Below are 115,343 nucleotides of genomic sequence, written 5' to 3'. Positions count from 1 at the left end.
CAGGGCGCCTGCAGAATAAGAACAACTTGATGGAAGAGCTTAAGAAAGTGGTTCGCGTAATGAAGAAAATTAATCCGAATGCGCCTCACGAAGTTATGCTTACATTGGATGCAGGTACAGGGCAAAACGCCATTAGCCAAGCCAAGTTGTTTAATGAAGCCGTGGGCTTAACAGGCATCACGCTTACCAAGTTAGACGGTACAGCGAAAGGCGGCGTTATATTCTCTATTGCCGATAAGTTTAAAATTCCTATAAGGTATATAGGTGTTGGCGAAAGTATTGATGATTTACGCCAGTTTGATGGACAAGAATTTATTGATGCGTTGTTTAGCGAAATGGACACACCTGAAAGCTAAAACCAGCAAAGCGGTAGGGAAAAATAATGATAAAGTTTGAGCAGGTAAGCAAAACCTATCCGGGCGGACAACGTGCGCTAAGCAAGGTGAATTTTCATATTGCGCCGGGTGAAATGGCCTTTTTGACAGGGCATTCTGGCGCAGGAAAAAGCACGCTACTTAAACTTATCAGCCTAATGGAGCGCCCAACAGTAGGGCGCGTTCTTATTAATGGCCACGACCTTAACGCTATTACCCGTCGAGATATTGCCTATATACGCCGCGATATCGGCATGATCTTCCAAAGTCACCAGCTGCTGATGGACAAGTCGGTTTTTGACAACGTGGCGTTACCGCTAGTCATTGAGGGTTACACCCACAAAGAAATTCGCAAGCGCGTAGAAGCTGCGCTTGAAATGGTAGGGCTAAGAGATAAAGCGCGTTGCCTGCCTATTACGTTGTCTGGTGGTGAGCAGCAGCGAGTGGGGATCGCGCGAGCAGTAGTAAATAAACCCCCGTTACTGCTGGCAGACGAACCGACCGGTAACCTCGACCCCAAGCTTTCCATGGAAATCATTCGCCTTTTTGAAGACTTCAATCAAGCGGGCGTGTCAGTACTTATTGCAACCCATGATTTAGGGCTGATTGCTCGTATGCGTTATCGCACGTTGACCCTCAAAAATGGTCAAATGATCACCGATGGCCTTACTGACGACCTTGATGGCACAAGTTCAGCCAGCAGTGAAGGAGACTGGTCATGAGCATTTTGTTTAAAGGGCGTGCAAAAGGGGCGTCTTCTGCCAAAGTAGGCTTTGTCCAATCTATTGTGATGTTCTTTGTCAGCCATGTGCGCCAAGCGCTGGCGAGTCTTGGAGAGCTGTGGCGTCAGCCGCTGGCATCTTTAATGACTATTGGGGTGCTAGGCCTGAGTATTACGCTACCTAGTACGCTTTATATCATGGTGAAAAATACTGAGAAAATTACAGCAGGCTGGGATCAGGCGTCAGAAATATCTCTGTTTTTAAAGCCAGATATCAACGCGGCAAGTTCGCAACAGCTGGTGGCACGATTAAACAGCTGGTCTGAAATAGACAGCGTTGTTTATATTCCAGCGGATGATGCGCTTAAAGAATTTCAGCACTTGTCAGGGTTGGGCGATGCCATCGCCTATCTAGAGAAAAACCCACTGCCTGATGTAGTGCTAGTAACGCCAAACGAAAAACACGCGTCGCCGACGGCAGCGAAAGCACTGCTAGATAAACTGCGACAGCAGCGTGAAGTTGATATAGGTAAACTGGATATCGAATGGTTAGAGCGTTTATATGCCGTTATCGATATTGCCAGAGACTTGGTTACACTAATAGGATTACTACTTTTCATCGCCGTTGTACTAATTATTGGTAACACCATTCGTCTGAATATTTTGAACAAGTATGACGAAATCGTAGTGATGAAGCTGGTTGGCGCAACCGATGCGTTTATCCATCGCCCGTTTTTATATACAGGCTTCTGGTATGGCCTATTGGGCGGACTAATGGCGTGGTTTGCCGTTATTATCATACTATGGTGGATGGATAGCAGCATCACTACGTTTGCCGCTATGTATCAGAAGGATTTCAACATTACCGGATTAACCGGTTCTGCATTGCTGACTATGCTGGGACTATCGGTGCTGCTCGGTTTACTGGGCTCACTTATCTCTGTGCAGCGTCATGTAAGGGAAATAGAGCCCAAGTAGTCGTAGACGTGAGTATACTTACACGCCTACAGTGCGAAATATATAAGTCACTGTATGACGTTATTGGCGGTAAGTAGGCGTGTTCTTAGTTTTGTACTTAAGCTATCGCACGGGGGTAGTGTGAGGAGATAGCGCTGCGTACTCCATTGCCCCAAATGATGGCTTGGTTATACAGCATATGCAGCTGCTTCTGGTCAATATTGAGCACTTTAGCTTGTTTTATGACATTCATCCAAAGGGCGCTTTCAAAGGCGCGAACCAAAGTCATATAGCTGTTCATTTCTAAGTTCTTGCCAAGTAGTGCATCGTTAACCTCATCGGAGAGCGGCAGCTGCTTTACAATGTCTGTCATAGACTGATCAAGTAACCCTTCAAGAAGCGAAAATAAACCAACCAAAAAGGAGATGGGCGGATTATTTCTAAGACCTCTACGCTCAGCAAGTAAGTCGAAAAACTTAGCGCGAACTAAAGACATATGAATGATTTCAAGGGGCTTTTCATCGCCTAAGTTCGTTAAACTTAATAAAGCGATGAATTTCTTAATCTCTACTTCACCCATGTAATTAAGCGCGTGCTTTAGTGATGTAATTTTGTAACGCTTATTAATAGTGGGGTTATTGATAAACTTCAGCAATAAGAAGCTTAAGGTGGCGTCTCGCTCTATAATTTGGCTGATACGGTCTATGTCAAAGTCGCTGCTAGAGCTTTCGCCCATCAAATCAACAATGTTCATTTTAGACGCAGGAAGCTGTCGTAGAATACGTGCTTCCGGTTGCGAGAAAAAATAACCCTGGAAGAAGTCGAAACCCAAATCTACGCACGTTGAAAAATTATCTTGCGTATCAACCTGTTCCGCCACTAATTGCACGTTCGCATCGTGATAGCGCGGAATGTGCTTTTCAATGGTTTCAAAGCGGGTTTTTGTCACATCGACTTTCACAATATCGATAAGAGGAAATATGTCGTGTTTTGAACCCACCATCATGGGATCATCGATAGCTAGCTTAAAGCCAAGTTGCTTTATGTGCTGGCATGCTTCGAATAGTCCGCTGGTGTTGTCGGATGGATCAGCCAGTTCAACCACTACCGACTCAGGGTTAAGCGATGTAGGAAAGCGCGAAATAATTGTATCTGACGAGAACGTGATAAAAGACGTTTTTTCGCCGCTGATATCATCAAGCCCAAGTGGATGGAAGTGCTCAGAAATATACTTAGCTTTCTCTTCGTTATGTTCCGGATAAGCACCAGACTTGCCATCTCTGAACAGAAGCTCATAGGCGAAAACACTTTTGCTTTTATCTAAAATAGGCTGGCGAGCTATAAACGCGAACATAATCTATTCCTGATACAACACGGTTAAGGTTATTTTTATTGTTATATTTAGAGGCTTAGCTAGCGCTACGTCACACGCTAAGGTTAGGTGTTCTTTAATGTGTAATCCAAAAGAACTGACCCTAGTCTATGATATGTAAGCGCAATCTAACAACTATTCAACGATTAATTTCACATCAACTGGCGTAATCGTAGGCTTAGTTGTCGTTCAAAGCGGCCTTATGAATGTGTTTAGCCCACTTTATCGCTTCGTTGTAATAACTATGCAGAAGACTCTGTTTAACACCATACTTTGTTGCGAATTGCTGAATGCCCGTCCATTTAGCTCTTTCAAAGAATTGTGACAGCGTCAGGCAGTTGCGAAGCACACCAGGGCTTCCGCACAGGGCATCTTTAACGTCGTCACTGATTGGAACCTTGCTGACCAAATCGTCAATTCGCTGTTCCATCATGGCATCAAGCAAAGAAAGCAGGCCAGTAAGAAAACCTTTTAACGGGTCATCGGCACCTTTAAGCTGGGTGTAGACCAGTTCACAGAACTTTGCGCGAACAAGCGCCATTTGCATTAGCTCAGTAGGCTGACCATCGCTTAGGTTTGCAAGAGCCAGCAGTGATATGAACTTCTTCACTTCTACTTCGCCCATAAAGGTTAACGCGTGTTTAAGTGACGTTATTTTATGTCGCTTGTTGACCAGAGGATTGTTGATAAACCGCAGCAGCAAGTAGGTAAGCGAGGGATCTCGTTCAATGATTTTGTTTACTTCATCGAAATTAAGCTTTGCCTGGCTACTTAGCGTAAGTAACTCCATCATAGTTAGGCTGCTGGGCCCTAACTTTCTGTGCCTTACGATTTCGGGTTTAGCTAGAAAGTATCCTTGGAAATAGTCGAAACCCATATCTTTGAATTTATTGAATTCTTCATAGGTCTCAATTTTTTCTGCAACCAACTGTATTTTGTTCGACTTGAAGCGTTCGACAAGAGCGGGAATTTTTTCGTGGGGGATCTCTGTAATGTCAATTTTGACTATGCTGGTAAATGGAATGAATGCTTCCCACTTGCCTTTCATGTCATAGTCGTCAAGAGCAATAGGATAGCCAAGACCTCGAATATGTTTGCAAGCGGCTACCAGCGCATCATCAACGTCAACGGTTTCTACAATCTCAATGACCACTTTGCTTGCATCCAGAGAGGTCGGAAAACGAAACATTAGTGTGTCGCGGTGAAAGTTAATGAAGGCTTTCTTATCTCCGGTTATCTCCTCAATACCTAAGCTTAAATGGGTAGAGGTAAGAATTTTCGAGGTAGCCTCGTCAGGAGGTATATCGGGAAAGCAGTTATCTTCTCCAACACGAAAAAGTAGTTCGTAGGCGTAAACTTCTCTGTTTACATTAAATATGGGCTGTCTAGCGACGTAAGCAAACATCAAGATCCTCTTTGCTTCACTTGCCTTACTCCTTTCCTTAAGTATTTCCCTTCCAGTCTTTTATAATTGTTGTCTGGAAAATGCTGTACAGCGGTTGTAGTGCAAAATCGATTAATTCAATCTATTATTTTCAGTTTCCAGCCAGAAAAGCAAGGTATAAGATGACATATACAAGGTTTATATACTGTATTGACGCGTAGGCACCTTGCTGACTTATCTTAGAGATAGTGGAAATCTTATGTTTCGGGTAACTAGCGTGTAATAAATAAGCGTTGGATTTCATACCAGTGAGATTAGCCTTCACTTTGGTATGTGTAATTAAAGTATAATGATGTAGTGGTTAAATGACCGACCCAAAGGCACGACGCCAGAAAGTGCAGCGTGTCATTCGATGTGAAGTCGATAGTCTAGGCTTAGTGTTTGCGGTGAATGCATTCGTAAATGGACCGCAAGCTTTAAAGTTGAACTTTTTTTCTTAATTTAGGTCTTGATATTGTAGAAATAGTCACTATACCTACATATCGGTTAGACTTCATATCTTAATTAGGTCTCGCGCAGCTTCGGTTACTTTGCTAATATGAAGCGGCAATAAATGAGGTGAACAATGAGCAACAATTTGCAATCTATGGCCCTGTCAGTGCCACACAGCGGTAGCATTGAAGGCTACATCCAAGCTGTAAGCAGCATTGATATGCTTAGCGCTGAGGAAGAGCGCGAGTTGGCAGTGCGCCTTCGCGAAGACGAAGACTTACAAGCCGCTCGTAAGCTAGTAATGTCACATCTTCGTTTTGTAGTGCACATTGCAAAATCTTACTCAGGTTATGGCTTACCACAAGCCGACTTAATTCAAGAAGGTAACATCGGTCTGATGAAAGCCGTTAAGCGTTTCGACCCAACAGTGGGCGTACGTTTGGTTTCTTTCGCGGTACATTGGATCAAAGCAGAAATTCATGAGTTTGTACTTAAAAACTGGCGAATAGTGAAAGTTGCGACAACCAAAGCGCAGCGCAAACTGTTCTTTAACCTTCGTAAGGCGAAGAAGCGTCTTGGTTGGTTTACTCATGACGAAGTGCAAACAGTAGCGAACGAATTGGGTGTGAGTACAAAAGAAGTGCTTCAAATGGAAGCGCGTATGAGCTCTCAAGACCAAGCGTTCGATTTAACTGCGGACGAAGATGAAACAGGTAACTTTGCGCCAGTTCAGTATTTAGAAGACAAATCTTCAGATGTTGAAACTGACGTAATTAACAACGACTGGGATACAGCGGCGAGCAAGCGCTTGTACTCAGCGATTAAAACGCTAGACGAGCGTAGCCAAGATATCATCGAAACTCGTTGGTTAGCAGACAACAAGATTACTCTGCAAGACTTAGCTGATAAATATCAGGTTTCTGCAGAGCGTGTTCGTCAAATTGAAAAGAACGCGATGAAAAAGCTTCAAGCAGCTATGGTCGCGTAGTACACGCAGTGCATAGCTTACAAATAGCTTAACGACAAAAAAAGCGCCTTAACGGCGCTTTTGTTATGAGTGGATTTTTGTTCTTAGTGACGGCTCGTACGAATTAGTGATGATCGCTAATCCGTAACGCTACTCTTCTTCATTTTTAGAGGGAGGAAGTACGTAGAATACCCCTTCAAATTCCGCCACAGGGGTGTCGCCATCTAAAATTGCCACACTCAGCTCAAACCTTGCCTTGTTGTCGTTCTCTAGCGGCTTGAATTTTCCAGACAGGGTTTCAATATTACAGATTGCCCTTGGTTTCATCGTGATGGGTTTGTGGTAATGAATATCACCATCGCCCAATACAATGTCACCGTCTAATCCACGCTCTTTAAGCTGCAAGTAAATCATGCCCCAGCCAGTTAGTGTAGCTAGAGAAAAAATACTGCCAGCAAACATAGTGCCGTGAATATTGATGTTTTTGTTTAATGATGCACGGGTTTCAAGCGTGCGGCCTGTGTACTGGTAAAGCTTAATTCCCATGTGCTCGGTAATGGGAATGGTCTCAGACCATGTCTCTTGCAGCGATTTACACCACTTAGGGTGAAGTACTAATGTGTTGTTTTCAGTGAACTTCTTGACCATTTGTTGACGTTTCAGCATGCCTAGTTCGTTAGGCGCTTCACGCTCAACTTCAAAGCCACATGCGCTAAAAAAGTCGATAGATATTTCGCGGCTGTTCGTTACAGCGCGCTCGGCGCCCAAGTCTTTCGCAACGTTTTCTAGTGCGGCCATGATCATTTGGCCTAAGCCCTTGCGTTGATGGCCTGGGTGAACCGCAATATGACGAATTTGTGCCTCTTCGGCTGTGTTCAAATGCACACGGCCGCAAGCTACAATTTCGCCATTTCGGTTAGTAATAATACGGTGCTCTGCGACTTGTTCATATTCGTCTTTTTCAGAGCCTGGAGGGAAATTCCATGGCTGGCGTAAGTGTTCCCACCGAAAATGAAAATAGGCTTCAAACTCGGCATCGCTTTTTGGTGTGACTACCTTGTACACAATAAACCGGCCTTCTTAAATGAATGAACGAGTATTTAAACGTAAGAATACATGCGGTACAAGCTTAATTATGTAAGCAAGTTTGGGATGCTGACGAAGCGTACGATTTTACCCGCTAAACGCTAAATTGAAAGGTGACGGGGCCGTCATTAATTAGGCCTACTTGCATATCAGCGCCGAACTCGCCGGTGGCCACCACCATACCTTTATTTTTTAGAGACTGAACGAACTTTTCATAAATGGCTTGGCCGTGTTCTGGCGATGCACCGCGTGAAAAACCAGGACGATTACCTTTCTGCGTATCGGCTACGAGTGTGAACTGAGAGACCACCAGTATTTCGCCTCCCACTTGCTCAACATTTAGATTCATTTTTCCGTCTTCGTCACTGAACATGCGATATCGACAGAGCTTATTTGCTAGTTTCTCAATCTCCGCGTCACCGTCTTCTTTCTCTACACCCAAGAGCACCAGCATGCCTTTACCAATTTCGCCGATAACATTACCGGCAACGGTGACATTGGCTTCCGATACGCGTTGAATTAGTCCTATCACTTTGACGACTCCTGAATAAAGCGAGACATGTCGCGGGTAGCACGGCAGAGCGCGTAACCTATACTAGGCTCGGAAGTACTGTGCCCCGCGTCGGGGATAATTTGTAGCTGACTTTGAGGCCACGCTTTGTGAAGTGCCTCCGCCGCTTCTGTTTTGCAGATCATGTCGTAACGACCATGTACAATTGTTCCAGGAATATGACTTATTTTGCTAATGTTTTCAAGAATATAGTTTTCATCTAGGAAACATTGATTAGATAGGAAATGGCATTCCAATGTGGCTAAACAGGTGACCAGCTGCATAGGGTAATTAGTCGTCGAATCACCCACACCAGGTGGTAGAGTTATACGAGAAAGTCTCTCTTCCCATTGGTACCATCTTTTAAGCGCTGAATGTCTTAGTACATCATTGCTAGAACGCACCATTGCGCTATAGAAATCACACACTGAATTAGAGGTCACAGGCTTAGGCACATCTTTTGTAAATTTCCGGTAATATTCGGGAAATAACTGAGCTGCACAGCCATTTGGCGATAAAAACCAATCCCTGTCTTCCTGTCGAGCTAAAAATACGCCACGTAGAATGAGTCCTGTCACTCTCGGCGTGTACTTTAACGCGTAGAGCAGGGCGAGTGTTGAACCCCACGAACCGCCAAACAAGAGAAATTTTGGAATTGAAAGGTGTGTACGTAGTGCTTCGATATCTTCAACATTCGACCAGGTGTCGTTATTTAGCGTGTCAGCTATAGGCGTAGAGCGGCCGCAACCACGTTGCTCATAGCCGACAATGCGATACTTATTGCTGTCAAAAAAGCATTTGTAATTAGGGGGTAAGCCTGCACCTGGGCCTCCGTGAATAAAGAGCACGGGGATGCCGTTTGGATTACCACTTTGCTCGAAGTAAAGCGAATGCCCACTTCCCACTTCGATAAATCCATTTTCATAGTAGGTAACATCGGGGTAAAGTCGTTTCATTTTGTTTCTGCGCGTTGTGTGAGTGCCTGTTTTAGTTTAGTTTATTGTTATACAAACGGTTGCGTGCTGACTGCTTCAACGCTGTTTATGCTTGTAAAATAAGCGATAAATCTTAAGTGTATACTATAGAACAAGTGTCATTACGTGCTAGCTAATCATATTATAGTCATAAATGCGAGGATGTTTATATGGCAGGTCAAGGATCGGGCGGTAATGTAATCGCCGCAATTTGTAACTTCTTTATTCCTGGTTTAGGTCATTTGGTTCAAGGCAGAATACTGGGCGCGCTGTTCTATTTCATTACCGTAGGCGTGTGCTATGCCCTGGCTGCAACCGTCGTTCTTGCTATCGTATTCTGGCCATTAGGTGCCATTTTGCATCTAATCAGTATTATAAGCGCAGCGCGCTTTAGAGGTGGAGTAACCGCATGAAGCTACTTGCATCAGCATTTGTTGCTATGCTTGCCCTTAGTGGGTGTCAGTCTGCATATTACGCAGCATGGGAAAAGGTGGGCGTTGAAAAGCGTGATATCTTAGTAGACCGCGTTGAAAACGCGAAAGAATCACAAGAAGACGCTCAAGAGCAGTTTAATTCGGCGCTGGAGGCATTCAGCGCGGCCGTTGCATTTGATGGCGGTGAACTTGAAGATGTTTACAATCGATTAAACGGTCAGTACGAAGATAGTGTTGCCGCCTCGGAAGAAGTGAGTTCAAGAATAGACAAGGTGGAAAGTGTAGCTGAGGCTTTATTCGATGAATGGTCTGAAGAGCTAGAGAAGTATGAGAACGCATCGCTGAAGCGAGATAGTGCGGCGAAGCTTCGCGAAACTAAACGTCGTTACGCTTCACTAATGACCGCTATGCGCAAAGCGGAAAGTAAAATGCCGCCGGTATTAAGCGCGCTTCAAGATAATGTGCTGTACTTGAAGCACAATTTAAATGCCAGCGCGATAGGCGCGCTGCAGGGCGAGCTCTCTACTATCGAGAACAACGTCGCTCAGCTTATCAGACAAATGAATTCTGCTATTGCAGAGTCTGATGCGTTTATTTCTTCAATGAAAAACTAGCTTTTAAGCAGTAATAGATAGAGAGGGAGCGAGAAGCTCCCTTTTTTATTTTAAACCTGAAGGGCTGGTTATTCTTGAGGTACCTTACGGGGTTCGTTCTCTGCTTTTCGGTTTTCAAACGCTTCACCTAGGCTGCAGGTAAATTCAGCACCAAACAGTACAATTATCCACGACAAATACACCCATAAAAACAGAATAGGTACCACTGCAAGCGCGCCGTAAATAAGTTCGTACGAAGGAAAGTTCGTAACATATAGCGCAAAGCCTGACTTGGTAATTTCAAAAGCGATAGTAGCCACGATAGCGCCCACCAGTGCGTGACGAGCAAAGACCCTTCTATTAGGAACCACCATGTATAAAATGGTGAAAGCAAGCATGGCTGCGCCGCTTGGTACAAGGCTGAGTAAGAAAGTACCAAGACCTGGTGTGTATTCTTCGGTGAATGCCGCTAATCCAGTTAAATAAGAACTGACCACCACACTGGAGCCGATTAACATAGGACCAAGAGTGATCACCATCCAGTAAATAGCAAAGGTATACACAATCGGTCTGTCACTTTGCGTACGCCAAATTCTATTTAAGGTTTTATCTACGTTTGATATAAGCATTAACGCAACGACCAGCAGCGACAAAATACCAATAGCACTCATTTGTGAGGCATTGCCTACGAAATCGGTCATGTATTTATGCACCACATCACTGGCGGTAGGAACAAAGTTGCTAAAAACAAAATGTTCGAGCTTGCTTCTCACAGATGCAAAGGCAGGAAAAGCCGACATAATGGTAAAGGTCACCATAATAAATGGTACTAAAGATAACAACGTTACATAGGCTAAATGCCCAGCAGAGATAGTAATATTGTCTTCTCTACAGCGCTTTATGAAGATGCTAAAGAGATCTCTAACCTGAGGAGTAACATTGTCATATAAGGCTTTAACCTTGTCTAAATCCACTCAATTTCTCCTGACGATACCGTGTAAATGGTAAACAGCGCGGTCTTATCTATGCGGACTGTTATAAAGCATCGATAGTTCATTACATGTTATATCAGATGGTAACTGCGGGCGGCCTTGGTGGCAAAGTTTAATGCAGGCTTTATACAACAAAGGCGCATTGACTGCGCCTTTTGTGGAGTGCTTCGTTAAAAAACTTAAGCACGGTCTTGATTGTCATATGTATTAAGCGCCTGAACGCACGCCGAGCATGTGGCAGATGGCGTAGCTTAATTCACTACGGTTCAACGTATAGAAATGGAAGTGTTTTACCCCTTCTTTAGCGAGTACTTTAACTTGGTCCATAGCAATGTTAGCGCCTATAAGATTACGGGTAGCTTGGTCGTCGGCATCAAGGCCGTCGAACATTTTGTGTAACCATCCCGGCACATGAACATTTGTGAACCCCGCAAATTTCACCAGTGTTTGGTAGTTGGTTACCGGCAAAATACCCGGAACGATATCTAAGTCGACACCCGCTGCGGCTGCACGGTCTCTAAATCGAAGGTACACACTCGTATCGAAAAAGAACTGGGTTATCGCTTCTGTGGCACCTGCTTCTGCTTTGCGCTTAAGGTTTAGTAAATCAAACTGCGCATTTGGTGCTTCAGGGTGCTTCTCTGGATAGGCAGCAACAGAAATATCAAAATCGGCAACGTCTTTTAGCAAGGCAACAAGATCAGAGGCATACATCTCTGTCTTTTCTACTCCTGGCGGTAAATCGCCACGAAGCGCAACAATACGGCGAATACCTGAGTCCCAGTAGTCTTTTGCAATTTGCTTAAGCTCATCACGGCTAGCATCAACACAGGTCAAGTGAGGAACCGCCGCGACACCGGTTTGCTGCTGAATGCGTTTTACAACGTCGTGGGTTCTGTCACGCTCACCGCTATTCGCGCCGTAGGTTACCGACATGTAGCTTGGCTTTAGTGGCGCTAGACGTTCAACTGACTTCCACAGGGTCTGTTCCATGGCTTCCGTTTTAGGCGGAAAGAATTCAAAAGATACATCAATATCACGCAGTTCCGACAGGGACTGGTTTAATGCATCGATACCTTGTGCGTAAGAAACCATGGCTTTTTCTCTCAAAAATGTATTCTTATAGACGTTTAGACGTCTAAATTAAAGAATATATGTCTAGACGTCAAGAGGTTTACACTGCTCAATTGACCTTTTCGTGAACTTGTTTAGAATTTCTCTTCATAACATAAAAAAGAGTAGACCGAGTTAGTACAATGGCAGAATGGAACGGTAAATATATTCACCCCTACGCAGAGCATGGCAAGAAGAGCGAACAGGTAAAGAAAGTCACTGTCTCTATACCTATTAATGTGCTTAAGGCGCTTACTGATGAGCGTACTCGCCGCCAAATCAATAATCTGCGTCACGCCACTAATTCAGAACTGTTGTGCGAAGCATTTTTGCATGCGTTTACCGGTCAACCATTGCCTAACGATGATGACCTGCGCAAAGACAATCCCAATCGCGTACCGGCTGAAGCAAGACGCATTATGGAAGAAATGGGCATTGATCCGAGCTTCGAAAACGATGTGTCGGAAGACGACTGATATTTGGTATTAAAGAGAAACGGCGCTTTGTTGTAAGTTATTGCTAGTTGATAACCTACAACACGGCGCCGTTTTTTATGTACTTGTATTCTCTAAGCGCACTTTTTAGCAAATAAAGGTTGGGCACTAGCCCCTCCATTTTTTTGCTTTATGCGCCAGAATTTTATTCTTCTGGGCTTTCAGGCACGCGTGCAACGCCAGATTCAATCGCAGCCTTAGATACGGCGGTAGCAATACGCTCGCATAAACGCGGGTCCATAGGTTTAGGAATAATGTACTCCTTACCAAATGTCAGACTAGTACTCTTACTGGCAGCTAGTACTTCTTCTGGTACAGGCTCCTTCGTGATAGCACGAAGGGCTTCTACTGCCGCTACTTTCATTTCGTCGTTGATGGCCGTTGCACGAACGTCTAGTGCTCCACGGAAAATAAACGGGAAACACAATACGTTGTTAACCTGGTTAGGGTAGTCGGAACGTCCGGTCGCCATGATAAGATCTTTACGTACTTCGTGAGCAAGTTCAGGCTTTATCTCAGGGTCTGGGTTAGAACATGCAAATACAATTGGGTTTTCAGCCATCAAGGCCAGTGTTTCTGGTGGTAAAACATCCGGTCCTGACACACCAACAAAAATATCCGCGCCTTCCATTACATCTTCAAGCGTACGTTTGTCAGTATTGTTAGCAAATAGCTTTTTGTGCTCAGTTAAGTCTTCGCGACGAGTATGGATAACGCCTTTTCTGTCTAGCATATAAATACGCTCACGCTGGGCACCACACTTTATAAGCAGTTCCATACAAGCGACCGCTGCTGCACCGGCACCCATACACACAATTTTAGCGCTCTCTATGCTTTTACCCTGAATTTCCAGAGCATTAAGCATACCCGCTGCAGTTACGATAGCGGTACCGTGCTGATCATCATGAAATACCGGAATTTTACAGCGCTTAATTAGCTCTTGTTCAATCTCAAAGCATTCAGGTGCTTTAATGTCTTCTAAGTTAATGCCGCCAAATGTGTCAGCGATATTCGCTACTGTATTAATGAACTCTTCGGTTGTACGGTGCTTCACTTCAATGTCAATGGCATCCAGGCCCGCAAAGCGTTTAAACAGAAGGGCTTTACCTTCCATAACAGGTTTCGATGCCAGTGGGCCTAGGTTACCCAACCCTAAAATTGCGGTTCCGTTACTGATAACGGCAACCAGGTTTCCTTTACCCGTGTACTTATAGGCGTTATCTGCATCTTCAGCAATTTCTCTGACCGGCTCGGCAACGCCTGGGCTGTAGGCAAGAGCAAGGTCATCGACGCTGTCTGCTGGCTTAGATAACTCTACGCGGATTTTTCCAGGTGTGGGTTTGGCGTGATAGTCGAGTGCGCGTTGTCTAAAATCTGACATGTAAAAAGGTATCCTTAGATGTAGGGTTCATCGGTGTTTTCGTTCACGCTCTGTAGCTATTTTATTGTCGTTATAGTTATAGATAGATAAACGTAAGCGCGTTACAACCAAGTAATGACAAAAGTGATTATAAATAGTTGTTAGCACTAGGGCTTGTTGATCTTTGTTTTACAGCAATCATCAATAGGCCCCAAGGTGGCATGTGGAAAAGCAGACTAGGCGTTAACCTTTACTGATTTTGTTCACATACCTTAATGGATACAAGCCTCTGGTTTATGTACCCAAAAGCGCCATAAGTCTTGAAAGCAATGCATTATTCACAGAATTAATGCTCACTATCAAAGTGCCGATCGCAACTCTAACACAGCCAATCACTGTGTACATATCTGATCAGAATTCTCATATACCAATGTAGGTTAGGCGTACTAATTAGACCAGTAAAATGGGGCTATAATTGCCATTCATGCTATTTATTTTGACTTGTCATAACATTCTGTAGGTCTATTGTGTGGAGGATAAAAACAAAGCTATCAAAGGGATCTACGTTCTCATAAATGCATTGGACAGAAACCCAAATCAGGAAAATAGAACGAAGGGAGACACCTCGTTAATTCTCCATCCAATATTTCTGATAAAATCCTGTGAAAGCCCACTCAAAATTCGCGCTGAAGGCGAGGATATGACAGAAAGAAAACTAATAACCGTGCTAACCGATGTGTGCGAAAGCGTAAAATCTACCAATAATGGATTTGTTTGGCTAACTCACGTAGGGCATTGGAGAGCGCCGCAAGTGATTGCCGTGTTTAATACTGAGCAGGAGATGCAGCGGGCGTTAACTAATGGTTGGGATATAGACTTCATAAACCAAGTGAATATTGCTTTGGCTTCAATTAAGTCAGCACCCGTTGGTATTTATTTTGATAGCGAAGAAGAGTGTAAGAAAGTGAGTGGCGGCAATTGGGATAGGCATTTATCTAATGTTAAAAACCTTCACTGAGTTCAGGTCACGCTGGATGTTGTAAATTAAGCTAAAAACGTTTTTCAAAAAGGCGAGTTGCAGGGCTTGTTAAACTGGCTAGGTACTGGCCTGACGTAGGATAACGGCGGTAAAGCGCTGTTTGGCACACCTTGTTTGTGTGAAGCGTGAATTTTAAGCAATAAAAAAGCGCCATAAAGGCGCTTTTTTCGAACTCGATATCAGGCTTACTTTTTGCCCAATGCACCGAAACGCTTCTTGAAGCGATCAACACGACCACCAGTGTCAACGTTACGTTGCTTACCAGTGTAGAATGGGTGACACGAAGAACATACGTCTAGGTTGATGTCTTTACCAAGCGTAGAACGAATGTTCATTACGTTACCACATGAGCAAGTTGCTGTGATTTCTTCGTATTTTGGGTGGATATCTTGTTTCATTGGGTTACCTCACATAATAAGGCCGTATCGCTATACAACCCGAAGTCGCACACCATACGTTACTTAATTCAAATGATAAGTCGTTCAAAGAACAGCCTATCGCAAAAGAGCGGCGCATAATAAAGGATGGCAGGGCCTTGATCAAGCGGTTTTTGGCCAAATGCTAAACAAGAGAGCTAGACAAGGCAGCCGTATAAAAAGGTAGCCATATAAAAAGGCCAAACTAAAAACATTCCTTTTATGCTTGCCTGTAAAGTATGTTTAAATATTTGTGTTTCAAGGCTAGGCCATAGCTCTAGTAGCAAAATCATGCGCTAATAGCAAAATGTGTAGCTAGCTGTTAGCAGCGCAAACTGCTGTAACGTATAGGTCTGCAAGAAGCCTCAGTATAATTAGTTTCAACATAAGAAGCTTAGTAAGCGCGTTACGCGCTGTAACAATCGTCAAATAAGGTAGAACCTTCGCAATGGCCTTTATCCAAGTTGCCGTGCCAGTGCCGCTGCGCCAACTTTTCACGTATACCCACGATAACGCACTAAGTGCGGGTGTAAGAGTGGTTGTGCCTTTCGGTCCGCGCAAACTTGTGGGCGTAGTTGTTGAAACCCTACACAAACCTGAAAGCGACATTGAAAACTCCAACAAGCTAAAAGCCATTGAGTCGGTACTGGACGATACCCCCATTATAGACGAGGTGTTGCTGAAAATGGCCCAATGGCTGTGGCAGTACTATCATCATGCGCCGGGTGAAGTGCTACACGCCATGCTGCCTGTTTTATTGCGCAAAGGCGAGTCAGCAGCGCCAACACCTCAAGACATGCTAATGCTTACCGAAGAAGGTAAGCAAACGACTGCAGACACGTTATCGCGGGCGCCTAAACAACAAGCCTGTTTTACTGCACTGGCCGGTGGTGCCTTATTAGCGTCCCAAGCGCGCAAGCAGTATGGCGCACCTGCGGTCAAAGCACTTGTCGAAAAGTCATTGATAAGCATTGAAGAAGTCGCGCCTGAATTTAAGTCAGGCAGTTGGCTTGCCTCGTTATCGGTGTCTGAAAAGCCAATTCCAGATACTGAGCAGTCGGTTGCCATTGCCGCACTTAATCGTCAGCAGGGCAATTTCGCTGTAAGTTTGCTTGAAGGGGTTACCGGTAGCGGTAAAACGGAAGTGTACCTTCAAGCCATCGAACCCTTACTGCGCGACGGAAAACAAGTGCTTATACTTGTGCCAGAAATTGGGCTTACGCCGCAAACGGTGTCACGTTTTGAAAAGCGCTTTGGTATTGCAGTGGGCGTTTTACACTCTCAGCTTTCTGATAAAGAACGGCTACAGGTGTGGCAGCGAGCAAGAGCTGGTGAACTCGGGATAATCATCGGTACCCGCTCGGCTATTTTCACGCCGCTGCACAACCCCGGCATGCTGATTGTGGATGAAGAGCACGACGAGTCTTTTAAACAACAAGATGGACTTCGCTATCACGCCCGTGACCTAGCAGCCATGCGGGCTAAGCAGCACAATATTCCTCTTTTATTAGGCAGCGCCACGCCCGCACTCGAAACACTTAATAATGCGCTAAGCGGTCGCTATGCCCATTTGCAGTTAACTAAGCGAGCGGGAGGGGCGAAAAGCACGTATCAGCATGTGTTGGACGCGCGTGACCAACCCATTCACTACGGTATTTCGCAAGGCTTGCTAACGATAATGCGCCAGCATATCAACGCGGGAAATCAGGTATTGGTGTTTGTGAATCGCAGAGGCTATGCGCCAGCGCTGCTTTGCCATCACTGCGGCGAAACCGTCATGTGTAAGCGTTGTGACCGCCCTTATACTGTGCATAAAGCGCAGAACCGTTTACAGTGTCATCACTGCGGCGGCATGCGCTCAATGCCATCAAACTGCGAAGCGTGCCATCACAATGAATTAGTTACGGCGGGTACGGGCACCGAGCAAGTCGAGCAAGGGCTTGCAAGTTTATTTCCCGGTGTTAAACAGGTACGAATAGACAGCGACACCGTGCGGGGCAAAGATAAACTGCACCAAACACTGGATGCAATAAACCGCCAAGAGTACCAGCTTCTGGTCGGTACCCAAATACTATCAAAAGGTCACCATTTCCCGCATGTAACCTTAGTGGCGGTGCTAGATTGTGATGGTGCACTTTTTAGTGCCGATTTTAGAGCACCAGAAAAACTTGCTCAGCTTGTTACTCAGCTTGCAGGAAGAGCAGGGCGCGCCAGTAAACCAGGGGAAATGTGGTTGCAAACTCACAATCCCCACCATCCTTTGCTGCAAGATTTAGTACATAACGGCTATGGGCATTTCGCCAGACACGCTTTATTGGAACGTAAAGCGGCAGGGCTTCCGCCTTTTATTAGTCAATTCGTGATCCGCGCTGAGGCGACCGACAGCAGCTTGGCCTATCGCTTTTTACAAGACAGTAAGCAAGTATTTCACCAGCAGCATGCCATTGAGTTAAATGGCCCGTTTCCTTGTTTGATTGAAAAGCGGCAAGGCAGGTTTCGGTTTATGCTGGTATGCAGTCATGAAAAGCGTGCGCCGCTTCACAATGCGCTGCGTTTGGCGCTGCCATTTTTACAGGCGTTGCCACAGGCAATGAAGGTAAGGTGGTCGATAGATATTGATCCTACCGATTTCAGTTAGCTTGTTGGGTAGCAATACGTTAAAATTTCTGCAGGATTGAAGTGCAGGAAAGCTGCTGCTTCATAAAGATTTGGTATATGACGTTTTCTTACGCATACAAACAACGATAACAAGTAGGAATATTGCCGACTATGGCTCAACGCGATTATGTCTCTCGTGGACGCTCTCCTCAAAAAAAGAAGCCGGCTGGTAAAGGTAGAAAACCAGCCAGAAGCGCGCAATCAAATGCGCAATCTAACGCCCCGGTTTCTGGAAAACTTCCTATTGTGCGCCTTGTTGGCGTATTCGCATTGGTGATTGGCTTTGGTGCATTTTTGTGGTCAATAAAAGACAATGTAGAAGACGACGTGGATACACAAGCTTCACGACCTGTGGCTCCTACAGAAGAGACGTTACCTGAGCTTCCTGAAGAAGAATGGGAGTACATTAAGACCCTTCCAGGATATGAAGTAGAAGTTGAGGTCAAAGAGCAAGAAAAATCTGACAAACGCTATTTAATGCAGTGCGCCTCGTTTAGAACCCGCGCGCAGGCTGAAGAGATGAAAGCCAAAATTGCATTCCAAGGTTTAGAGGCGCTTATCAGACACAGCACTGGCAGCAACGGCGATTGGTTCCGCGTTATTCTGGGCCCTTACGAGTCTAAGCGTGATGCAGAAAAAGCCAAGCACAGTCTGCGTAAAGTGAACATTGCGACATGCCAAATTTGGTACTGGAATTTGTAGCAGTTTATTGTAGGTAACACTTAATGCGGTGCATATGGCGCTGAAATAGCGCGTAGAGAAAGGATGCGTTTACAAGGAAGTATCAATGAGTATTGCCATCACCGAGCAACCAAATTACGCCGCTTATAGCATAGAAGAGCTTGAGGACGTTCTGGAAAATATTGATAAGCAGGCCTTTCCAGAACGCTATCAGGCAGCAAAAAATGAGCTCGCTGCTAAGCGTGCAACGCTGCCACCTGAGAATGATACGGATAGCGCCCATCAAGATGAGCATTTTACTCGACCTAAGTGGTCTGAGCTTCATCCAATAACACGTATCAGTAACGGCGCTTTTTTAGTACTTATTGGCGCTTTGATTGTATCGGCATTCACCAACTTTATCGTGATTAACGCATGGCTAAATAATTCAACATGGGCCATTGTTTTATTTACTTTTGTTTATTGTGCCTTTTATTACCTGTCTATTTCCATCGATAAACGACAAGCGCAATTTGTGATGAAAGATTGGCGTGGAAAAGTAACAATTTTCACCATGCCGTTTTTGGGGCTTATTTTTACTTGGAATTTTATTGATAGGGCATTGCCCTACACGCTTCACTTGGCGTCCGGAAAACAAGAAACGGAACTGAAATTTGCTTATGAAAAAGGCAGCGGCTCTAAACACTGTCGACACTCACTGTTGTTAAAAGAGAGCGGTACCTTGTCAGATGGGCGATTATGCTTAAATCAAAGTGAGCACAAACGCTTACCAAATAAAGGATGGGTGTATGTTAAGGGCTCCGAAAGTGGTTTTGGTTTTGACATTGAAGGGTATCGATTTCGCTAAATTTCAACCATGAATGCCTGCGTACTAATCACTTCAAATGCAATTAGCCCAAGCAAAATGAGATTAACCAAAACCGTTACCCAATAAACCCTCATAAATGACGATTTACTACGCTTATGTTTAAAAATCTGTTGGGCTAGCAATGCACCAGGCCAACCTCCCAATAAGCTTAATATATGCAGTTTTGCCTCTGAAACTCGCCGTTTTTCCTTTTTTGCAGCCGATTTGTCTATGCCGTAAAACAGTATGGTAAGCAAACTTACCGCGCCATAAACGATAGGTACTATAAACGGTAGCCGACCTGACAATGTAAATAACGCAAGTGCACCGGAGAAAATACTCAGTACGATAACATTACGTTTTCTTTGCGAGGTTGGCTTATTGGCGCGTAAACGTTTTGCTTTGTGATCCTTGAGTAAGCTGATGTTGCAGGCGCGGTGATTACCATTTCTATCCTGCTCAACTTCATAAACAATAATGTCGCCATTAACCGGGCGCCTAGAGCGTTGTTTAAACGCTTTGATATGAGTAAACGCGCGCGTGCCTCCACCGTTAGGCTCTACAAAACCATAACCTTTAGCATCGTCCCACTGTTGAATTCTTCCCTGATACTTCACTACCACTCCTTTAAAACCATTATGTAGCGTCTTCATTGTTGCTACTTTATCTGTGCTCTATCACCTAGGCATTATTTCACTTGGCCATAGAGTGTGTTGGCGAGAGTATGCACTCAATAAATGGTGTATTCAATACACTAGCGAACACGCTAAGCCCATATAGTAGGCAGCTCAGAGCGCACATTCTTTTGTATTACCCTTGAAATTAAAAAGCCTTCCCCCACTTATTTGTTATTGAATTTGAACGCTGCTGCCTTTGCTAGACGAAAAACGCAGCAGCGCCCAGCCAAACGGGGAATTAACGTGACAACGATTGTATCTGTACGACGTGGGAATCAAGTGGTAATGGCCGGTGACGGACAGGTATCACTGGGCAATACCGTAATGAAAGGTAATGCGCGCAAAGTGCGCCGTTTATACCACGACAAGATTTTAGCGGGCTTTGCTGGTGGCACGGCCGACGCATTTACGCTGTTTGAGCGCTTTGAAGCAAAGCTTGAAGCCCACCAAGGCCATTTGACCAAAGCGGCAGTAGAGCTCGCCAAAGATTGGCGGACTGACAGGGCGCTTCGCAAACTAGAGGCATTGCTTGCCGTAGCAGACGAAACCGCATCGTTTATTATTACCGGTAACGGTGATGTGGTGCAGCCAGAACAAGATCTTATCGCGATTGGCTCTGGTGGTAACTACGCGCAAGCCGCAGCTACTGCACTACTTGAAAATACAGAGCTAAGCGCAAAAGAAATTGCCGAAAAAGCGTTGACCATAGCGGGTGATATTTGCGTATTCACTAACCATAGCCAAACGGTTGATGTACTAGATTACTAAGTAATAGCTGAGTGCTGTTATCGGCTTGCTGTCGCTCGTATGAATTTGAGTACAGCAAGCGCTGTTAGAAAAGGGTTTATTCATGTCTGAAATGACACCAAGAGAAATTGTTCACGAGTTAGACCGACATATTATTGGTCAACAAGATGCCAAGCGCGCTGTATCTATTGCACTTCGAAATCGCTGGCGTCGTATGCAGCTTGAACCTGAGCTGCGCCAAGAAGTTACGCCAAAAAATATTTTGATGATTGGCCCTACGGGTGTGGGTAAAACTGAAATAGCCCGCCGTTTAGCAAAACTTGCTAACGCGCCGTTCATTAAAGTTGAAGCTACTAAGTTCACTGAAGTGGGCTACGTAGGTAAAGAAGTTGAGACCATCATTCGTGATCTTGCTGATATTGCGGTGAAGATGACGAAAGAAAATGAAATGAAAAAGGTGAAATTCCGCGCAGAAGAAGCTGCGGAAGAGCGCATTTTAGACGTTTTGCTGCCTCCACCAGAAGATGCATGGGGTAATAAGGAAAACGTTGAAGATCGCGGTACGCGCCAAGCATTTCGTAAAAAGCTTCGTCAGGGCGACTTAGACGACAAAGAAATTGAAATTGATGTGGCACTTCCGCAGGTGGGCGTAGAAATTATGGCGCCTCCAGGTATGGAAGAAATGACCAATCAGCTTCAAGGCATGTTCCAGAACTTGTCGGGTTCGCAAAAGAAAAAGAAGAAGCTGAAAATTAAAGAAGCGTTCAAACTACTAATTGAAGAAGAGGCGGCACGCCTTGTTAATCAAGAAGATTTGAAGGAGAAAGCCATTGAGTCGGTAGAACAGCACGGTATTGTGTTTATCGACGAAATTGACAAAATTTGTAAGCGAGAAGGCAACTCGTCGGCAGATGTATCTCGCGAAGGTGTTCAACGTGACCTGCTTCCACTGGTGGAAGGTTCAACGGTATCGACAAAACACGGCATGGTTAAAACTGACCATATCTTGTTTATCGCTTCGGGCGCATTTCAAATGAGCAAGCCGTCTGACCTTATTCCAGAGCTTCAGGGTCGTCTTCCAATTCGCGTTGAGCTATCTGCCCTTAAAGTCGGTGACTTCAAGCGCATTCTTACCGAGCCGAATGCGTCATTAACGCACCAGTACATTGCGCTAATGAAGACAGAAGGCGTGGATATTAGTTTCGACGATTCTGGTATTCAGCGTATAGCCGAAGCGGCATGGCAGGTGAATGAGCGCACTGAAAACATTGGTGCCCGCCGTTTGCACACCGTGCTAGAACGCCTTATGGAAGACATCTCGTTTGACGCCTCTGAAAAGAGCGGTGAGTCATTCGTGATTGATGCTGATTACGTTAACAGCCACCTAGAAACCTTGGTAGATAACGAAGATCTGTCGCGCTTTATTTTATAATGCAGTTTTGAGATAGCGAACAGCTCAGCTAAAAAGCTTATCGGGTATAACATGTCCCAGTGAGCTTTTGAAAATAGAGTATTTAAGCCCAGAGATATGCTCTGGGCTTTTTATTTTTCATTCAAAAATCTTGTCTTAATATTGCTATATAACATTTTAACGTTGCCCTCCTGCAAAATTTTTCGGCATACCAACTTCTAAAAGCCTCAATTAAAAACGACGTAGCGTGTAAAACCTCTTGTTAAATTTTTGTTGATCAGACTTTACATAAATAGTATAAACTAAAAAGACAACGTTGTTTATTTGAAATTACAGCACTTCAACAATCAAGGCGCGATATGAAAAATTACACATTGCATCCATTAACACGTCAGCTAAGGAAGGCCATAAAGCCTACTCCACTTTTACTGATGCTAATGGCAACGTCGTTACAAGCTCAAGAGGCTGGGTCTGGATCTGATGATTCGGAATTGCCAGAGGAAGTAGAAGTAATAGAGATTTCTTACGGTTACAGCGCCGTCGAGAAGAAAGATTTGACTGGAGCAATAGCTACAGTAGACATCGAAGACGTGATTGATTTGCCTGCCGGCAACATTATGCAAAATCTTCAAGGAAGAGTACCTGGTTTACAAATCACCACCACAGGTAATCCAAGTTCGACAGCAACCGTGAGGATCCGCGGTCAGGGACTAGGACCTCTTGGCAACAATGACCCGCTTTACATTATCGATGGAATTCCAACAAAGTCTGGCCTACACGAAATTAATAGCAACGATATTGCCGATGTACAGGTGTTACGTGATGCGGCCGCCGCAAGTATTTATGGGGCTCGCTCTGGAAACGGTGTAATTGTTGTGACCACAAAGAAAGGTCACGATGGCCTAGACTTTAGCTTCCGATACAACCAGAGTATTGAAGAATATGACTATGACCTACAGCCACTCAACACGTTAGAGCGTGGTGCCGTAGTGTGGCGGGCGGCAGTCAATGACGGGTCAAACCCTAATTCAGCAAGCCCGCTTTATACATTTGACTGGAATCAAAATTTTCAAAATCCAGAATTATATTCGGTCATTCTTCCTACCTTTACTGATCCAGAAGGTGTTCAACGCCCCGCCGATACTAGATGGTTTGATGAAGTTACAAGAACCTCTAAAGTCTCGGATGCGAATTTCTCGGTGGCAGGCGGCAATGACGTTTCCAAGTTCTATACATCGCTGGGCTATTTTGAGGCCGAGGGTATCGTAGATGGTTCCAAGTTCGAGCGATTAGCTTTCAGAGTCAATTCTGAACATGTCGTTGTTGAAGATAAATTAAAAGTCGGTCAGACATTTTTGATCACTGATCAACAAGCTAACCTTATCAACGACCTAGCGGGTCAGATTTTAGGACTATCAATTGAGCAGCAGTCAATCGTTCCGGTTTACAACGATGTAGGAGGCTGGGGTGGGCCGGTACCTGGAATTACTGACAGAGACAATCCGGTTCGAATAATCGAGCAAAATCGTGATAACGGCCATACCTACAATAAACTCATGGCGAACTTTTTTGTTGAGTACACACCGATTGAAAACTTAACGCTTAGAGGAAATGTAGGGGTTGATTACAGTCAGTTTTATTTTAGAAATTTCACTCGTGCGTTTACCGCTGGCTCACTCAGTGGCGCAGACAGATTAACGGTTGAAGACAACTGGAATCAAAGCATCATTACGGGCGCTACAGCCACTTACAAACTCGTACTTGATGACCTGCACAAGTTCAATTTCTTAGCCGGGGTTGAGCAAATTAATTATGAGCGTGAACTATCCCGAGGCATTGGGTCAGGCTTCGCTTCGGATGACCGTTCTTTCGCTTATCTGTCGCAGGCTACGTCGGATGTAAGGGTAGAAGGCGAAGGAGACAATTGGTCCCTAGATTCCCAGTTTGCACGAGTGGACTATAACTATGATAACCGTTACTTGTCCTCATTTACGATTCGTCGAGATGGGTCGTCGAGATTTGGTGATGCTAATGAATACGGCAATTTTCCAGCAGCGTCATTGGGCTGGGTTGTTAGCAACGAAGACTTTTTCGATATTGATTTTATCGACACCTTAAAGTTCAGGGGAAGCTGGGGGGAAACGGGTAATCAGGAAATTCCTACTGATGCGACGGTAACAACTTATATACCCCGTTATGCGACCCAGTCACTTTTCACAAACCAGCAAGATGAGGGCACAGCATACGACATTACTGGCGCAAATGGTGGTACGTTGCCTTCGGGCTTTGTTCGGGCGCAAACTGGCAACCCTGATCTGAAATGGGAAACATCAACGCAGGTTAACTTCGGCTTAGACTTCGAATTGTTTGAGAGAACGGTTTATGGAAGCTTTGATTGGTTCAAAAAAGAAACCCGCGACATTCTTACTCTCACTCAACCAATTGCAACGCTTGGCGAAGGGGCGCAAAAGTGGGTCAATGGCGGCACCATTGAAAATGCCGGTGTTGAATTGGTGCTTGGATATGAAAAGTGGATAGATACGGGCTTGCTGGAAGACGAGTTGCTTGTAGATATCAACTTCAATATATCTTCGGCTGAAAACACCGTTACAGCCTTGCCTGAAGATGTTGTTAATTCCTTTGGGGGAAATGGACAAGATAAAACAATCTTGGGGCGTTCAATTAATTCAGTATATGGGTATGTTGCAGACGGTATATTCCAAAATCAAGATGAGGTGAATGAACATGCTACACAATCGGGCGCAGCACCGGGTCGAATCCGTTGGCTAGACCTAGATGGAAATGGCGTTATTGATGAGAACGACCAAGACTTCTTTGCAGACACGGATCCAGATTTTATCTATGGAATGAACTTCACGTTTAAATATAGAGACTGGGACTTCAACATGTTCTGGCAAGGGATCAAAGGAGGACAGATAAGGAATAACTGGCGACTATTCACCGATTTCACTTCTTTAAACATTGGCTCAAATTATGGTGCACGAACGCTTGATGCCTGGACTCCTCAAAATACAGACAGCGATGTCCCTGCGCTTACCCTGATCGATAACAATGGGGAGGGCCGTCAGTCTAGCTTTTTCTGGGAAGAGGGCACTTACCTGAAACTTCGCAATATCAGCGTGGGTTACACCCCTACATTAGATTTCATCGAACGCTTAGGCCTTAACGATGCACGCATTTATTTGCAGGCTCAGAATCTTTTGACTATCACGCCTGATGGCACTTTGAGTGAAGATCCTGAAACTCCTAATGAAGTTTTTCCTGTACCCCGCCGCGTCACTATCGGGCTGGAATTCTCTTTTTAAGCTAACAGGATAATGGATAAAGACACATGAACTATATAAGCAAACTTTTGACAACAAGCTTGATTGCGCTTTCAGTCGTATCTTGCGGCGGAAGCGATGAATTGGACAGTGAACCACAAGCAGTGCTCACAGAAGATCAGGTAGCAACGACTGAGAATATAGATGCTTTGGTTATCGCCACGTACTCCTATCTTGGCAATGACCACTACACAGCACCTAATTATCTGTGGCCGACAGGCAACCTGCGCGCTGGTGATGCGCACAAAGGTGGAAACGGTCCTTCGGATATCTTTGCATACCACGCACTTTCAATGTACGAGCCGTTAGTGCCGGATATGGAGTCATTCCCACCTGATTTGATCGATCTCAACAATAAGAAATGGACACGCAACTATACCGGTATTTCAAGAGCTAACACGGCACTTAAGGTTATCGCTGAGACGCCTTCTGGTGAATTACCAGGCGCTGATGAAAAAGCAGCAGAGTTACGTTTTTTAAGAGCTATCTTTTATTTTGATTTGAAAATCCATCACAAGCATATTCCTTGGATTGATGAAACGATGACTCAAGAGGAAGTACTAGCGACGACTAACCGCGATCTCACAGACCAGCAGTTATGGGACAACATCGCAGCAGATTTTCGTTTTGCCGCGAACACCTTGCCAGATGTTCAGCAGGATGTCGGCCGGGCGTCCGCACTATCAGCCAAAGCCTATTTAGCGAAAACCCTTTTGTATCAGGCGTATGAGCAAGACGAACTGCACAACGTGGTGAATATCAATCAGCAGAAACTCGAAGAAGTAGTCAGCTTGGTAGATAGTATTGAAGCCAGTGGACAGTACGGTCTTTACGACGATTATGCAGAGAATTTTCTTATCGAATTTGAGAATGGAAAGGAGTCTGTATTTGCCATTCAGCGTTCATTGAATGATGGCAGTCCTGACGGAAGAGGTTCTTGGTCTAGCGCGTTGAATGCGCCGATGTCAGGCGGTTTTGGTTGCTGTGGTTTTCACGTTCCAACAGAAAACTTTGTTAACGCGTTTAAGACCGATAACTCGGGTTTGCCCCGCTTCAACACATTCAATGACAGTGAGTATAACGTAAATAATGACCATGTTGACCCTCGGCTCGACCATACAGTGGCGATGGAAGGCAAGCCATTTAAGTACGACCCTGACCTTATTCATGGCGGCGACAGCTGGGCACGGGCACCAGGTATCTATGGCAATTACACGGGAATGAAAGACTTAGAACACCCTGAGTGTGACTGCCGGGGTGAAAACGGTCCTTTCCCAATATTCTCTCTCAATACCGTATTAGTGCGCTATGCCGATGTATTGCTTTGGAAAGCAGAGGCGCTGATAGAGCTCGACCGCTGGGAAGAAGCAACCCCGATTATCAATCGTCTTAGAGAGCGGGCCGCAGCCAGCACGGCGAGATTGAACGATGCGAGCTTATACCGTATTGGCACTTACGACACATTTACCAGTAAAGCAGAAGCAAGGCAGGCACTGCGCTGGGAAAGGCGCGTTGAGCTAGGGCTAGAAGGTCATCGATTTTTCGATTTGGTTCGCTGGGGCGTGGCTAAAGAGACCATTGACGAATACCTCACTACCGAGCGCGGCAGAAAGCCCTACTTGGAAGACGCTGCATTTACTAAAAATAAGCATGAATACCTCCCAATCCCTAATCAGCAGATTAATTTGAGTGGCGGAATTTATATACAGAATCCGGGCTATTAAGCCCGGTATTCCTAAAGTGGTTAAGAGGTAAAAATATACATCATGAACAAAATAGTTTACTGGTCACTCACTGTTGCAATAGCCGGATTTTTATTTGGTTTCGACACCGCAGTGATATCTGGAGCAGACCAATCCATTCAAGCGCTGTGGGACACTACGCCCCTTTTTCATGGGTTGTTCGTCATGTCTTCTGCTCTGTGGGGAACGGTGATTGGCGCGTTGATGGGGAACTGGCCCTGCGATAGGCTTGGGCGCAAAAAGACGTTAGTTCTTATTGGCGTCCTCTATCTACTCTCTGCTATAGGTTCAGCACTCGCTCAGGATCCGTATACCTTTGCTATTCTTCGGTTTATCGGAGGCTTAGGAGTGGGGGTATCTTCAATCGCCGTACCCGCTTACATTTCTGAAATTGCACCAGCCAAAATCAGGGGGCGGCTAGTCGCAACCTATCAGTTTCAAATAGTATTTGGGATCCTCATCGCTTTTCTTTCAAATTATTTGCTCTCGGGCGTTATTGTCGATGACTGGCGAGTGATGCTGGGAGTTGAAGCCGTGCCAGCATTGATCTACTTCCTAATGGTGCTGAAAGCACCGGAGAGTCCTCGCTGGTTGTTGCTGCATCGCGATGACGAAGCCCGTGCTCGAGAGGTCTTTTTATCGCTACAGAGTGAAGGTGTCGAACAAACTATCAGCGCAATAAAAGCTGATAAGGCAGGGCGTAAAAGAGAATCTTTATTTAAACCTGAGTTTCGACTTCCGGTGATGCTTGCCTTTTTACTTGCTGCATTTAACCAACTATCAGGTATTAACTTCATCATCTATTACGCACCACGTATTTTTGATATGGCGGGTTTAGATGGCAGCACCGCATTGCTTTCCACTGCGGGTGTCGGATTAATCAATCTTGTATTTACGATGGTTGGATTAAGTCTGATAGATCGGCTTGGACGAAAATCACTCATGTATATAGGCTCAATCGGTTACATCCTGTCTCTAGCCACTGTTTCATGGGCATTCAGTAGCCAAGTCGGCGGCACCATTGTAGTGAGCGCAGTGTTCGTATTCATCGCGTCTCATGCTGTTGGGCAGGGCGCCGTTATCTGGGTTTTTATTGCTGAAATCTTCCCCAATTCCGTGCGCTCTAAAGGACAGTCATTGGGAAGTGGTACACATTGGGTTTTTGCTGCGCTGATCGCGCTTTTAATGCCTCAAGTATTAGCCGCCTTTTCTGCCAGCCAGGTCTTCGCGTTCTTCACATTTGCGATGTTCTTACAGCTTATTTTCGTTCGATTCATGATGCCAGAAACGAAAGGGAAAACGCTTGAGGATGTGTCTGCAGCGTTATCAAAGTAGAGGCATTTTAACTATGAAAACACTATTAGGTCTTATTATTTCTTCAGCTCTTGTTGGATGTTCCATGAATCAAATTAGTCCACTTCCCGAGAACTCGACTCTTGTGGTCGAGGCCGCTCGCAACGAAGCTTTTCGTCCCCAGATCCATTTCTCACCGAAAGAAAAGTGGATGAATGATCCCAACGGTATGTTTTATCTCGATGGCGAGTACCATCTATTCTTTCAGCATAATCCCGATGCCTCCACCTGGGGGCCTATGCATTGGGGGCACGCTGTGAGTAAGGACCTTATGCATTGGGAGGAGTTACCAATAGCGCTTTACCCTGATGAGCTTGGCACCATTTTCTCTGGAAGTGCAGTCGTCGATGTCGAGAACACCAGTGGTCTGGGAAGCAAAGATAATCCCCCTATTGTTGCGTTGTATACCTATCACAATGCATCACTGGAGAAGCAGGGAAAAATTGACTACCAAACCCAAGCACTGGCTTACAGCTTAGATAAAGGCCGGACGTGGGAAAAGTATGTCAATAACCCTGTTATTGACAACCCGGGCATAAAAGATTTTCGCGACCCAAAGGTCATGTGGCATGAACCGTCAGGAAAGTGGGTGATGGTGCTAGCACAAAAAGATCATATTGGTTTTTACAGTTCAGATAACCTGATTGACTGGTCGTTAGAAAGCACATTCGGTGAAGAAATAGGTAGTCATGGCGGTGTGTGGGAGTGTCCGGAACTGCTGCTATTGCCTGTCGAAGGAACTGATGAATCTAGATATGTATTGTTGGTAAGTATATCGCCAGGCGGCCCAAATGGAGGCTCGGCAACCCAATACTTTGTTGGGGATTTCGACGGCAAAGAATTCGTATTAGATGCTAAGTGGCAAAGCGAACTCTCACCTACAGTGGCTAATTTTCCAAAAGGCACGGTCTTTGATAATTTTGAAGATGGAGCCGACAAGTGGACGCAGCAAGGTAATGCCTTTGTTGATGCTCCCACCGAAGGTGGACATGCCAACCAGCCGTCCCCCACTGGTTACTCTGGTGATTATCTTGTAAACAGTTTTGCAGATGAAGATCGTGCGCAAGGAACGCTGACGTCGGAAACGTTCACCTTATTTGAACCTTATATCAACTTTAAAATTGGTGGCGGCCATCATCCAGACAGGGTTGGCGTTCAACTCGTGGTGGAAGGCAATATAGTAAAATCTGAAACAGGCCTCAATCGAGAAACGCTCCATTATGCGAGCTGGGATGTGAGTCAGTGGCAAGGCAAATCCGCATTTTTGAGGATTATCGATAACGAGTCCGAAAGCTGGGGACACACTTACATTGACGATATTGTGTTTGCGAGCGAGCCTGCAACAAATCGAATTGAGCCCGCTATTTGGCTGGATCACGGCACAGACAATTATGCAGGGGTAACTTTTTTTAAATCGCCAGAAAGTAATGAATCACGTCATATCTTCATGGGATGGATGAGCAATTGGTTATACGCAAATGATGTACCGACAGAAATATGGCGTAGTGCGATGACACTACCTCGCACGCTGCATCTCGTTAAAACTAGCAAAGGACTCCGTGTCCGTAGTCAGTTGGTAGACGAAGTGGATAGATTAGTTGAAGCGTCTACTAAGTCGCCAATCTTGAAGGCAGGACAAGCAATGAGCCTTTCTTCTCTAGATAGCAACGGCAGGGAATCGGCGCTTCGCTACGCTTTCGATGTTCAGGGGAATTCACCTTCACCTATTTCGATTCGACTTGAAAACCAAAGCGGTGAATTTGTTGATATTGAAATAGATCAACAACGATCCTTGGTATCACTAAACCGAAGTCACTCTGGAGAAACATCATTCAATGAGCATTTTGGAAAAGTCCAGAAGGCGGAGTTAACAACGACAAGCGACTCATATAACGTCACAATAATTGTCGACCGCTCATCATTGGAATTGTTCATTGACAATGGCACTACCGTTATGACGGCACTAGTGTTTCCCAAGACTGTTTACGAAACGCTACACGTGGCGCCTAACAGTCAATCAATACACCAGCTATCAATTGACCGATTGGGCTCTGTGTGGTCTTCTAATTAGGTATTATGCCTAGGGTATTATTATGAAGTGGCAGTCAAACTCAGCATACTGGTCGTCCGCATTAACGTTTTTTACGTTTTTCCTGACCTGGTCGTTTTGCTATTCGCTCTTTCCGTTATGGCTAAACCAAACCCTAGGGTTAACCGGAAGGGAGACGGGCGTTGTCTTTGCGACCAACGCGATGGCTGCCTTATTCATAATGCCCGTTTATGGTGTTCTTCAGGACAGGTTAGGAACCGGCAAGCAGCTTTTGTTTATGTTAGGTATCCTTATGGCTGGTGTGGGTCCATTCTTTATCTTTGTCTATCAGCCGTTGCTAGAATCTTTCTTCTTTTTCGGCGCAGTAGTGGGCGCGGTGTATAGCGCGTTATCCTTTGGTGCCGCGGTGGGAACGCTTGAAGCGTTTATTGAAAGGCTTGGTCGGCAACATAATGTTGAGTTTGGTAAAGCCCGATTATGGGGGTCGCTAGGCTGGGCAAGCGCGACGTTTATTGCTGGTGGTCTTTTTAATGTTGACCCTAGGCTGAATTTTGCGCTTGCAACCATCAGCGGACTAGCGTTTGTCATCTGTCTATTCTGGTTGCCTAAATCTGCGAGCACGGCGTCGTCTTCAAACAGCAAAGTCAATTTAAGAGATGTTTGGTCGCTCTTTGGGCAGAAGAAGTTTTGGCGTTTAAGTGTGTATGTGATGGGCGTATCGTGCCTATATCAAATATACGATCAGCAATTCCCTATTTACTTTGCATCGTTATTTACCTCGCCAGAGGAAGGAAACAGGTTCTACGGTTATTTGAACTCACTGCAGGTATTCGTTGAAGCAGGGATGATGTTTGTTGCTCCTTATATTGTCAATCGAATAGGTCCAAAACAGGGCTTGCTGTTAAGTGGGGCCATCATGGCCAGTCGAATGTTGGCTTCTGGTCTGGTTGCCGACCCTGTGTCCATTTCATTGGTCAAATTGCTACATGCATTAGAGCTCCCGATCTTATTGGTCGCAATTTTCAAGTACATTGTAGCGAATTTTGACGCAAGGTTATCGGCGACGATTTACCTCGTTAGCTTTCACGTATTTACCCAGGTAGTAACAACACTTCTCTCATCGCCAGTCGGGGCGCTTTACGACACACTGGGATTCGCAGATGCTTACTTACTCCTTGGCTGTGCGGTCACGGTTAACCTTGTTGTTTCTTTTTGGCTTCTGGAAAATGCTAAGCCTGAAACGTTAGTAACAGTTAAAACGACTGACGGCTGACAAGAGAAAAACGCGCGGTTTCGCGCGTCTTGTCTGTTCTTTCTGTAAGCAGATAATTAAACGCCCACTTACCCATTTCGTAATGAGGAAGTGCCATGGTTGTTAGCCCCGGTTGTAAAAGAGAAGGGATGATATCCCAGTCATCGAAGCTGCCTATTCCAATGTCTTTACCCACTTGAAGCCCAAGAGATTGAACAACAAAGTAGACTTCCATGGCCATTGGGTCCTGACCACAGAGAATAGCGTCAGGTTTAAAGTCTTTAATTAATTCTGCTGCGCGTTTGCGGGTAATTGAGCGCTCTTCATTTTCGTCGCCAATAATGACGGACTCGATTACAAGATTGTCAGGGCTTTGTTTGGCGTCAGCAAACGCCTGCTCAACCCCTTTTTTACGAAGCTTGGCGGCAATGATATTTTCATTCAGGTTCAAAAAAGCAATACGTTTATAGCCCTTGCTCAGTATGTTCGCCGTAATCTCCCGTGCGGCTTCTTGTTCGTCGGGGACTATAGAGGGGAATTTACCATCGCTATCGAAGCAATTAGCAAGCACTGTAGGGACTTCTGAAAACTGAGACGGTAGACGAACTTCCCGATGGTACATTGCGGCATAAATGATCCCTTCCACTCGGTGCTCAAAAAGGTGATTTACGGCTCCTTCAACGCTGTACTTATTCACGTTTACGTTGAGTACCATCAACTCTTTATTGTGCTGCCACGCAAGATCTTGCGCCCCCCTAATAAGGTCAAAAGTGTAAGGCACTCTGAGTAGCTCATCTGCAATAAAGCCTACAACGCCAGATTTCTTGCGACGGGTCATTTGTGCTGCGCGATTGGGACGATATCCGAGTTCTTCGATTGCCTTAAGCACCTTCTCCCTATTCTTGGGTTTAACTGTGGGGTCGTTATTTACTACCCTAGAAACAGTTTTGAATGCGACGCCTGCATGTGCAGCTACGTCTTTTATCGTCACCATAGCAGATTATTCCCAAAAATTTTTTCATCAATATCAACGTGCTAACGCTTAACACTTTTATCACACTTTTGAATAAACTGGTAATAGCCGCGACGATTTTTATCAGCCTCATAAAAATGTAAAAAAAATGTTGAGTTAATGTGCGGCTGACATTAATATCGTAAAGACAACGTTGTTTATTTGTGTGGAAACCCAAAAAAGAATGTCAAAGAACAGCCGTACGATTTTGACATAACCAATTAAAAGTAAACGGACATAGCCTTACAGGGGGCTATGGAGGAAAACCATGAAAATATTAAAACCCACTAACAGAGGGTGGAAATTATCAGGACTCATTTTAGTGGTAAGTGCTTCTCTTACAGCATGTTCCGATAGTGATACTGATAAAAATGAGGTTGAGGCAGAGTTAATTGTTTTACAAGAAGGGCAGAGCCCCTCTGATGTAATTGGCGGTGGAAATCCTCCCGAAGAGCAACAGCCTGATGAAGATATCGTTATCACAGACAACCCAGAAATTTCCGGTCAACCTCTTTTTAACAACCCCGAAAATAGTCAACAGGTGCTCTCTGGCTTTGAATTCTGTTGTGGACAGTATAATACCTACGCTGAACACGGATTTGAAAGCGTGACTGGCGACTTCGACAAATTAGACGGAGGCTGGTGGGGAGCCGATGTTGCAGGTGTTATCGGAGAACGGGTTTTCTCAAGCTTTGGTGATGGATTTGATAGTAGTGACCAAGCACTGGGTTGGATAGGATTTAGTGCAGTTGGCACGATGGAAAGTCCATCATTTGAAATATCCGAACGATTTATAAACTTTCTTGTTGGTGGTGGCGCAAATGGTGTGTCGGAATCCAACACCACAGCGGTAGCGCTGGTTGTTGATGACGAAATAGTGTTGCAGGCTAGCGGTGACGACACAGCTATGAGTATGAGATGGGTCAGCTGGGATTTGGCCGATTATCTTGGTATGACCGCGAAAATTCGTTTTATCGATCACCACCCTGATGACAAATCTGATACTTCTTTGCCTTATTTATTGGCTGATGAGTTTCGTATATCCGATGAAGCGGCCGCCCTTCCAGAAGCAAGCAGTCAGTTGTTAACGTCGGTAAATATTTCTGTCGAACCAGAGGTGGAGGGAATCTCTGCATTTAGACGTGTTTCAGATCCTGGCCAGAATATCGCTGGGTTCGAGTTCTGCTGTGGTCAATTTAACACCTACGCGAATCACGATTTCTTGGCTACGGGAGAAATGGTCAAGCTTGATGGTGGCTGGTGGGCTGCTGATATTGTCAACCATCAGGGCGAGCGAATCTTTTCCAGCCGCGGGGATGGCTTTTCAGCAGACGGCACTGGACTTGGCTGGATTGGAGATGAAGCTACTGGCACGTTAAGCACGCCTCCTTTTGAAATCACACACAAATTTTTAAACTTTTTAGTAGGTGGCGGTACCAACGACTTTCGCAGTGACAATGCAACGGCAGTGGTGTTGCGAGTGAATGGCAAAATAGTGCGTCAGGGCGTAGGGAATGGACTAGAGTCGCAGCTTGACTGGTATACGTGGGATGTGAGTTCATTGCAAGGGCAGACCGCTGTACTGGAGATTATTGACCAGCACGAAGGAGGAGATGACGGAAGTCTCGCCTTCATCATGCTAGATGAAGTCAGACTTGCCGATTTTGCGGCAGTAGAGCCAAATAAACTCGATTTGGTGAGCATGCCAGAAGGCCATGACGTGTCTTTACCTTTGGTAATGGCCGACCCAAATCCGTATTTCCGTGATGGTGAATTCTACATTTATTATTTAATAGATACCGCATTTCATGATTGGTATCTCACTAAAACGAGCAACCTTCAGCAGGCTAGCTTTCCCCAGCGGGTGCTTGAAGCTACTGGAGATACCAATACGCAAGACCAGTGGACGGGCTCAGGCAGTGTTGTGGAAGATGCAGAGGGTCAGACGCATATTTTCTTTACAGGCCATAATGCTGACTTCAATCCAGTGGAGGCAACAATGCATGCCGTGGCGATAGACAACACGCTTACAAACTTTACTAAAATCCCAGAGGATACCTTTACGGGAAGTAATGGATATAGCGATTTTGACTTCCGTGACCCCAAAGTATTCTGGAATGAGGAAACCAATAACTACTGGATGCTTATAACCACACGCTTTGAAGGGCAAGCGGTAATTGGCTTGTATACTTCTGACAATCTTATAACTTGGGCAGCGCAAGACCCCCTGTTTATGATGAATACGCCACTTAACCTTGAAGTGCCGGACTGGATTGATTTTGGTGACAATCAGTTCATGGTGTTTTCAGATCAGAATGACGGCGAAAGGGATATCAAGTATTTGCATCAGACGAGTGCTGGGTGGGAGCTCGGAAACTATGCGTCGCTTGATGGCAAGTTTTATTATGCTGGCCGCACAGCATCTTCAGAAGACGCGACGCTTATGTTCGGCTGGATACCTCATAAAATTACCAGAACTAATGCCAGTGTGGGAACGTTTGGCGGCGACTTGGCGATTCATCAATTGCATCAGACTTCTTCTGGTGAGTTAGCAGTGATGATTCCGCATTCTTACAAAACGGAGTTTGCGGAGCCTATTTCTACCGATATACAGCAACAGGAGGGCTCGGTATCAGGTGTTGCCCCTATCTCATTGATGTCATCCTCTGCTTTTACGTTAGACACAGTGAGCGAAAAAAATCGCCTGTCGATGACGGTAAGAAGTGAAGCATCAGGCGGTAGATTCGGAATTTACTTCCCCACTGAGGGAGAAGGTGAGCAGGTGGCCAGACTTGAATTTGACACCAACAGCAATAAAGCATCATTTTATTTTGGTGACACACCTCCGACGGGTGGTGCGAGCGTAACTCCCACTCCAGCCCTTGAAGGTGAGTCGCTTTTCGTCAGAGAAGAGGCTCCTGAACAAAATATAGCGGGGTTTGAATTTTGCTGCGGACAGCACGGTACGTTGTCAGGGCATGAATTCACAAACGTCACTGGCGATTTCGTAAAGCTTGATGGCGGCTGGTGGGGTGGTGATGTCGCTAACAACGTGGGTGAAAGGGTATTTTCGAGCTTTGGTGACGGTTTTGAGGAAGACGGAACTGCCCTTGGCTGGATTGGTTTCGAGGCAACTGGAAGTGCAGACTCTCCGTCTTTTGAAATTACCAAACCCTACATAAACTTCTTAATTGGCGGTGGTTCCAACCCGTTTGACAGCGCTAATGCAACCGCTGTTGCATTGATGGTAAATGGAGAAGTCGTGCGTAGCCAATCAGGCGTTAATGCTGAAAAAACGGCGGATGATAAGTTTCGAATGGAATGGGCCACTTGGGATGTCAGTGATCTTATAGGACAAACCGCCGTTATCAGATTGATAGATCAACATTCAGATGACGGTACAGATACAGCGCTACCCTATCTTTTGGCCGACCAGTTTAGAGCCGCTGATTTACCTGCGGTCAGTGACGGTGAAGAAGTGAGTTCCGGAAGTTTAGATGCTCAAGTCGCAGTACCTATGGAACTAACCTCTGACGTTAAACTTGATGTGTGGTTAGACCCAGAAGCAGGGCTAGGAACGGTTTACATCAACGATTTCAGAGCGCTCAGCTTCAGACTATACGACCTTGATCAAAGGCCGATAGGGGTTTATACACGAGAGCACAATATTTCAATAGTGGATCTTCAGAGATTCACAAAGAATCCGTAACTATAAGCCATGAGCAGATCACAGAGATGTGGTCTGCTACTTTGATGAGGAGCTCAGCTAGACGTTGTATCTGACAGAAGTTCTATAAGCCTACTCGTAATATCCAAGCCAGTATCGTTTTCTATTTTCAAAAAATAAGGGCTGGGGTTGGCCTCTAAAAAAAAGTATTTTCCCTTTGCACTTTTACGCCAGTCTATCGCACACCAGTGCATACCTAATGCTTTGCATATTTTGACAGCTAGCTGCTGAACATCTCTGGGGACTAGGGTTACTGACACACTGGCGTTGTCGTCATTCCTGTAATCTAATTCACTTGAGTCGATTTGTACGCTGAGTACGTCATTGCCAAGCACATAGCTTCGTACATTCACGCCTGCAATATATTTTTGAAAGGTAACAGGGCGCTCACCTAAAAGCGCATTGAGTAACGGGCGCATGTTTGGTTGTTTATTCACAAACTGCGCAGTTCGACCGCCGCGTACGGGCTTGTAAATAACGTCTCGCATATTGTTACAAAACTGCGAAGCAACCTCGGGTGCATTGCCAACAAAGGTGTAGGGAATATGTGCTCCTAGTTTGCCAGCAATACGCGATTGATAAGGTTTACACTGGTGGCTTCGAACAGCGTCGATAGAGTTCACCCATTTAATGTCGCTATAGCTGAACCAGCAAAGTAGCGTACTTGCTCGCTCTTGCTCAACCCACCCTGCGTTTTCTAGTAAAGTAGATTCACCATCATAAGGCCTATCACCTTGTGTTTGAGCATCTGCACTGGCATCGTTTTTAGCATTATCACTAGGGGCTTTTAGCGGTATGCCAGGTAGGTACTCATGCCAATAAGCGGCCTGGGTATTCGAGAACGTGACTCTAGGTTGGTCGCAAAGTGAAGGCGAATTGAAATGAATTAGCCCGTCATCGAAGTCAGGGTCATAGCTGATCTTCCAAGTAGAACCAAAATGTTGCGTATTGGCGAAATAAAAGGGTGTGTTATTTTGGTGAAGTGCTTTGGCTATATGTTGAATTTGTGGGTCTTGCTCACTGCCTAGTAGTGCGACGTGCATTTGCGTTCCTTGCTAGCGTTGTAAGTGTTCAAAGAATCTAGTAGCCCTTAAAGCAACACATGGGATACTGCCTAAACCGTATCCATGTGTTGACTTTGATAAGCGGTAAGTTACGACAAAATATCAGGTAGTTTGCCGCCGCCTTCACCAATAGCCATGGTTATGTAAACGGGCTCTTTAGGTGTTGGACCGACTACCGGCACACTTTCACTTAGGCGAGCTCGTAGTCCGCCGGATACCTCAAATAGCTGAGATTCAGCAACGGTAGCAAGCTTAGAATTTGCTGGTTGGTTCTGAGTTAATGGATGGTTTTTCATAATGTACGCTCCTTGTAGTGGCGTGGTGAGTAATGAAGTGGACACGCTTACAGCGAAACCACTTCTTGGTAAAGGGTTCTAAAACAGCAGGCAATAAGCACAGAACGGTTACTAATGTTGAGCTTTTTGTAAATGTTGGCGCAGTGAAATTTGACGGTCCTTTCACTGATGAATAGCTCTGAGGCAATAACCTTATTTGAGCGTCCTTCCATTATTTTGTGTGCAACTTGTAGTTCGCGTTTTGATAAACAGTCAATGGGGATAACGCTGTTCCGAGCGGTAATGCCGTTCGCATCTATTTGCATGCGTTCAGCTGCTGTCATCAATACTGCGGGTTCTCTGATTTCATGTGTTTTCATAGTGTTTCTCCGTGTTTACCTGATGTTGCGCTTCCTGTTACTTCAGTGGGAGGGCATAGATGTAAGTTGCCGTTTTCCAGACGATAAACCTTGTCTGCCATGGCAATTGATTGAGGCCGATGTGCCACAATAATTCGCGTCATATTTAGAGACTTAAGGTGATGATTTATCTGAGCCTCGTTTTCCATATCTAGGTGACTGCTTGCTTCGTCTAAAAATAAAATGTCTGGCTCTTGGTAAAGCGCTCTTGCTAGAAGCAGGCGCTGTTTTTGACCACCACTTAAGCTGCTACCCATATCACCGACCAAGGAGTGGTATTGCATAGGCATCTGCATGATGTCTTCATGGATACAGGCAAGCTGAGCGACGTAAACCATTTTCTTGAGGTCGGGAGCTTCTTCAAAGCAACAGATATTTTGCGCGATGGTGCCGCTTAAACAGGTATCCTCCTGAAGCACTGACGCGATGACTGGGTTTGTAGAGCTTGGGTGTTCAATATTGCCTTCTGAAACAGGGTACAGTCCCATCAGGCACTTAAGCATTGTGCTTTTTCCACAGCCGCTATCGCCTGTGATTGCGACGATCTCTCCGCTATGTACCGAGAACATTAGATTTTTAAACACCCACGCATTGGTCTCACTGTAGCGATAACTGAGCGCCGTCGCTTTAAGCGCTACAGGGCGAGTTTTGGCATCAAGAAGCGAGGGCGTACTTGCGCCATCAGGCGTTAAAACGTTAGGTGCAAGTGAGTTGGACGTGGATGAGTTGGGGACGTCTGCATTACTAAAATGAACGTTTTGTTTTTCAAATGTATCGTCCTTAGTTTTTAACGACAGAGGCTTCTGCTGTGATGGTGTGAGTAAAATGTCGCTTAAGCGGTTGAAATGAACACCTAACATACTAAGCTCAATCAGCTTGTTAACTACGCCATCTAATGCGCTGACAAAGCGAGCTTTGTACGCCATAAATGCCAGCAGCATCCCTATCGAAAGGGTTCCTTCCATAACCAGGCTGGCACCAATATACACAACGACCAAATTTTCAGCGCCAAACAATAGCTGATTGGTCAGTGCGCTGCCTATGTTGATCTTTCCAAGAGTGATGTCTTTGTTTAGCGTGGCGACAAGCTTGTTTTGCCACTGCCCGTGGCGCTGTACTTCTTGGCTGTATACGCGAATAGGTAGGATAGCGCGTACGCTTTCCATAAAGTGACTTTGTTCTAATGCTGCAAGCGCAATGCGTTCAGTGGTAAGACGTTTAATAAACGGCAGCAGTCCAAGACGAACGGCGAGGTAGGCAAGCATGATTGCCACTACAACCAGCGTGAGTTTGGGCGAATATAAAATCATTACTGCTAGCGTGATCACTGCCATAAGCCCGTCTAACAGCGCAGTAACCAGGCCAGTGGTTAGGAACTCACGAATACTCGCCAGTGAGCCAAAGCGGGATACCACATCGCCAATATGTCGCTTGTCGAAGTAGTCCAACGGAAGCGATAATAAGTGCTTAAATACCGACGCCGACATTTGAAGCTGAAGGCGAGACGACACCGACAGAATAACGAACTTTCTTATCCCGCTAGTAAAAGTTTCTATTATTAGTAGCAGGGCAAACCCTATTGCCAGCGCTTTCAGTAATGCATCGTTGTTATAAATCAATACATCATCTACGACTGTTTGCATGTAATAGGGTGAAGCAAGTGCAAATAACTGCAACACAATCGATAACGCAAAAAGGGTTAGAAGATTGCGCTTAAACCCTGTTGTTCTAGTGAAGAATTGACTAAGACCCAAACGTGGCGCGGACTTCTTGGGACTAAATGTGTCGCTAGGCGTGACTTCAAGTGCAATACCGGTAATGTACTTCGACGCCTCAGAATAAGTGAGTTTTCTTTCTCCAAGCGCGGGGTCGTGAATGGTAAGGGTTTTTCCCTTCACTTTAGTTAACACAACAAAGTGATTCATGTTCCAATGTAGAATTGCAGGGCAAGATAATTGCGCCAAGTGCTCCATTTCTATCTTGATGGCGCGGGTTTGGAAACCCAAATCACTGGCAATGCGCATTACGTCTTTTAACGTAGTGCCTCGTAGCGACACAGACACAGACTGACGTAGAGCATTTAGATCACGTTTATCAGAATAGTACTGCGCAATCATAGTCATACAAGCAAGTCCACACTCAGCTGCTTCGCTTTGCAGTACAACGGGCACACGCTTTTTTGTATAAAGGATTTGCGTTGAAAGTGGAAGTGTAATGTTCATCATGATTACAGCTTCCCAGTAATGCTATACAGTGGTTCCATTAACCACTCCATCAACGTACGTTGACTTAAATCTACGTCTGCAGAAAATGTCATCCCAGCTTTCAGTGAAATATTGTTTCCATAAGCCAATATTTCTTTTGTATTTAGCGTTGCAGTAACAAGATAAGCGGGTTCACTAATAGAAATAGGGATGTCGGTAAGCTCACCAGGTAGCACCAACGAAGGTGAAATGTTCACTATCTCCCCTGACTGCACACCAAATTTTTGATAAGGAAATGCGTCGTATCGAATATGCAGGGCTTGGCCTTTGCGTAAAAATCCAGCAGACCGCACGGGAACTGCAATACGCGCTTGAATGTCGGCATTTTTAGGCAGTAAGGTAAGAAGCGGGCGAGAGCTATCGATGGTATATCCCGCCTTTACTTGAAGGCCGGATATCACGCCATTGTGAGGCGCATAAATCGTTTCTTCTGCGTTACTCTTGTGACTTACTATTTGCTGCGTGAGATCGCTCAAGGTGTTCTCCACGTTTGCCATTTCATTGGCCTGCTGTTGAGGCAAAGTGGCAAGTTCATGGTGGAGAGCAGCGATATTCGCCTTTTCGTCATTTTGGTCTTTTTTGGCCAACGTAAGCTGTTGTTCGGCGGTCAATCTTTGTAGCGTATGGTTTTCATAGTCTGCTTGGCTAATGTGCCCTTGATTAAGTAAGGTTTGCGCTTTCTCCCACTGCTTTAGTGCTAGTGCCCACTGGGTTTGCGACAATTCAACGATGGCGTCTAAAGCCGTTAATGCCCGTTTGGCTTGGCTCAGTTGTTCTTCTAAGCCTTGTCGCTGCGCTCTATGCAACACATCAAGACGTTGAATACTTTGACGTGTTCGATGCCGCTTTGCTTCAAGCTCAGCGAGCAACTGCGTGCTAACTTTATTACCTGATGCATCATCGCTACTGTAGTTGATCTTAATTAGCGGCGCGCCCTTACTCACTAATTGACCTTCACTGACCAATACATCAAGTACTTTGCCGCGCCTTGCATCGGCATAGAGCTTAAAAACGCCATGACTGGGTTCCAGCCATCCACTCACTGATGCCTTTCGTGCGTAGCTTCCCGTATTTAGATAAATAATCACTGCCAAAATCCAGACCACAAGCAGGCCAGCTATTGCAGAATAAACAGGTTTTGGGGTCATTAAAAAACGTCCATCAACAGCATTTGATTGCTCATCAATGACTTCCTTTCTAAACAGTCCTGTTCTCATCTCCATTCCTTTTTTGTTTATGCATTTGCGTTGCAGTGCTTATCTAACTTTGTTTGGGTCACGTTAAAGGTATCTGGCCGCCACTTCCGTTTAGGCTTTTTCTCCTTGGCATCACAGTCCTTGACGCCTCCGTTTTGTTACTACCAGATACCTTGTGGTCACCATTACTGCGGTGACGGTGTTCACTTTAGGTGGGTTGGGAACTTGATGAATTACTGCTAAGGTCTATATTTCAGTAGCACACGGTTTCACTGGTGTTGGCGCATTTTTGAAAGCGGCTGGCTCAAATTTAAAAGTGGTTCAGACACAAATAATTGCCAGTAAAATACAAAGAAGTCATAGAACTGTATAAAGAATGTGCTATAAAAAACAAAGGAATATGAAAATAACACGGTAAGAACACACAGAAGGAAGCCTCATGTTTGTGCCCAGCATACTTTTAAAGCAACTCTATACACGCGCAAGTCTTACGAAGACAGATAAAGGCTTATCTTTTTCTCTGAAAAACAGATTGAAAGACGCAACCATTAAAGAAGTAAAGTGGATATCTCTTGATGGCGAAAAAATTCCAGAGCATAAAATTTCACTCCAGTTAACTCCCGACTCCATTATTTCCGTAGAAGCATTAAATAAATCAGACGGAGAGCCCTTTGGCTTGCGTCAAACCATTACCGTGCATTTAGATATTGATGAAGCGCCGTGCCCAGAAAAGCGAAAACTGGGTATTTGCTTTTCTGCTTCGCCTTTTGGAAAGCTTAAATTTGAAGTGGAAGACAATATTACTGCGCCAGGACAACGCAGCGCTTTTATTCCTCGTGACGACATGAATGACTACGGCGAAAGTATTATAAAAACACGCCAAGAATATTTCGAAAGCGCCACCAGAAAGAAAATTGATCACGTAGGTAAGTACTCAATCGATCCGCAAGCACTTAAGGGGAATATTGAGCATTTTATTGGCGTGGCGCAGGTTCCTATCGGTATTGCAGGGCCGTTGAAGATAAACGGAGAGCATGCACAAGGGGAGTTTGTCGTGCCGTTAGCGACAACCGAAGGTACGCTGGTGGCATCGTATAACCGAGGCATGAAGCTGCTTAACATGAGCGGTGGCGTAACGGCAACGGTCGTCGACGATGCTATGCAGCGAGCCCCTGTATTTATTTTTGAAAATGCACGGGGTGCCAGAGATTTCGTTAAGTGGATTAAAGCAAACTTTGAGAAGATTAAAGAAGAAGCAGAGGCGACCTCAAGTATTGCTAAGCTGACGTATATCGACCATTTCCTATCGAACAAATTTGCGTTTTTGCGTTTTAACTTTAAGACCGGTGACGCAGCGGGTCAAAACATGGTTGGCCGTGCTACCTTCGCAGCATGCGGGTGGATTCTCGATCATTATGAGGGGATAGAGAATTTCTACCTTGAGTCTAACTTTGCTACAGACAAAAAGGCCTCTCAAATAAATATTATGCGTACCCGTGGTAAACGGGTGACAGCTGAAGCCACTATTAAACGCGAACATCTATTAGAAGTAATGCGCGTAGACCCCAAACAGATAGATTATCACGGCCGTGTAGCTGGCGTAGGATCTTTCTTGTCTGGTGTGAATAACACGGGTCTGCATTCACCAAACGGTATTACTGCTATGTTTATCGCCACAGGGCAGGATGTTGCAAACGTATCTGAATCGTCGGCGGCAATGATGTATTCAGAATTAACAGACGACGGTGACCTGTACGTGTCTATTACCATTCCATCGCTCATCGTAGCGACGTATGGCGGTGGTACAGGTATAGGTACACAGCGCGAGTGCTTAGAGTTACTGGATTGCTACGGGCGAGATCGCGTGTATAAATTTGCAGAAATTGTGGCGTCTGTGGTGTTGGCTGGAGAGATATCACTAGCATCAGCCATTAGTTCGTCAGACTGGGTGTCGTCACACGAACAGTATGGCCGAAACAGATAAAACCTTGGCCAACGAGGCGATTCATCGGCCAATAGAGACTAAAAATATTGGCCGATGAAAGCGCCGCGGTTTCGCTTCGCTACCGCCTGCATAAATGCACTAAAGCGCTGTGCGTTTCCATTACTTCGGCTAAAGCCTACGCCGTGTATACGAATAACAGGCTGTCCATTGGCACCTTGGTTAGCTTGGGTAATCTGACTTACAATCTGATCTAAATTCGGCCTTTGATAATCATCGCCAAACACATAAAGACTCACACGCCCTTTGGTGTTTTTATACAGTTTGATGGCTTTAAGGATCCCCGCTTCAGGCTGACTCGCCCCTCCTTTAAAGCTCTTCATTTGGCTCATTGCGGTATCTCTCATTGTTTGTCTGTCATCTAGCCATTGCCCAGCTCTACTGGAAAACATAAAGCTTCCGTCAGCAGACATAATCTGAAAACCTTTCATTTTAGGATGGTTTTTTAAAATGTCGTTTACGATGGTGATCACGCGATTCCAACCACTGCCAGAGGACATGGAACCCGAGTTATCGATAGCAAAAATAACGTACTCAGCATCGGTGGGAATTCCACCAACATCGTCGTCAGGGGTATCTGTCGGATTCGGCGTATTTAACATAGCGGTTGCCTGGCGTATTTCGTTACGCAGCGACGAAGCTTTGTCTTTCAGTTGATTAATGGTTTGTTGTGCGCGTGGTATCGATGAGTCTAAATTGTCTTTCTGTTCCGTGACGGAAGCGGTTTTGCTTTGTGCTGCTTTCAGTTCTTGTAGCTTATCTGACAGTGCGCCTTTGAGCGTTTCCACATCAACTTGAGCCTGTAATACCTGGTCAATAAGAACACTTACGTTACTAGGGCCGCGCTCAGTGTCTTCAGTGCCGTTTTTGGCCAGAAGCACCAGCATGACTACGGCGCCGAAAGCACAGGAAATTATGTCGAGAAAGGCAATGTTGAATACCTCAACGGGGGCTCGTTGAATTTTGCGCATTAGGGCCACTCCGGAGCAGGTGATAGGAAAGTGCCGCTTGTTGCGCGGGTCCATTCCCAGTACATAGGTGAAGCAAAAGGATCGCCCTCAATGGGCAGCAAAATCACATTGTAATGCACGCCTTTCTTAGCGCGCTTAACGGTTTCAACAAATAAGGTCTTACGGCAATCTGATGAAATTGACTTTTTACTACTAATGAAGCTTTTGCAGCTCATAGGTAGTCCGTCACCCAAGGTAGGAAGGCCATCGGTGACAATATACACATCGGTGATGTTTGGGTTAGCCTTAAATAAAATGCTTAAACCTTCTTGAAGGTTTGTTCCTCCATTGGGGACGACAGCACCGAGGTCTTTAACTATGGCGTTCATCGAACCGCTGACTTTGGCACTATTTACATCACGAAGGCCTAGTGTGGTAGCGGTGTCTGAAAAAGTCACTACGGTGACTCTTGATTCTAAAGGAACACGAGCGAGCATCCATTGGGCTACCCGCTTGGTGCGTATCCACTTCGGCGTAGAGACTTTCTGGCTATCACTCAACGCTAACTTGCCTAAAATATCCACCAAGTTATCGCCCATCATTGACGCACTTTTGTCAATTAGCAGACCTATTTCTGGGCCTTCTATTTTCATGCCAGTGATGTAGTTCTGTTCGCCGGTACCTTGCATTTGAATGTTGGCTGACTTTTCTACTTCTTTAGACAATGCGGCTAGCTGGTTTTCAAGATCAGCCACTACTGCCATTTCAGTAGACATATCTTGCAGTAGTTTTGACTGGTCTTGCGTTGTATCTGCTTGCGCTTGCTGAGCATCGTCTTGCTTCGCTGACTCAAGGGCAATTTTATCGTTTAACTCGTCAATCGACTTTTTGAGTTTTTGTTGTTCTTGCTCTGCGGCGGCGAGTTCTTGCTCTAATTTTTCTTTCTCTTCAGTTAGTGTAGGTGTAAACGCTTTAAAGTCGACCAGAATGAAAATAAGAATAACCGCGCCAAGGCCACAGGCCATAACGTCTAAAAACGCCAGGTTAAATCCGTCTTCGGCTTTACGCACTTTAGGCATTACTGTCTCGCCTAATTAGTTGTGAAGGTGTGACAGAAGGTGGTGTTCACAAGACTCTTGTGTGCGAATTACCATAGTGTCTTGGCGACCATTTAACAGGTGCATTAACAACATTAGAATAAGCGATATAAAAAGCGCGACGAGCGTAGAGTTGAACGCAACGCCTAGCGAAGCCGTCATTCCCGCGATATCACCATCTAGGGCTGCGTCTGCTTGCGCAAGGGCTGCGCCAATACCGCGAACAGTGCCAACGAAACCAATCGAAGGGATAGCCCAAATAATGTAGCGAATCACGTTATTACCACTTTCAAGCTGGGCAGCAATATTCTCTACCGAAGCGTGGATTGCATCGGCAGCATGCTGCACGTTCTGTGTGTTTTTAAAGCGTCTAATGCAGTTTATCCACGTGCTGTATGCGGGGGTGTCGCTATAAGATGAAGACGAAAGCTCATCTAACGCTTTATCTACATTTAGTGGCGTATCTTTGTTGTGCTCAGGCAGTAAGTCTCGTGAGTAAATCTCTTCTTCATCCAGCAGCTTCCAAAGTTTGTAAACCATTAGGAAAATGCAAAACAGCATCAGCGAGATACAAACCTGTTGCTCGATATCTTTAAGAATAACCCAGAAAGAGGATAGGGACGCTGTGCCAGCTGTTGCCATGACTTTTTCGGCTGCGGGGCGAATGACGCCCGCAAATAGGAAATGTACCAAGGCAAATATAAATAGAAAGACCCCACCACTTACAAGAAAGCTGGGGTTCATTGACAACGTATTCTCTTTATTCATCATCATTCCTTGATAGTTAAATGTTAGTTGGAAAGTCTTGCGGCGAATCTAACGATACAAAGTACGCACTTGCCGTGCCCGCAATGGCCAACAATACTGCAGCAATGATCAGTTTCTTTTTCATATTAATTCTCGTATCTCGCTATGCGAAAGCCTATATCGTCAGCAGGTTCAGTCTCACCGCTGCGCACGCTTGCGCGAATATTTTTAAGCCGACCCGTTTGAAACGACGCGCCCTTTACTACGTGTTTACCTTGCCCAACAGGGCCTAGATAGTCGGCAAAAGTACCAGACTGGTTTGATGGTGAATTCTGGTAAACATCGTGGACCCACTCACGCACATTGCCATCTAAATCGTAGAATCCACCACGTTCAGCTTTGAACGAACCAACAGGGGCTTTGTCGACAAATCCGTCATCGTAGTCTTTTAAAATGAAGGTCTGTTTCCCACTTAGCGATGCATCAGCGAAGTTACCTTGTTTATCGCGAAGCCTAAACTGATTACCCCAAACAAAGATTGTTGGTGATGCTCGGCGATTCATTTTTGCAACGAATTCCCACTCGGCTTCCGTAGGTAAACGATAGCCTTTCGAGGTTTTATCAATACCAGTTACTCTGCCATTTTGAACAACATAAAACGGTGTTAAACCTTCCTTCTCGCTTAGCCAATTTGTAAACGCAACCGCATCACTCCACGAAACATTCGTGATCGGTAGCTTGCTGCTAGCGCCTTTCCCTGCGAACGCGGCGAACTGCGCCTGAGTAATCTCGTGATTAGACATCCAGAATTTACGCGAAAAAGATACGTCTCTTTGTGTTTCATTGCGCTGGCGATCCTTTTCGTTTGCAGGAGAGCCCATAGTGAAGGCCTTGGGTGTAACAAGCGAAAGTTGAATACCCAGTGTATTTGCAAAAAGCGGCTTACCTTCACGCCGTCTTGCTTCAAACTCTGTAAGCATATCAGCGTGTACTTTCACCGGCTTGTTTGCACTAGGTGTAATTGTCTTGGTAACACTGCGATATCCTTCACGTTCGAATGTTACTGTGTGCGGTAAAGCTTGAAGCGTTAAATTAAGCGGCGTTTGACCTTTAGACGAACCGTCGATGAAAACTTTTGCACTTAACGACGCGCTTATATTCACTTGTCCTCGCTCTTCTTGAAGGTTGAACGTAAGCGCTTTGTTCTCGCCGGGAGCTAGCGTGATCCGCTGGCTTTGTGAAATAAATCCGGTTTTTTCATACTTGACGATATGTGGCGTATTCGCATCCACACGAGATCTTGTATCAGTCGGTTTATTATTTACTGTAAGTACGCCGCCCTGAGGGTCTGTTGAAACTGTTATCTGTGCTTGAAGGGGTTGAAGGTTATAGTTTCTTGTCGGGTTAGGGCGTTGGCTAGTGACTTCAATGGTGTCTTCCAATGGCTCTAGCCCTGACTTCGTCACGACAATTTCGTACTTACCGCCATTCATATTAATAGAAAGTGGCGTGACACCCATATCTTTACCGTCAAGGGAGACATTGGCACCAGAAGGGCTTGAGTTTATGTTAATTGCGCCCTTAACTGGAGAAAGTGAAATAACTTGTTCAATTTCCTGCGCGATATCTGCATCAAATTGGATCTCACCCGTTTCATAATGCGGATGACTGGCGCTTGCTCTGTAGCTGCCCTTTTTTAATTCCGTTACGTAGGTTCTCGATACCGCTACTTTCTCAGCGTTTAAATGCCAGGTTATTTCACTCAACGAAGGGGAGGTTGATAGGGTGACTTTTGCCGGTAAAGGAACGAGCGTAACATTAATAGTGCTTGGCGAGTTGTCGTTAATAACAACCGTGGCGTCTTGATATTTTGGGGCCGAAACCTGGACTTCAGCATGGCTACCAAACACGTAAAGCTTGTCACTAATGAACATCGCACTACCACTTAAAACAGCAAATTGCGGATTTTGTGCTGCACGTTCTGGAGAAACTGCAAAGGCATAACCTTTGGTAAGAAACAGCCAGCCAAAATAAACAACGAGAACGGCGGCCAGTCCTATTAATGAAGCTATAGCAACGCCTTTTCTTCGCTTCTTTCCTTTGGCTATGGCGTCATCAATACTGCTCACTAGATAGGTCCTTATACTTTTTCAGTACATACAACATGTACTGATAGGTTGGTGTCTGACGGTGAAACTACAATCTCTTGAATGGTTGAGCGATAACCCTCACGGCTCCCTTCAATGCGATATGTACCAGGTTTCAGCTGAATGGTTTTTGTTTTTACTTCCCCCACGAGACCTACTCCAAGTACTTTAATATAGGTATCGTTATCCGACGTTATTGTTACGGAACGGGGCTGATTGATATTGTCGATCACTTGCTCAAGCGAAGATATTTGGGCACGCAGTTTTGCGCTTTTTTCTGCATGTGAACCTGCTCGCGCAATGTCTTTAAGGGCTAGATTTCTGACGTTGTTATCCGATAAACGTTCTGGCCGCCTTTGGTAAGCGCTCAACCTTTTTTCTGCATCGAGTATAGCTTCGGCATTTTGTTTGGCCTCAAGTAAAGCAGGGCTGGCTGGAAAGTTAGCGAGGCCTTTATTAGCTAGCAGCTTTACGGTTTGCCATTCATCTGCGCTGACAAACAAGGCGACTTGATTTTCAATTTTCTGCTGCTCTTGTGAAGCAATTAAAGACGCGAGCTTTTTACTAATGGTTGCAAGCTCAGTGCTTGAAGCTTTTAGGCTTTTGGCGTCATTGAGGAATTCTGCGGCAGCAGGGTAGTCACCTTGCTCGATAGCTCGATTTGCCTGAGCTAGCAGCGTATCAAATCGGCTGTCTTGCAATTGCCGGTTAATAGCGTCAAGTGCTTGCTGTGCGTCCTTACGGGCAGGATCTAACTGTACTATTTTTGCGTACGCTTCGCGCTGTTTGCTGATGTTGTTTTCGACCTTACCAATGCGTGCCTGCTCGTAGGCGTCTTGCACCTCGTCAAATACATCAATGCGTTGCTGCAAAATGTTAGCTTTTTCGAAATCAGGGTTTATCGTTAACGACGTTTTGTTTAGATTAAACGCGCTTGAAACATTTCCGTTATTGAAGGCAAGGAGGGCGTCTTCATAAGGTTGAGTGTAGGCGTTTTCGTAGTCAGTATTTATTGTGTTAACTGAGCTCTTTATATCATCCAGTGCATTCATAACTGCGCCGTAGTTGGATGCGCCATATTCATTAAACGCGGTATTCAACTTGCGCTCAACTTCACTCGCTTTTCCTAGGAACATCTGGGAGTGCGAAACGCGACTAACCAAGTCGTTTACACTTTGTTTTGACTCACTAAGCGCCATTTGAAGGGCTTTTCGTTCTTCTTCATTAACTTCCACAGCGGGTGTAGCTTTTGCGGTTTGGGGTACTGCTGTTGTGTCATCCGTGGCGTCCGTAACGTTCGATGTGACAGTAGGCATATATGAGATAAGGAGCACGCCTGCAACGCCTATCAACATGACCAGTGAAAAACCGAGCAGTGACTTTTTTATGAGTGCCTTTTTCTTTGCTCTGCTTTGCTCTATTTGTTGCTCAACGCTTGGCATGCGTAACCCTTTACTCTCTAACTTAACAATAGAATAGATATCTTATTTAATGGTTTTGATAACACCAACGACTGGGCTTATAGCGCAGTCATTGGTGTGGATTCCATGTCATAGATATCTTTAAGGCGAGCGCGAAGCTGGTAGTATTGTTCGCTTGCTGTGCCTTGAAGCTCAATTCGTTGATTGTCTATTTCAACAATTTGATCGGCTACCTGAATATCAAGGTTTTGACCCATTTCATCGAATAGATCCCGTTGGGCGTGAAGCTCTTTGTTAGTTTTGATTGCTTCGCTCAGTGTACCAATTGCGGCAATACCAGCACCTGCCGCGGCTACTTGACCAGCCGTTGAGCTAGAGTTAGAGCCTAAAAGCACTGAGGCGACTGCGAATAACCCTGCCGTGACTTGTTGTGTGGTGCGCTCTGCTTCAAGTTCTCTGATTTTCTTGGCTTCAGGAAGTGTCTCTTTCTGGTACTTACGATATGGCTCTTCAGTGGTTACCCAAAAAGAATCATAGGTTTCTTGAAGGCTATCAATAAATTGTTCATCTTTTGCCTGTATGGCGCGCACGCGACGAAGCATTGGATCGCTATCTGAAGGCGCACTTACTAGCTCAATCTCACCTCTTCTGCCTTGGGTAAGGTATTGGCTAAACGACTCAGGGCTATACATTTGTGCGTAGCGCAGGTCTGACACCATTTGCACTTCTTGCTTGTAGGCATCGGATTTCTTTATAAGCAAATCATAAACGAATTTTGCAATTTGCTCGAAAACTGGGCCGTTAGGGTTTTCGCCGCGAGACATGGCATCGCGATACCAGCCTTCACTTACGCGGTATTCAAATTCTTCTTCACCCCACACTGTGTTTTTAGCGTCCATCACTTTCACGCCAATTTCTACAGTTTCGGTATCTGAATAATTAATTTTGCCCAGCACGTAAACATCGGCAAGTGCAGAAGCATCTGGCGTTACGTTAATGCTGCCGAAAGATTTGGTTTCACCTAGGGCTTCTTTCGTCGCTATCGCAAAGCGGTTAGCTTCTAAGCGACGCACTTGAGGCCAAATCCCTTCCTCTTCTATTTCATCGTAATCGATAGTGCCATCACGTTCTGTTGGAAAGCCCGGGTCAAATACAGGTATGGCAACATCCATGTAAATTTCGGAGTTGTAGTTGTAGGTGTTTTTTTGTGCACCTAACGCCTGACCGCCTCCTGGGCCTACCATAGATGGTCCTACACTGGTGACATTAGTCTGCGTTGAGCCACATCCGCTCAAGAGTATAAACGATGCTGTTGCGACCACGGTAAACAGGGCCTTGGGTTTAAATGAAGACATATCCTTTCCTTCCTCTGATTTTTTATTTACAACCGTATTGCTCTTTTAATGCTTGGAAATGCGCCTTTTCAGACTCAGTTGTTGCTCCTTGCAAGCCGGCAATTACGGCGTCACATACCGCTGAACTTCCACCTTTCGCTTGCCCTCCAACAGACTGTTTTGAAGGATCTGAACTTGAAGTGGTTGTTTGTGTATTCGTCGATGATTCTTGAGACTCAGTGCTGCTTTGTGAGCTAGACTGCCCAGCGCCTGCCCCCGAAGATGATGTGCTCGAGGTATTACCCGCACCAGCGCCTTGCCCTGTACCTTGACCCGCCGCGCTAGCTACGCTTTGTGCGCTCGATTGCGCCGCTGCGTTCATGCATTCTTCGCTTTGGTTTAGCGCGCCAAATAAGGAGTCGTCTAACGCTTGTATTTTCTCCGCTTCTGTCATCGTAGATAGATCTTGTTCGCCAAAATCGAGAACGGCGCAATCTTGATAATAGGTAGGGGCTTCGCTCGTTTGAGCGCCAGCTGAAGCAAAAATGAGTGCGTTAAGCAGTAATGCTAGTGGCAAATAATACTGCATGGCGAATAAGTCCTTTTAATCTGATTTGGGGTGGTTCATATATTACCCTCCATCCTTAAAGCAGTTATACCACTCTTTTACTTAAGACTAAACTCAGTTTTAAACATGCACAGGTAAGTTTTCATATTCAGAAAATAAAAAGCCGACGAAACAGGAAGCTTTCGTCGGCTTTAGCGTTGGGTTAATTAAGGCCTACTAGTGTATGCTATTTATTACTACAGGCCTTTGGACGCAGAATTAATGCTCCCAATGATAGTGGTGCGCTTTCGCTTCCACATCATCTGCCGTTTGTTGCGGCATAAAGGTGGCATTGTCTTGTTCAAAGAAGAACGGCTTGCGTTTTTTCTTACTGCCCACTTCGTTCATGGTGGCCGACTCGTATACGCGTCCATTTAGTACAGTGTATTCTACGAATTCACTCTTTCTAATGTCGCTTAATACGTCGCCATCAATCACCACTAGGTCAGCAAGTTTACCTTTTTCGATACTGCCAAGATCTTTGCCCATACCTAGGTGTTTCGCGCCATCAATAGTACCGCCGCGTAGCGCTTCCCAAGGCGTGAAGCCGCCTTGTTCCATGATCCACAGCTCCCAGTGAGCAGCTAAGCCTTCACGTTGTCCGTGAGCGCCAATATGTACACTGACCCCATTATCTCGAAGCTCTTTGGCGTAGCTTGCTACGTTTTGGTGGTTGTACTGATTTTCTGGCGCAGTAGGTCTGCGGATCGCACGGCTATCTAGAATCGTCGACGGCGTATAACGAAGAAGACGCGGGTTCTTCCAGACTTCAGTTTTGTCGTACCAGTACTCTTCACCCATCATGCCGCCGTACGACACAACAAAGGTCGGCGTATAGCCAAACTCAGTGGCTTTCCACAGTTGAGTGACGTCGCTGTAGCCTTTTTCCACAGGAATGCTGTGCTCAAGACCCGTATGGCCATCTACCAACATAGTCAGATTCTGCTGAAGCTTACCGCCTCCTTCAGGCACTACCATCATCTCTTGATTTTTTGCTGCCCACAGCACTTGCTGACGCTGGTCACGACGCGGCTGATTGTAGCTTTTCACTGAAATAGCACCGGCTTCTTTCAAGCGCTCTACGTGGAAATAGGCATCTTCATAATTGTTGATAATAGCTTTGTAACCTAGTCCTTCTGCACCGTATAAAATCGTGCCGGTGGAGTAGATACGTGGCGCAACAATATCGCCTTTACGCTGTAATTCTGCCGCAGCAAAAATTTCTGTCGTGTCGTTTGAAGGATCATGAATGGTTGTTACGCCGAACGACACATTCGAGTACTGACTCCAGTTTTGCTGAGGAATAATCTCATTGCGGCCCTGCGAGCCGTGCGCGTGCGCATCAACAAGCCCTGGAATAATGGTTTTCCCCGTGGTGTCTATTTGCATTGCATCATCAGGAATGGTCACATCACCACGTTTACCCACTGCTTCAATGCGGTTGTCTTTAATCAGCACAACGCCATCTTCAATCACCTCTTGGGTGTTGTCGGCATCGCGCATGGTTACCACTTTACCGCCAACCAAAGCTTTGTAACCAGATGGCTTGTCAGCTTTAGTGGTAAACGACAAATCCATACCTTCAGCTACCGGCTCAGGCAGCGTTTCCGCTGCGCCATCAACAAAGGCAAAGGCTTCATCGAGTGAACGGCTAAATAGCGTAGGGCCGTTAAACCAGCTAAGGGTTCTATTGTCAGGCGACCACGTTAAGTATTCACCTGCACGGCTTGAGAGCTGCGTTACCGGCAGTGAGGTCATGTTCGGGCCTATGGTGATGCGCTTGCCATTTTCGACAAACGGCGCCACGTACGTTTTGAACTGGTAAACAAACGCAACCCATTTCTTATCGTGTGAAAGTTTGTACTCACTTACTTTATCTGCACCGTAAAGGTGAGTTCGCTTGTCGTTACCCTTAAGGTTAACGCTTGAAAGCTGGGTTTCGTAGTAAGCTTCGCCGCCCGCTGATTCGGTGAAATACACTCGGTCGTCGTTACCCGCGAAATGCGCGTTGTAGCCGCCATCAGAGACTTTTTCTACAGTGTCTTTTTCAAGGTCTGCTACGTAAATTCCTGGCTCAACCGAGTATTTGGGGTCTAGTAAGTAGCCGCCCGTAAACTTGCGGAAGACGACTTTCTCGCCATCGGCAGAGAACGATGGCTCAATGTAGTGACCTGGCTGCTGGGTAACAACCTTTCCTTTCCCGCCACGAGCAGAAACCACGCGAACGGTGCCTAGGTCTTGGTCATTCCATGTCGTATAAACAATCGACTTTCCGTCGTTAGAGAAGCGCGGATAGTATTCGTCATGGTCGTTTTGTTTCGTTAAACGCTTAATTTTGCCAGATTTAACGTCGCGCACATAAAGTTTACCTAACGCTTGGAAGAGTACGGATTTACCGTTGGGCGACATTTGAGACCAGCGGATCATGCGAACGTCAAATTCATCAGGTGCGACATCTACGTCAAAGCGTAACGCATCGGCAAATTTCACCGTGCCTTCAACGGTCACGTCCATGGTGCTGGTGGTTTTATCTTTCACGTTAATAGTGTGGAACTTACCGCCTGTCCAATATACGATTTCGCTGCTGTCTGGCATCCAGTCGAAGTAGGCAAAGTAACCTTCCGAGCCAAAGCCTTCCTGCATATCTCGCTCTAGTTCTAACGTCAGTGGTGTTTCTACACCTGTCTTGATGTCTTTAATGAAAAGCGCGGTTCTATCTTTAACGCGACGAACAAAAGCGATGTATTTACCGTCAGGTGAAGGCGTAGGTACCACAGCGCCGCCCGTACCGCTAATATAGCGGCTCTCTTCGCCGGTTTCGCGGTCGTAGCGAGTGATAGCAAAAATGCCTTCTAACGGGTCGCGGTTATATTCAAAGCGGGCGCCCGGAACCGTATTTTCGGTAAAGTAAATATACTTGCCGTCATGAGAGAATACAGGGTCAGCAATGTTTTGTTGGTCGCGCTTTCCGCTGTTACGAGCTTTAATTTGTAGGCCGTCACCACCTGATTTGTGGTACATCCATATCTCGCCCGCAGGAATACTACGGCTAGACATGATGCCTTTGGTTACCACTAGGTATTCGCCGTCTGGGCTCCATTTAGGAGAGTGGATAAGATTGCTTTTCTCTTTGGTTACCTGACGAAGATTACTACCGTCAATGTCCATAACCCATACGTTACTTAACCCATCTTTATCCGAGATAAATGCGATCTGTTTACCGTCTGGAGAAATTGAAGGGTGAATATTCCATGCGAAGTCTTGGGTCAGCGGGGTCGCATCGCCACCACTCATGCTCACTTTGTACAAGTCGCCCAGCATGTCAAAAACCATAAACTCGCCATTTGGTGCAACGTCTAAGCTAGACCACGTGGTTTCGTTTGTTTTGATAGTGACTTCGTTTAATGCATAAGGTGGGTTGCTGACTTCCCACGTTTCAAGCTCGGATTCTGTTTTTTCTTCACTGTCGTTTTGGGCGTATAAAGTAGGTGCGACGCCCAAGCCCAGGGCGCTTACTAGCGTGATGGCCAGTAAACTTTTCTTTGTCGTTATCATAATTGTGTTTCCAACCGCTTGTTATTTATTTTTTGTCTACATCAGAGTACATGACTTAACATGAAGATACGTACTCTTGAATTGTAAAACTAAGGTTAATCTTACTGCAAAGTAGGATAGATTCATTTAGCTTATGCGATTGTAAGCACGATTTTAGCGTTTAACTTTCATTGACCAATTTTCGAGAATCGTTACTATTCGCGTTTATTTCGCAATTTGTGAGCGCTGTTTTGAAACTTTGGGTACGACGACTGCACCTTCTATTAGCGCTGGTATGTGGGTTATTTATTATTTGCCTTAGCATCACCGGTGCATTGCTAATTTATGCAAAAGATATCCAAACCTTTGTCCAACCAGAGAAGTGGACCATAGAATCTCACGAATCGCCCTTACCCCTTTCTTACATAGTGAATGCGCTGGAAGACGAGACGGGTCAGAAAGTCGAGCTTTTAATGCCCGAGTCAGACCCTGAACTCGCTTGGCAAGGGAAGCTCAACAATGGCGAATACGTAAGCGTAAACCCCAACTCTGCCGAAATACTTCATAGGTACGATTATTACAGCACGTTTTATGGGTTCACCATGGCTATCCATCGATGGCTGTTGTATCAAGATGGTGACAACGAAAGGCCACTTAGAAATTGGGTGTCTGTTAGTGCCTTAGTTCTACTTCTTGAAGTAATTGTGGGTTTTTACCTTTGGGTAAAGCCAAAAAATAGAATAAAACGCCTTGCGATTAAACGCCGCGCCAAGTTTCGAATTCTCATGTATCAACTTCATACAGTGCTGGGCGTTTATTTGGCTATACCACTAATACTCATCGCTTTTAGTGGCATGGCGTTTAATTGGAATAGCGCTACGCAGCAGGTGGTGGAAACCGTTACTTTTTCAAAAGTTGAGAAAAGGCCCGTACCTGAACCGTTATCCCACGATGCTAGTAGTGCTTCAGTGGCTATCGATACATCTTATCAAAACGCCATAGCGGTGTTTCCCAATGCGTCACTATTTCGCATTTACTTCCCAAAAAATTCAGGCGAACACATAGGTTTCAGAATGCAAAACCCCGGCGAGTCTCACGCCTACAGCTGGGTTTGGACAAACCCTCAAAATGGAGAAATAACGGGTTATTACGATGCATCAAAAGCGAACGTAGCGACGCAGGTTTGGAACTTCAAATACAAGTTTCACATTGGTGATTTCGCGGGCCCATTGCTTGAATCTATCTGGTTATTTATCGCATTACTCCCTGCGTTTTTTACGATAACAGGATTTTACTTTTGGTATAAACGCCACTTTAGATAATGAGAATAATTTTCATTATCTTTACATTGTTCTTCTACACCTTTAGTATAACGCGCCTTTCGTAACCTTATTTTCTTAAAAGAGTTTTCATGTTTAGACCATCGCTTACGCTCATTGCCTTAGCCGTTAGTGCGCCTTCTTTTGCTAATGATGCCCAAAAGGATATGGAACGTATTATCGTTTCTGGAAGCCGTGTTATTGAAAGTATTGATGAAGTACCAGCGTCAATCACCGTTATTTCAAGAAAGCAGATTGAAGATCACCTGAAGGTAAATCCCGAGTTACAGAGCTTGTTAGCGCAGATGGTGCCGGGCTTAGCTCCAGATACAGGTAGTTCGAGCAATACTGGCCAGTCTTTGCGCGGACGAGCTCCGCTTGTGATGATTGACGGTGTGCCTCAGTCCACGCCGCTTAGAAATGGCTCGTTAGGTGTGAAAACGATTGACCCTAGCGCGCTTGCTAGAATTGAGGTAATTAAGGGCGCTACGTCTGTTTATGGCAATGGAGCGTCGGGCGGTATTATCAACTACATTACCAAACAAGCAACAGCGCAAGACACGCATGAGGGCCAAGTAAGTTTGTCTTCACGTTTCAGCGCAGTGAAGCTTGAAGAGTCAGCCGGTGCGCGTATTTCAGCTGCGATTAACGGCAAGGTGGAGAATTTCGATTACCTTGTTACCGCCAGTTACGAGGAAAACGGCGTTCAGCGCGATGCAGAAGGCGACATCTTAGGTTTGCAGTACGGCCTGTCAGACGCTGAAACACAGAATTACTTTACCAAATTAGGTTACGACTTCGACCAAGAAAAGCGTCTTCAATTTAGCTACAACTACTTTAGCTCTCAACAAAAAACTGATTTGGGAGATGTTCCCGGAGACATCAACGAAGGCGTGAAAACCTACGCTATTCACGTACCTGAAGCTCTGCAAAAACGCGGTAAACCTCAGGGGCCTGACGGAAATGAGAACATCACCTTGAAATACACAGACAGCAATATCTTTGCAAACAGTGAAATGACGCTTGATGTGTACTCGCAAGATATTGAGAACGTATTCTTCTTTTCGCCTAACTTAGCTAACCCCGATGAAGGCTACGACGGCGGCCAGTCTATTATTCGCTCTGAAAAGCGCGGCGCTCGCGCGACATTTAATACTGCCATTGATTTCGATGGCGTAGAAGCCACGTTTATCTATGGTATCGACGCGCTAAAAGACACTACCTCACAACCGCTGGTTGATGGGCGCGTGTGGGTTCCTGAAATGGAAATGGACAGCTTAGCTGGCTTTTTACAAACAAAATGGGTAATTCACGACGACCTTATTGTAAAGGCAGGTGTGAGAAGGGAAAGTATCGATTTATCGGTTGATGACTACGAAACACTGAAGCTGTGTCGCTCTGAAACTCAATGCTCTGTTCCTCTTCAAGTTAAGGGGGACACTATAGATTACGACGCCACTACTTATAATATTGCGATAAAGTACAACTGGAGCGACAGCTTTAGCCCGTTCTTCAATTACTCGCAAGGTTCAGATATCGCTGACATTGGCCGCCTACTGCGCGCTGCAACGGTAGATGATATTGGTCTTATTCAAACGGAGGCTTCTATCATCGATAACTACGAAGTGGGCTTCACCTCTCTTTTCGACCAAGTACGCCTTGAAGTTGCGGCTTACAGAAGTACATCTGAACTCGGTACGACCAATAGTTTCAACGAGGTGACAGGTGTGTATGAGCCTGTTCGCGCACCGCAGGAAATTTGGGGTTATGAAGGCTTAGTAGACTATCGAATCTCTGAAACGCTCAACGTGGTAGCCACATATAGTTACGTTGAAGGGAAAAATACCGAAGCTGATGTGTACCTTGGCTCTCGCCAAATTAGTCCACCCAAAGCAACGGCAAACGTAAACTGGAAGCCATCAGACACTTTATCGTTAACAGTTAGCTATCTGTATGTGGGTGATCGTAAACGCTTCTCGCCAAATGCTGACGGCGACTATGTGGGCGATCAAGGACCTATATCGAGCTATAATATTGTTAACCTAAGTGGACAGTACCAGTTCGCTGAAAACTGGAATGCGTTTATGGGTGTCGAGAACCTGTTTAACAGCGACTACTATCCTGCGCGCGCTCAGTCGTATACTTACGGTGGCTACAATATTAAAGGATTAGGCACCACAGCAACCCTTGGTGTGACTTACTCTTTCTAACCAATAGCACCTCGTCTAATTGTGGCGAGGTGCCTTCTCTTTACCATCACTTTCAGTGATGCTTGTCTATTACAGCAATAATCGCTAATTTCGTAACAACTCATTAACAATGAATTGTGTAGGAATTACCGTGAGCAACGCTGAACAACAATTGCATTATTCTACTTGTACGCTTTGTGAAGCAATGTGTGGTATTGAGGTAGCGACGAAAGACCGTCAAATACTGTCAATAAAAGGGGATAAAGATAACCCCTTTAGCCAAGGTCATATTTGCCCGAAAGCGAGTGCGTTAAAAGACTTGTACGACGATCCTGACCGCTTGAAGCGCCCGGTAAAAAGGGTACGAATTGACGGCGAAGACAGCGCCTGGGAAGAGATTACGTGGGATGAAGCCTTTGATTTGGTCGCAAGCAAGTTACACCACATCCAGCAGGCCCACGGCAATAATGCGGTAGGTGTGTATTTAGGAAATCCTAATGCGCACAATATGGGCTCAATATTATTCGGACCGTATTTCTATCGTTCCCTCAAGTCGCACAACCGCTATTCCGCTACCTCCGTTGACCAGTTGCCCCATCATATTGTTAGTCGACGACTGTTTGGTCATATCTCCCAAATTCCCATTCCTGACATTGATCACACGCAGCACTTTATGATCATCGGCGGGAATCCGCTGGCCTCCAATGGCAGCATTATGACCGTGCCAAACGTGAAAAAGCGTTTAAAGGGCATTCAAAAACGTGGAGGGAAGGTCGTCGTTATCGACCCTAAACGCAGCGAAACTGCCGATATTAGCTGTGAACATCACTTTATTCGTCCAGGCAGTGACGCGCTGTTACTGCTAGCTATGCTGCATGTATTGTTTGAAAAGCAGTTATACAAGGCGGATGAAATTTTACCTTATGCCGAGGATATAAAAGCGGTCGAAAAATACGTTCGCGATTATTCACCACAAAAGGTGAGCGAGCTTACCGGTATTACAGCTTCACAAATCACTCAGCTTGTTTTGGACTTCTGCAATGCTGAGTCTGCAGTTTGTTATGGAAGGATGGGGGCTAGCGTACAAGCGTTTGGTACGCTCACTCAGTATCTCATCATGCTCTTTAATATGCTCACCGGAAACCTAGATAAGCGGGGTGGCATGATGTTTACTCAGCCAGCCGCTGACGTATTACCTGTATCAGGCAAGGGCAGCATGGGCGGATTTATTTCTCGCGTAAGAGGGCTTCCGGCGTTTGCTGGTGAGTATCCGGTAGCGTGTTTAGCCGAGGAAATCTTAACCCCGGGGGAAGGACAAATTAAGGCCATGGTAATTGGTGCAGGTAATCCCGTGGTCACTACGCCAAATGCAGAACAGCTTGATAAAGCATTTTCTCAACTCGATTTTATGGTTGCGGTGGATTTTTACGTTACCGAAACCTCCCGACATGCAGATGTGATCCTTCCTCCGGTAACCGCGCTAGAACGCGACCACTACGACATTGTTTTTCACAACTTTGCCGTGCGAAATTTCGCTAAGTATTCGGAAGCGGTGGTGGACATTGACGAAGACCAGCTTAGCGACTGGCAAATATACCTTTCGTTAGCCGAAAGGCTCGATGCGCTAAACGGAAAAAACACCGCACACTATGCTGCGCTTTGGGACAAGCAGCCTAAAGGTGTGGTCGATGATTTGTTGCAAGAAGGTCTTTATGGTCGAGCAGCAAGTAAAAGCGAAAAAGTTGAGGCAAAATTAAGCGAAACTGCAACCGCTATTCCGGAAGGCGGGCTGTCGATTGATACGCTTAAAGCATATCCACACGGTATCGACTTGGGGCCGCTACAACCGTCTTTGCCTCATGCCTTGTTCCATGAAGATAAGAAGATTCACTTAGACTTTGATTATTTCATGTCTGACTTAGACAGGGTTAACACGCATTTCTTTGGAAAAGCGAACCATGGTACGCCGCAAAATCAGCCCGTTGTTTTGATAGGGCGCCGGCATATTAAAACCAATAATTCGTGGCTGCATAACAGCCCTCGTATGGTGAAAGGTAATAACCGCTGTACGCTGCAGCTTCACCCTGATGACGGGGCAAAATACGGCATTGCAGATGGCGATGAGGTAAGTGTGAAATCGCGGGTTGGCCGGCTAACCATAGAGGCTGAAATCACAGATGCAATTATGCCCGGCGTGGTGTCAATTCCCCATGGATGGGGGCACAACAAAAAAGGTATAAAGCTGTCTGTGGCAAGTCAGCACCCTGGGGTAAACACCAATATTCTTACTGACGATTTACAGGTAGACGAATTATCGGGAAATGCGGTGCTAAATGGCGTGCCCGTTGATCTAGAAAAAGTAAGTTAAACACATAAAAAAAGCCGGTATTAACTAATAAGCTAATGCCGGCTTTTGTGAGAAAGCGCTCAATTGAGCGCGTCTCTCTAGGTCATCGTAACAAACTCTTCTGCACTGGTAGGGTGAATAGCTACACACGCATCAAAGTCAGCTTTAGTCGCCCCCATTTTTATGGCAACGGCGAAGCCTTGCAGAATTTCATCCATGCCGTGCCCAATACCGTGAAGGCCTACCACTTTTTCGTCTTTACCCGTACATACAAGCTTCATCTTTGTCATTTGACGATGGCGGGTTACCGCGGTGTACATAGACGCAAAACTAGAGGTGTACACTTTAACGTTGTCTTCACCGTATTCTTCAATAGCTTCTGGCTCTGTAAGGCCAATAGTGCCAATGGGTGGATGACTAAACACAACGGTTGGAATAAGCGAGTAATCCATGTGAGCGTCTTTTTGGCCGTTGAATAAGCGTTCGCTTAGCAAGCGACCCGCTTTAACTGCCACCGGAGTAAGCTCTGCTTCACCAGTAATATCACCAACTGCGTAGACATTCTTTGCCGTGGTGTTTTGATATTTATCTACCTTAACCGTGCCGTTGTCGTTCAGTTCAACGTCGGTATTTTCAATATCAATTTTGTCGGTAGAGGGTTTACGGCCAATCGCCCAAATCAAGCAGTCAGCTTTTAACACTTCGCCATTGGTTAAGTGTACTGATAGCTCGCCATCGTCAGCTTTTTCCACTTTCTCTACGCTAGCATGGTCGTGTAATTTGCAACCTTCAGCGTGGATCATATCCACTAAGGTTTCGTGAATAATAGGGTCGAAATTTCTAAGCGGAGCGTGTTTGCGAACTACCAGATGCGATTCTGTACCAAGGGCGTGAAGAACGCCGGCCAGTTCAACTCCAATGTAGCCTGCGCCAACCACGACAGCGCGCTTCGGCTGCTCTTTCAGGGCAAAGAAACCATCAGAATCAATACCGTACTCAGCACCTTCAATATCTGGGATGATTGGGCGGCCGCCTACAGCAATCGTAATATGGTCAGCCGTGTACTTTTCGCCGTTGACTTCTACCGTGTTGTTATCGATAAACTTCGCGAAACCGCGAATTAAGGTAACGTCATTTGCGGTAAGAGCGCGGTCGTAAGAAGCATGAATACGCTCAATATAAGCCTGGCGGCTGGCAATTAGGCTGTCCCAGCTAAAGTGATTTACCGACAAATCGAACCCGTATTCAGGTGCATAGCGATGTATCGCTTCAGCCACCTGTGCTCCGTACCACATGGCTTTTTTAGGCACGCAGCCAACGTTCACGCAAGTACCGCCAATATCTTTCGCTTCAATGATGGCGGCCTTCTTTCCATGTTTAGCTGCACGGTTTGCAGATGCGATACCACCGCTGCCACCGCCAATACATATATAATCAAAATGTGTCATTCAAAAAGCCTTCTTTGTCGGTTAGGCGAACGTAAACGATAAGCATAAATGCCTTCGGAAGGTTCGCACAGCAAATCATTCTCTATCGGTCTTGTCATAAAGAATAATCAAAAGACCGAGATTTGCTTTAGGGAATTTCATTTAGTTTATCAATGGGGACAGTGCAGCCTAATTAAAAGGCTAAGACAAAGCGAAGCATATTCATGCATCGCTCATCCTGCTTTCAGCACGTAATCTTTAAAGCTTATTCACTTATAGTAGCAGAAAGCTCTTCTGGTTCTATTTGAATACTAAACGCTTTTCCACGTTCTTCTTCAAAGTGTACGAGTTTTTGAATGGTGGCATCACTAAACACATGTCCCTCGGGAAGGATAAGGATGTGACTATCGTTATACAAATTTTGGGCTAGTACCATGCCTGCTTTGAGCTGCGAGGCTTTCAATGATGTAGAAAGCAGTTTAGACGTTGTCACATCTTCAGCTTCGAGTAAAAGGTCCAAAAACTCGCCGTCATAGCGGGTATTTCGGTGCTTTTTCATTTCTAATTTGGCATCGCGAGGGCTCATTTCCACACCACTCATTCTGCCGGTTACCAAGCGCCAATAATCTCGGGCAATCGCTAAAATACGCGCGCCTGCGGGAATTTCTTTGGCAACTTTGTTATACAAACCAGAGCCATTGTAGTGCTCGAATTGAAACTCGATGATATCTGAAACTTGATGCAGCTCGTGCGCCGGCGCGAGGATCAGTGCCGCCTGTTTGGTTTGCGACAAGTAATTTTGTTGCTGTTGATATTTAAGCTTTGAAAATGGCGCTTTGAAATCTTCGGTTTCAAGCCCTAGCAGGCCTAGCTCACAAATAAGGCCGGCATAGCGCACTTGTTTTATTTCGTCTTTCTCTAAACGAGCAATACGCGCAAGTTTCGACGCTAACTCACTCACCTCAATAGCAAACTTACCGTTGATGTTTGGATTAATGCTTATCACGTTGAACAGCACCTGCTCCATTGCAAGGTTGTGTTTTTCGATTTTATTTAGCGCCGCTTTTATCTGGCGCGTGCGCTTTTGAACCACTTGTTCTAGCGAGGCATTTACGTCGCGTAGCTTTTTATTTTGCAGTCGTGTTAGTTTTTGTAGACGAAGGTTTTCCGCCTTTAACTTAACGCGTTCTAAGCCTTCTTCTACAACAGCAATAAGCTCTTGGTTGTCCCATGGCTTTTGCAGGTAACGGTGTATCTTGCCTTGGTTTACGGCTTTAATTGTTGACTCAATGTCGGCATAGCCAGTGAGCACAACTCTAAATGTCTCGGGATAATTGATAGCGACCTGTTCGAGTAATTCCGCACCTGACATCTGCGGCATTTTCATGTCAGAAATAACTACGTGAACATCGTGTTTACTCATTAAATCTAACGCTTTGGCACCACTATCAGCAAGCAGTAAGGTGATGTCCATAGTGAACAGCGCACGCTTGATAGCGCGAAGGATATTCGGCTCGTCGTCGACAAATAGAACCGTATAGTTCGTGGCTTGTTCTGTAGTAGGCTCTGTCATAAATTATTATCCTTATAAGCGACGTTACAACTATTACACGCAATGCTGCTTGATAACACTATTAGTTGATTCATCCTTCGCTCTCTAATGTTTTATCTGAGTGTGAAACAAGGGGGAGCGCTAATGTAAATATGCTTCCTTCTCCCTCTTTACTGGTGGCTGAGAGCGTGCCGCCATGCTCCTGAGCAATGCCAAACGAAATTGAAAGACCTAAGCCAGTGCCTTGCCCTTCAGGTTTAGTTGTAAAAAATGGATTGAAGAGTTTGTCTAAATGACTTGATGGAATACCGCAGCCAGTGTCTTCTACACGAAGCTCGACAAACTTGCCCGCAGTACAGGTGGTAATAGTTATCTTACCGTTCTTACCCGTGCTCTCTATCGCTTGTCCCGCGTTAATGAGTAAGTTGGTAACAACTTGAGAAACCTTGCCTACATTCATGGCAACGTCAGGGACTTTGCCTAAATGCGTTTCAACAGTGCAAATATACTTTAATTGGTTGTTCACCATGGCAAGGGTAGTGCGTACACAATCATTAATGTTGTGCTGCTGCATGTGGTCACTGTCTACCCGAGAGAATAGCTTTAACCCTTTTACAATTTCAGCAACCCGACTTAAACCGTCTCTCGAATCGCTGAGGAGGTCGGTGATATCTTCATTGATAAACGCCATATCCTGATTAGCTAACATTTTTTCTAGTTCTGATAAGGCAGAAGCACGCTTACCCTCGTCTTGTTCATTAAGCACCGCGTTAATTTGTGAGAATATCATTTGGTAGGTAGCAACGTACTCGCTTAAGGTGGATATGTTGCTGCTGACAAAACCGACAGGATTGTTAATTTCATGGGCGACCCCCGCTGCTAGCTGGCCAACTGACGCCATTTTCTCAGCTTGAAGTAGTTGTACCTGGGTCTCTTTTAGATCTTTATTGGCCTCTTGGAGTTGATAGTTTTTCTGATGCAGCAATGCGGTTCTATCCTGAACCTTTTCTTCAAGTAGCGTGTTAAGCTCTTTAAGCTCATCTTGCGCGTATTGACGCTGCGCATGTTCTTCTTTTAAACGCTCAACCAGTTGATTAAATGCCTCTGCCAGTTCGCTTAACTCATCAGTGCCGCGCACGGGAACAAAAACATCTTGATAGCTGTTGTTTTTCACTGCATCACCTAAACGTTTAGCGCCTTCGTGTAATTGATGAAGCTGCGACATCAGGTAAGAACCAAGTAAGTAAGAGCACAATCCGACCAAAATAAATTCTAGAAAAGCCAGTGTAACTGTCCAGTTTCTCACCCTTGATACAGATTCAGTTACTGAAGCAATGTTAAGCCCAATCTCTACATAGCCGTACAAAGTCCTGTTCACCATGATGGGGGCTCGGGTGTCGTAAATACCATCATCAGCGTCCGAAACACTTGTGTCGGCAGTAAAAGGGCGGTTTAGTGCGTTGGTGTTACCCTTTTCTACGAAAACTCTGCCTAATTTGTCTTTAACTTTGACGTAAGCAATATTGGGGTTGGTAAGAATTTCTGAGACGTCGGCATCTAGAGCTGCAAGGTCATAACTTAAAAAGGCATTTTTTGTCGTCGAAACAAAAAGGGCAACTGTGGTGTCGGCTGACTTCTTTATATTACTGTCGACAAGGTCATTAAGTAGCTGAAACACCGTCACAATGAGCACTAGCAGCAAAAGCGCTGCTATTGATGCGAGGCCTGTTATTGTTTTTATACGCAACGACAGTTTCATACGAGTCTACTCATAAATGCGGCCTCGATAGGGATGCTATTCCCAATGCTCTCACGTCGTCCCAATCACTGTCGTTTGACGCTATAAAGCCGTTAAACCCAATACCTTTTAAAATCCAAGACTTACTTGTGTCATTCGACAAAGCAAGTAATGCATTAAGAATAGCTTGTCTGTCAGCGAGCGCCATATTTGGATGGGTTGCGATAGCATGAGGCGTATAACCCTTGCTCTTCCATAGGATGCGTAATTCTTGTTTAACGTCATCAGGTGAACTGTTGAGCGTACGGACAATGCCACCCCCAGCATTGAAAAAGCCCCGTTGTACTGCGAGGTACACAGAGTCATGAGAATTGACGTAGCGCGGTACAAAAGCAATGCTTTTCATCCGCAAGTGAGCGCTTGTGATAATTGTGGCAGCAAACGCAGCTGGCGCTGGGAAGGCTACTTCAGTACCGCTTAAGTCATCCAGAGAGCGTATGGGGCTGTCTTTATGTACAACAAGTAAGCCGCGAATTTCTTTATCGCGTTGGCGCGCAAGCGCGCGGTATCCCGCAGATTCATTAAAGACCACAAAGTGGTAGGGGTTCATGTAGGCAATATCATATTTGCCGTCGGCGAGATTCGCCTCAAAAGTGGGAATGTCTTTTGCAGTTTTAAAATCAATCTTAAAACCGGTGTAATTGCTCACATAGTCGATTAAGGGTTGCCATGTTTCAGCCATTTTCTTGGCAGACTGCTGAGGTACAACAGCAAAAGTAAGGGGTTTAGCATTTGTCGGTAATGCGCAAACACCTACAAGCAAACTTAAAAGAGCGAATCGCGATAACCAAGCCATAATGTCACTCCCTTTAAATCGATTTACATCGACATAAACTGCTCAAGGACCATTGTTAAGTCATGATTTGAGAACGGCTTTTGTAAGGTGGCATCAGCCCCTATCTCAAGCGCGCGCTCCAGGCTAATTTCATCGAGTGCCGATATGACCACAATTTTGAGATCTTTATATTTACTTTGATCTCGCGTGAATTCGATAACGCTGTAACCGTCCATGCCTGGCATACTTAAATCAAGGGTCATGACTTTGGGCTCGTATTGGCTCAGCATAATCCCCGCTTGGAAGCCGCCTGTAGCGATATACGACTCATAACCCGCCCGTCTGGCCACGCGCTGAATAGACTTGGCAACTGGCATTTCATCGTCAACAATTAATATTGAGGGCGTGGCAATGCCTTTCAATGAATCGGGAATTGGCATGTCGTGTCGTTCAAGAAAGGCGACAAAATCTTCTACTAATACTCTGTTGTTTCCACGCCCAGGAAGTTTGAAGCCTTTCAGCTTGCCGCTTTCGATCCATCGAATTACGGTGCGCAGATTTACATCGCAATACGAGGCTATTTCGCCTGAGGTCAACGTTTTCATATCTATGCCTTGTAGATTTATTAATCGAAATTATAGACGCTGAACAGCGAAGGGACAAAGTAGACAAAAGGATGAAATGTGACATTTGTGACAGAGCTTGGCGGAGCTGACTGTGTTGTTCAGTTTTTATGAGGGGCATTAAGAAAAACGGTGCAGCGGCATTCATTGAATTCGTAAATATAGGCAATAATCATGATCCATGCACGTTAACGGCAAGTAAGTTCAAAATAGGTCAACAGTGGCTAAAACAATAGCTTGCTTTTAATCAGCGAAGCCCCATCATTATTCTATCAACGTGTTAAGAGTGAAAAAGATTATGACAACCCCTGCAATTGAAATGGTAGATGGTCTACCAATTTTTTCTGCTATTGAACCTGCCTCTATTAAGCCTGCAATTGAAAAAGCCATTGCGGCGTGCAAAAGCGAAATAGAAGAGGTCGTGGCGTCGAAAGATTACTCTTACAAAAATCTAGTGCTGCGCCTTGAAGAGGTGGACGACCGTTTAAGCAAAATGTTCTCGCCGGTGTCTCATATGAATAGCGTGGTGAGCAGCGATGAATTGCGTGAAGCCCACGATGCGTGTTTGCCACTATTATCTGAATACGGAACGTGGGTAGGCCAGCACGAAGGCCTTTACAATGCTTACGCTTCCCTCAAAGCGTCTGACGAATTTGCGACGTTAAGCGAAGAACAACAAAAAGTGATTGAAAACGCCGTTCGCGATTTCACCTTGTCAGGTGTAGCGCTTCCCGCAGAGCAAAAGAAGCGTTTTGCAGAGATTCAGGCAAAGCTTAGCGAGCTATCATCAACCTTTTCCAACAATGTGATGGACGCCACTATGGGCTGGACCAAGCACATTACCGATGAAGCTGAACTTGCCGGTATGCCAGAATCAGCCCTTGAAGCGGCGGCACAAGCTGCGCACCAAAAAGACTTGCAGGGCTGGTTGTTTACGTTAGACATTCCGTCTTATTTACCTGTAATGCTTTACGCGGATAATCGCGAACTTCGCGAAGAAATGTATCGTGCCTATGCCACAAAAGCGTCTGATCAAGGCCCGAATGCGGGTAAGTGGGACAACACCGACATTATTAAAGAGACGTTAATGCTGCGTACTGAACTGGCTGAATTGCTTGGCTTTTCAAGTTATGCAGAGCGTTCCCTGGCGACCAAAATGGCAGACTCTACCGATCAGGTTATCGGGTTCTTACGTGATTTGGCGGCGAAGTCTAAGCCTCAGGCAGAAAAAGAGCTTGAAGAAGTAAAAACGTACGCAAAAGACAAGCACGGTGTTACTGAGCTAGCGGCATGGGATTTACCGTATTATAGCGAGAAGCTGAAGCAGGAAAAGTACACGATTTCTGATGAAATGCTGCGCCCTTATTTCCCTGAAGATAAAGTGTTGTCTGGTTTATTCGAAGTTGTACATCGCCTGTACGGCTTAAAAATTATCGAGCAGCCTGGTATTGACACGTGGCATAAGGATGTACGCTACTTCACCATAACTGACGATGCCGATGTAATGCGCGGCAGTTTTTACCTAGACTTGTATGCACGCGCGAAAAAACGTGGCGGCGCGTGGATGGATGAATGTCGAGTTCGTCGTGAAAAAATGGATGGCGAATTACAGCTGCCCGTGGCGTACCTAACCTGTAACTTCAACGCGCCTGTGGGTGATAAGCCTGCGCTATTTACCCACGATGAAGTGGTAACCTTGTTCCATGAGTTTGGCCACGGTATTCATCATATGCTTACTAAAATGCGCGTAGCGGGTGTGTCGGGTATTAACGGTGTACCGTGGGATGCGGTTGAATTGCCAAGCCAGTTTTTAGAAAACTGGTGCTGGGAAGAAGACGCACTTAACTTTATCTCTGGTCACTATGAAACCGGTGAACCGCTCCCTGCTGATTTACTTGACCGTATGCTTGCTGCACGTGATTACCAGTCCGCTATGCAGATGGTACGCCAGCTTGAATTTAGTCTTTTTGATTTCTTACTGCATAGCGAAAAGGGCAGCAAGGTAGACGTACAGGGCACATTGGATATAGTGCGTGAAGAAGTGGCGGTAGTTATTCCTCCCTCGTTTAACCGTTTCCAAAACGGCTTTGGTCACATATTTGCTGGTGGCTACGCAGCGGGTTACTACAGCTACAAGTGGGCAGAGGTACTTTCTGCCGACGCGTACAGCAAGTTTGAGGAAGATGGCATCTTTAATCGCGACACGGGCAAAGCGTTCTTAGAAAACATTTTAGAAATGGGCGGCAGTAAGTCTCCTATGGACTTGTTTATTGCCTTTAGAGGCCGCGAGCCGCAAGTTGACGCTTTGCTTCGTCACAGCGGTATTAAAGGCTAGGCACACATGAAAGAATCTAAGTTAGAGTCTTTCCAATCTATTTACCAGCGAGCGTGCGAACGCAAAGGCGGTGAAAAGGTGCTTGAAGCTATGCTCCAAGCACCGCTTTCTAAAGCACAGATTGAAGCCATTTCTGACGATCGCTTTCTAGCTGCAATGACCAAAAAGGTGTTTCAGTCGGGCTTCGTGTGGCGAGTTATAGAGCAAAAATGGCCCGATTTTGAAACCGTATTCTTCGGTTTCGACATAGATAAAGTGTTGCTGATGCCCGATGAAATGCTAGAGCAAAAAGCGTCAGACAAGCGCATTGTTCGAAATTATAAAAAAGTGATGACAGTGCGCGACAACGCCATGATGATAAAAGACGTGGCGCTTGAACACGGTAGCTTTGGTAGGTTTGTAGCTGGTTTTGAAAAAGGCAATATCACCGAACTTTGGGCGTTTTTGAAAAAACGCGGTGCGCGATTAGGTGGCAACACCGGCCCCTACATGCTTCGAGCACTAGGCATAGACACGTTTTTATTCTCTCGTGACGTGGAAGATTACTTGCGCAAGAATGAAATTATCGACGGTGGCTTAACCTCGAAAAAGTCGCTGTCGGCGGCCAATGCAGCGTTTGCTCAATGGCATGAGGAAAGCGGTCGTTCCTTGCAAGAGATCAGTGCCATTGTTGCCTTTAGTTGGGGTACAAATAATAGGGTAGTCTAAAGCGAATTCTAAACTGGCGAGCCTGTACCTTACAGGTTCTGCTTTTTTACAGGGAAGGAGCTTGATTTACATAAGCAGACGGGCAGGCATAAAGCTTTTGCTCGAGCACACAATCCTATACACTTCGGCATTAATAAAAATATTCAAATTACAGGACTGTCATGAGCGACAATCAAACTCCCGCTACGCAAGCAGACTCTGCAATCGACAATGCTACTGAGCATACAACGCACTTTGGTTTCAAACAGGTGGATAAAGGGCAAAAAGCCTCTTTGGTTGCTAATGTTTTCGACTCTGTTGCAGCAAAGTACGACGTAATGAACGACCTTATGTCGATGGGAGTGCATCGTTTATGGAAGCGTTTCACAATAGACTGCAGCGGTGTTCGCGCGGGTAATAAAGTATTGGATATTGCCGGTGGTACTGGCGATCTAACCGCTAAGTTCTCTCGCTTGGTAGGCCCTACAGGGCGCGTAACCCTTGCCGATATCAACTTGTCTATGCTGAAAGTAGGCCGTGATAAGCTTCGCGATCGCGGCTTGGTAAGCAATATCGATTATGTGCAAGCTGACGCGGAAGCACTGCCTTTCCCCGACAACCATTTTGATGTGGTGACCATGGCATTCGGCCTCAGAAACGTAACGGAAAAGCAAAACGCGCTTAATTCTATTTTTCGCGTGTTAAAACCAGGCGGCCGTTTACTGGTATTAGAATTTTCTAAGCCTACGTCAGAGCAGCTCAGCAAACTCTACGATATGTACTCGTTTCACATTTTGCCAAAAATGGGTCAGCTAGTGGCGAACGATGCAGAAAGCTACCAATACCTTGCGGAAAGCATACGTATGCACCCAGATCAAGAAACCTTGAAGGGGATGTTCGAGCAGGCTGGCTTCGAGCAATGTGATTACCAAAACCTGACTGGCGGTATTGTAGCGCTACATAGAGGTTATAAGTTTTAATGCCTACTTCTGCGCTGGTTACCGCAACGGCTGAATCGGTTTTAAACAAGTTGCTGTCTTTAGACGAAGACAGCGAAGTAAGGCTAAAAGCGCTTGCTGGCGCCAGGCTTACCGCGTTCATTTCGCCGCTTCCTTATGGTATTACGCTGTCGTTTTCTGACCGTATTGACGTACTCAGCGAACAAGGCTCGTTTGAAGACGCCGTCGCGTCCCTTGGGCCGAAAGACTGTTGTATTAAAACGTCGCTACAAACCTTGCCAGAGTTAAAAGAAACCAGCCAGTTGACTCGTCTTATTCAGCAAAAGGCCCTCTTTTTGGAAGGAGAGCTCAATGTTGCTCAGCAGGTCAGTGCCTTGTTTCAGCAGCTCGATATCGACATTGAAGAGTTGCTGGCACAAAAGACCAACGATGTTATTGCCCATCAGACCGTGAAAACGGTGAAAACCGTGCATGAGAAGTCGATGTCAGCGCTAGCTTCCATGGCGAAGGTATTCGGCAACGCCGTAGTAGAAGAAAAGCAGCTTGCTGCACACAAGCTGGCGGTTATGCACTTTAGTGACGAAGTTAATGCGCTTCGCGATCGAGCAGAAAGTGCCGATGCGAGACTGCGCCGCCTAGAAGAAAAATTTAAGTAAGATTGAGAGAAACAGGCTCATAAATGCGTATTGTTAGGTTATACCGAATTAACAAGGTATTGTTGGAACACGGCTTAGACGAACTTATTCCAGCAAAGTGGTTACCCTGGTACGCGCGGGCTATGCGCCATACCATTTTTTGGGTGCGAAACAAGCACAAGGGCAAGTCAGCCGGCGAGCGTATTACCCTTGCACTACAAAACCTTGGGCCTGTTTTTATTAAATTCGGCCAGATGCTCTCTACCCGCCGAGACTTGCTTCCTCCTGCCATTGCTAACGAACTTGCCCGTTTACAAGACAAAGTTCCGCCGTTTTCATCTGACGCTGCACAAGACATTATCAAGCAAGCGCTAGGGCTTTCTGATTTAAGCGAATTATTCAGTGAATTTGAAAAAGCGCCGCTGGCGTCTGCCTCTATAGCCCAAGTTCACGCGGCAAAGTTGAAGCATAACAACGAAGACGTCGTGGTAAAGGTATTGCGCCCAGATATTCGCGATACCATCGTGGCGGACATGGAGCTTTTGTTTAGCTTGGCTAACGTGCTTCAACGCTGGCTTCCTGATGGCAAACGGCTGCGTCCTGTAGAAGTGGTTGTAGAATACCGCAAGACCATTGTTGATGAACTTGATTTACTGCGTGAATCTGCAAACGGTATTCAGTTAGGGCGGAACTTTGAAGGTTCAGACGCGCTTTATGTACCTAAAATTTACAGTGACTATTGCCGCAGTAATGTGTTGGTTATGGAGCGTATTTACGGTCTGCCAATCTCAAATATAGACGCATTACTTACCCAAAATACCAATATGAAAAAATTGGCCGAGCGCGGTGTGGAAGTTTTCTTCACTCAGGTATTTCGCGACAGTTTTTTCCATGCAGACATGCACCCGGGCAATATCTTTGTATCTACCGAACACCCTGAAAACCCCAAATATATCGCTATCGATTTTGGCATTGTGGGTACGCTCAATCGTGAAGATAAGCGCTATCTGGCTGAGAACTTTATTGCCTTCTTCAACCGCGACTATCGCAAAGTCGCCCAGCTTCACGCCGACTCAGGCTGGGTACCGCAGGATACCAATATCGATGAATTCGAGATGGCCATCCGCACGGTATGCGAACCTATATTCCAAAAGCCACTTGCTGAAATTTCCTTTGGTAACGTGCTGCTGCAGCTATTTAATACGGCACGACGTTTCAATATGGTCGTGCAGCCACAGCTTGTGCTACTGCAAAAAACATTGCTGTATATCGAAGGCTTAGGCCGTCAGTTGTATCCTCAGCTCGACCTTTGGAAAACCGCTAAGCCGTTTCTTGAAAACTGGATGAAAGAGCAGATTGGCTTTACCGCCATGATGGGGAAGGTGAAAGACAACTTACCTTTCTGGTCTGAAAAACTACCTGAAATGCCAGATCTGCTGTACGACAGTTTACAGCAAATGAAGCGCTTGCCATTGCAACAACAAAGGGCCCATTTGGCACTGCTCCAAGAGCAAAAGAAAACAACTCAGACCACTCATTTAAGCGTAGTGGGCGCCACTTTTGTGTTAATGACAGCAATACTGCCAATGTACGATTTATCATGGTATTTCCCTGCAAGTACAGGCGTAATTGGCGCAATTTGCTGGTATTTAGCCTGGCGGAAAGGGCATTAATTTTTGTTACGCTGCGGTGAAATATTTATGAAATCCGTAGTTTATCAATTAATTTGTATATTAATCGTCCCGAAGAGTGTTATAGTGGCTTTGGCTTTTAGCCAAAGTCTTTAAAGAGACGCGATTTTGTATTATTTGCTATATGTTAAACCACTCGAGTTACCCGGTAATTTGTTGTAAGTTGTTTGTCCATTCGTAAGTAAGACCCAATACTCCGCCAATTTAAAGACTCTAAAGAACTTAGTTACACGCGCTTATGCGCAATTTAATACGATATTTGAGGTCTATACGACATGTCTAAAGTTACAGGCACAGTTAAGTGGTTCAACGCTGATAAAGGTTACGGTTTTCTAACTCAAGATAACGGCGGTAAGGACGTATTCGTTCATTTCCGTGCGATCATCTCTGACGGTTACAAAACGCTTCCAGAAGGTCAGCGAGTAGAATTTGAAGTTGAAGAAGGTCAAAAAGGTCTTCAAGCTGCTAACGTGCAAGCTATCTAAGAATTCAAAAACGGCGGTCATTTGACCGCCGTTTTTCTTTCTATTGTCTGCATTTCCACACTCACGCTAAACGCGCGACAAAGCTTTTAGTCCATACCGCTTTTGGTATATATCATTTTTAACGAATAACGCTTTCATCAATAGCTAGTCTACTACGTCGCTATCGTCATCCTCTCTCGGCTACACCACATAAGCACTCGTTCACCCCAATAAATTTGAAGCTCGCAGCATATTCCTAATATCAGTACGCCACGGTATTGCGTAGTCATAGTGTTTAATGCTTTACTCATTACAACGCCCATTTGGGTAATACCAGTCCGCACAGTTAATTACCCACTCAGCGAGACTCAAAGTGTTCGTAATCGCTGCGATAAATACGTCTACAGGGAGTGCTTAATGCGCATGACATCAACTATTCGATCTTCATTGGCCACCGCGCTACTTATTCTAATTTCAAACCTTGCTTATGCTGCTCAGGCAAATGGACAAGTCGATGATCAGGGTGTTTTAGCAATGGTGCTTAATACTGAAATCCGTATGGCAGACGTCGTGCCTAGTGAAGAAGAACGTAAAAACTTGAAGCAGCAAGCGAAAGACAATTACGCAGGTATGCTTGATTATGTGGTCCGTGTAAATGCGTCTAACAGAATTTATGAGCTTGTTTCAGAGGACTATGCAAAACAAAAAGGCATAACGGTTAATCAAACACTGGTAAGCAAGTTTATCGAGAAGTTTGAAGGTCAGGTTTCAAGTGAAACGGCAACGAAACCCATTAAAGAGATAGCGGCCAAGCAGGTTCTACAGTTTCAAACAGAAAAAGCGATGTATGAAGAGTTTGGAGGGCGTGTTATCTTTCGCCAGTCTAACCCGCAAATGCCGATTGACGCTTACAATACACTGTTATCTCGCTATCGCGATGCAGGTGAACTTAGCATAATAGATGTGGACTTGCGGGATGCATTTTGGGATGTATTCACGCCTCCCTTTCAGTACGAAATTGCACCAGAAAATGTCGACTTTAATCAGCCTTGGTGGCTGTAAATAGCCTCCATAAAAGTAAAGCGCCTGACGTAATTCGCTGAAAAACTGAGAACATGGAAATAAAGGGCAACATCTCACTATGCGTAGTGAAAAAACAAGCGGTATAGACACAATAGATAAAGCCATTTTGGCCATGCTACAGAATAACGCTGACACGCCTGTCGCAGAAATCGCTGAGCAAGTTGGGCTTACGGTAACGCCCTGCTGGCGGCGTATTCAAAAGCTAGAAGAGAAGGGCATAATCTCTAGGCGAGTAGCGCTGTTGCAAGCAAAACACCTGGGACTGGCCATGACCGTTTTCGTGCAAGTAAAAGCGGGCAGACATGATGGAAAGTGGCTGGCAAGTTTCGCCAAGCACGCCGCGTCATTTGATGAAGTTGTTGAATGTTATCGTATGTCTGGCGAATACGATTACCTACTAAAAGTCCTTGTTACCGATATGGATTGCTTTGATCATTTTTATAAGCGATTGGTTAACGGTATAGAATTTTCCGACGTCACTTCAAGCTTTGCAATGGAGCAGATTAAGTACACAACCTCGGTACCGCTTAACCATATTTAACCCCTCATAATTAGCGTTGGTTTTCTCAATACCTTCGGTGATAGATGAGGCAACTTGCAGTTGAAGACACCAAATAACATAAATTCGATAACTTCCCGATTAAAAATCTGAAAGAAAAAAGCAACCGTAGCGGTCTATTTTTGTTCAATTGTAGGAGAAGTATATATTTTGTCCTACCACGAATAGAAAAGGGTGCAGAGACGTGCGACAAGTATAGGCGTGCCCCTAAATAATATGGGGGTTATATGTTTAAAACCATCAAGCAAAGAATCTTGCTCGGTTATCTTCTCGTTGTAATTGTGTCGCTCATCGCGGCAATTGTATTGACAAAGAACAACGCCAATGTCGAAAACTTAGTAGAAGCCTACGTGGCTGAAACATTACCCTCGTTAAGCGCTATCGATGATATACAAACTCAAAGCAAAGAGTTGGTGCTTATCGCGTATTCCTTATACGGAACCACAATAAATAGTCGCGAATATAACGGACAGAAAGACCGGCTCGTCGACGAGACCAACGCCAAATTTTCCCAATTCAGCTATATGGGAAGCGATGCCGCTCAAGAAAAATTTGATGTACTGGTTGCGTCAGCTGCGTCTTTACAGCAAACGATGTCAGCAACATCGATAGATTGGGATATTGCACGGGAAAATCTTCAAGTCATTACCCAAGCAGCATCTGAACTAAATGTACTTTTGACTGGGGTACGCTCGGGTGTTGAGCGTGCTGCGAACTCTCGAACCATGGCTATTTCTGCTGAACTCAGTGTGAGCCAGTTCACTATCTACAGCCTAATCATATTGCTACTGGCTGTATCCATAATGGGCTACATACTTGCTAAGCGGAATATCGCAAGTCCTATCGAAGAGATGGCTAAAAGGCTTGACGATATTGCAAAAACACGCAATTTACAGTCACGTCTACCTACTCAAAATTTACAAGAACTCCACGCGATAACGCATAGCGTTCAAGGTCTACTAGCCGTATTTCACAAGGGAATGACTGACCTTCAACATGCAGTGAATGACCTGAACCACTCATCACAAACACTTAACAGTGCAACATCACACTCTTCAACCGCTATTCTAAGCTTTCAAGGAGACATCAAGCAGCTAATGTCAGTCATGGATAATCTGTCTGATGAAATGGAACAAAGTCTTACTCTATCTATAAAAGCTGCGGAACAAGCGAAAGGTAGTGCCCACCAGATAGCGCAAGGTAAGGTGGATGTGGAAACCACAGCGCGCGCCATCTCTGATTTAACCCTGAACATTGATAAAACTGCTACTACGTTAGATAAGCTGCAAAGCGATGGAAAAAACGTATCGAGTGTGGTGAAAACCATTGCTGAGATTGCTGATCAAACTAACCTATTGGCACTTAATGCTGCAATAGAAGCGGCAAGAGCAGGAGAGTCGGGTAGAGGTTTCGCGGTGGTGGCGGATGAAGTGCGTACGCTAGCATCAAGAACTCATCAATCGACAGTTGAAATTAATGCCATGTTAGAAAAAATAGTGCAGTCAATTCGTGATTCTGTACAAACTATGACTTCGAATAAAGACAAGGCACACAACGCATTGGGGCTTGCCAATGAGCTGGTGATTACGTTGGAAGACGGACGCAAAAGTGTTTTATCGTTAGTTGAGGTGAGCAATGAGGCTTCGGCTCTTGTACAACACGCTAAAGATCAGGTACAAGTTGCACGCGAAGGGGCACTAGATTTTCAAATGCTGGGCGATCAAGTAAAAGCCGCGAATACCAATGTGAATAGTGAAGCGAAAAGCTTATTCAGCCTGGCTGAGAACCTTCAGGAAAACGTTAATAGATTTAAATTGAGCTAAAAAAATGGGGCCGGTTTGACGGGCCCCATATAAATTAATGATTTTGGTCTTCAACGTGCTGATCGGCAAATATCTTGGATTTCTTTTTGATTTTACATCCTAAGATACGCTGCGCATTTTTACGGCCGATATAGTGAGCGACTGTGTAGGGGTGCGCGCGCTTGAAGAACCGTGAGAACGAATGGAATACATTTTCCATGGTATTGGCTCCTTCTATTAAAAATTGCCCCAAATAAAATATAGTAATATTACAGTTTGATGTCAACAAAATATTTAACGGTAAGTAACGTTTAAATTTTGATCACACCTTAAGGGTAGACTAGCTAACGCTAAACATCCTCTAGTCATTGGTATACATTGTTCGAGGGAAAGGATCATATTTTGATCGCAGGTTTTCAGATCGAGTTCGTGGATTGGGGATACTGGTCGCCGCAAATGCCCCAAGCACAGAAAAGGCGTCGGGAACCGCAAGAAACTCGCAATGTACAGCGTTTAGTATAGCGCTGAATAGAAAGTGAACACCATTGAATTTCAATGATGTTCACTATTGTTTCAAGTAATTGGGATCTGCTGCGATCCCATTAACAAAGGCTAGTAGTAAGAAAGCTTCTCTGATTTACCGGAGAATATCTTATATACCATGGCCGTATAAGCCAAAATAATAGGTACTACAATAACTACGCCAACAAGCAAGAAGCGCAGAGAGCTTGCATCACTAAGCGCATCCATCACCGTCATCTGTCCAGGGATGATAAACGGATAGTAGCTTATGCCAAATGCGGTGAAACAAAGTAAAAATACTAGAAGGGCAATAAAGAACGGAAGCCATTCGCCTTTCCCTTGTGCATCAGGCAGTTTTTTAAGCAACACACCACATAGTGCTAGAAGCGCAAAACACGCTACTGGAATAGCGAAAAGCACATAGCCCCAAGGAGCAGACAACCATAAGTCTCGTACGTCATCGTGTAAGGTTAGATTCGCGATACTTACCGCGACAATCCCTACCGCCAGTACCCCTAAACCTCTTCTGGCCCAGTAATACGCCTTTTGTTGAAGCTCACCTTCGCCTTTAAGTATTAACCAGCACGAGCCAATAAACGCATAGGCAGCCGTAACACCAAATGCAGCGAGAAGTGCAAAGCCTTGCGCCCAAATATCTGTGCGAAGACCCGTCACGTATATACCCAACATATACCCTTGAGCTAATGTGGTTAAAAGCGAACCGTATTTGAATACCATGTCCCACTTACGCTTTTTCACCTGCACAACCTTGGCGCGAAAATCGAACGCTACGCCGCGCAAAATAAGCCCTAATAACATGAAGGTTGCAGGCAAGTACAAGGTTTGTAAAAACTCACTATGGGCTTCAGGGAAAGCAATAAGCAGTAGTCCTATGGCGAGCACAAGCCACGTCTCATTGGCATCCCAGTAAGGCCCTATAGAGGCTATCATGTCATCGCGAAACGTTTCTGTTCTTGGCGGGATAAGTACACCCACACCCAAGTCGTAGCCATCTAAAATGGCGTACAGCAATACAGATAGACCAAGTAAACCCACATAAATATTTCCGAGCATTTCTGCTGATACATTTTCAAACATGTTTGCTCTCCTTAAACCGTGCTTGGGTCTGGGTCAGTAGGTTGCATTTTTGCCTTGGCAACTTCGCGCTCTTCCGTCGTTATCTCTTCAATTTCAACGGCTCTTCTGCACATCAACATAAGTGTTCCCATGTATGCGATTAGAAGCACCGTATAGATAACAAGATAAAGCGTGAAAGACAGAGCAATATTCGCCGGTGGCAATTGGGTAACGGCATCAGCGGTTCTTAATACACCGCTTACCAAATAGGGCTGACGGCCTATTTCCGTTACGTACCAGCCTGCTAAGGTAGCAATCCACCCGCTAAACGCCATGCCTGCAAACGTGCGTTTAAGCCAAATTGGGAAGTCTTTGTTACGCATAAGATAAAGACTGCCAAGCCATGACACAGCAAGCATCAACATGCCCATACCCACCATAACCCTAAAACCGAAGAAAACAGGGGCAACGGGCGGATGCTCTCCTTCAAACTCATTTAACCCTTTAATCTCGCCCTTAAGCTCGTGAGTAAGAATTAAACTTGCACCATAGGGAATGGGAATTTCAAAATGATTCTCTTTGCTATCTTCGTCAGGAATTGCAAAAAGCAACAAAGGTGCACCTTCAGTGGTTTCCCAAAGTCCTTCCATCGCCGCTACTTTCTGAGGCTGATGCTCAAGCGTATTTAAACCATGCATGTCGCCAGCAAAAATTTGTAGCGGGATTAACACTGCCGCCGTATAGGTGGCGGTTTTAAGCGCGAGCTTAGGCGCAAGCTTGTCGTCGCCTTTAAGCATGCGGTAGGCTGAAAGCCCAGCTATCAGGAAGCTGGCCGTCAGTCCAGACGCTAACATCATATGTACAAAGCGGTAAGGGAAAGATGGGTTAAAGATAATTTCTTTCCAGTTTGTGGCATACACAACGCCGTCGACCACTTCAAAACCCTGTGGGGTTTGCATCCAGCTATTTAAAGCTAGTATCCAGAACGCAGAAGTAGTGGTGCCAAGTGCAACAATAAGGGTTGAAGCCGTATGCAGCCAGTTCGGAACTCGGCGTATGCCAAACAGCATGATGCCTAAAAACGTGGCTTCTAAGAAAAAGGCGGTAAGTACCTCATAACCGAGTAGTGGCCCCGCCACATTACCTACTTTCTCCATGAATCCAGGCCAGTTAGTACCAAACTGAAATGACATGGTGACGCCGCTTACTACACCCAAGGCGAAGCTTAGGGCAAAGACACGTACCCAAAAGCGATACATACGCATCCACACAGGGTGACCTGAAATATTAGAGCGCAGCTTAAAGTAAAATAGAAACCAGCCCATCGCCATGGTGATGGTTGGAAACAAAATATGAAAACTAATATTTAACGCAAATTGTAAACGAGACAGCAAGAATGCATCCACAGAAGGCCCCCTTAGTTAACGCTGTTTTTCCCAGGAAGTAGCTTGTCCTTAAGCTCAAGCATACGGCCCACGCCAGAACCCAACTTCATCAACGTGTTTAACTTTTCAGGCCCAAGATTTTGAAGCTCTTCAGACCATGCCGTAATTGATTCGAGTAAATCGTGAATTTCGTTCAGTTTATGTTGTGCATTTGCCTCTTTTTCATTGGCAGGTGCGTCAAGCAACAAATCACGCAGTAGACTCATGGTTGGGTCTATCTCGCGCTTTCTTCGTTCTTCAAATACTCTATTGGCCAATGTCCAAATATCACCAGCCGGAATAAAGAACTCTTTTCTCTCACCAGGAACAAGATGCTGTTTAACTAAGCGCCATGACTGAAGCTCTTTTAAACCCATGCTGGTATTGCCTCTGGATATGTTGAGCGCATCTGCAATTTCCTGCGCCGAAATGGGCTCTTCGTTTAAAACAATAAGCGCAAGAATTTGCCCAACTGTTCTGTTGAAACCCCAACGACTTCCCATTTCGCCAAAGTGCATAACCGCAGATGTAATTAAAGGCGTCATTTTCATTTCTACCTTCCAGAAGTTTCAGAAATTACTGAAAGTTTATTGCGTAGGATCAAGAAACACAAGTTTTATTCGTGATATCACGTACGAATTTTTGAAAATTTAATGTTCTCAGCTAATGATATAGACGTCGATATAACATGCTTTCTCAGCCATAAGTTGTTATCGTGTGGGTTACTCTACGGAACACACGACGAAAGCTCGCTTTCTTGATACTTGGCGCAAAGTAATGCAAACAATTGACAATACCCCTACAACGCTTCAAAACTGTGAAGATGAAGCTATCCACTTGATTGAAAGCGTACAAAGTTTTGGGTATGTCATAGCCATTAACCCTAGTACCAAAAAAATTCAGGTGGTGAGCGAGAACATTAATGACATGTTCAACGTAGACGTCGTTCCCGGTGAAACACTTATCACTGAACTGATTGACATTCCCTCTCCTGAAGCGCGCACATTCCAGACTATTCACGATGCTGTAAAAGGCGGAAATGTACGCCATGCCTACCAGTGGAAGTTTGCTGAAAATGCGCTCCATCTCAAAGATTGGGAGAAAGAGGGCAGTGGTGTTGCCTTCGATTCAAATGGCCTGTTGGTTATAGAGCTTGAGCCAACCCCTCAACTAAGCTTTGAGGCGGCGCAGCAATGGGTGCCAATGGATGTAGATATTCGCGCATTGTTACCCAATGTCGATGACCGTGACTCCATAGGGGATGTTGCCGATGCTATCGCTCAGGTATTTAAGCAATACATAGGTTTCGACTCGGTCATGGTTTATCAGTTTGACAAAACCTACTGTGGTGAAGTGATTGGTGAAGCCGCAAGTGCAGATTCTCGCTCATTCAAAGGGTTGAAGTTTCCCGCTTCGGATATCCCTATTCAGGCTCGTGAACTGTATCTAAAAAATCGAGTGCGCTGTGTCTACGATGTAGAAGAGCAAGTTATAGGCCTTAAGCCTTCGGTTAAAGAGGCTTAACGTCCGCCATTGGATTTATCAATGTCAATGGTTCGCTCTGTTTCGCCTATGCACATTGCCTACCTTAAAAATATGGGGATCCGCTCTTCATTTTCAGTTTCGCTTGTTTTTGAGGGTAAGCTGTGGGGATTGTTAGCATGCCACAACAGTGAACCGGCTTACATCGACCAGAAGAAACGTTTAGTTTGCGAATCATTAGGTCACCTTTATGCCTGGCAGCTTCACACGAAAGCACTGCATAAAAAGAAAGAGCAATTTCAAATTCGCCAACGCAAGCTGAACTATATTGTTCACCAGCTTACTTCATACACGAATCCGCTTGAGGCCATCACGCAGAAAGAAGGAGACTTACTGGATGTTGCTGATTCGTGCGGTATGGCGGTGGTTACCCCAACGGGCAACTATCTGGTTGGTAAGACTCCCACAGAGAAAACCTTGGCAAAATTACTCGAAAAATTTGCCATTAGCGGCTCTGAGCAGTCCATTGCCATAAACCGATTAACAAACGAAATTTTAGATAGTGGCGACCTAAACGGCATTCGAGGCATGTATATTTCCTGCGTGTCATCAAAACTGGGCTACTACACGGTTTGGTTTAGAGAGCAGAAAGACAAGACCATTCGTTGGGCGGGTCGCGATGCGGCCAGAAAAGATATTGGAAAGTCTCTTACCCCTCGTAATTCGTTTGATATGTATTTGCAAAGTGTCGCTGATGAATCGGTAGAGTGGACCGAAGATGACCAACTAATCATTGAAGGTTTTGATCATCTGTTTATACCTTACGCGCTAAGCTTAAAAGCGTCGCTCGATAAGCAAATTAGTAAATTAGAAGAGCTGGATAAAGCGAAAGACCAGTTTCTTGCCAGCATTTCTCACGAGCTACGTTCACCACTTAACTCCATTGTGGGGTGGACCGATTTAGCGCTTATGGATGTCGGCAATGTGGACAGAATGACTGATGCCCTTGGCGTGATAAAGCGCGCGGCATCAACTCAGGCAGCACTGATCAACGATATTCTCGATTTATCCCGTATTATTTCAGGTACGATGAAGCTCAGTACCCATTCGCTTAATATCGCTGGGTCAATATCTGAAGTTGCCAAATCTTTCGAGGCTGGGTTTGCGAGCAAGAATATTCAGCTATCGATAAATTGCGAAGACGATCACACGCAAATTCTGGGTGACAATCTCCGTATAAAACAGGTTATCAATAACCTGTTGAGCAATGCGCTTAAGTTCACGTCGAAAGGCGGTACTGTGCATGTAAGAGGTCGAAGAGAGCATTCGAACTACCTTTTCCGCGTTAAAGACAATGGCAAAGGTATGACGCGCGAGCAGCTATCTCATGTTTTCGAACGTTTTTATCAAGGCAAAAACGAGCACAACAAACATGGGTTGGGCTTAGGCCTGTCTATTGTGAAAAGTTTAGTAGAGATGCACGGTGGTGAAATTTATGCTGAAAGCGATGGACCTAATACGGGAACAACGTTTTACGTAACGCTGCCTATTGCGCCGCTTAATTTGCACGACGACATTATTGAAACTAAGAACTCTGAAATTAGCGACCTGACTGAGTCTTTGCGTTTGAACGGCTTACGGATTTTAGTCGCAGAAGATGAACAAGACGCCCGTGATTTTATAAAGCTATTCCTAGAATCTAACGGCGCGCGAGTTAATGTTGTGAAGAACGGCCTGTTAGCATGGAAAGAAATTAACGATATGCCAGAAGCCTTCGATCTTCTGCTATCGGATATTGGTATGCCGGAAATGGACGGGCTGGGTTTAGTTTTAAAAATAAGAGCCAGTGAAATACCAGAAATTGCAAAGCTTAATGCCGTAGCACTGACCGCTTATGCCTATACATCTGATCGCGTTAAAGCACTTAAAGCTGGCTTTAATAACTATGTGTCAAAGCCGGTCGATGGCGAAGAATTGCTGACTATTCTGGAAATGTACTTGCCAGAAACGACACACTAACGCTGCCGACCCCCCGTCTTTTTTGCAACCTTTGATCAGCGGTATTACGAAGATAGAGCGCGAAGATAGAACGTTAACAAAGCTGACGCATATCTTTGAAAAGGTCGTTTAGTTTAAGCAATGACAGGTATGCTTTTTAGTGTAGAAGTCGCGTAGTCGACTTCGTGCTTCTCTACCTAATTTAACGCCTTTCAAAGTTAAAGTTCACCGAAGTCAAAACTCATCTACCAGCGGCGAAGTAGTAGCTGGTAGGTGGTTTTATCTAACAGCGACTCGCGAGGCGACGAACTTTCTTTATCAGGAAGGGCAGCACGCGCTTCCTCAAGCGATGCATATCTATCCCCGTCAATATAAAACGCGCTAGCTTCAGATGTAGGTTTACCGTCAAGGGAATAGGCGGTGTTTAACAAGTCTGACGTGGTAGTTATGTTGCTGTGCCCGATAAAGTCGGCAACGCCATCGCCATTCACATCTTTGGTGAGCCAAGCTAAATCAAGTGGCTGATTCAATTCCCCCGAATTCTGCATTGTCGACACAGCCTGGTTGAATTGCGCAATAATCCTTTCAGCGTTAGCAACATTTTTGCTGATAGCTATTTGAAATCCGGTTTTTGCTAATGGTTTTGCTGAAAAGTGCAGGGTTTCTTCATTATCGTTAGCCAGCAGTATGTTTAGCTCGCGCGCAAGCAGCTGGGTGGTAATTAAGTAAGGCGCTCTATCGTCGGCAAGTTGGCGAAATGCATCAAACGTAGTGGGGTTGCGTGACCACTTTATATCTTTCAGCAGTCTGAATGATGGCGTATTCGCAAAGCGATTTTCAATAGCGACCCGGTTGTCTTTTAAATGAGGAAAAAGCTTTATTGCCTCAACGTCCGCCTCTTTACTTACCGCGTAAAGGTAAATGGGTAAGTAGATATCGGATAGAACATAGTTGCTGCTGTCCTCGCCCAAATTAACGTAGGCAAATTCACCGTCTAGCTTACCTGTCAGTACAGAACTGCCCAAAAAAGCTTGTCGCATAACCTGAAGTTGGATATCCAGCTCCGCCTTCTGAAATACCTTTTCGAGCAGTGTATTAACTCGAGCAGGCTCCCCATCGTCGCTTATGTAGGTCTCGAAGGAAGCTGCACCTAATTTGGTAGGGGCGGCATGTAATTGCGAAACATTAAAACAACAAAGGACTAGGCTTATGCCTAATAAAGAAAGACGTTGAGTGAAAATAGAGAGCGAGAACGCGCTGAATCTTACCAAAGGTGAACTCCGAACTGCCGTCATACATTTACTACACTGTAATGCAGTTAGTCGCTTAATTCCAATAAACACGTACTGGCTTAAATTAACAAAATGTAAGCGACATCAATATATTGAGTGTAGTGTCCACGTTTATACTAGCTTTTATTGAGTAAAGTCATTCGTGACGATAAGCCGGTTTCATTACCAGCTTAACGTCACGAACTTGATTGCATGCATATACGCACGCTTAACATAGGCGCTCAATAAAAACGTTTATTCTCCAAAGCTTCCCGCAGGACCTGGATAAACCACTACGCTTTCAACACCGTCCTTGTTAACGCTGGCTACGCCAAAGAAGTAGTTGTCGATAACAACGTTCTCAAGCATGGCCTCGGTGACGTTACCCACATATTTACTGTATTCCCATTGCGGAGCATCAGTATGACGCCAGTATACTTTGTACCCTTTAAGTTGAGGGTTCTCTTCAGCGTCTAGGGCATCCCACTTTAAAAATGTTGAAGGTTGAACTGCACCGGCAATTTCTACATTTGCAGGTGGATTCGGTGCCCACGCCATTGCAGCAAGTGAAACAGCATTAAGGCCAGTAAGTTTGGCAGCGTAATCAAAGTCGACGCCATCCAAGGTGTCACCATAGGCAATACCGTCTTCTACGCGAAGATCTTGATGCTGGCGGGTGTAGTTTTCGTTAGTTTCCATAATACGAATACCCGGGTAGCCCAAGTCGTTGAACGGGCGATGATGGCCGCCACGACCAAAACGGTCCAAACGATAAATCACCATCGTGTCTAAGTTCTCAATATACTGATCGGCAATTTTATCGATGTAACGGGCAAGGTTACGGCTTGGTGAGTCAACTTCACCCCCGGTGAAACGTCGCATGCGTGCTTCTTTATCCGTTTCGGTTACGCGTGTACCTTCAGCAAACAAGCGAGCGGTGGTGTTGTTAATCACACCGTTAACCCCTTCGATATTGCCTATCATGTCATTATTGAGCACGGCTTTAATTCGCCAGCCGTCTTTCTTAGCTTGGTTTGCCATAATACGCCCGCCGAAAAGTCCTTGCTCTTCGCCAGATAAAGCAGCATACACGATACTGCCGTTAAACTTGTATTTGGATAGTACTCGCGCAGCTTCTAGGGTACCGGCAACACCAGAGGCGTTGTCGTTTGCCCCTGGTGAGTCAGAGGTGAAGTCCATTACATCAGACACCCGTGAATCGATGTCGCCTGACATGATGACGTAACGGTCTGGATCGGTGGTACCGCGTTGTATCGCGATAACGCTAACCACTTCTACTGGGTCGGGAATACGTTTTTCTCCGCTGATGACTTCCGACTGGTAGTACACTTCTAAGCAGCCACCACACTCGGCTGAAATTTTATCAAATTCAGATTTAATCCAACGTCGCGCAGCACCAATACCACGAGTATCGGACTCGGTTTCAGAAAGGGTATGGCGTGTACCAAAGTTCACCAGCGTAGTAATGTCTTTTTCAATGTTTTTAGCAGAGACATTTTTGGCAATATCGTAAAGTGCTTGCTGCTGCTCGGTATCAGCAAAGGCTGTAGTAGATAGTGTTAGTGCAATTGCGGGAGCGATTTTTCTTAATATTAGGTTCGTAAGATAACAGGGCTGTGATTTATTCATTATTTTCTCCATGTTCTGCAAAGACCATACTGAATGCGTCGAAAATGGACAATGAATATCGATGTAATTAACTTTATTTAAGAGGAATACAATATATCGGCACGTAACACTCCGTGCCGATATACATTTACGATTTAAAAGATCTAAGCCTATTTAAAAGTCGAAGTAAACCATACCGTAGGCGGTAACATCATCATTTTTAAGCGACTCAAGATAATCATTCGTGCTTTGCACATCATAAGCTTCCAATCCTATATAACCCGACGCTGGCTCTTCATCAAAGTTAAAGTTTGCCGATAGGGGAAAGTCGACACCCTCTATGTCTAAGTTATCTAAAATAGCAAGAGAACCCTGACTTGGCGTGGTTAGTTGGAAGTAATAGAGACGATTACCAGAAGAATCATTCCCAGACAAGGTAACGGTTACAGAGTCCGCTCCCACTGAAGAAAGGTCATAACTTTCATCATTAAAGAATGTTAAAACTTGTTGGGAAAATAAGTCGTAAGACATCAATGCTAAGTCTAATGACTCAGTGTGGGTGGATGGAAGTGTTACCTGAGCGCCCGTATAAATGGATACTTGAACATCTGTGCCTTCGGAGCTGAAGCTGTCGAACTCGAAATTGTAAGCATCGATATACGTTTCAGGGGTGTCAAAGATAGGAACTGAAGGTGAAAGTTCTGCAACATCCCAAACCTGCACATTATCAGCATAATGCATCCAGTCATCTTTCAGGCCGCGTAGTGAAACGCGCAGACTTGAGTCACTGTTGACGTTATTATTGAGCACTGAAAAAGGTACTTTTCTGACAAGCTCTGCATTACTTACTACATATGTTTCATCGAAGCTGTAATCACTAAGAACAGCAGTGTAATAGGTTTCAGCAGGGTATTCCTGTGCACTGGTTAGCGTGAGAGCAATGTCTGGCCACTCTCCGCCAATGGGTCGACAAACATTAGCTTCAGCCAACCAGTCTGTGTCATTGACATCGAAAATATTAGACGATGTTGTGGTAGAGACAACGACGCTGGCCATAGGCGAGGCAACAGGAACTTGACTAATATCGAATGTTACGTTGTTACATTCGCACGAGTCTTCATTGGCGAAGCCTTCAGCGATAATGCGTGTGTTTTTGATTTTATCGGCGGTAATGTCTACGTAGGTATGAACGCGAGGATAGGCAGTTTCTCCCCAATAACCTACACTTAGCATCGTATACGTTGCTACACCGGAGTAATCGATAGCGATATTTCCGTCATCATCAGCTTCATAGACAGCAGCTACTGCACCACTGTTGTCATGGCGAACAACCATGGCTTCAGTTTGAGGTATTATCTCACCGCATGAACTAAAGTAACTTGCACTAACCACATGCTCATAGTTTGAAGTAGGCGGTGTACTTCCATTGTCGTTAGTAGGAGGTTGTGAAGAGCTTCCACCGCCACATCCGGCAATAGCGGCCGCTAAGCCTGTTATTAGCAGTTGTTTGTTGTACTTCATATATTTTTCTGAAAGACATAATAGTAGGCTGACGCATGTCCAAGCAGCGCGGAGTGCCGAAATCAAACTGGTTACCCTACCAATGCTTCCAATTCCTTTTGTTTTACTATTTGATTTGTTGGTTGAGTGTTGATGTTAGCAGTTTTTTAGAAATGAAAATAGACGGCGCTTATCAGATTTAATTTATGTAAGAAGGTAGGGTTAGTGTGCGAAATGCCATGTTGACCATATATAGTTTTGTATGGTCAACATGACGGGCTAGAGGTAGATTTTATGCTCACGACATGAGTATGTTTTGCTAGTACTTACCTTGCACGCTTAAATAAACGCAAACGCGTCGCCAAACAGGTTCTCAACTTTTAAGCCGCGTTGTGTAAAATCATCGCGTACAACTTTGGCCATTTCAAAACGACCTGCAACGTAAACCTGAATATTGGCAAAGTCAGCGTGGTCTGCCATTACCGCATGGTGTACCCAGCCCGTTCTGCCTTTCCATTCGTCGCATGCAAACTCTACAACCGGCACAAAAGTGAAGTGATCGTTAGTTTCAGCGAGCTCAGTTAGCTTGTCAGCTAAGTACAAATCAGCCGCGTGTTTTCCACCCCAATAAAGGGTAAGTGGTGTCTTATCACCGCTGTTAAGATGCTCTTGCAGAATAGAGTAGGTATATGAGAAGCCAGTACCACCAGCAATAAGCACCATAGGCAGGCCATTACTTTGCAAAAAGGCATTGCCATTACCTACGTTTACGGTAATTTCGCCATCCGCACGCATGCGCTCTAGCACTTCACCAGCGTAGCTGTTGCCAGGCTCTGCGCCAATGTGTAATTCAATGCGGCTATTATCAAATGCGGCATTGGCAATAGAAAATGGACGCATATCTTTTTCGCCCATTACCACCATGGCGTACTGACCCGCCTTAAACTCAACAGGGCTTTCTGGCGTTAATTCAACTTTTTGAACCACTTCGGTTAAAGGCGTGATGCTTGCAACCTTACACTTAATTTCTGACATGTATTCTCTTCTAACCTTCTTGCTTAGCGTGTCGCCTTTTTATGCGCTTTAAGACAAGCGCATGTTTCAATACAAAATAAATAGCGCTAAAAATAGTCGCTACATAATACCAAGACTGTCCCAAATATCATCAACGCGTTTCTTAACGTCTTCGTCCATCACAATAGGTACGCCCCATTCTCGGTCGGTCTCGCCCGGCATTTTATTGGTGGCGTCCATTCCCATTTTAGAACCTAGCCCTGAAACGGGGGACGCAAAATCCAAGTAGTCGATAGGCGTATTTTCTATCATTACCGTGTCGCGGGCTGGGTCCATACGGGTAGTGATGGCCCAAATAACATCGTTCCAGTCACGCGCGTTGACGTCGTCATCGCACACTATCACAAATTTCGTGTACATGAACTGGCGCAAGAACGACCATACACCCATCATCACCCGTTTCGCATGCCCAGGATACTGTTTCTTCATCGTCACCACTGCCATACGATAAGAGCATCCTTCAGGCGGTAAGTAGAAGTCGACAATTTCAGGGAACTGCTTTTGCAAAATAGGCACAAACACTTCGTTTAGCGCAACACCTAAAATAGCTGGCTCATCGGGTGGACGGCCTGTATAGGTTGAATGATAGATAGGATCTTTACGGTGGGTAATATGCGTTACCGTAAACACTGGGAAGTCATCGACTTCATTGTAATACCCGGTGTGATCGCCGTATGGACCTTCAGGTGCTGTTTCATCTTGTGCGATATAGCCTTCAAGCACAATCTCGGCACTGGCAGGTACTTGTAAGTCGTTACTAATAGACTTAACTACTTCGGTTTTATCACCACGTAGTAAGCCCGCAAAAGCATATTCAGAAAGGGTATCTGGAACAGGAGTAACTGCACCTAATATAGTAGCGGGATCTGCGCCAAGGGCCACAGATACCGGGTAGGGTTCGCCTGGGTGTGTTTGACACCACTCACGAAAATCAAGGGCGCCACCACGGTGTGACAACCAGCGCATAATAAGTTTGTTTTTGCCGATAACCTGCTGACGGTAAATGCCCAGATTCTGACGCTTCTTATGCGGTCCTTTAGTAACACTTAACCCCCATGTTACCAAAGGTGCAGCGTCACCCGGCCAGCAGCGCTGTACCGGAATTTTTGATAAGTCTACGTCGTCACCGGTAAGCACCACTTCCTGACAAGGGGCTTTTTTAAGGACTTTGGCAGGCATATTAAGCACCTGCTTAAATACTGGCAGCTTCTCCCAAAGATCTTTCAGCCCTTTAGGCGGCTCAGGCTCTTTCAAATAAGCCAGTAGCTTGCCTACTTCACGCAGTGCTTCAACAGACTCTTGACCCATGCCCATAGCTACGCGCTCTGGTGTACCAAATAAATTTGCCAATACGGGCATGTCGTGATTTTTAGGGTTTTCAAATAACAGTGCAGGGCCGCCGGCACGCAACGTCCTGTCGGCAATTTCTGTCATTTCAAGGTCGGTATCAATGGGCTGGGTAATGCGTACCAATTCACCTTTAGCTTCTAGCTGGCGAATAAAGTCGCGTAAATCTTTGTACTTCATCAGTGCAGGTGCATCCACAAACTCAATTTATGGCAAGAATATACTATTTAGCGCCAAAGTCCGATCAGTAAGCGCTGTGTTTACACGATTAAACGTTTTACAGATAAATTACGCTTTACAGAGGTGCCATTTGGGTGTGATATAAGGAAGCGTTAAAAATATTAACAAATCTAGGGCTAATAGTGCTTTGGTGTGTGCGCTTCGGTATAGGTTGTTACCATAGTGCTTTGCTGAGGTGTTTTACAGTGGCCAGCGTGCTAAATCCCTACTAACCCTTTTGCCTAAGGTGGTTACATGAGTTCATTCGATCAGGACATGTTAGACGAATTAAATTTGTTACTGAAGTTTCCAACAGACAGCCTACTTCAAGGTTTAAAAATTCATCACGATGCAAGCCAAAGCATGGTGAACGCAGCATCCAGGCTATACTCCAAAGGCCTAATCACCCAGCCAGACGGTGGTTACCTAACTGATTTAGGTATTGACCTAGCCGATCACGCCCGCCATATCCAATCGGCCATGTGCCCACGAAAAAGTAGCCACTAAAAGCAAGATGCTGGCGTAAGGTTAAATGCAGGTGGTCAGCATAAAGTTGAAAGCAGATATTAGATGGCCGCAGACGCTCACGTGTCCATTCGTAAAGAAAAGCATGTCTTGGTTAAGATAATCTATAATTAGTCGATACCTTAACTAAGACATTGTAATCAACACATACTCTTTTGCTATGAAACGTATTCTACACACAGCCTTATTTATCTGCGCGACTGTCACCGGCTTTTCCGCTCATGCTCTTGAAGGGGAAACGATTGAAGAGCTTCGCGCAGTTCAGCTTTACAGCCAAGATGCCTTAATCGATATGATTAATGCTAATACGCATTTAGACAAAGTAGTGGCTGATCGATGCCAATTAGTGCAAGACATTGAAGCGCGTGCCAACGTGTTGAAAGTACCGGCCTACCAGTTTTTATGGGGAGATATGCTGGCGTGGGGCGTGTGCGTAGATGCTGAACCTGCCCGTGGAATTGGCTATATGGAGGACGCCGCGAATCAAGGTTTGCCAGCAGCACTAGAGCAACTGGGGCGTTACTATGCAAAGGGCACGCTTGTGCAGCAGGATAAATCTCGCGCCGTAGTGTATTTACGTGAAGCCGCTGCCCTTAAAAACCTAAAAGCGCAAATTCACTTGGTTGAGTTGTTTTTGGACGGTTATGGCAGCCCTTACGATTATGAAGACGCATACCACTGGCTTTATAACTCGGTGACCAACGATAAAAAGCAGCATCAGCAAATTGCGTCTTACCTCGCTCGCTTAGAAAAATTAATGCACCCGAAAGCCGTGCGAGAGGCAAAGCGGCCTTTGGATAGTTAAAAGCCACAAGCGGCGAGGTGATAACGAACACCTGCAGGCAACTAAAATCTTAAGGGCAGAAAAGCTGGCAAACACAACAAGCCAGCTTCGGCAAAAGTGTATTTATGTCCGTAGCACATCTATGTCTTTACGTAGGCTTAACGCTTACGCCAGCCAGTAAGCATAGGGCGAACTAACTGAATATTACCCATACGTTGTACAGCAAATACGGAAGCAATATGCACCAACACACAGCCGTACAATACATCAGCCATAATACTGTGTATCCATTCCAGCGTGCTATTTCCAAACAGTGCGTCTATTTCTTCCATCATAAAACCGGTAATACCTAACCCAAGCAAAAGGGCAATAACTGCCATCACCATAAGCCAGCCAAAAGGATTGTGGCCATGAGTACGTGGGATTTGTTTATGCTTTAAGTGCTGAAGATGTTCTCTAAAGGCCTGCTTGCTTAGCGAAATAGTGGAGAAGCTAGCGTAATCTGCGGAGCCCTTCTTGTTGGGATTAGCTGAACGTAAGCCCCAAGCAACGCGTATAGATATAAGCGCTACGCCCACATAGCCCGCGATTTCATGAAAAAGCCGGCCTGGCTCTACAATAAAGTAGTTGGTGATAAAACTTGCAACAATGCCCCAGTGGCATACGCGCACTACCCAATCCCAAACATAAATATCTGAACCCGTGTCTTTAGCTTTGTGCATTACGTGACTTTCTCAGGGTAAAACAAAAACGCTGCAATAGTTTGCAGCGTTTTTATCAAGTTTTAAAGCAAGCGTTCGATGAACCGTTTGCTAAACAGAATTTAGTGCATTTCTTTTTTAACAATGCTGCCATCAACAGGGTTAAAGTAAATCTCTACTTTGTTCTCTTCTTTATCGAAGCCGTAGATTTCGTAGCAGTTACCGCCTGTCACTTTAAATTCGTTGATTTTGTAGCCTTGCGCTAACAGCTGAGCCTGAAACGCATCTTGGTTTTGCCATTCAGCTTCCGGCGCAGTAGTACATTGCGTGGTGCCGTGCTCTGCACTACATGCGCTTAATAAGGTCGCGGCGCCAATAGCAGTAGCCATCATTAGTTTTTTCATTGCAGTCTCCGTTTCGCTTTTTTATTTAAAAGTTCTTTCTATCCTACTTAAATATTGTACTGACATTGTTCTTTTGTGCATAGAGGTTGCACAACTTTGTTGTACAGAATTGAGTTCTGTTTGGTTTCATGACGGGGCACAGAATACTTGTCATAAAATTGCCTCCGACATGTCACGGATAGTTCATCGAACCGTCTCAAAAGCGTTCTACATTTTTGGGCTTTGATATTTCTAAACACTAGGCAATGTCGCCAATCTGTCGGCGAAATGTTTAAAAAATACATAAAACACCCAATAAGCACACAAAAGGAATGACTTGATGCGTCCTCTGTACCCTCGAACGGTTTATCCACGCTCTCTGCTTGCCACAACAATTGCATTTGCACTATCAAGCGCCGCAATTGCACAAGAAGTAGCGCCCGACACAGAAAACGAACATAACTATATAGAAGAGATTACGGTAACCGCACAAATGCGTGAGCAGTCCGTTATGGATGTGCCTGTTACTATGGATGTAATAGGTAGCGAGTTCTTAGAGCGCACCAATATCATGGAACTTGATGAGCTTTCTCGAATTTTACCTAACGTTCAAATTCAAGAGCAGGCCGTAAGCTTACCGTCCTTTAATATTCGAGGCGTGACTGACGACGTATCTTCGGTGTCGGCAACGCCTCGCATCTCGGTATATCAAGATGGCTTTGATATCAGTAAAAAGACGGTAGCCAGCGTCGCGCTTTTTGATATTGCGCGGGTAGAGGTTTTAAAAGGCCCCCAGCCAACCTTATTTGGTGTGGCGGCAGCCAATGGTGCGGTGAGTATTCATTCTAATCTTCCCACCTTCGAACAAGAAGGCAAGGTACAGGTTGGCTATAACTCAGAAGAAGGCCAAGAAGTTGAATTCATGTATAACCAGCCTATTAACGATAACCACAGTTTTCGTATAGCAGGTCTTTATCGCGAAATGGACGGCATTGTAGAAAACAATGCCTGTAGCGCTGACTCTTATTACGGTAATGCAAATATGTACAACCATCTTGGTGAAGAAGTGCCGTGCAACAGCGAAGATCTTCAGGGTGTTTCAGTACAAGCACTACGTGCAACATGGCGAGCGAATTACGATCAGCTTGAAATCATTGCGCGCGCAGCCATGGAATATAACGACCAGCCGGGCATTGCCTTCAAATCAGGCTCTATCGCCCCCAATGGCGGAGATACTAGCCCTTTTACTGATGCCGAATTTAGTTTAGGCAGTGAACTAGGCATTGAACGAACGCTTCAAGCTTATGACTTAACCGTAAACTACGATTTCAACCAAATGCTTAGCCTACACGCCGACGCATACTATAAAGATGTAGAGGTAAGCGAGGGATTTGACGCCGACGGTTCTGCTTTGCGTATTCAAGATGCCTATTTCGATAACGACGCCACGCTTCAGGGCGCATCAATGCGCTTAGTATATGATTCTGGTGATAAATTGGCCGCGTTTGTAGGTGCGTCTATTACTCAAGACGACTCTATTTTGCCCTATTATGTAATGGTCGACCCATTTGTACGTGGTACCTTCGATGCGGTAAAAGCACAGCTTGAGGCCACCTCAAACATTCCGCTAAATCAGAATATCGCTACCGGCGCATCGTTAGAAGAAATAGAAGCACTGCGTGCGATGTTAGTGTCGCAACTGTTTAATGAAGATGGCTCTCCTATTTCTAATCCTGCATTGCCGCCTATTCTGATACAAGGGCCGTTTATATTTGAAGCTGAACTTGATATAGCGTCTTATGTTGCTGAAGTGTCGTATTTTGTTACCGACGACATCAACATTACTGCTGGTGTGCGCTATATCGACGAAACACGTTATACCCGTAATACTTATACTACTGCAGATGGTGCATTTACGTTCGATGCCGAGCGCGACTTTGACGATACCCTGCCGCGATTTGCCGTAAGCTATGATGTTAATAACAACTGGAACGTATACGCGAACTACGCCAGGGGACGACGTTCACCGGTGGTAGATGCTAACGCGGGTGGTGTTAATGTGACTAAACCTGAAATAGTAGACAGTTACGATTTAGGTATTAAATACCAAAGCTCGAACTTCCTGTTCTCAGGTGCCATATTCACCTACGAATACAGCGATTATCAGCAAAGCTTTACCGACGCAGAAACCTTACAGTCTATTACTGTAACGGTAGGCGACTCGACCATGTCGGGTATTGAAGGCATGGCGACCTATAACTACAGCGAGACGCTGACGCTAACAGCAAGCCTTGGTTTCCTTGACGCTGAATTTGCAGACAATACTGCTGATGGATCTGAGTTCCAATACGGTGGCAATAAGTTCCGCTTAGCGCCAGAAGTTAGCGGCGCGATAAACATCAACAAAGTATTCAATATAGACAGTTTTGACATTGATGTTAACTGGCTTACCAGCTTCCAGTCAGAAGTGTTTTTTGAAAGCAGCAATTACCCTGGTCTTTCTCAAGATACTTACTCACTGACTGATGTATCGGTGAAGCTGCTTCAAGACAACAGCAAGTTTGCCTATGAGTTTTACGTGAACAACCTGTTTGATAAAGAATTCTTGATTGATGCTGGTAATACGGGCGGTGGATTGGGTATACCTACCTTCGTACGCGGGATGCCACGCATTGCTGGTGTGCGTGTTTATTACGAGTTTTAAGGTTGGCAAGGAGTAAACGCGCTGCATTCAATTAAGCGCGTTTACTTATTTAATTAAAAAATGACTTCATAAAGTAAAGCCGCAAGCGAGCGGCTTATTCCGTCTTAATAAATAGCCTTTATCAGGCGTTTATCTCATAGCTATGCGTATTAACCACTTTGCCAGCTTTGGTTAAAATTGCATCCACATAGTGCCACGTGGCTTTTGCGCGGTCTTCGCTAACGGTCAATGTCATAAAGCCGCGCTGGTGAAGATTACAGTACTGCAAATCTTCAATTAGAAGCGGAAGATCGTCGGCAAGCGTTTCTGCCATTTCATCATCCATACTTAAATAATGTTCCATACCGGGTGACGTCACGCCTGGTGTAGCAAGTTCAACCCCCACTTCTGTGCCATCTTTAAGGGTTAATTTGTTGTGCCAAGCATTATGTGTATCACCTGCAAGGGCAATAACTGGCTTGCCGATGGACTTAAGCTGCATCAGCACCTGTTCCCGCTCAACAGGGTAGCCATCCCAAGCGTCTAGGTTATATGGCATTACGGTATTAATAAGCGCCTGCTCTTGTTCACTGAGTGCGCCACCTTGCATTTGTTTGCGTTTAATATTCGCAAGTTTGTGTACATGGGCAGGTATTGCTTTGCGTTCAACGCCATTAAAAATAGATACAGGGAAGAGCATGCGGCCTATTAATAGCTGTTGCCCTAACACCTGCCATTTAGCCTGGCTTTGCTGCATAGACGAATGTAGCCAGTTGCGTTGGGTTTCACCGAGTAAACCGCGGTTCGGGTTGCCGATGTCTTTCATAAAGCGTGCTTGATCAAACGCTTTAGTTTCAGCATCGCGATAGTTGGCGTATTCAAGCTGTTTGTCGCGGGCAAGAACGCGGGTGTCGAGCATGTATAAGTCAAGAAGCTTACCAAAGGTAAACTGACGATAAATTTCTAAGCGCTCGGTGCCAAAAGGTGGGCGAATGGGTAGCCACTCATAATAAGCTTGTACGGCCGCTGCACGACGAGCATAAAAATCTCCTTCATCCGCTTGGTGATTCTCAGCACCATCTTTATAGGTGTCGTTAGTAATTTCATGATCATCCCACACAACAATAAATGGCTTATATTGATGTAACGACAGCAAGCCTTCATCCGTACGATATAGCGCGTAGCGGTTGCGATAGTCAGTGAGAGTGTAAAGCTCGGTGTCGTTATCAGGCGCATAGGTCCTGCCAATTTCCTTGGCGTGCTCAGTTGCGTAGCCTTCGCCATCGTACTCATAAATGTAGTCACCAAGGTGTAATACATAATCAATGTTGTCGTCTTTCGCTGCTTCCATGTAAGGCGTGAAAAAGCCAGCGGGGTAGTTGGAACAAGAAAATATGCCGAACGTGACGTTAGACACATCGACCTCAGGTAGCGTACGGGTTTCTCCAACAGGGCTTGTATTATTAGCGCTTTTGAAACGGTAAAAATAACGACGAGCTGGACTAAGTCCTGCTACGTCCACTTTTACGGTAAAATCATGGATTGCTTTGGCTTCAACAATACCGCTACTTATTACATTGGCAAAATCCGCATCGCTTGCCATTTCCCATAAAATATCGGCCTTAGCTAAACCTGAGTTTGAGCCCGAGCCTGAGCCCAAATTTGCTGTGGGCACGGCGCGCGTCCAAATAATCACGGCGTCTTTTAATGGGTCTCCACTCGCCACACCATGAGTAAAGGTTGCGTTGGTTTGTGGTTGGCTGTTTGCTGAAGTGCTAACGGTACAGCCTGCTAGCCCTGTAGACACTGCTACGCTCGCGCCTGCGAGTGACGACAGCTTTATAAACGATCTTCTATCCATATGCCTGCTCTTTATAAGGTTTGTAAGGTATCCGGTGATGTCATTGTTTTGTTGAACGCTCATGCAACAAAAACGAAAACCCATTTTTATACTGAGTGTTTGTGACATAGAGATGTCAGGCTGAGAATCCATAATAACAGTCAATGTTTTACTGCAAATACTGTTATACTGTGCAGCAAATAACCACATGAACCAAAAATGGTTTATGTGTCTAAACAATCATATTTATGTTTTCTACAGGGCTTTGAAGAACTAAGCCACAAACGAAAACACGTTGAACAAAATACGAAAGGTAAATTTAAAATACATGAGTGATGATCCGCATTATCAGCGCGAGAAAGAAAAGTACGAAAATCCGGTAGCCAGCCGCGAATATTTAATGAGTTTATTAAAAGAGCACGACAAGCCGTTGTCGTTTCTTGATATCTGTAACTTGGTGAACGCCTTCGACGAAGATGCGCGAATTGGAATTCAGCGCCGACTACGTGCCATGGAGCGCGAAGGTCAGGTGCAATTTACCAAGCAGAAAAAATACATTCTTCAAAACCGTGATGAACTCATTAAAGGCAGAATTATTGGTCACCGTGATGGCTACGGCTTTTTGCGTCCTGAAGATAAAAGCGGTGATTTATTTATAAGTGCTGGGCAGATGAACCTGTTCCTTCACGACGATGTGGTAGAAGCGCGCATTAGCGGAACCGATCGCCGTGGAAGAAAAGAAGCGTTTGTTACGCAAGTCGTTGAGCCACGCAGCGAGCCAATTGTTGGCCGCTACTTTGTTGAACAAGGTTTTGGCATGGTTGTGCCAGATGACAGCCGGTTGCAGCACGAAATTGTTATTCCACCAGAGAGCACACACGGTGCGCGAATGGGGCAGGTGGTTGTGGTAGAGCTTACCCAGCGTCCACGCCGTAAAATGAGTCCGGTGGGCAAAATTGTTGAAGTACTTGGTGAACATATGGCGCCAGGTATGGAAATAGAAATGGCACTTCGCACGTTTGATATTCCGCACCAGTGGCCAAATGGCGTAACCAAACAAGTGGAAAAGCTAACCGATCAGGTGCCCGATGAAGCCAAAGAAGGTCGCATCGATTTACGCCAGCTTCCGCTGGTCACCATCGACGGTGAAGACGCCCGCGACTTCGATGACGCAGTATATTGTGAACCACTAGACGATGGCGGCTGGCAGCTGTGGGTAGCCATTGCCGATGTAAGTCATTATGTAAGAACAGGCTCAGCCCTTGATGATGAAGCGCAGCAGCGCGGTAACTCGGTTTACTTCCCTGACCAAGTAATTCCTATGCTACCGGAAGTGCTGTCAAACGGCTTGTGTTCATTAAACCCTGAAGTCGACCGCCTATGTATGGTGTGTGAAATGACCATCAGTGCAAATGGCAAACTAGAAGAATTCCAGTTTTACGAAGCGGTCATGAACTCACACGCCCGTTTAACTTACACTAAAGTGTGGAATATTCTGCAGGGCGACAAAGAACTTCATCAGCGTTACGAGCCTCATGTACCTCATTTACGTAATCTTCACGACTTGTACCGCGCGCTCAAAAAAGCCCGTGCTAAGCGTGGGGCGATTGAATTTGAAACCCAAGAAGTGAAGTTTGTATTCAACGCCCAGCGCAAGATTGAAAATATTGTGCCGCTGGTGCGTAACGACGCGCACAAGCTTATTGAAGAGTGCATGATCATGGCAAACGTGAGTGCGGCTCTTATGCTTGAAAAGCATGAGGCGCCTGCGCTATATCGTGTGCACGACAAACCAGACGCCGACAGGCTTACCGCATTTACCAGTTACTTAAGTGAAATCGGTATTCCTCATCGCATTGTTGAAGACGCGGAGCCTGCCGCATTCACCGATGTAGTGCTTAAAACCCGCGGTCGAGTGGACGAAGAACTAATTCAAACCATGCTGCTGCGCTCAATGAAGCAAGCGGTTTACGACGGTGACAACGTAGGTCACTTTGGGTTGGCGCTAGAAGCATACGCGCACTTCACGTCACCTATCCGTCGTTACCCAGACTTGGTCGTGCACCGTGCGCTAAAAGGCATTATTGCTAAACAACAGGGCAAAAAAGCAGTCAGTGGCGCGAAAAACTACACCGTTGAAGAAATTGAACAGTTAGGCGAGCAGTGTTCAATGACAGAGCGCCGCGCCGATGATGCCACCCGTGACGTGGCTGACTGGCTTAAATGCGAGTTTATGCTCGATCACGTCGGCGACACCTTTGAAGGTGTGGTCAGCTCGGTCACTAACTTTGGTTTATTTATACGCCTTACCGAATACCACATCGACGGCCTAGTACACATTACATCGCTAGATGATGACTATTATCACTATGACGACGTAAAACAAGCGCTGGTTGGTGAGTCGGGCCATCGCCAGTTCAGATTGGGTGATACGGTTGAAGTAACCGTAGCAGCGGTCAACCTTGATGAAAGAAAGATTGATTTATTACTCGATAAGTCTATGCTGCGCGGCACTAAGGGTAAGAAGGTAAAAGTGAGGTCTGCGAAAAAGGCTTCAGATAAACCTACTCGTTTTGATAACAAATCACGCTCTGATAAAGGCTCGCGTTCTGATAAAAAGGGGAACAAAGGCAAAGGCGGCTCAAGCTCGTCTAGTCGTAGCGGTGGAAAATCGTCAAGTCGCGGCAGCGCCAAAGGCGGTAGTAGCGGCAAAACACTGTCATTGAATAAAAGAGGTAAGCGTTAAATGGCGCAGCAAGAATGGTTATACGGTTTACATGCCATGCAGTCGGTACTTGAAAAAGAACCCGAGCGTGTAATGGAAGTGTTAGTGTTAAAAGGTCGCAATGACGAGCGCCTAACCAACATTGTTAACCAAGCCCGTCGTTTCGGTATTTCCGTTCAGTTTTGTCAGCGCAAGGCGCTAGATGACAAAGTGAGCGGCGAGCAACACCAAGGCGTGGTAGCAAGAGCGAAACCAGCCCGCGTGCTAGATGAAGCCGATTTGGACAAAATTTTAGAAAGCGAAGCGCAGCCTTTAATTTTGGTATTAGACGGTGTAACCGACCCGCATAATCTAGGTGCGTGCTTGCGTACTGCAGATGGAGCAGGGGTGCACGCGGTAGTAGTACCGAAAGATAAATCAGCAAGCTTAAACGGCACAGTAAGAAAGGTGGCCTGTGGTGCAGCTGAAGTGGTTCCACTTATTCAAATCACGAACCTGGCCAGAACCTTGAAGCACCTTCAAGATAAAGGCCTTTGGATTGTTGGCACAGCCGGTGAAACCGATAAGACCCTTTATGATGTAGACCTGAAAGGCCCAACTGCATTAGTAATGGGGGCTGAAGGTAAGGGCATGCGTAGGCTTACCAAAGAAACGTGCGATGAGTTAGTGAAGCTTCCTATGGCTGGCAGCGTAACAAGTTTAAATGTGTCGGTAGCAACCGGCGTGTGCTTATACGAGATCGTAAGGCAGCGCAGTTTATGAGACTAAGTTGCTAGAATTGAGCCTCTAATGAGTTTTCAATTGGTTTTTAAAAAAGCGTGTACCTTTGGGTACACGCTTTTTTTATATTTAAGTAAAACTTATAAAGAGTTTAATATTTTGTTACATTTGAAATTGTAAAATTAATGTTAATTATAGTTTTTTATTCCTACCATGAATCTGCTCGTAATACACATTTGGCGCGCTCTTCATAAGTTGTGTTGTTTTTTTGTGCATTTTTAAAGGTATTAAAAATGCTCACCAGGGTTAAGGCAACATACTCAACAGCCTGATTCGCCGCCTAATATGAGCTCTGTAAATAATTTGGTAATACCGTTTATTTGCATACCTGACAAACGGGTAGGTCGTTGCAACGCAGTTGCGTCGGTTGTCATGGATGAGCTTTTCGTATGAGGTAATGGTTATACCTGTATGTCATTTAATAACAAATAGCTTCCAAAGCACGGAATAAAACAGTGTTGAAGTTAATAAGACAGATAAAACAGGAAATAAATTTTGAACTCAAAATTAAATAAGAAACACACATGTCTAACAGCAGCTGCTCTAGCTGTATCACTTGGCTTAATGGGTAATTCTGCAATGGCAGCAGGCGAAGGTCTGGTAAAAGTTAAAGAAAAGCCTCAAACCTTAAAACAAGCACTAGGTAAGCGATTGACTGTCGATCGCGTTATTACCGCTGACCAAGAGCGTTACATCATCAAGTTCAAAGATGAGATGACCAGTGAAACGGTTGAAGTGAGTGCATTAAAAGGTAAAGGTCAAATCTCTAGTGCCAAAGTAAAAGGGAAAAAGCCCTTCGATATCGCGTCTGCTAAATCAGAAGTAAGAAAAGCAGGTGGTGCAATTAAGAAAGAGCTTAAGAAGCATAAAATGGTAGCGGCTACAATGAGTAAGTCTGCGCTGAACAAGCTTCGTAAAAATCCAAATGTAGAAAGCATTGAAGTGGACGTTCGTCGTAAGCCTATGGCGCAGACCACGCCTTACGGCTACACCATGGTTCAGGCTAATCAATTTGCACAGTCAGATACTACGGCTCGTAAAGTATGTATCATCGATACAGGTTACAACCTGGGTCACCCAGATTTGCCTGGAACAAACGATGGCGTTACAGGTCAGGCAAACAATAGTGCTGTAGGTAACTGGTATAACGATGGCAACGGCCACGGTACCCACGTAGCGGGCACCATTGCAGCATACGATAATAACGAAGGTGTAGTTGGTGTGTATCCTGGCGTGGATATGCATATCGTTAAAATCTTTAACGACAACGGCCAATGGACTTACGCATCTGACCTTATCGATGCTATCACTCAATGTCAGGATGCCGGCTCGAACGTTGTTAACATGAGCTTAGGTGGCGGCAGTTCGTCAACTACCGAGCGAAATGCAATGCAGAGCTTCACAGATGCAGGCATGCTGTTAGTTGCGGCGGCAGGTAACGATGGTAACAGTGCGAAATCTTACCCAGCGTCATATGATGCAGTAATGTCAGTTGCGGCAGTAGACTCAAACGAAAATCGTGCAAGCTACAGCCAATATAACGATCAGGTTGAAATTGCCGCGCCAGGCAGTGCAGTACAGTCTACCTATCCAACAAATACCTACGCTTCACTCAGCGGTACATCCATGGCGACGCCACACGTAGCTGGTGGTGCAGCATTAGTATGGAGTTATTTCCCGCAGTGTTCAAACAACCAAATTCGTAGTGCACTTAATGCAACGGCAGAAGATAAAGGCAGTGCGGGTCGTGATAACTTCTACGGTTATGGTTTAATGCAGCTTGCTGACGCCTACAACTACCTTAATACCAACGGTTGTGCCGGTGGCGGTACTGGGGGCGGTGGCGGCTCTGAGCCTGGCGTAGAACCAGTATCAGGTCAGCTAACCGGCCTTTCAGGTACGCGCAGAAACTGGGACCGCTACACTTGGACGATTCCTGAAGGTGTAACGCAGATGACTATTCGTACCTCTGGTGGTTCAGGCGATGCCGATCTATACGTGAAGTTTGGCTCACAGCCAGAAACGAATAGCTATGATTGTCGTCCTTATCAAAATGGCAACAGCGAAGTATGTACATTCGATGCGCCTGCGTCAGGCACATGGCACATTGGTATTCGCGCTTACTCTTCATACAGTGGTGTAACGCTATCATACTCGTATGAGTAAATAACCCGTTGTTCTAAAGTACAGTGAAAGCCTGCTTATGCAGGCTTTTTTTTGTTTCAGTTTTGTACGCGGTTTGCTTTCGTTTGTTCGAACACCAATGCCCTCTACCAGCATTTTTCGAAGCGTGAATGTCAAGTTTCCATAAAGAAAGGTCAGCTTTGCAAAGTTGACGTAAAGCTGCGAACTAAGCCCTATTCACATAGCCATATCGCTGTATTGTGCGTGCCAAGATCAGCACTCTCTACATGTGCCTATTTGCTTTAACGCAGGCTTTATCCAACCAAGAACAACTTCAAAGGACATTCAATTTATGCAATTGACCTCTCAATCTTTGCTTCGTGGAACATGGTTCCAAGCAGTGGCAATTGGGCTTATTGCACTGCTTGGGCTTACCGCTTGTGGTGGCTCAGGCAGCAGTAGCTCAGATTATTCGTATGCTTACATTCAGTTTTACAATGCTTCGCCTAACGGTGCCAATGTAGAAATGCGTGAAGTTGATGGCGATAGCTTTGGCTCTGCTCAATTTGGTGACACTACGTCAATGTACTCTATGGAAGATGGGGAATTAGAACTCGAGTTCATTCGAACTGATTCAGACGACCAAGAAGTTTTTATTGACGAAATTACCGTTAACTTAAAAACCGGTTATAAGACCATTGTTGTGATGAGTGGTGACTTTAGTAACCCCGTTTTTAACACCTATTCTTATCAGCGCGAAACATTGGAAGATCACTTCCGCCTATTCGCTTTATCGGTAGCAGTAGATGAATCTTCTTATGATTTCTACATGAGTGAGTCTGGCGACCCGTTTGAAGCAGCCAACTTCCTTGGCACGGTCACAACGGGTGACATGATTGAATTTGACTTCTGGGATGCAGATGATGACAGTGAATACTTCGACGAGGGCGAGTACACGATTTATTTGACCGAGCCAGGAAGTGACGATGTTGTCTTTGAATCACAAACCATCGATTTTGTATACGAAACTGAGTATCTGATGACGCTGCGCGATGTCAGTGGCGCCATTCAAGAAGGGCTAGTTGTAGACACTATTCTTAACTCTTCATCAGTAACGGCGCTTACAGATGTAGAAGCAGATTCACAGTATCGTATTTACAATTCTACGAATCTGGATGCAGAGCTTCAGGTTACCTTTGGTGGAAATACTGATGAAGAGGACGTTAGTTTTACACTCGCGGCAGGCGAGTTGTCTGAGTTTAGTACTATCCGTTATGGCGATTATCGCGTTACCGTAACCGACCCATCAGGTACAGTCACGTCACTGAGCAACAAGCTAATTACGCTTAATCAGGGTGAGAGTAAGGCTATTCTTATCTACAACACCAACAATAAATTAGGCGCAGCAACCTTTGTAGAAAGTGGTTTGCCTCAGGCCTATGATAAGACAGTAAACTTCATCAACTTAGTTAGCGACTTTGATGACGTAGACTTCTACTTGGTAAGAAATGACGAAACCATTGATACTGCTGAGTACGATATACAGAATCTTGAATTTGCTGAAAGTACCAGTGAAGTACTGCCGTCAGACTACTATGAAGTGATTGCCGTATACGAAGATGACAACGAGGAGCAGGTTCTGCTTGATAGAACCGCGCTGTTTGGCTTTACAGAGGAAGAAAACTACATAGTTACTGTTGAGCCAGCGGATACGCCAACGGGATATGAAATTAACGTGCTTTATTAGTCGGTTAGTATATGTATTATACTAATTGATAAGGGTGAAAACTTTCATCTGCGTGTATTTCACGTAAGTTTAAAAGGTCAACGCTAAAAACGTTGGCCTTTTTACTTGCTGTCCGGGAGGGCGAAAATCCTCATGAGTATCATTAAAGATCTACAAACCATATCAAATGACAAAGCACTTTCATTTGATAAAAAGCTCGAGAGCTTGCTAAGCATAGGTACGGAAATACTCGGGTTGGAAACAGGGATTGTAAGTAACATTCAAGGCGATAATTACCGTGTGCTTAGCGTTATTACGCCCGACAACGGCATACCATTAAATACGACCTTCGCATTACCAGACACTTACTGTGCAGACGTGGTGAACAGCGATGCTGTTGTGGCTTATCACAATATAGATACTGCGCCAGGTGCCTCGCATCCGTGTTTTGAAAAATACACATTAAAGAGTTATCTCGCTTCACCAGTGCGAGTACATGGTGAATTTTTCGGTACAGTAAACTTCTCATCTCTCAGTCCACGGGACACACCCTTTACGCCCTTAGAGATGGATTATTTACTTTTGCTTGCTTCGTGGATAGGCAACGAATTAGAGCGTCAACAAGCGATAAGTAATCTCAATGCCCAAAAAGCGATATTAGAAGAGAGAAACTCGTTATTACACCAAGTGACTAACCTTGCCGGTGTAGGTACATGGGAATTAAATATTGATACCGGAGCATTGATTTGGTCTGGTGCACTGAAGCGAATGCTGCATGTGCATGGTGAAAAAGTAGTAAAGCCAGAAGACGTGATCAAATTCGTGGTTGATGAAGACCAGCGGAATAAATACGTCGCCCAGTTCAATCAGATGATAAAAACCGGCGAAGACTTTTCCTATGAACTTGAAGTTCGCACCGATGCGGGAGAAACCCGTTGGTTACAAAGTCGCGCTCATCCGGTCATGGAGAATGACCGTTGCGTTAAGGTAATTGGTGCTACAGTTGATATTACGCAGCTTCACATGGACAAGGCAATGCTGCAGCAAAAAACGGATATGGCAGAAAGCGCCTTGAAAGCGCGAAGTGAGTTCCTTGCGAATATGAGCCATGAAATAAGAACACCAATTCATGGGGTTCAGGGCATGCTTGAGGCACTTATTAGTTCCTCGCTAAATTCTACCCAGCTAGAACATGCCACTATTGCTATGAAAAGTGCAGATTCATTACTCAACATCGTGAATGATATATTGGATTTTTCTAAAATCGACTCTGGCAACATGTCGTTTGAAGAATCGCCCACCAACCTTGCCGACACCATAGAAGAGCAAGTGCCGATGTTCACGCGGCTAGCTCACGAGAAAGGTATTGAACTTTCAGTAAGCACAAAGGGGGTTGAGGGAAAAACCTTCATAGCTGACAAACTAAGAATTGGGCAAATTCTGATTAACCTATTGAATAACGCCATTAAATTCACAAAAGAGGGGAAGGTAACGGTTGAAACTAAAAGCACCCGATACGGAAAAGGGCGGTTCAGAGTAAAACTAATCGTGACTGATTCAGGGATCGGAATTAGCGAGCAACAGCAAAAGCTCATTTTCTCGCCGTTCGTTCAAGCAGAAAACTCGACGCAGCGGAGATATGGTGGCACAGGCTTAGGGTTGTCTATAGTCAGTCAAATCGTGAAGCATTACGGTGGTAAAATTGAGGTGTGCAGCGATTTAGGCGTGGGGGCGCGATTTATCGTAACCCTCATGCTAGACGATGCTAACGCAGGCACCGTAGCCGAAAAAGCATGTGGCCATAATGCTGTTTATATCCCTTCTAAACAGGAACTGAGCGCGTTTAAAGCACTAATAGTTGAAGACAATGAAATAAATCAGCTTGTCATTAAAGAGCAACTAAAAGAGATAGGTATTACCGCCGATTTAGCAGAAAACGGTGAAGAGGCAGTAGAAAAAGTTAAAGGCGCATTAAAAGGAAAGTCACCCTACACAATCATTTTGATGGACTGCCATATGCCTGTAATGGATGGATTAGAGGCGACGAAGCTAATTAGGTCAATGGGAGACAAGGCACGGGACATCCCAATAATTGCATTAACCGCAAATGCGTTAACCGGCGACAAAGAAAAATGCTTGAAATCCGGCATGGATGACTTCATATCAAAACCTGTTGGTGTAAGCCGGTTGAAAGAGTGCCTTTACAGGCACTTGAGTAAGCAGCTTGTAAGTAATGAAAATCGCCTAAAAGATCCTGCTTGATAACCTATGACGTGGTTATCAGCCCCGACTTTTAGTCGGGGCTTTTTTATTGCTCACATAGTTTAAAAATAATTCAATTTACCGCTATCACTTCCAAATGTTTTCTGTTATTATTTCGCGCCCTTTTTATGGGGGTATGTACATAAAAGCAACGACATCCAGTTGTTTTTAGCAGCACTAACGACTCGGGAGAGTCTTAATTTTAAGAGCGGAGCACTAACATGATCCAAATGCAAACTAACCTGGACGTTGCAGACAACAGCGGCGCTCGCAGGGTTCAGTGTATTAAGGTTCTTGGTGGCTCGCATCGCCGTTATGCAGGTATCGGTGACATCATCAAAGTTACTGTTAAGGAAGCAATTCCTCGCGGTAAAGTTAAAAAAGGTGACGTACTGAATGCAGTGGTGGTGCGTACTAGAAAAGGCGTTCGTCGTGCAGATGGTTCTACCATTCGTTTTGACGGTAACGCGGCTGTTATGCTTAATGCTAACAAGCAACCAATTGGTACGCGTATCTTTGGCCCGGTTACCCGTGAGTTGAGAAGTGAAAACTTCATGAAAATCATCTCATTGGCCCCAGAGGTACTATAAGGAGTCACGATAATGGCTAATAAAATTCGTCGTGATGATGAAGTAGTCGTATTAGCGGGTAAAGACAAAGGCAAACAAGGCAAAGTCCTTAAAGTGCTTATTGCTGATAACCGTGTAATTGTAGAAGGCGTTAATCTCGTTAAGAAGCACACTAAGCCAAACCCACAACTGGGCGTAGCTGGTGGCATCGTTGAGAAAGAAGCTTCTATTCACGTTTCTAATGTTGCGATTGTTAACCCGGCAACGGGCAAAGCAGATCGCGTTGGTTTCCGTTTCGAAGATGAGAAGAAAGTACGTTTCTTCAAGTCTAACGGCGAACTTGTTTAATTATATTGGAGAGTACGATGGCGAAACTGCATGATTTCTATAAAGAAACAGTAGTAGCTGAACTTGCTAAGCAGTTCGGATACAAAAGCGTCATGCAAGTCCCTCGGATTGAAAAAATCACTCTAAACATGGGTTTAGGTGAAGCAGTTGCTGACAAAAAGGTACTTGAGAATGCTCAAGCTGACATGACGGCTATCGCCGGTCAGAAGCCTGTTGTTACAGTTGCTAGAAAATCAGTAGCGGGTTTTAAAATCCGTGAAGGTTATCCGATTGGCTGTAAAGTAACCCTACGCGGCGAGCGTATGTGGGAATTCCTAGAGCGTTTGATTTCAATCGCTATCCCACGTGTTCGCGACTTCCGTGGTTTGAATCCTAAATCATTCGACGGACGTGGTAACTACAGCATGGGCGTGCGTGAGCAAATCATTTTCCCTGAAATCGATTTCGATAAAGTGGATAAGGTTCGCGGTATGGATATCACTATCACTACCAGTGCGAATACAAATGAAGAAGCACGTGCTCTGCTGGACGCGTTTAACTTCCCATTCAAAAAGTAGGGGTGTAGGGTTATGGCAAAAGAATCAATGAAGGCACGTGAAGCTAAGCGTACTAAGCTAGTAGCTAAGTATGCTGAAAAGCGCGCCGCACTTAAAGCGATTATCAGCGATGTTAACGCTTCTGAAGATGAGCGTTGGGACGCTGTTCTGAAGCTACAACAACTGCCACGTGACTCTAGTAAGTCTCGTCAACGTAACCGTTGTCGTGTTACTGGTCGTCCACATGGTTACCTACGCAAATTCGGTCTTAGCCGTATTAAGCTTCGCGAAGCAGCGATGCGCGGTGAAGTCCCTGGCCTTAAGAAAGCCAGCTGGTAAGGAGTAGCTGATAATGAGCATGCAAGATCCTATCGCGGATATGTTTACCCGCATCCGTAACGGCCAGATGGCACAGAAAGTTTCTGTAACTATGCCTTCTTCAAAACTTCGCGTTGCAATCTGTGAAGTATTGAAAGCTGAAGGTTATATTACTGACTTCGCTGCTTCTGGTGACGTTAAGCCTGTTTTAGAAGTTACGCTTAAGTACTTCGAAGGCAAGCAAGTAATTGACACTATCGAACGTGTAAGCCGTCCTGGTCTGCGCATCTATAAGAAAAAAGATGAGCTTCCAAAGGTTATGGGTGGTTTAGGCGTAGCTATCGTGTCGACTTCTAAAGGTGTGATGACTGACCGTGCAGCGCGTAACGCTGGCATGGGCGGTGAGATCATCGGTTATGTAGCATAACGGAGGAGTTGAAATGTCACGTATAGCAAAAGCCCCAGTAGACGTTGTATCAGGTGTAGAAGTTTCTATCTCCGGTCAAGAAGTTACTGTTAAAGGTAGTAAAGGCACTTTGACCCGCGTTTTCAACGACGCTGTAGAAGTTGCACAGGAAGAGAACCAACTTAAAGCACTTCCACGTGAAGGCTTTGTTGACGGTTGGGCACAGGCTGGTACTGCGCGCTCTATCCTTAACGCAATGGTTCAAGGTGTTTCAGAAGGTTTTGAGAAAAAACTTCAGTTGTTAGGTGTTGGTTACCGTGCACAAGCACAAGGTAACAAACTAAATCTTACACTAGGTTTCTCTCACCCTGTAGCATACGAAATGCCTGAAGGCATTACGGTTGAAACTCCTAGCCAAACTGAAATCGTCGTTAAAGGCGCCGATAAGCAGGTGGTTGGTCAGGTTGCGGCGAACATTCGTGGTTACCGTCCACCAGAGCCTTACAAAGGTAAAGGTGTACGTTACGCTGACGAACACGTACGTCGTAAAGAAGCTAAGAAAAAGTAGGTGGGTGATACGATGGATAAGAAAACAGCTCGCATTCGTCGCGCTACTCGCGCACGAGCAAAAATTCGTGAACTGGCCGCGCATCGCTTGGTAGTTAACCGTACACCTCGCCACATCTACGCTCAGCTAATCGCTCCATGCGGTTCTGAAGTGTTGGCAGCGGCTTCAACTGTTGAGAAAGATCTTGCAAAAGATCTTAAGTCTACAGGTAACGCTGAAGCAGCGACGGTAGTCGGTAAAGCAATCGCAGAGCGCGCGCTTGAGAAAGGCATTAAAACAGTGGCTTTCGATCGCAGTGGTTTCCAATACCACGGTCGCGTTAAAGCATTAGCTGATGCAGCTCGCGAAGCTGGTCTTCAGTTCTAGGAGTTTATAATGGCTAAACAAGACGTTCAAAATGGTGAATTTCTAGAGAAATTGATCGCCGTAAACCGCGTATCTAAAGTGGTTAAAGGTGGTCGTATCTTTAGTTTCACTGCATTGACAGTAGTGGGTGACGGTAACGGTCGCGTTGGTTTTGGTTACGGTAAGGCACGTGAAGTACCTGCTGCAATCCAAAAAGCAATGGAAAAGGCACGTCGCAACATGGTTGACGTAGACCTTAACGGTCACACGTTACAGCACCCGATTAAAGGTCGTCACTCTGGCTCTAAAGTTTACATGCAGCCAGCATCGGAAGGTACCGGTATTATTGCCGGTGGTGCGATGCGTGCAGTACTTGAAGTAGCTGGTGTACAAAACGTACTTTCAAAATGTTACGGCTCTACAAACCCAATCAACGTTGTACGTGCAACAATCAACGCGCTGACAGAAATGAACAGCCCGGCGAAAGTTGCTGCGAAGCGTGGATTGTCTGTAGAAGAAATTTTGGGGTAATCAGACATGGCAACGATTAAAGTAAAGCAAACTAAAAGTGCAATTGGCCGTCTGCCAAAGCACAAAGCTACGCTTAAAGGTTTAGGCCTTCGTAAAATCAACCATGTTCGTGAACTGGAAGATACCCCAGCCGTTCGTGGCATGATCAACCGTGTATATTACATGGTTGAGATAGTGGAGGAGTAAGACATGCGTTTAAATACAATTTCTCCAGCCGAAGGTTCAAAGCCTACTGGTAAGCGTTCTGGTCGTGGTATCGGCTCAGGTCTTGGTAAAACGAGTGGCCACGGTCACAAAGGTCAAAAAAGCCGTTCAGGTGGCCGAGTTAAGCCAGGATTCGAAGGTGGTCAGATGCCTATCCAGCGTCGTCTTCCTAAGTTCGGTTTCACTTCACGCAAGAGCTTTGTTACTGATCAAGTAACTCTTGCTGAAATCGCGAAGGTTGATGGTGATACTGCGTCTCTTGAGACTTTAAAAGCAGCTGGTATCGTTAAGAAAGAAATCCAGTTCGTTAAAGTTGTTAAGAGCGGTGAAGTTTCACGCGCTGTTACAGTAAGCGGGTTAAAGGTTACTAAAGGCGCTAAAGAAGCGATTGAAGCTGCTGGCGGTAAAGTAGAGGAATAAGCTAGATGGCTAAACCAGGATTGGATTCAGGCGCTAAAAGCGGCTTGAGTGAGCTTAAGGCAAGATTGTTGTTCGTACTTGGTGCGATTGTTGTATTCAGACTAGGTTCTTACGTTCCTATCCCTGGCATCGATCCAGCTGTACTTGCTGACTTGTTCGAGCAACAAAAAGGCACCATTGTAGAAATGTTTAACATGTTCTCTGGTGGTGCGCTTGAGCGTGCATCCGTTCTGGCTTTGGGCATTATGCCATACATTACTGCATCCATTATCATGCAGTTGCTCTCGGTGGTTCACCCACCGATGGTGGAGCTTAAAAAAGAAGGCGAAGCAGGCCGTCGTAAAATTAGTCAGTACACGCGTTATCTAACGCTTGTATTGGCTATCTTCCAATCTATTGGAATTTCGACTGGTTTGCCTAACCTGATTAATGGATTGGTGATAAACCCTGGCTTCGGATTCTACTTTACGGCAGTAGTGAGCCTAGTCACAGGAACTATGTTCCTTATGTGGTTGGGTGAGCAAATTACCGAACGAGGTATTGGTAACGGTATCTCTATATTGATTTTTGCTGGTATTGTTGCCGGTCTGCCAACAGCGATAGGTCAGACTGCGGAACAAGCAAGGCAGGGCGACATTAACTTGTTGTTCCTACTGTTGATTGGCGTGATTGTTATCGCTCTTACATACCTAGTTGTATTTGTAGAGCGCGGACAGCGCAGAATTGTGGTAAACTACGCAAAACGTCAGCAAGGCCGTCAGGTTTTTGCTGCGCAAAGCACCCATTTACCGCTGAAAGTCAACATTGCTGGTGTAATTCCACCAATCTTTGCTTCTAGCATTATTCTGTTCCCGGGTACCATCGCAGGATGGTTCGGACAGAATGAATCAACAGCGTGGTTGCAAGATGTAGCGCTTATGCTATCTCCTGGTCAACCGCTGTACGTGATGTTATATGCAGCTGCGATTATCTTCTTCTGCTTCTTCTACACGGCGTTGGTTTTCAACCCGCGTGATACAGCAGATAACTTGAAGAAATCTGGCGCGTTCATTCCAGGCATCCGCCCGGGTGAGCAAACGTCACGATACATTGACAAGGTAATGACTCGCCTTACACTGGCTGGCGCACTGTACATAACCTTTATTTGTTTAGTGCCTGAATTCATGCTAATTGCTTGGAATGTGCCGTTCTACTTCGGTGGTACGTCGCTTCTCATTATCGTAGTGGTTATCATGGACTTTATGGCACAAGTACAGACACATTTGATGTCTAGTCAATATGAGTCTGTGCTGAAGAAAGCTAACCTTAAAGGCTACGGCCGATAAGTTAGCCCCTTAATATTGATAGAAAGGGGAAAGATGTAATGAAAGTTCGTGCATCAGTAAAAAAGATTTGCCGTAACTGTAAAGTTATCAAGCGCAACGGTGTTGTGCGTGTAATTTGCAGTTCTGACCCAAAGCATAAGCAGCGTCAGGGCTAATCTAAGCGGAACAAGATATTCGCAAAGCTAAGTAAGCAGAACCTAGATAGTACTTGTCTGGTTCTGCTAGTTTTGTTTTAAAGTATTTTGAACCTTAATTTGCAATTTAGTCGACGGGTAAGTATCCTATCGGGCTTTTTAGGTCGTCGACAAATAAACAAGAGGAGTGCTGTTAATGGCCCGTATCGCTGGCATTAACATTCCTGAGCACAAGCATGCTGTAATCGCTATCCAAGCGATCTATGGCGTTGGTCCCACACGTGCGAAAAGCATTTGTGCGGGTGCTGGTGTTGCAGAAAATACAAAAATCAAAGAGCTAGACGAAGCTACTATTGATAAGCTTCGTGACGAAGTGGCTAAATTCACCGTTGAAGGTGACCTACGCCGTGAAGTCTCTATGAGCATCAAACGTTTGATGGACCTGGGTTGCTTCCGTGGTATTCGCCACCGTCGTAGCTTGCCTCTACGTGGTCAGCGCACTAAAACTAATGCGCGTACCCGTAAAGGTCCTCGTAAGCCAATTAAGAAGTAAACGGGGAGTAAGTTATGGCTAAAGCACCAGCTCGTAGCACGCGTAAGCGCGCTAAACGTCAGGTTGCAGACGGTATGGCTCATATCCATGCGTCTTTCAACAACACAATTGTGACTATTACAGACCGTTCAGGCAATGCACTAGCATGGGCGACATCTGGTGGTTCAGGTTTCCGTGGTTCACGTAAATCTACCCCATTTGCTGCACAGGTAGCTGCTGAGCGTGCAGGTGTTGCTGCACAAGAATACGGTCTTAAGAACCTTGAAGTTTTCGTTAAAGGTCCAGGTCCAGGCCGTGAGTCTGCGATCCGTGCTCTTAACGCTACAGGTTATAAGATCACAAACATTACCGATGTGACCCCTATTCCTCACAACGGTTGTCGTCCACCGAAAAAACGTCGCGTTTAATCGACGGACAGTTGGAGAAAGATCATGGCAAGATATTTGGGTCCAAAACTCAAACTTAGCCGTCGCGAAGGAACAGACCTGTTCCTAAAAAGCGGCGTTCGCGCAATCGATTCTAAATGTAAAATCGATACAGCGCCTGGTCAGCACGGTGCCCGTCGTGGCCGTCTGTCTGACTACGGTGTTCAGCTGCGTGAAAAACAAAAAGTTCGTCGTATGTACGGCGTTCTGGAAAAGCAATTCCGCAACTACTATAAAGAAGCTGCACGTCTAAAAGGCAACACAGGTGAAAACTTGCTACAGCTTTTAGAACAGCGTCTTGATAACGTAGTTTACCGTATGGGTTTCGCTAGCACTCGTGCTGAAGCACGTCAGCTAGTTAGCCACAAGGCGATCATGGTAAATGGTCAAGTTGTGAACATCCCATCGTTTAACGTTTCTGCCGAAGACGTGGTTTCTGTTCGTGAAAAGGCTAAGAAGCAAGC

Annotated in this window: 98 protein-coding genes (2 of these 98 cut by a window edge); 57 read left to right on the top strand and 41 right to left on the bottom strand. The window is 45.3% G+C overall.

The annotated features are described in order from the left end of the window. The 3 genes in view from ftsY to ftsX are tightly spaced (at most 26 nt apart) and all read left to right on the top strand, a layout consistent with a single transcriptional unit that may run on beyond the window. Positions 1–356, top strand: the 3' end of a protein-coding gene (ftsY, locus tag BZA03_RS16645) for a signal recognition particle-docking protein FtsY (protein ID WP_110289374.1). Its footprint begins 1,138 nt before the window's first position; only the last 356 of its 1,494 coding nucleotides appear in the window; the start codon falls outside the window, past its left edge; its stop codon occupies positions 354–356. Between the two features lie 26 nt (positions 357–382). Next, on the top strand, positions 383–1,096 hold the full coding sequence (gene ftsE / locus BZA03_RS16640; protein WP_049589056.1) for a cell division ATP-binding protein FtsE: 714 nt from the start codon (positions 383–385) through the stop codon (positions 1,094–1,096). Further along, the gene (gene ftsX / locus BZA03_RS16635) at positions 1,093–2,073 is read left to right on the top strand and encodes a permease-like cell division protein FtsX (RefSeq protein ID WP_061096014.1); all 981 of its coding nucleotides are present in this window, start codon (positions 1,093–1,095) and stop codon (positions 2,071–2,073) included. The genes ftsE and ftsX overlap by 4 nt, the downstream gene beginning before the upstream one ends. A 97-nt stretch (positions 2,074–2,170) precedes the next feature. Here ftsX and BZA03_RS16630 read toward each other — a convergent pair whose 3' ends face one another. Together BZA03_RS16630 and BZA03_RS16625 are read right to left on the bottom strand one after the other, a co-directional pair. Next, on the bottom strand, positions 2,171–3,406 hold the full coding sequence (locus BZA03_RS16630; RefSeq protein WP_039226795.1) for an EAL and HDOD domain-containing protein: 1,236 nt from the start codon (positions 3,404–3,406) through the stop codon (positions 2,171–2,173). Positions 3,407–3,602: 196 nt separating this feature from the next. After that, the gene (locus BZA03_RS16625; RefSeq protein WP_014950988.1) at positions 3,603–4,829 is read right to left on the bottom strand and encodes an EAL and HDOD domain-containing protein; all 1,227 of its coding nucleotides are present in this window, start codon (positions 4,827–4,829) and stop codon (positions 3,603–3,605) included. Between the two features lie 604 nt (positions 4,830–5,433). On the opposite strand from BZA03_RS16625, the gene rpoH reads away from it, so the two are divergent. Then, positions 5,434–6,288 carry an RNA polymerase sigma factor RpoH gene (gene rpoH / locus BZA03_RS16620; RefSeq protein WP_014950987.1) on the top strand — a complete coding sequence of 285 codons (855 nt, stop codon included), beginning with the start codon at positions 5,434–5,436 and terminating at the stop codon, positions 6,286–6,288. 129 nt (positions 6,289–6,417) lie between these two features. Here rpoH and BZA03_RS16615 read toward each other — a convergent pair whose 3' ends face one another. From BZA03_RS16615 to pip, 3 genes are all read right to left on the bottom strand, one after another. After that, the gene (locus BZA03_RS16615; RefSeq protein WP_014950986.1) at positions 6,418–7,332 is read right to left on the bottom strand and encodes a bifunctional GNAT family N-acetyltransferase/hotdog fold thioesterase; all 915 of its coding nucleotides are present in this window, start codon (positions 7,330–7,332) and stop codon (positions 6,418–6,420) included. 115 nt (positions 7,333–7,447) lie between these two features. Further along, positions 7,448–7,885, bottom strand: coding sequence for a D-aminoacyl-tRNA deacylase (gene dtd, locus BZA03_RS16610; protein WP_039226792.1), 438 nt, complete (start codon positions 7,883–7,885; stop codon positions 7,448–7,450). Continuing rightward, positions 7,882–8,859, bottom strand: a complete 978-nt coding sequence (gene pip / locus BZA03_RS16605) for a prolyl aminopeptidase (protein WP_014950984.1) — start codon at positions 8,857–8,859, stop codon at positions 7,882–7,884. Before pip ends, dtd begins: the two co-directional genes overlap by 4 nt. A 188-nt stretch (positions 8,860–9,047) precedes the next feature. Here pip and BZA03_RS16600 point away from each other — a divergent pair, with 188 nt between their 5' ends. After that, on the top strand, positions 9,048–9,290 hold the full coding sequence (locus tag BZA03_RS16600; protein ID WP_014950983.1) for a hypothetical protein: 243 nt from the start codon (positions 9,048–9,050) through the stop codon (positions 9,288–9,290). Further along, positions 9,287–9,925 (top strand): DUF2959 domain-containing protein, encoded by a 639-nt coding sequence (locus tag BZA03_RS16595; protein WP_014950982.1) that lies wholly within the window; start codon positions 9,287–9,289, stop codon positions 9,923–9,925. Before BZA03_RS16600 ends, BZA03_RS16595 begins: the two co-directional genes overlap by 4 nt. Positions 9,926–9,993: 68 nt before the next feature. Here BZA03_RS16595 and BZA03_RS16590 read toward each other — a convergent pair whose 3' ends face one another. Both BZA03_RS16590 and metF read right to left on the bottom strand, forming a co-directional pair. Continuing rightward, positions 9,994–10,878, bottom strand: a complete 885-nt coding sequence (locus BZA03_RS16590; protein WP_014950981.1) for a virulence factor BrkB family protein — start codon at positions 10,876–10,878, stop codon at positions 9,994–9,996. Positions 10,879–11,103: 225 nt separating this feature from the next. Then, positions 11,104–11,991 (bottom strand): methylenetetrahydrofolate reductase, encoded by an 888-nt coding sequence (metF, locus tag BZA03_RS16585; protein ID WP_014950980.1) that lies wholly within the window; start codon positions 11,989–11,991, stop codon positions 11,104–11,106. 161 nt (positions 11,992–12,152) lie between these two features. Here metF and metJ point away from each other — a divergent pair, with 161 nt between their 5' ends. Further along, positions 12,153–12,485 carry a met regulon transcriptional regulator MetJ gene (gene metJ / locus BZA03_RS16580; RefSeq protein ID WP_014950979.1) on the top strand — a complete coding sequence of 111 codons (333 nt, stop codon included), beginning with the start codon at positions 12,153–12,155 and terminating at the stop codon, positions 12,483–12,485. A 163-nt stretch (positions 12,486–12,648) separates the two neighbouring features. Here metJ and BZA03_RS16575 read toward each other — a convergent pair whose 3' ends face one another. Then, on the bottom strand, positions 12,649–13,884 hold the full coding sequence (locus BZA03_RS16575) for a malic enzyme-like NAD(P)-binding protein (protein WP_014950978.1): 1,236 nt from the start codon (positions 13,882–13,884) through the stop codon (positions 12,649–12,651). Positions 13,885–14,563: 679 nt separating this feature from the next. On the opposite strand from BZA03_RS16575, the gene BZA03_RS16570 reads away from it, so the two are divergent. Next, on the top strand, positions 14,564–14,881 hold the full coding sequence (locus BZA03_RS16570) for a hypothetical protein (protein WP_258364657.1): 318 nt from the start codon (positions 14,564–14,566) through the stop codon (positions 14,879–14,881). A 206-nt stretch (positions 14,882–15,087) separates the two neighbouring features. On the opposite strand, the gene rpmE is transcribed toward BZA03_RS16570, so the two are convergent. Continuing rightward, a complete protein-coding gene (rpmE, locus tag BZA03_RS16560) occupies positions 15,088–15,300 on the bottom strand; it encodes a 50S ribosomal protein L31 (RefSeq protein ID WP_014950975.1) in 213 nt (70 codons plus the stop codon). A gap of 466 nt (positions 15,301–15,766) precedes the next feature. Here rpmE and priA point away from each other — a divergent pair, with 466 nt between their 5' ends. The 3 genes from priA to BZA03_RS16545 all read left to right on the top strand — a co-directional run bounded on the left by priA (position 15,767) and on the right by BZA03_RS16545 (position 19,504). Next, on the top strand, positions 15,767–17,956 hold the full coding sequence (priA, locus tag BZA03_RS16555) for a primosomal protein N' (RefSeq protein WP_110289372.1): 2,190 nt from the start codon (positions 15,767–15,769) through the stop codon (positions 17,954–17,956). Positions 17,957–18,087: 131 nt separating this feature from the next. Further along, on the top strand, positions 18,088–18,678 hold the full coding sequence (locus BZA03_RS16550; RefSeq protein ID WP_014977575.1) for a cbb3-type cytochrome oxidase assembly protein: 591 nt from the start codon (positions 18,088–18,090) through the stop codon (positions 18,676–18,678). Between the two features lie 85 nt (positions 18,679–18,763). After that, positions 18,764–19,504: a hypothetical protein gene (locus BZA03_RS16545; protein WP_110289371.1), complete on the top strand. Its 741-nt coding sequence runs from the start codon at positions 18,764–18,766 to the stop codon at positions 19,502–19,504. Here the strand turns inward: BZA03_RS16545 and BZA03_RS16540 are convergent. Further along, positions 19,501–20,121, bottom strand: a complete 621-nt coding sequence (locus tag BZA03_RS16540; RefSeq protein WP_239301100.1) for a DUF1294 domain-containing protein — start codon at positions 20,119–20,121, stop codon at positions 19,501–19,503. The genes BZA03_RS16545 and BZA03_RS16540 overlap by 4 nt on opposite strands. 303 nt (positions 20,122–20,424) lie before the next feature. Here BZA03_RS16540 and hslV point away from each other — a divergent pair, with 303 nt between their 5' ends. The 7 genes from hslV to BZA03_RS16505 all read left to right on the top strand — a co-directional run bounded on the left by hslV (position 20,425) and on the right by BZA03_RS16505 (position 32,101). Further along, positions 20,425–20,949 carry an ATP-dependent protease subunit HslV gene (gene hslV / locus BZA03_RS16535; RefSeq protein ID WP_014950969.1) on the top strand — a complete coding sequence of 175 codons (525 nt, stop codon included), beginning with the start codon at positions 20,425–20,427 and terminating at the stop codon, positions 20,947–20,949. An 82-nt stretch (positions 20,950–21,031) separates the two neighbouring features. Further along, positions 21,032–22,360: an HslU--HslV peptidase ATPase subunit gene (hslU, locus tag BZA03_RS16530; protein WP_014950968.1), complete on the top strand. Its 1,329-nt coding sequence runs from the start codon at positions 21,032–21,034 to the stop codon at positions 22,358–22,360. 338 nt (positions 22,361–22,698) lie between these two features. Further along, positions 22,699–25,665 (top strand): SusC/RagA family TonB-linked outer membrane protein, encoded by a 2,967-nt coding sequence (locus BZA03_RS16525; RefSeq protein WP_110289370.1) that lies wholly within the window; start codon positions 22,699–22,701, stop codon positions 25,663–25,665. A gap of 26 nt (positions 25,666–25,691) precedes the next feature. Then, positions 25,692–27,407 (top strand): RagB/SusD family nutrient uptake outer membrane protein, encoded by a 1,716-nt coding sequence (locus BZA03_RS16520; protein ID WP_110289369.1) that lies wholly within the window; start codon positions 25,692–25,694, stop codon positions 27,405–27,407. 42 nt (positions 27,408–27,449) lie between these two features. Then, positions 27,450–28,760 carry a sugar porter family MFS transporter gene (locus BZA03_RS16515; RefSeq protein ID WP_110289368.1) on the top strand — a complete coding sequence of 437 codons (1,311 nt, stop codon included), beginning with the start codon at positions 27,450–27,452 and terminating at the stop codon, positions 28,758–28,760. A 13-nt stretch (positions 28,761–28,773) separates the two neighbouring features. Beyond that, entirely contained in the window at positions 28,774–30,849 is a 2,076-nt protein-coding gene (locus BZA03_RS16510) for a glycoside hydrolase family 32 protein (RefSeq protein WP_278939409.1), read from the top strand. Between the two features lie 22 nt (positions 30,850–30,871). Further along, entirely contained in the window at positions 30,872–32,101 is a 1,230-nt protein-coding gene (locus BZA03_RS16505; protein ID WP_110289367.1) for an oligosaccharide MFS transporter, read from the top strand. Here the strand turns inward: BZA03_RS16505 and BZA03_RS16500 are convergent. After that, positions 32,082–33,074 carry a LacI family DNA-binding transcriptional regulator gene (locus tag BZA03_RS16500; RefSeq protein WP_110289366.1) on the bottom strand — a complete coding sequence of 331 codons (993 nt, stop codon included), beginning with the start codon at positions 33,072–33,074 and terminating at the stop codon, positions 32,082–32,084. The two genes, BZA03_RS16505 and BZA03_RS16500, sit on opposite strands and share 20 nt — an antisense overlap. 286 nt (positions 33,075–33,360) lie before the next feature. Here BZA03_RS16500 and BZA03_RS16495 point away from each other — a divergent pair, with 286 nt between their 5' ends. Continuing rightward, positions 33,361–36,801 (top strand): hypothetical protein, encoded by a 3,441-nt coding sequence (locus tag BZA03_RS16495; RefSeq protein ID WP_110289365.1) that lies wholly within the window; start codon positions 33,361–33,363, stop codon positions 36,799–36,801. Positions 36,802–36,854: 53 nt separating this feature from the next. Here the strand turns inward: BZA03_RS16495 and BZA03_RS16490 are convergent, their stop codons facing one another. From BZA03_RS16490 to BZA03_RS16470, 5 genes are all read right to left on the bottom strand, one after another. Beyond that, complete coding sequence (locus BZA03_RS16490; RefSeq protein ID WP_110289364.1) at positions 36,855–37,862, bottom strand: RimK family alpha-L-glutamate ligase; 1,008 nt, start codon at positions 37,860–37,862, stop codon at positions 36,855–36,857. Positions 37,863–37,972: 110 nt separating this feature from the next. Beyond that, positions 37,973–38,179, bottom strand: coding sequence for a hypothetical protein (locus tag BZA03_RS16485; protein ID WP_014950964.1), 207 nt, complete (start codon positions 38,177–38,179; stop codon positions 37,973–37,975). Positions 38,180–38,226: 47 nt separating this feature from the next. Next, a complete protein-coding gene (locus BZA03_RS16480) occupies positions 38,227–38,538 on the bottom strand; it encodes a helix-turn-helix transcriptional regulator (protein WP_110289363.1) in 312 nt (103 codons plus the stop codon). Then, positions 38,535–40,802, bottom strand: a complete 2,268-nt coding sequence (locus tag BZA03_RS16475; RefSeq protein ID WP_110289362.1) for a peptidase domain-containing ABC transporter — start codon at positions 40,800–40,802, stop codon at positions 38,535–38,537. The genes BZA03_RS16480 and BZA03_RS16475 overlap by 4 nt, the downstream gene beginning before the upstream one ends. A 2-nt stretch (positions 40,803–40,804) precedes the next feature. Further along, a complete protein-coding gene (locus tag BZA03_RS16470; RefSeq protein WP_110289361.1) occupies positions 40,805–42,058 on the bottom strand; it encodes an HlyD family secretion protein in 1,254 nt (417 codons plus the stop codon). Between the two features lie 418 nt (positions 42,059–42,476). Between BZA03_RS16470 and BZA03_RS16465 the strand changes: the two genes are divergently transcribed. Next, entirely contained in the window at positions 42,477–44,021 is a 1,545-nt protein-coding gene (locus tag BZA03_RS16465; RefSeq protein WP_110289360.1) for a hydroxymethylglutaryl-CoA reductase, read from the top strand. A gap of 38 nt (positions 44,022–44,059) precedes the next feature. Here the strand turns inward: BZA03_RS16465 and BZA03_RS16460 are convergent, their stop codons facing one another. The 8 genes from BZA03_RS16460 to BZA03_RS16425 all read right to left on the bottom strand — a co-directional run bounded on the left by BZA03_RS16460 (position 44,060) and on the right by BZA03_RS16425 (position 55,897). Beyond that, positions 44,060–45,010, bottom strand: coding sequence for a VWA domain-containing protein (locus tag BZA03_RS16460; RefSeq protein ID WP_075177842.1), 951 nt, complete (start codon positions 45,008–45,010; stop codon positions 44,060–44,062). Beyond that, entirely contained in the window at positions 45,010–46,068 is a 1,059-nt protein-coding gene (locus tag BZA03_RS16455) for a vWA domain-containing protein (protein WP_110289359.1), read from the bottom strand. Before BZA03_RS16455 ends, BZA03_RS16460 begins: the two co-directional genes overlap by 1 nt. Before the next feature lie 15 nt (positions 46,069–46,083). Then, entirely contained in the window at positions 46,084–46,854 is a 771-nt protein-coding gene (locus tag BZA03_RS16450) for a MotA/TolQ/ExbB proton channel family protein (RefSeq protein ID WP_014977564.1), read from the bottom strand. Between the two features lie 125 nt (positions 46,855–46,979). Further along, positions 46,980–48,962: an SUMF1/EgtB/PvdO family nonheme iron enzyme gene (locus BZA03_RS16445; protein WP_110289358.1), complete on the bottom strand. Its 1,983-nt coding sequence runs from the start codon at positions 48,960–48,962 to the stop codon at positions 46,980–46,982. Positions 48,963–48,973: 11 nt separating this feature from the next. Beyond that, positions 48,974–50,422: a hypothetical protein gene (locus tag BZA03_RS16440; RefSeq protein ID WP_110289357.1), complete on the bottom strand. Its 1,449-nt coding sequence runs from the start codon at positions 50,420–50,422 to the stop codon at positions 48,974–48,976. Between the two features lie 77 nt (positions 50,423–50,499). After that, positions 50,500–51,756 (bottom strand): hypothetical protein, encoded by a 1,257-nt coding sequence (locus BZA03_RS16435; protein ID WP_014950954.1) that lies wholly within the window; start codon positions 51,754–51,756, stop codon positions 50,500–50,502. A 22-nt stretch (positions 51,757–51,778) separates the two neighbouring features. Then, positions 51,779–52,324: a hypothetical protein gene (locus BZA03_RS16430; protein WP_039233996.1), complete on the bottom strand. Its 546-nt coding sequence runs from the start codon at positions 52,322–52,324 to the stop codon at positions 51,779–51,781. Positions 52,325–52,561: 237 nt separating this feature from the next. Further along, positions 52,562–55,897, bottom strand: coding sequence for an amidohydrolase family protein (locus BZA03_RS16425; RefSeq protein WP_110289356.1), 3,336 nt, complete (start codon positions 55,895–55,897; stop codon positions 52,562–52,564). Between the two features lie 170 nt (positions 55,898–56,067). On the opposite strand from BZA03_RS16425, the gene BZA03_RS16420 reads away from it, so the two are divergent. From BZA03_RS16420 to BZA03_RS16410, 3 genes are all read left to right on the top strand, one after another. Further along, positions 56,068–57,198, top strand: coding sequence for a PepSY domain-containing protein (locus tag BZA03_RS16420; RefSeq protein WP_075177837.1), 1,131 nt, complete (start codon positions 56,068–56,070; stop codon positions 57,196–57,198). Between the two features lie 89 nt (positions 57,199–57,287). Further along, positions 57,288–59,405 (top strand): TonB-dependent receptor, encoded by a 2,118-nt coding sequence (locus tag BZA03_RS16415; RefSeq protein WP_014977558.1) that lies wholly within the window; start codon positions 57,288–57,290, stop codon positions 59,403–59,405. A 130-nt stretch (positions 59,406–59,535) separates the two neighbouring features. Next, complete coding sequence (locus BZA03_RS16410) at positions 59,536–61,752, top strand: molybdopterin oxidoreductase family protein (protein ID WP_110289355.1); 2,217 nt, start codon at positions 59,536–59,538, stop codon at positions 61,750–61,752. A gap of 77 nt (positions 61,753–61,829) precedes the next feature. Here BZA03_RS16410 and gorA read toward each other — a convergent pair whose 3' ends face one another. The 5 genes from gorA to BZA03_RS16385 all read right to left on the bottom strand — a co-directional run bounded on the left by gorA (position 61,830) and on the right by BZA03_RS16385 (position 67,888). Then, on the bottom strand, positions 61,830–63,179 hold the full coding sequence (gorA, locus tag BZA03_RS16405; protein ID WP_039226736.1) for a glutathione-disulfide reductase: 1,350 nt from the start codon (positions 63,177–63,179) through the stop codon (positions 61,830–61,832). Positions 63,180–63,423: 244 nt separating this feature from the next. After that, positions 63,424–64,731, bottom strand: coding sequence for a response regulator (locus BZA03_RS16400; RefSeq protein WP_110289354.1), 1,308 nt, complete (start codon positions 64,729–64,731; stop codon positions 63,424–63,426). Between the two features lie 70 nt (positions 64,732–64,801). After that, complete coding sequence (locus BZA03_RS16395; RefSeq protein WP_110289353.1) at positions 64,802–66,469, bottom strand: ATP-binding protein; 1,668 nt, start codon at positions 66,467–66,469, stop codon at positions 64,802–64,804. Between the two features lie 10 nt (positions 66,470–66,479). Further along, complete coding sequence (locus BZA03_RS16390) at positions 66,480–67,304, bottom strand: phosphate/phosphite/phosphonate ABC transporter substrate-binding protein (RefSeq protein ID WP_039226733.1); 825 nt, start codon at positions 67,302–67,304, stop codon at positions 66,480–66,482. Positions 67,305–67,327: 23 nt separating this feature from the next. Continuing rightward, positions 67,328–67,888 carry a response regulator gene (locus tag BZA03_RS16385; RefSeq protein ID WP_014977552.1) on the bottom strand — a complete coding sequence of 187 codons (561 nt, stop codon included), beginning with the start codon at positions 67,886–67,888 and terminating at the stop codon, positions 67,328–67,330. A 316-nt stretch (positions 67,889–68,204) separates the two neighbouring features. On the opposite strand from BZA03_RS16385, the gene prlC reads away from it, so the two are divergent. The 9 genes from prlC to BZA03_RS16340 all read left to right on the top strand — a co-directional run bounded on the left by prlC (position 68,205) and on the right by BZA03_RS16340 (position 78,142). Continuing rightward, positions 68,205–70,241, top strand: a complete 2,037-nt coding sequence (gene prlC / locus BZA03_RS16380; RefSeq protein WP_110289352.1) for an oligopeptidase A — start codon at positions 68,205–68,207, stop codon at positions 70,239–70,241. A 6-nt stretch (positions 70,242–70,247) separates the two neighbouring features. Beyond that, positions 70,248–70,949 (top strand): DNA-3-methyladenine glycosylase I, encoded by a 702-nt coding sequence (locus BZA03_RS16375; RefSeq protein ID WP_110289351.1) that lies wholly within the window; start codon positions 70,248–70,250, stop codon positions 70,947–70,949. A gap of 161 nt (positions 70,950–71,110) precedes the next feature. After that, the gene (ubiE, locus tag BZA03_RS16370) at positions 71,111–71,908 is read left to right on the top strand and encodes a bifunctional demethylmenaquinone methyltransferase/2-methoxy-6-polyprenyl-1,4-benzoquinol methylase UbiE (RefSeq protein ID WP_014950941.1); all 798 of its coding nucleotides are present in this window, start codon (positions 71,111–71,113) and stop codon (positions 71,906–71,908) included. Continuing rightward, the gene (locus tag BZA03_RS16365; protein WP_101566073.1) at positions 71,908–72,543 is read left to right on the top strand and encodes an SCP2 domain-containing protein; all 636 of its coding nucleotides are present in this window, start codon (positions 71,908–71,910) and stop codon (positions 72,541–72,543) included. The genes ubiE and BZA03_RS16365 overlap by 1 nt, the downstream gene beginning before the upstream one ends. Before the next feature lie 23 nt (positions 72,544–72,566). Then, on the top strand, positions 72,567–74,195 hold the full coding sequence (gene ubiB / locus BZA03_RS16360; RefSeq protein ID WP_014950939.1) for a ubiquinone biosynthesis regulatory protein kinase UbiB: 1,629 nt from the start codon (positions 72,567–72,569) through the stop codon (positions 74,193–74,195). Between the two features lie 293 nt (positions 74,196–74,488). Continuing rightward, on the top strand, positions 74,489–74,698 hold the full coding sequence (locus tag BZA03_RS16355; protein ID WP_012519905.1) for a cold-shock protein: 210 nt from the start codon (positions 74,489–74,491) through the stop codon (positions 74,696–74,698). 402 nt (positions 74,699–75,100) lie between these two features. Then, positions 75,101–75,739: a hypothetical protein gene (locus tag BZA03_RS16350; protein ID WP_258364656.1), complete on the top strand. Its 639-nt coding sequence runs from the start codon at positions 75,101–75,103 to the stop codon at positions 75,737–75,739. Between the two features lie 79 nt (positions 75,740–75,818). Beyond that, positions 75,819–76,301, top strand: a complete 483-nt coding sequence (locus BZA03_RS16345; protein WP_014950937.1) for an Lrp/AsnC family transcriptional regulator — start codon at positions 75,819–75,821, stop codon at positions 76,299–76,301. Positions 76,302–76,546: 245 nt separating this feature from the next. Continuing rightward, complete coding sequence (locus BZA03_RS16340) at positions 76,547–78,142, top strand: methyl-accepting chemotaxis protein (RefSeq protein ID WP_110289349.1); 1,596 nt, start codon at positions 76,547–76,549, stop codon at positions 78,140–78,142. A 34-nt stretch (positions 78,143–78,176) separates the two neighbouring features. On the opposite strand, the gene BZA03_RS20430 is transcribed toward BZA03_RS16340, so the two are convergent. From BZA03_RS20430 to BZA03_RS16325, 4 genes are all read right to left on the bottom strand, one after another. Next, positions 78,177–78,341: a hypothetical protein gene (locus tag BZA03_RS20430; protein ID WP_014950935.1), complete on the bottom strand. Its 165-nt coding sequence runs from the start codon at positions 78,339–78,341 to the stop codon at positions 78,177–78,179. Positions 78,342–78,733: 392 nt separating this feature from the next. Beyond that, positions 78,734–79,741: a cytochrome d ubiquinol oxidase subunit II gene (locus BZA03_RS16335; protein WP_014977546.1), complete on the bottom strand. Its 1,008-nt coding sequence runs from the start codon at positions 79,739–79,741 to the stop codon at positions 78,734–78,736. An 11-nt stretch (positions 79,742–79,752) separates the two neighbouring features. Then, positions 79,753–81,126, bottom strand: coding sequence for a cytochrome ubiquinol oxidase subunit I (locus BZA03_RS16330; protein WP_110289348.1), 1,374 nt, complete (start codon positions 81,124–81,126; stop codon positions 79,753–79,755). An 11-nt stretch (positions 81,127–81,137) separates the two neighbouring features. Further along, positions 81,138–81,695: a GbsR/MarR family transcriptional regulator gene (locus BZA03_RS16325; RefSeq protein WP_014999724.1), complete on the bottom strand. Its 558-nt coding sequence runs from the start codon at positions 81,693–81,695 to the stop codon at positions 81,138–81,140. A 226-nt stretch (positions 81,696–81,921) separates the two neighbouring features. Between BZA03_RS16325 and BZA03_RS20625 the strand changes: the two genes are divergently transcribed. Both BZA03_RS20625 and BZA03_RS16320 read left to right on the top strand, forming a co-directional pair. After that, complete coding sequence (locus tag BZA03_RS20625; RefSeq protein ID WP_258364655.1) at positions 81,922–82,668, top strand: hypothetical protein; 747 nt, start codon at positions 81,922–81,924, stop codon at positions 82,666–82,668. A gap of 21 nt (positions 82,669–82,689) precedes the next feature. Then, positions 82,690–84,645, top strand: coding sequence for an ATP-binding protein (locus BZA03_RS16320; protein WP_258364654.1), 1,956 nt, complete (start codon positions 82,690–82,692; stop codon positions 84,643–84,645). A 224-nt stretch (positions 84,646–84,869) separates the two neighbouring features. Here the strand turns inward: BZA03_RS16320 and BZA03_RS16315 are convergent, their stop codons facing one another. From BZA03_RS16315 to ubiD, 5 genes are all read right to left on the bottom strand, one after another. Continuing rightward, positions 84,870–85,895, bottom strand: a complete 1,026-nt coding sequence (locus BZA03_RS16315; RefSeq protein WP_075177825.1) for an ABC transporter substrate-binding protein — start codon at positions 85,893–85,895, stop codon at positions 84,870–84,872. A 255-nt stretch (positions 85,896–86,150) separates the two neighbouring features. Next, entirely contained in the window at positions 86,151–87,545 is a 1,395-nt protein-coding gene (locus BZA03_RS16310) for a M28 family metallopeptidase (RefSeq protein WP_110289347.1), read from the bottom strand. Between the two features lie 153 nt (positions 87,546–87,698). Continuing rightward, positions 87,699–89,045: a hypothetical protein gene (locus BZA03_RS16305; RefSeq protein ID WP_110289346.1), complete on the bottom strand. Its 1,347-nt coding sequence runs from the start codon at positions 89,043–89,045 to the stop codon at positions 87,699–87,701. A 318-nt stretch (positions 89,046–89,363) separates the two neighbouring features. Then, positions 89,364–90,059, bottom strand: coding sequence for an NAD(P)H-flavin reductase (gene fre, locus BZA03_RS16300; RefSeq protein ID WP_014977536.1), 696 nt, complete (start codon positions 90,057–90,059; stop codon positions 89,364–89,366). 99 nt (positions 90,060–90,158) lie between these two features. Beyond that, on the bottom strand, positions 90,159–91,625 hold the full coding sequence (ubiD, locus tag BZA03_RS16295) for a 4-hydroxy-3-polyprenylbenzoate decarboxylase (RefSeq protein WP_014950926.1): 1,467 nt from the start codon (positions 91,623–91,625) through the stop codon (positions 90,159–90,161). A 294-nt stretch (positions 91,626–91,919) separates the two neighbouring features. On the opposite strand from ubiD, the gene BZA03_RS16290 reads away from it, so the two are divergent. Together BZA03_RS16290 and BZA03_RS16285 are read left to right on the top strand one after the other, a co-directional pair. Then, positions 91,920–92,171 (top strand): TIGR02647 family protein, encoded by a 252-nt coding sequence (locus tag BZA03_RS16290; protein ID WP_014950925.1) that lies wholly within the window; start codon positions 91,920–91,922, stop codon positions 92,169–92,171. 178 nt (positions 92,172–92,349) lie between these two features. After that, on the top strand, positions 92,350–92,994 hold the full coding sequence (locus BZA03_RS16285) for a tetratricopeptide repeat protein (RefSeq protein ID WP_014977534.1): 645 nt from the start codon (positions 92,350–92,352) through the stop codon (positions 92,992–92,994). Positions 92,995–93,131: 137 nt separating this feature from the next. Here BZA03_RS16285 and BZA03_RS16280 read toward each other — a convergent pair whose 3' ends face one another. Together BZA03_RS16280 and BZA03_RS16275 are read right to left on the bottom strand one after the other, a co-directional pair. Beyond that, a complete protein-coding gene (locus tag BZA03_RS16280; protein ID WP_014980447.1) occupies positions 93,132–93,695 on the bottom strand; it encodes a cytochrome b/b6 domain-containing protein in 564 nt (187 codons plus the stop codon). Positions 93,696–93,796: 101 nt separating this feature from the next. After that, positions 93,797–94,078 carry a PepSY domain-containing protein gene (locus BZA03_RS16275; RefSeq protein WP_014950922.1) on the bottom strand — a complete coding sequence of 94 codons (282 nt, stop codon included), beginning with the start codon at positions 94,076–94,078 and terminating at the stop codon, positions 93,797–93,799. Positions 94,079–94,397: 319 nt separating this feature from the next. On the opposite strand from BZA03_RS16275, the gene BZA03_RS16270 reads away from it, so the two are divergent. Next, the gene (locus tag BZA03_RS16270; protein WP_110289345.1) at positions 94,398–96,761 is read left to right on the top strand and encodes a TonB-dependent receptor; all 2,364 of its coding nucleotides are present in this window, start codon (positions 94,398–94,400) and stop codon (positions 96,759–96,761) included. 121 nt (positions 96,762–96,882) lie between these two features. Here BZA03_RS16270 and BZA03_RS16265 read toward each other — a convergent pair whose 3' ends face one another. After that, on the bottom strand, positions 96,883–98,601 hold the full coding sequence (locus BZA03_RS16265; RefSeq protein WP_110289344.1) for an alkaline phosphatase: 1,719 nt from the start codon (positions 98,599–98,601) through the stop codon (positions 96,883–96,885). 307 nt (positions 98,602–98,908) lie between these two features. Here BZA03_RS16265 and rnr point away from each other — a divergent pair, with 307 nt between their 5' ends. From rnr to rpsD, 20 genes are all read left to right on the top strand, one after another. Then, positions 98,909–101,326: a ribonuclease R gene (rnr, locus tag BZA03_RS16260; RefSeq protein WP_110289343.1), complete on the top strand. Its 2,418-nt coding sequence runs from the start codon at positions 98,909–98,911 to the stop codon at positions 101,324–101,326. Then, the gene (rlmB, locus tag BZA03_RS16255) at positions 101,327–102,067 is read left to right on the top strand and encodes a 23S rRNA (guanosine(2251)-2'-O)-methyltransferase RlmB (protein ID WP_014950916.1); all 741 of its coding nucleotides are present in this window, start codon (positions 101,327–101,329) and stop codon (positions 102,065–102,067) included. Positions 102,068–102,580: 513 nt separating this feature from the next. Continuing rightward, positions 102,581–104,251 carry a S8 family serine peptidase gene (locus BZA03_RS16250; RefSeq protein WP_014977527.1) on the top strand — a complete coding sequence of 557 codons (1,671 nt, stop codon included), beginning with the start codon at positions 102,581–102,583 and terminating at the stop codon, positions 104,249–104,251. Between the two features lie 310 nt (positions 104,252–104,561). Beyond that, positions 104,562–105,956 carry a DUF4397 domain-containing protein gene (locus BZA03_RS16245; RefSeq protein ID WP_110289342.1) on the top strand — a complete coding sequence of 465 codons (1,395 nt, stop codon included), beginning with the start codon at positions 104,562–104,564 and terminating at the stop codon, positions 105,954–105,956. A 132-nt stretch (positions 105,957–106,088) separates the two neighbouring features. Next, a complete protein-coding gene (locus BZA03_RS16240) occupies positions 106,089–108,197 on the top strand; it encodes an ATP-binding protein (RefSeq protein WP_110289341.1) in 2,109 nt (702 codons plus the stop codon). Positions 108,198–108,418: 221 nt separating this feature from the next. Further along, positions 108,419–108,787 (top strand): 50S ribosomal protein L14, encoded by a 369-nt coding sequence (gene rplN, locus BZA03_RS16235; protein ID WP_012519228.1) that lies wholly within the window; start codon positions 108,419–108,421, stop codon positions 108,785–108,787. Between the two features lie 12 nt (positions 108,788–108,799). Then, positions 108,800–109,114, top strand: coding sequence for a 50S ribosomal protein L24 (gene rplX / locus BZA03_RS16230; protein WP_014950912.1), 315 nt, complete (start codon positions 108,800–108,802; stop codon positions 109,112–109,114). A 17-nt stretch (positions 109,115–109,131) separates the two neighbouring features. After that, positions 109,132–109,671, top strand: coding sequence for a 50S ribosomal protein L5 (rplE, locus tag BZA03_RS16225; RefSeq protein ID WP_014950911.1), 540 nt, complete (start codon positions 109,132–109,134; stop codon positions 109,669–109,671). Positions 109,672–109,683: 12 nt separating this feature from the next. Beyond that, on the top strand, positions 109,684–109,989 hold the full coding sequence (gene rpsN, locus BZA03_RS16220; RefSeq protein ID WP_014950910.1) for a 30S ribosomal protein S14: 306 nt from the start codon (positions 109,684–109,686) through the stop codon (positions 109,987–109,989). A 13-nt stretch (positions 109,990–110,002) separates the two neighbouring features. Further along, complete coding sequence (gene rpsH / locus BZA03_RS16215) at positions 110,003–110,395, top strand: 30S ribosomal protein S8 (RefSeq protein WP_012519224.1); 393 nt, start codon at positions 110,003–110,005, stop codon at positions 110,393–110,395. A 13-nt stretch (positions 110,396–110,408) separates the two neighbouring features. Continuing rightward, positions 110,409–110,942: a 50S ribosomal protein L6 gene (gene rplF / locus BZA03_RS16210; protein WP_014950909.1), complete on the top strand. Its 534-nt coding sequence runs from the start codon at positions 110,409–110,411 to the stop codon at positions 110,940–110,942. Between the two features lie 12 nt (positions 110,943–110,954). Further along, a complete protein-coding gene (rplR, locus tag BZA03_RS16205) occupies positions 110,955–111,308 on the top strand; it encodes a 50S ribosomal protein L18 (protein ID WP_014950908.1) in 354 nt (117 codons plus the stop codon). A gap of 9 nt (positions 111,309–111,317) precedes the next feature. Next, complete coding sequence (gene rpsE, locus BZA03_RS16200; RefSeq protein ID WP_012519221.1) at positions 111,318–111,818, top strand: 30S ribosomal protein S5; 501 nt, start codon at positions 111,318–111,320, stop codon at positions 111,816–111,818. A 6-nt stretch (positions 111,819–111,824) separates the two neighbouring features. Then, positions 111,825–112,004 carry a 50S ribosomal protein L30 gene (rpmD, locus tag BZA03_RS16195; RefSeq protein WP_014950907.1) on the top strand — a complete coding sequence of 60 codons (180 nt, stop codon included), beginning with the start codon at positions 111,825–111,827 and terminating at the stop codon, positions 112,002–112,004. A gap of 3 nt (positions 112,005–112,007) precedes the next feature. Then, positions 112,008–112,442: a 50S ribosomal protein L15 gene (rplO, locus tag BZA03_RS16190; protein WP_014950906.1), complete on the top strand. Its 435-nt coding sequence runs from the start codon at positions 112,008–112,010 to the stop codon at positions 112,440–112,442. A gap of 5 nt (positions 112,443–112,447) precedes the next feature. Continuing rightward, entirely contained in the window at positions 112,448–113,767 is a 1,320-nt protein-coding gene (secY, locus tag BZA03_RS16185; protein WP_014977524.1) for a preprotein translocase subunit SecY, read from the top strand. A 38-nt stretch (positions 113,768–113,805) separates the two neighbouring features. After that, positions 113,806–113,922, top strand: coding sequence for a 50S ribosomal protein L36 (gene rpmJ, locus BZA03_RS16180; protein WP_012519217.1), 117 nt, complete (start codon positions 113,806–113,808; stop codon positions 113,920–113,922). A gap of 175 nt (positions 113,923–114,097) precedes the next feature. Then, on the top strand, positions 114,098–114,454 hold the full coding sequence (rpsM, locus tag BZA03_RS16175; protein ID WP_012519216.1) for a 30S ribosomal protein S13: 357 nt from the start codon (positions 114,098–114,100) through the stop codon (positions 114,452–114,454). A 14-nt stretch (positions 114,455–114,468) separates the two neighbouring features. Then, a complete protein-coding gene (gene rpsK, locus BZA03_RS16170; protein WP_012519215.1) occupies positions 114,469–114,861 on the top strand; it encodes a 30S ribosomal protein S11 in 393 nt (130 codons plus the stop codon). Positions 114,862–114,885: 24 nt separating this feature from the next. Continuing rightward, positions 114,886–115,343, top strand: partial view of a 30S ribosomal protein S4 gene (gene rpsD / locus BZA03_RS16165; RefSeq protein ID WP_012519214.1) — the 5' portion only. Its footprint extends 163 nt past the window's final position; 458 of the gene's 621 nt are visible here — the first part of the coding sequence; the start codon lies at positions 114,886–114,888; the stop codon falls past the right edge of the window.

Origin of the sequence: Alteromonas sp. I10 (genome assembly GCF_003201515.1) — a bacterium.
GTDB classification, from domain to species: domain Bacteria; phylum Pseudomonadota; class Gammaproteobacteria; order Enterobacterales; family Alteromonadaceae; genus Alteromonas; species Alteromonas macleodii.
Note: the sequence above shows the minus strand (reverse complement) of the source record. Positions and strands in the feature narration are given on the sequence as shown.

Bases quoted from the DNA above. Each gene is read 5' to 3' on its own strand.
- BZA03_RS16515 (WP_110289368.1), top strand. From the start codon at position 27,450: ATGAACAAAATAGTTTACTGGTCACTCACTGTTGCAATAGCCGGATTT.
- BZA03_RS16520 (WP_110289369.1), top strand. From the start codon at position 25,692: ATGAACTATATAAGCAAACTTTTGACAACAAGCTTGATTGCGCTTTCA.
- gorA (WP_039226736.1), bottom strand. From the start codon at position 63,179: ATGACACATTTTGATTATATATGTATTGGCGGTGGCAGCGGTGGTATC.
- BZA03_RS16355 (WP_012519905.1), top strand. From the start codon at position 74,489: ATGTCTAAAGTTACAGGCACAGTTAAGTGGTTCAACGCTGATAAAGGT.
- metJ (WP_014950979.1), top strand. From the start codon at position 12,153: ATGGCAGAATGGAACGGTAAATATATTCACCCCTACGCAGAGCATGGC.
- BZA03_RS16245 (WP_110289342.1), top strand. From the start codon at position 104,562: ATGCAATTGACCTCTCAATCTTTGCTTCGTGGAACATGGTTCCAAGCA.
- rpsM (WP_012519216.1), top strand. From the start codon at position 114,098: ATGGCCCGTATCGCTGGCATTAACATTCCTGAGCACAAGCATGCTGTA.
- BZA03_RS16400 (WP_110289354.1), bottom strand. From the start codon at position 64,731: ATGACAGAGCCTACTACAGAACAAGCCACGAACTATACGGTTCTATTT.
- rlmB (WP_014950916.1), top strand. From the start codon at position 101,327: ATGGCGCAGCAAGAATGGTTATACGGTTTACATGCCATGCAGTCGGTA.
- ftsX (WP_061096014.1), top strand. From the start codon at position 1,093: ATGAGCATTTTGTTTAAAGGGCGTGCAAAAGGGGCGTCTTCTGCCAAA.
- BZA03_RS16470 (WP_110289361.1), bottom strand. From the start codon at position 42,058: ATGAGAACAGGACTGTTTAGAAAGGAAGTCATTGATGAGCAATCAAAT.
- BZA03_RS16450 (WP_014977564.1), bottom strand. From the start codon at position 46,854: ATGAATAAAGAGAATACGTTGTCAATGAACCCCAGCTTTCTTGTAAGT.
- BZA03_RS16365 (WP_101566073.1), top strand. From the start codon at position 71,908: ATGCCTACTTCTGCGCTGGTTACCGCAACGGCTGAATCGGTTTTAAAC.
- BZA03_RS16485 (WP_014950964.1), bottom strand. From the start codon at position 38,179: ATGAAAAACCATCCATTAACTCAGAACCAACCAGCAAATTCTAAGCTT.
- BZA03_RS16345 (WP_014950937.1), top strand. From the start codon at position 75,819: ATGCGTAGTGAAAAAACAAGCGGTATAGACACAATAGATAAAGCCATT.
- rplX (WP_014950912.1), top strand. From the start codon at position 108,800: ATGGCTAATAAAATTCGTCGTGATGATGAAGTAGTCGTATTAGCGGGT.
- BZA03_RS16460 (WP_075177842.1), bottom strand. From the start codon at position 45,010: ATGCGCAAAATTCAACGAGCCCCCGTTGAGGTATTCAACATTGCCTTT.
- BZA03_RS20625 (WP_258364655.1), top strand. From the start codon at position 81,922: ATGCAAACAATTGACAATACCCCTACAACGCTTCAAAACTGTGAAGAT.
- BZA03_RS16350 (WP_258364656.1), top strand. From the start codon at position 75,101: ATGACATCAACTATTCGATCTTCATTGGCCACCGCGCTACTTATTCTA.
- BZA03_RS16475 (WP_110289362.1), bottom strand. From the start codon at position 40,802: ATGATGAACATTACACTTCCACTTTCAACGCAAATCCTTTATACAAAA.
- BZA03_RS16285 (WP_014977534.1), top strand. From the start codon at position 92,350: ATGAAACGTATTCTACACACAGCCTTATTTATCTGCGCGACTGTCACC.
- priA (WP_110289372.1), top strand. From the start codon at position 15,767: ATGGCCTTTATCCAAGTTGCCGTGCCAGTGCCGCTGCGCCAACTTTTC.
- rpsK (WP_012519215.1), top strand. From the start codon at position 114,469: ATGGCTAAAGCACCAGCTCGTAGCACGCGTAAGCGCGCTAAACGTCAG.
- BZA03_RS16575 (WP_014950978.1), bottom strand. From the start codon at position 13,884: ATGTCAGATTTTAGACAACGCGCACTCGACTATCACGCCAAACCCACA.
- BZA03_RS16340 (WP_110289349.1), top strand. From the start codon at position 76,547: ATGTTTAAAACCATCAAGCAAAGAATCTTGCTCGGTTATCTTCTCGTT.
- BZA03_RS16305 (WP_110289346.1), bottom strand. From the start codon at position 89,045: ATGAAGTACAACAAACAACTGCTAATAACAGGCTTAGCGGCCGCTATT.
- BZA03_RS16290 (WP_014950925.1), top strand. From the start codon at position 91,920: ATGAGTTCATTCGATCAGGACATGTTAGACGAATTAAATTTGTTACTG.
- rpmD (WP_014950907.1), top strand. From the start codon at position 111,825: ATGGCAACGATTAAAGTAAAGCAAACTAAAAGTGCAATTGGCCGTCTG.
- BZA03_RS16435 (WP_014950954.1), bottom strand. From the start codon at position 51,756: ATGTCTTCATTTAAACCCAAGGCCCTGTTTACCGTGGTCGCAACAGCA.
- rpoH (WP_014950987.1), top strand. From the start codon at position 5,434: ATGAGCAACAATTTGCAATCTATGGCCCTGTCAGTGCCACACAGCGGT.
- BZA03_RS16440 (WP_110289357.1), bottom strand. From the start codon at position 50,422: ATGCCAAGCGTTGAGCAACAAATAGAGCAAAGCAGAGCAAAGAAAAAG.
- rplR (WP_014950908.1), top strand. From the start codon at position 110,955: ATGGATAAGAAAACAGCTCGCATTCGTCGCGCTACTCGCGCACGAGCA.
- BZA03_RS16495 (WP_110289365.1), top strand. From the start codon at position 33,361: ATGAAAATATTAAAACCCACTAACAGAGGGTGGAAATTATCAGGACTC.
- BZA03_RS16240 (WP_110289341.1), top strand. From the start codon at position 106,089: ATGAGTATCATTAAAGATCTACAAACCATATCAAATGACAAAGCACTT.
- BZA03_RS16430 (WP_039233996.1), bottom strand. From the start codon at position 52,324: ATGCAGTATTATTTGCCACTAGCATTACTGCTTAACGCACTCATTTTT.
- prlC (WP_110289352.1), top strand. From the start codon at position 68,205: ATGACAACCCCTGCAATTGAAATGGTAGATGGTCTACCAATTTTTTCT.
- BZA03_RS16385 (WP_014977552.1), bottom strand. From the start codon at position 67,888: ATGAAAACGTTGACCTCAGGCGAAATAGCCTCGTATTGCGATGTAAAT.
- ubiE (WP_014950941.1), top strand. From the start codon at position 71,111: ATGAGCGACAATCAAACTCCCGCTACGCAAGCAGACTCTGCAATCGAC.
- rpmJ (WP_012519217.1), top strand. From the start codon at position 113,806: ATGAAAGTTCGTGCATCAGTAAAAAAGATTTGCCGTAACTGTAAAGTT.
- BZA03_RS16600 (WP_014950983.1), top strand. From the start codon at position 9,048: ATGGCAGGTCAAGGATCGGGCGGTAATGTAATCGCCGCAATTTGTAAC.
- BZA03_RS16465 (WP_110289360.1), top strand. From the start codon at position 42,477: ATGTTTGTGCCCAGCATACTTTTAAAGCAACTCTATACACGCGCAAGT.
- BZA03_RS16425 (WP_110289356.1), bottom strand. From the start codon at position 55,897: ATGATAACGACAAAGAAAAGTTTACTGGCCATCACGCTAGTAAGCGCC.
- BZA03_RS16510 (WP_278939409.1), top strand. From the start codon at position 28,774: ATGAAAACACTATTAGGTCTTATTATTTCTTCAGCTCTTGTTGGATGT.
- BZA03_RS16550 (WP_014977575.1), top strand. From the start codon at position 18,088: ATGGCTCAACGCGATTATGTCTCTCGTGGACGCTCTCCTCAAAAAAAG.
- BZA03_RS16375 (WP_110289351.1), top strand. From the start codon at position 70,248: ATGAAAGAATCTAAGTTAGAGTCTTTCCAATCTATTTACCAGCGAGCG.
- BZA03_RS16505 (WP_110289367.1), top strand. From the start codon at position 30,872: ATGAAGTGGCAGTCAAACTCAGCATACTGGTCGTCCGCATTAACGTTT.
- BZA03_RS16320 (WP_258364654.1), top strand. From the start codon at position 82,690: ATGTCAATGGTTCGCTCTGTTTCGCCTATGCACATTGCCTACCTTAAA.
- BZA03_RS16630 (WP_039226795.1), bottom strand. From the start codon at position 3,406: ATGTTCGCGTTTATAGCTCGCCAGCCTATTTTAGATAAAAGCAAAAGT.
- rplO (WP_014950906.1), top strand. From the start codon at position 112,008: ATGCGTTTAAATACAATTTCTCCAGCCGAAGGTTCAAAGCCTACTGGT.
- hslU (WP_014950968.1), top strand. From the start codon at position 21,032: ATGTCTGAAATGACACCAAGAGAAATTGTTCACGAGTTAGACCGACAT.
- BZA03_RS16490 (WP_110289364.1), bottom strand. From the start codon at position 37,862: ATGCACGTCGCACTACTAGGCAGTGAGCAAGACCCACAAATTCAACAT.
- BZA03_RS16625 (WP_014950988.1), bottom strand. From the start codon at position 4,829: ATGTTTGCTTACGTCGCTAGACAGCCCATATTTAATGTAAACAGAGAA.
- BZA03_RS16500 (WP_110289366.1), bottom strand. From the start codon at position 33,074: ATGGTGACGATAAAAGACGTAGCTGCACATGCAGGCGTCGCATTCAAA.
- BZA03_RS16525 (WP_110289370.1), top strand. From the start codon at position 22,699: ATGAAAAATTACACATTGCATCCATTAACACGTCAGCTAAGGAAGGCC.
- BZA03_RS16545 (WP_110289371.1), top strand. From the start codon at position 18,764: ATGAGTATTGCCATCACCGAGCAACCAAATTACGCCGCTTATAGCATA.
- BZA03_RS16335 (WP_014977546.1), bottom strand. From the start codon at position 79,741: ATGTTTGAAAATGTATCAGCAGAAATGCTCGGAAATATTTATGTGGGT.
- rpsH (WP_012519224.1), top strand. From the start codon at position 110,003: ATGAGCATGCAAGATCCTATCGCGGATATGTTTACCCGCATCCGTAAC.
- ftsE (WP_049589056.1), top strand. From the start codon at position 383: ATGATAAAGTTTGAGCAGGTAAGCAAAACCTATCCGGGCGGACAACGT.
- BZA03_RS16570 (WP_258364657.1), top strand. From the start codon at position 14,564: ATGACAGAAAGAAAACTAATAACCGTGCTAACCGATGTGTGCGAAAGC.
- pip (WP_014950984.1), bottom strand. From the start codon at position 8,859: ATGAAACGACTTTACCCCGATGTTACCTACTATGAAAATGGATTTATC.
- fre (WP_014977536.1), bottom strand. From the start codon at position 90,059: ATGTCAGAAATTAAGTGTAAGGTTGCAAGCATCACGCCTTTAACCGAA.
- BZA03_RS16270 (WP_110289345.1), top strand. From the start codon at position 94,398: ATGCGTCCTCTGTACCCTCGAACGGTTTATCCACGCTCTCTGCTTGCC.
- ubiD (WP_014950926.1), bottom strand. From the start codon at position 91,625: ATGAAGTACAAAGATTTACGCGACTTTATTCGCCAGCTAGAAGCTAAA.
- rplE (WP_014950911.1), top strand. From the start codon at position 109,132: ATGGCGAAACTGCATGATTTCTATAAAGAAACAGTAGTAGCTGAACTT.
- BZA03_RS16275 (WP_014950922.1), bottom strand. From the start codon at position 94,078: ATGAAAAAACTAATGATGGCTACTGCTATTGGCGCCGCGACCTTATTA.
- BZA03_RS16390 (WP_039226733.1), bottom strand. From the start codon at position 67,304: ATGGCTTGGTTATCGCGATTCGCTCTTTTAAGTTTGCTTGTAGGTGTT.
- BZA03_RS16415 (WP_014977558.1), top strand. From the start codon at position 57,288: ATGTTTAGACCATCGCTTACGCTCATTGCCTTAGCCGTTAGTGCGCCT.
- rplF (WP_014950909.1), top strand. From the start codon at position 110,409: ATGTCACGTATAGCAAAAGCCCCAGTAGACGTTGTATCAGGTGTAGAA.
- BZA03_RS16325 (WP_014999724.1), bottom strand. From the start codon at position 81,695: ATGAAAATGACGCCTTTAATTACATCTGCGGTTATGCACTTTGGCGAA.
- BZA03_RS16280 (WP_014980447.1), bottom strand. From the start codon at position 93,695: ATGCACAAAGCTAAAGACACGGGTTCAGATATTTATGTTTGGGATTGG.
- metF (WP_014950980.1), bottom strand. From the start codon at position 11,991: ATGGTTTCTTACGCACAAGGTATCGATGCATTAAACCAGTCCCTGTCG.
- rpsN (WP_014950910.1), top strand. From the start codon at position 109,684: ATGGCAAAAGAATCAATGAAGGCACGTGAAGCTAAGCGTACTAAGCTA.
- BZA03_RS16455 (WP_110289359.1), bottom strand. From the start codon at position 46,068: ATGCCTAAAGTGCGTAAAGCCGAAGACGGATTTAACCTGGCGTTTTTA.
- BZA03_RS16265 (WP_110289344.1), bottom strand. From the start codon at position 98,601: ATGGATAGAAGATCGTTTATAAAGCTGTCGTCACTCGCAGGCGCGAGC.
- rpsE (WP_012519221.1), top strand. From the start codon at position 111,318: ATGGCTAAACAAGACGTTCAAAATGGTGAATTTCTAGAGAAATTGATC.
- rpmE (WP_014950975.1), bottom strand. From the start codon at position 15,300: ATGAAACAAGATATCCACCCAAAATACGAAGAAATCACAGCAACTTGC.
- rplN (WP_012519228.1), top strand. From the start codon at position 108,419: ATGATCCAAATGCAAACTAACCTGGACGTTGCAGACAACAGCGGCGCT.
- secY (WP_014977524.1), top strand. From the start codon at position 112,448: ATGGCTAAACCAGGATTGGATTCAGGCGCTAAAAGCGGCTTGAGTGAG.
- BZA03_RS16480 (WP_110289363.1), bottom strand. From the start codon at position 38,538: ATGAAAACACATGAAATCAGAGAACCCGCAGTATTGATGACAGCAGCT.
- BZA03_RS16595 (WP_014950982.1), top strand. From the start codon at position 9,287: ATGAAGCTACTTGCATCAGCATTTGTTGCTATGCTTGCCCTTAGTGGG.
- BZA03_RS16395 (WP_110289353.1), bottom strand. From the start codon at position 66,469: ATGAAACTGTCGTTGCGTATAAAAACAATAACAGGCCTCGCATCAATA.
- BZA03_RS20430 (WP_014950935.1), bottom strand. From the start codon at position 78,341: ATGGAAAATGTATTCCATTCGTTCTCACGGTTCTTCAAGCGCGCGCAC.
- rnr (WP_110289343.1), top strand. From the start codon at position 98,909: ATGAGTGATGATCCGCATTATCAGCGCGAGAAAGAAAAGTACGAAAAT.
- BZA03_RS16310 (WP_110289347.1), bottom strand. From the start codon at position 87,545: ATGAATAAATCACAGCCCTGTTATCTTACGAACCTAATATTAAGAAAA.
- ubiB (WP_014950939.1), top strand. From the start codon at position 72,567: ATGCGTATTGTTAGGTTATACCGAATTAACAAGGTATTGTTGGAACAC.